110 protein-coding genes, 1 tRNA gene, 1 other RNA gene and 1 riboswitch (1 of these 113 only partly in view) are annotated in these 113,213 nt (G+C 57.4%); of the genes, 54 read left to right on the forward strand and 58 right to left on the reverse strand.

Translation table 11 applies throughout. The features are described 5' to 3' along the window. The first annotated feature begins 531 nt into the window (after window positions 1–531). On the forward strand, window positions 532–1,059 hold the full coding sequence (locus F3J36_RS18565; protein ID WP_166720229.1) for a hypothetical protein: 528 nt from the start codon (window positions 532–534) through the stop codon (window positions 1,057–1,059). Window positions 1,060–1,230: 171 nt separating this feature from the next. Here F3J36_RS18565 and F3J36_RS18570 read toward each other — a convergent pair. The 5 genes from F3J36_RS18570 to F3J36_RS18590 form a co-directional block, all read right to left on the reverse strand. Further along, window positions 1,231–1,360, reverse strand: a non-coding RNA gene (locus F3J36_RS18570) — RtT sRNA. Between the two features lie 37 nt (window positions 1,361–1,397). Beyond that, window positions 1,398–1,474 (reverse strand) — tRNA-Pro (locus F3J36_RS18575). Window positions 1,475–1,598: 124 nt separating this feature from the next. After that, complete coding sequence (eptB, locus tag F3J36_RS18580) at window positions 1,599–3,293, reverse strand: kdo(2)-lipid A phosphoethanolamine 7''-transferase (RefSeq protein WP_166720230.1); 1,695 nt, start codon at window positions 3,291–3,293, stop codon at window positions 1,599–1,601. Between the two features lie 269 nt (window positions 3,294–3,562). After that, a complete protein-coding gene (locus F3J36_RS18585) occupies window positions 3,563–3,991 on the reverse strand; it encodes an organic hydroperoxide resistance protein (protein WP_021507024.1) in 429 nt (142 codons plus the stop codon). Between the two features lie 96 nt (window positions 3,992–4,087). Beyond that, entirely contained in the window at window positions 4,088–4,552 is a 465-nt protein-coding gene (locus F3J36_RS18590; protein WP_010616544.1) for a MarR family winged helix-turn-helix transcriptional regulator, read from the reverse strand. Window positions 4,553–4,612: 60 nt separating this feature from the next. Between F3J36_RS18590 and F3J36_RS18595 the strand changes: the two genes are divergently transcribed. After that, on the forward strand, window positions 4,613–5,206 hold the full coding sequence (locus F3J36_RS18595) for an HD domain-containing protein (RefSeq protein ID WP_166720231.1): 594 nt from the start codon (window positions 4,613–4,615) through the stop codon (window positions 5,204–5,206). Window positions 5,207–5,252: 46 nt separating this feature from the next. On the opposite strand, the gene F3J36_RS18600 is transcribed toward F3J36_RS18595, so the two are convergent. The 7 genes from F3J36_RS18600 to F3J36_RS18630 all read right to left on the reverse strand — a co-directional run bounded on the left by F3J36_RS18600 (window position 5,253) and on the right by F3J36_RS18630 (window position 13,506). Further along, a complete protein-coding gene (locus F3J36_RS18600; protein WP_021507026.1) occupies window positions 5,253–5,549 on the reverse strand; it encodes an HTH-type transcriptional regulator in 297 nt (98 codons plus the stop codon). Window positions 5,550–5,814: 265 nt separating this feature from the next. Next, complete coding sequence (uca, locus tag F3J36_RS18605; protein ID WP_166720232.1) at window positions 5,815–9,414, reverse strand: urea carboxylase; 3,600 nt, start codon at window positions 9,412–9,414, stop codon at window positions 5,815–5,817. An 80-nt stretch (window positions 9,415–9,494) separates the two neighbouring features. Next, window positions 9,495–10,130, reverse strand: coding sequence for an urea amidolyase associated protein UAAP2 (locus tag F3J36_RS18610; RefSeq protein ID WP_021507029.1), 636 nt, complete (start codon window positions 10,128–10,130; stop codon window positions 9,495–9,497). After that, complete coding sequence (locus tag F3J36_RS18615; RefSeq protein WP_166720233.1) at window positions 10,130–10,837, reverse strand: urea amidolyase associated protein UAAP1; 708 nt, start codon at window positions 10,835–10,837, stop codon at window positions 10,130–10,132. The genes F3J36_RS18610 and F3J36_RS18615 overlap by 1 nt, the downstream gene beginning before the upstream one ends. Before the next feature lie 11 nt (window positions 10,838–10,848). Next, window positions 10,849–11,610: an ABC transporter ATP-binding protein gene (locus F3J36_RS18620; protein WP_166720234.1), complete on the reverse strand. Its 762-nt coding sequence runs from the start codon at window positions 11,608–11,610 to the stop codon at window positions 10,849–10,851. A 10-nt stretch (window positions 11,611–11,620) separates the two neighbouring features. Next, window positions 11,621–12,433, reverse strand: a complete 813-nt coding sequence (locus tag F3J36_RS18625) for an ABC transporter permease (RefSeq protein ID WP_058771035.1) — start codon at window positions 12,431–12,433, stop codon at window positions 11,621–11,623. A gap of 14 nt (window positions 12,434–12,447) precedes the next feature. Beyond that, a complete protein-coding gene (locus tag F3J36_RS18630; protein ID WP_058758070.1) occupies window positions 12,448–13,506 on the reverse strand; it encodes a putative urea ABC transporter substrate-binding protein in 1,059 nt (352 codons plus the stop codon). Window positions 13,507–13,569: 63 nt separating this feature from the next. Then, a riboswitch (guanidine-I (ykkC/yxkD leader) is annotated at window positions 13,570–13,664 on the reverse strand. A gap of 270 nt (window positions 13,665–13,934) precedes the next feature. Here F3J36_RS18630 and F3J36_RS18635 point away from each other — a divergent pair. The 5 genes from F3J36_RS18635 to rraA all read left to right on the forward strand — a co-directional run bounded on the left by F3J36_RS18635 (window position 13,935) and on the right by rraA (window position 19,522). After that, complete coding sequence (locus F3J36_RS18635; RefSeq protein WP_010616539.1) at window positions 13,935–14,651, forward strand: DUF3053 domain-containing protein; 717 nt, start codon at window positions 13,935–13,937, stop codon at window positions 14,649–14,651. A gap of 433 nt (window positions 14,652–15,084) precedes the next feature. Further along, window positions 15,085–17,019, forward strand: coding sequence for a PTS mannitol transporter subunit IICBA (locus F3J36_RS18640; RefSeq protein ID WP_058771034.1), 1,935 nt, complete (start codon window positions 15,085–15,087; stop codon window positions 17,017–17,019). A gap of 94 nt (window positions 17,020–17,113) precedes the next feature. Then, entirely contained in the window at window positions 17,114–18,262 is a 1,149-nt protein-coding gene (gene mtlD, locus F3J36_RS18645) for a mannitol-1-phosphate 5-dehydrogenase (protein ID WP_166720235.1), read from the forward strand. A gap of 60 nt (window positions 18,263–18,322) precedes the next feature. Next, window positions 18,323–18,871: a mannitol operon repressor MtlR gene (gene mtlR, locus F3J36_RS18650; protein ID WP_193717991.1), complete on the forward strand. Its 549-nt coding sequence runs from the start codon at window positions 18,323–18,325 to the stop codon at window positions 18,869–18,871. A 165-nt stretch (window positions 18,872–19,036) separates the two neighbouring features. Beyond that, window positions 19,037–19,522 (forward strand): ribonuclease E activity regulator RraA, encoded by a 486-nt coding sequence (gene rraA / locus F3J36_RS18655; RefSeq protein WP_021507037.1) that lies wholly within the window; start codon window positions 19,037–19,039, stop codon window positions 19,520–19,522. A 51-nt stretch (window positions 19,523–19,573) separates the two neighbouring features. Here rraA and zapB read toward each other — a convergent pair whose 3' ends face one another. Continuing rightward, window positions 19,574–19,813 (reverse strand): cell division protein ZapB, encoded by a 240-nt coding sequence (gene zapB, locus F3J36_RS18660; protein ID WP_021507038.1) that lies wholly within the window; start codon window positions 19,811–19,813, stop codon window positions 19,574–19,576. Between the two features lie 416 nt (window positions 19,814–20,229). On the opposite strand from zapB, the gene F3J36_RS18665 reads away from it, so the two are divergent. The 3 genes from F3J36_RS18665 (at window position 20,230) to glpX (ending at window position 23,725) form a co-directional block, all read left to right on the forward strand. Then, window positions 20,230–21,078 carry an MIP/aquaporin family protein gene (locus F3J36_RS18665; RefSeq protein ID WP_166720236.1) on the forward strand — a complete coding sequence of 283 codons (849 nt, stop codon included), beginning with the start codon at window positions 20,230–20,232 and terminating at the stop codon, window positions 21,076–21,078. Between the two features lie 29 nt (window positions 21,079–21,107). Further along, on the forward strand, window positions 21,108–22,619 hold the full coding sequence (gene glpK / locus F3J36_RS18670) for a glycerol kinase GlpK (protein WP_021507040.1): 1,512 nt from the start codon (window positions 21,108–21,110) through the stop codon (window positions 22,617–22,619). Between the two features lie 95 nt (window positions 22,620–22,714). Beyond that, the gene (gene glpX / locus F3J36_RS18675) at window positions 22,715–23,725 is read left to right on the forward strand and encodes a class II fructose-bisphosphatase (protein WP_021507041.1); all 1,011 of its coding nucleotides are present in this window, start codon (window positions 22,715–22,717) and stop codon (window positions 23,723–23,725) included. Here glpX and emrD read toward each other — a convergent pair. Then, the gene (emrD, locus tag F3J36_RS18680; RefSeq protein WP_275044624.1) at window positions 23,715–24,908 is read right to left on the reverse strand and encodes a multidrug efflux MFS transporter EmrD; all 1,194 of its coding nucleotides are present in this window, start codon (window positions 24,906–24,908) and stop codon (window positions 23,715–23,717) included. The two genes, glpX and emrD, sit on opposite strands and share 11 nt — an antisense overlap. A 291-nt stretch (window positions 24,909–25,199) precedes the next feature. On the opposite strand from emrD, the gene fpr reads away from it, so the two are divergent. From fpr to tpiA, 3 genes are all read left to right on the forward strand, one after another. Then, window positions 25,200–25,946: a ferredoxin--NADP(+) reductase gene (gene fpr / locus F3J36_RS18685; RefSeq protein WP_088516550.1), complete on the forward strand. Its 747-nt coding sequence runs from the start codon at window positions 25,200–25,202 to the stop codon at window positions 25,944–25,946. Window positions 25,947–26,051: 105 nt separating this feature from the next. Then, the gene (locus tag F3J36_RS18690; protein ID WP_166720237.1) at window positions 26,052–26,642 is read left to right on the forward strand and encodes a YiiQ family protein; all 591 of its coding nucleotides are present in this window, start codon (window positions 26,052–26,054) and stop codon (window positions 26,640–26,642) included. A 121-nt stretch (window positions 26,643–26,763) separates the two neighbouring features. Next, window positions 26,764–27,531: a triose-phosphate isomerase gene (gene tpiA, locus F3J36_RS18695; protein ID WP_031279624.1), complete on the forward strand. Its 768-nt coding sequence runs from the start codon at window positions 26,764–26,766 to the stop codon at window positions 27,529–27,531. A 68-nt stretch (window positions 27,532–27,599) separates the two neighbouring features. Here tpiA and F3J36_RS18700 read toward each other — a convergent pair whose 3' ends face one another. The 5 genes from F3J36_RS18700 to cpxP all read right to left on the reverse strand — a co-directional run bounded on the left by F3J36_RS18700 (window position 27,600) and on the right by cpxP (window position 32,399). Continuing rightward, window positions 27,600–28,355 (reverse strand): CDP-diacylglycerol diphosphatase, encoded by a 756-nt coding sequence (locus F3J36_RS18700; protein WP_166720238.1) that lies wholly within the window; start codon window positions 28,353–28,355, stop codon window positions 27,600–27,602. Window positions 28,356–28,482: 127 nt separating this feature from the next. Continuing rightward, the gene (locus tag F3J36_RS18705) at window positions 28,483–29,472 is read right to left on the reverse strand and encodes a sulfate ABC transporter substrate-binding protein (protein ID WP_021507046.1); all 990 of its coding nucleotides are present in this window, start codon (window positions 29,470–29,472) and stop codon (window positions 28,483–28,485) included. Between the two features lie 147 nt (window positions 29,473–29,619). Next, window positions 29,620–30,582: a 6-phosphofructokinase gene (gene pfkA, locus F3J36_RS18710; protein ID WP_021507047.1), complete on the reverse strand. Its 963-nt coding sequence runs from the start codon at window positions 30,580–30,582 to the stop codon at window positions 29,620–29,622. A 207-nt stretch (window positions 30,583–30,789) separates the two neighbouring features. Further along, a complete protein-coding gene (gene fieF / locus F3J36_RS18715; RefSeq protein ID WP_058775485.1) occupies window positions 30,790–31,692 on the reverse strand; it encodes a CDF family cation-efflux transporter FieF in 903 nt (300 codons plus the stop codon). Between the two features lie 194 nt (window positions 31,693–31,886). Beyond that, window positions 31,887–32,399 (reverse strand): cell-envelope stress modulator CpxP, encoded by a 513-nt coding sequence (cpxP, locus tag F3J36_RS18720; protein ID WP_021507049.1) that lies wholly within the window; start codon window positions 32,397–32,399, stop codon window positions 31,887–31,889. A gap of 150 nt (window positions 32,400–32,549) precedes the next feature. Here cpxP and cpxR point away from each other — a divergent pair, with 150 nt between their 5' ends. The 3 genes from cpxR to trmL are packed head-to-tail and all read left to right on the forward strand — an operon-like array spanning window position 32,550 to window position 35,130. Then, the gene (gene cpxR, locus F3J36_RS18725) at window positions 32,550–33,248 is read left to right on the forward strand and encodes an envelope stress response regulator transcription factor CpxR (RefSeq protein ID WP_007885339.1); all 699 of its coding nucleotides are present in this window, start codon (window positions 32,550–32,552) and stop codon (window positions 33,246–33,248) included. Next, window positions 33,245–34,621 (forward strand): envelope stress sensor histidine kinase CpxA, encoded by a 1,377-nt coding sequence (gene cpxA, locus F3J36_RS18730; RefSeq protein WP_031279625.1) that lies wholly within the window; start codon window positions 33,245–33,247, stop codon window positions 34,619–34,621. The genes cpxR and cpxA overlap by 4 nt, the downstream gene beginning before the upstream one ends. Window positions 34,622–34,656: 35 nt before the next feature. After that, window positions 34,657–35,130: a tRNA (uridine(34)/cytosine(34)/5-carboxymethylaminomethyluridine(34)-2'-O)-methyltransferase TrmL gene (gene trmL / locus F3J36_RS18735; RefSeq protein WP_021507051.1), complete on the forward strand. Its 474-nt coding sequence runs from the start codon at window positions 34,657–34,659 to the stop codon at window positions 35,128–35,130. Here the strand turns inward: trmL and cysE are convergent. The 5 genes from cysE to F3J36_RS18760 all read right to left on the reverse strand — a co-directional run bounded on the left by cysE (window position 35,127) and on the right by F3J36_RS18760 (window position 38,239). Continuing rightward, window positions 35,127–35,942, reverse strand: coding sequence for a serine O-acetyltransferase (cysE, locus tag F3J36_RS18740; protein WP_021507052.1), 816 nt, complete (start codon window positions 35,940–35,942; stop codon window positions 35,127–35,129). The two genes, trmL and cysE, sit on opposite strands and share 4 nt — an antisense overlap. A gap of 68 nt (window positions 35,943–36,010) precedes the next feature. After that, window positions 36,011–37,030, reverse strand: a complete 1,020-nt coding sequence (gene gpsA / locus F3J36_RS18745; RefSeq protein WP_166720239.1) for an NAD(P)H-dependent glycerol-3-phosphate dehydrogenase — start codon at window positions 37,028–37,030, stop codon at window positions 36,011–36,013. After that, complete coding sequence (gene secB / locus F3J36_RS18750) at window positions 37,030–37,494, reverse strand: protein-export chaperone SecB (RefSeq protein WP_021507054.1); 465 nt, start codon at window positions 37,492–37,494, stop codon at window positions 37,030–37,032. The genes gpsA and secB overlap by 1 nt, the downstream gene beginning before the upstream one ends. A gap of 39 nt (window positions 37,495–37,533) precedes the next feature. Continuing rightward, the gene (gene grxC, locus F3J36_RS18755; RefSeq protein WP_010616518.1) at window positions 37,534–37,788 is read right to left on the reverse strand and encodes a glutaredoxin 3; all 255 of its coding nucleotides are present in this window, start codon (window positions 37,786–37,788) and stop codon (window positions 37,534–37,536) included. Between the two features lie 19 nt (window positions 37,789–37,807). Then, window positions 37,808–38,239, reverse strand: a complete 432-nt coding sequence (locus F3J36_RS18760) for a rhodanese-like domain-containing protein (protein WP_058759412.1) — start codon at window positions 38,237–38,239, stop codon at window positions 37,808–37,810. A gap of 249 nt (window positions 38,240–38,488) precedes the next feature. On the opposite strand from F3J36_RS18760, the gene envC reads away from it, so the two are divergent. From envC to F3J36_RS18780, 4 genes are all read left to right on the forward strand, one after another. Further along, window positions 38,489–39,790 (forward strand): murein hydrolase activator EnvC, encoded by a 1,302-nt coding sequence (gene envC / locus F3J36_RS18765; RefSeq protein WP_058781665.1) that lies wholly within the window; start codon window positions 38,489–38,491, stop codon window positions 39,788–39,790. A gap of 3 nt (window positions 39,791–39,793) precedes the next feature. Then, window positions 39,794–40,699 (forward strand): divergent polysaccharide deacetylase family protein, encoded by a 906-nt coding sequence (locus F3J36_RS18770; protein ID WP_166720265.1) that lies wholly within the window; start codon window positions 39,794–39,796, stop codon window positions 40,697–40,699. 67 nt (window positions 40,700–40,766) lie between these two features. Next, window positions 40,767–41,996 carry a glycosyltransferase gene (locus F3J36_RS18775; protein ID WP_166720240.1) on the forward strand — a complete coding sequence of 410 codons (1,230 nt, stop codon included), beginning with the start codon at window positions 40,767–40,769 and terminating at the stop codon, window positions 41,994–41,996. Next, on the forward strand, window positions 41,989–42,900 hold the full coding sequence (locus tag F3J36_RS18780) for a hypothetical protein (protein ID WP_021507059.1): 912 nt from the start codon (window positions 41,989–41,991) through the stop codon (window positions 42,898–42,900). Before F3J36_RS18775 ends, F3J36_RS18780 begins: the two co-directional genes overlap by 8 nt. 30 nt (window positions 42,901–42,930) lie before the next feature. Here the strand turns inward: F3J36_RS18780 and tdh are convergent, their stop codons facing one another. Continuing rightward, complete coding sequence (gene tdh / locus F3J36_RS18785) at window positions 42,931–43,959, reverse strand: L-threonine 3-dehydrogenase (RefSeq protein WP_058759416.1); 1,029 nt, start codon at window positions 43,957–43,959, stop codon at window positions 42,931–42,933. Beyond that, window positions 43,956–45,167 (reverse strand): glycine C-acetyltransferase, encoded by a 1,212-nt coding sequence (locus tag F3J36_RS18790; protein ID WP_159377802.1) that lies wholly within the window; start codon window positions 45,165–45,167, stop codon window positions 43,956–43,958. Before F3J36_RS18790 ends, tdh begins: the two co-directional genes overlap by 4 nt. Window positions 45,168–45,398: 231 nt before the next feature. Here F3J36_RS18790 and rfaD point away from each other — a divergent pair, with 231 nt between their 5' ends. From rfaD to rfaC, 3 genes are read left to right on the forward strand one after another with little or no spacing between them, the layout of a single operon-like run. Continuing rightward, on the forward strand, window positions 45,399–46,331 hold the full coding sequence (gene rfaD / locus F3J36_RS18795) for an ADP-glyceromanno-heptose 6-epimerase (protein WP_021507062.1): 933 nt from the start codon (window positions 45,399–45,401) through the stop codon (window positions 46,329–46,331). A gap of 17 nt (window positions 46,332–46,348) precedes the next feature. Next, the gene (gene rfaF / locus F3J36_RS18800; protein ID WP_166720241.1) at window positions 46,349–47,392 is read left to right on the forward strand and encodes an ADP-heptose--LPS heptosyltransferase RfaF; all 1,044 of its coding nucleotides are present in this window, start codon (window positions 46,349–46,351) and stop codon (window positions 47,390–47,392) included. 2 nt (window positions 47,393–47,394) lie between these two features. Beyond that, window positions 47,395–48,366: a lipopolysaccharide heptosyltransferase RfaC gene (gene rfaC, locus F3J36_RS18805; protein ID WP_021507064.1), complete on the forward strand. Its 972-nt coding sequence runs from the start codon at window positions 47,395–47,397 to the stop codon at window positions 48,364–48,366. Window positions 48,367–48,380: 14 nt separating this feature from the next. Here rfaC and F3J36_RS18810 read toward each other — a convergent pair whose 3' ends face one another. After that, entirely contained in the window at window positions 48,381–49,346 is a 966-nt protein-coding gene (locus F3J36_RS18810; protein ID WP_166720242.1) for a polysaccharide deacetylase family protein, read from the reverse strand. 314 nt (window positions 49,347–49,660) lie between these two features. On the opposite strand from F3J36_RS18810, the gene F3J36_RS18815 reads away from it, so the two are divergent. From F3J36_RS18815 to coaD, 8 genes are all read left to right on the forward strand, one after another. Next, a complete protein-coding gene (locus tag F3J36_RS18815) occupies window positions 49,661–50,785 on the forward strand; it encodes a glycosyltransferase (protein ID WP_166720266.1) in 1,125 nt (374 codons plus the stop codon). 43 nt (window positions 50,786–50,828) lie between these two features. Further along, window positions 50,829–51,950 (forward strand): glycosyltransferase family 9 protein, encoded by a 1,122-nt coding sequence (locus F3J36_RS18820; protein WP_058759423.1) that lies wholly within the window; start codon window positions 50,829–50,831, stop codon window positions 51,948–51,950. Beyond that, entirely contained in the window at window positions 51,931–52,932 is a 1,002-nt protein-coding gene (locus F3J36_RS18825; protein ID WP_166720243.1) for a glycosyltransferase, read from the forward strand. Before F3J36_RS18820 ends, F3J36_RS18825 begins: the two co-directional genes overlap by 20 nt. 73 nt (window positions 52,933–53,005) lie before the next feature. Then, window positions 53,006–54,082 carry a putative lipopolysaccharide heptosyltransferase III gene (gene rfaQ, locus F3J36_RS18830; protein WP_058759424.1) on the forward strand — a complete coding sequence of 359 codons (1,077 nt, stop codon included), beginning with the start codon at window positions 53,006–53,008 and terminating at the stop codon, window positions 54,080–54,082. Further along, complete coding sequence (locus F3J36_RS18835; RefSeq protein WP_059010935.1) at window positions 54,075–55,208, forward strand: glycosyltransferase family 4 protein; 1,134 nt, start codon at window positions 54,075–54,077, stop codon at window positions 55,206–55,208. The genes rfaQ and F3J36_RS18835 overlap by 8 nt, the downstream gene beginning before the upstream one ends. Before the next feature lie 85 nt (window positions 55,209–55,293). After that, entirely contained in the window at window positions 55,294–56,568 is a 1,275-nt protein-coding gene (waaA, locus tag F3J36_RS18840) for a lipid IV(A) 3-deoxy-D-manno-octulosonic acid transferase (RefSeq protein WP_166720244.1), read from the forward strand. A 3-nt stretch (window positions 56,569–56,571) separates the two neighbouring features. Beyond that, window positions 56,572–57,348: a glycosyltransferase family 2 protein gene (locus tag F3J36_RS18845; protein WP_010616498.1), complete on the forward strand. Its 777-nt coding sequence runs from the start codon at window positions 56,572–56,574 to the stop codon at window positions 57,346–57,348. After that, on the forward strand, window positions 57,345–57,830 hold the full coding sequence (gene coaD / locus F3J36_RS18850; protein ID WP_021507073.1) for a pantetheine-phosphate adenylyltransferase: 486 nt from the start codon (window positions 57,345–57,347) through the stop codon (window positions 57,828–57,830). Before F3J36_RS18845 ends, coaD begins: the two co-directional genes overlap by 4 nt. Here the strand turns inward: coaD and mutM are convergent, their stop codons facing one another. The 4 genes from mutM to radC form a co-directional block, all read right to left on the reverse strand. After that, complete coding sequence (mutM, locus tag F3J36_RS18855) at window positions 57,831–58,640, reverse strand: bifunctional DNA-formamidopyrimidine glycosylase/DNA-(apurinic or apyrimidinic site) lyase (protein ID WP_088516674.1); 810 nt, start codon at window positions 58,638–58,640, stop codon at window positions 57,831–57,833. A 70-nt stretch (window positions 58,641–58,710) separates the two neighbouring features. Further along, window positions 58,711–58,878 carry a 50S ribosomal protein L33 gene (rpmG, locus tag F3J36_RS18860; protein WP_001051798.1) on the reverse strand — a complete coding sequence of 56 codons (168 nt, stop codon included), beginning with the start codon at window positions 58,876–58,878 and terminating at the stop codon, window positions 58,711–58,713. Between the two features lie 11 nt (window positions 58,879–58,889). After that, a complete protein-coding gene (gene rpmB, locus F3J36_RS18865) occupies window positions 58,890–59,126 on the reverse strand; it encodes a 50S ribosomal protein L28 (protein ID WP_010616494.1) in 237 nt (78 codons plus the stop codon). A 243-nt stretch (window positions 59,127–59,369) separates the two neighbouring features. Continuing rightward, the gene (gene radC, locus F3J36_RS18870) at window positions 59,370–60,026 is read right to left on the reverse strand and encodes a DNA repair protein RadC (protein WP_021507076.1); all 657 of its coding nucleotides are present in this window, start codon (window positions 60,024–60,026) and stop codon (window positions 59,370–59,372) included. A 190-nt stretch (window positions 60,027–60,216) separates the two neighbouring features. On the opposite strand from radC, the gene coaBC reads away from it, so the two are divergent. The 3 genes from coaBC (at window position 60,217) to slmA (ending at window position 62,585) form a co-directional block, all read left to right on the forward strand. Continuing rightward, window positions 60,217–61,446, forward strand: a complete 1,230-nt coding sequence (coaBC, locus tag F3J36_RS18875; RefSeq protein ID WP_166720245.1) for a bifunctional phosphopantothenoylcysteine decarboxylase/phosphopantothenate--cysteine ligase CoaBC — start codon at window positions 60,217–60,219, stop codon at window positions 61,444–61,446. Then, window positions 61,415–61,873, forward strand: coding sequence for a dUTP diphosphatase (dut, locus tag F3J36_RS18880; protein ID WP_031279631.1), 459 nt, complete (start codon window positions 61,415–61,417; stop codon window positions 61,871–61,873). The genes coaBC and dut overlap by 32 nt, the downstream gene beginning before the upstream one ends. 115 nt (window positions 61,874–61,988) lie before the next feature. After that, window positions 61,989–62,585, forward strand: coding sequence for a nucleoid occlusion factor SlmA (gene slmA, locus F3J36_RS18885; RefSeq protein ID WP_021507079.1), 597 nt, complete (start codon window positions 61,989–61,991; stop codon window positions 62,583–62,585). Between the two features lie 89 nt (window positions 62,586–62,674). Here the strand turns inward: slmA and pyrE are convergent, their stop codons facing one another. The 14 genes from pyrE to F3J36_RS18955 all read right to left on the reverse strand — a co-directional run bounded on the left by pyrE (window position 62,675) and on the right by F3J36_RS18955 (window position 75,240). Next, window positions 62,675–63,316 carry an orotate phosphoribosyltransferase gene (gene pyrE / locus F3J36_RS18890; protein ID WP_021507081.1) on the reverse strand — a complete coding sequence of 214 codons (642 nt, stop codon included), beginning with the start codon at window positions 63,314–63,316 and terminating at the stop codon, window positions 62,675–62,677. 49 nt (window positions 63,317–63,365) lie between these two features. Further along, entirely contained in the window at window positions 63,366–64,082 is a 717-nt protein-coding gene (rph, locus tag F3J36_RS18895; protein WP_021507082.1) for a ribonuclease PH, read from the reverse strand. Between the two features lie 85 nt (window positions 64,083–64,167). Next, on the reverse strand, window positions 64,168–64,572 hold the full coding sequence (locus tag F3J36_RS18900; protein WP_166720246.1) for a DUF3574 domain-containing protein: 405 nt from the start codon (window positions 64,570–64,572) through the stop codon (window positions 64,168–64,170). A 7-nt stretch (window positions 64,573–64,579) separates the two neighbouring features. Further along, window positions 64,580–66,415 (reverse strand): PglL family O-oligosaccharyltransferase, encoded by a 1,836-nt coding sequence (locus tag F3J36_RS18905; protein WP_166720247.1) that lies wholly within the window; start codon window positions 66,413–66,415, stop codon window positions 64,580–64,582. A 276-nt stretch (window positions 66,416–66,691) separates the two neighbouring features. Beyond that, window positions 66,692–67,687, reverse strand: coding sequence for a fimbrial protein (locus F3J36_RS18910; protein ID WP_166720248.1), 996 nt, complete (start codon window positions 67,685–67,687; stop codon window positions 66,692–66,694). Between the two features lie 190 nt (window positions 67,688–67,877). Beyond that, the gene (locus tag F3J36_RS18915; RefSeq protein WP_166720249.1) at window positions 67,878–68,387 is read right to left on the reverse strand and encodes a hypothetical protein; all 510 of its coding nucleotides are present in this window, start codon (window positions 68,385–68,387) and stop codon (window positions 67,878–67,880) included. Further along, window positions 68,354–69,208 carry a winged helix-turn-helix domain-containing protein gene (locus F3J36_RS18920; protein WP_166720250.1) on the reverse strand — a complete coding sequence of 285 codons (855 nt, stop codon included), beginning with the start codon at window positions 69,206–69,208 and terminating at the stop codon, window positions 68,354–68,356. Before F3J36_RS18920 ends, F3J36_RS18915 begins: the two co-directional genes overlap by 34 nt. Window positions 69,209–69,217: 9 nt before the next feature. Then, window positions 69,218–69,733: a fimbrial protein gene (locus F3J36_RS18925; RefSeq protein ID WP_166720251.1), complete on the reverse strand. Its 516-nt coding sequence runs from the start codon at window positions 69,731–69,733 to the stop codon at window positions 69,218–69,220. 9 nt (window positions 69,734–69,742) lie between these two features. Beyond that, window positions 69,743–70,249 (reverse strand): fimbrial protein, encoded by a 507-nt coding sequence (locus F3J36_RS18930; RefSeq protein ID WP_166720252.1) that lies wholly within the window; start codon window positions 70,247–70,249, stop codon window positions 69,743–69,745. Continuing rightward, window positions 70,242–70,772: a fimbrial protein gene (locus F3J36_RS18935; RefSeq protein WP_166720253.1), complete on the reverse strand. Its 531-nt coding sequence runs from the start codon at window positions 70,770–70,772 to the stop codon at window positions 70,242–70,244. Before F3J36_RS18935 ends, F3J36_RS18930 begins: the two co-directional genes overlap by 8 nt. A gap of 3 nt (window positions 70,773–70,775) precedes the next feature. Next, window positions 70,776–71,525, reverse strand: coding sequence for a fimbria/pilus periplasmic chaperone (locus F3J36_RS18940; protein ID WP_166720254.1), 750 nt, complete (start codon window positions 71,523–71,525; stop codon window positions 70,776–70,778). A 14-nt stretch (window positions 71,526–71,539) separates the two neighbouring features. After that, window positions 71,540–74,086 carry an outer membrane usher protein gene (locus tag F3J36_RS18945; protein WP_088516685.1) on the reverse strand — a complete coding sequence of 849 codons (2,547 nt, stop codon included), beginning with the start codon at window positions 74,084–74,086 and terminating at the stop codon, window positions 71,540–71,542. Window positions 74,087–74,115: 29 nt separating this feature from the next. After that, window positions 74,116–74,652: a fimbrial protein gene (locus F3J36_RS18950; protein ID WP_088516686.1), complete on the reverse strand. Its 537-nt coding sequence runs from the start codon at window positions 74,650–74,652 to the stop codon at window positions 74,116–74,118. Between the two features lie 63 nt (window positions 74,653–74,715). Next, window positions 74,716–75,240, reverse strand: coding sequence for a fimbrial protein (locus F3J36_RS18955; RefSeq protein ID WP_088516687.1), 525 nt, complete (start codon window positions 75,238–75,240; stop codon window positions 74,716–74,718). 566 nt (window positions 75,241–75,806) lie between these two features. Here F3J36_RS18955 and F3J36_RS18960 point away from each other — a divergent pair. The 6 genes from F3J36_RS18960 (at window position 75,807) to F3J36_RS18985 (ending at window position 81,320) form a co-directional block, all read left to right on the forward strand. Next, window positions 75,807–76,670 (forward strand): YicC/YloC family endoribonuclease, encoded by an 864-nt coding sequence (locus F3J36_RS18960; RefSeq protein ID WP_021507096.1) that lies wholly within the window; start codon window positions 75,807–75,809, stop codon window positions 76,668–76,670. Window positions 76,671–77,261: 591 nt separating this feature from the next. Next, a complete protein-coding gene (gene lpxP / locus F3J36_RS18965) occupies window positions 77,262–78,185 on the forward strand; it encodes a kdo(2)-lipid IV(A) palmitoleoyltransferase (protein ID WP_104189276.1) in 924 nt (307 codons plus the stop codon). A gap of 53 nt (window positions 78,186–78,238) precedes the next feature. Beyond that, window positions 78,239–79,381 carry an alanine racemase gene (locus tag F3J36_RS18970; RefSeq protein WP_211073201.1) on the forward strand — a complete coding sequence of 381 codons (1,143 nt, stop codon included), beginning with the start codon at window positions 78,239–78,241 and terminating at the stop codon, window positions 79,379–79,381. Window positions 79,382–79,502: 121 nt separating this feature from the next. Continuing rightward, entirely contained in the window at window positions 79,503–79,898 is a 396-nt protein-coding gene (locus F3J36_RS18975; protein ID WP_021507099.1) for a hypothetical protein, read from the forward strand. Between the two features lie 436 nt (window positions 79,899–80,334). Continuing rightward, entirely contained in the window at window positions 80,335–80,601 is a 267-nt protein-coding gene (locus F3J36_RS18980) for a hypothetical protein (RefSeq protein WP_166720255.1), read from the forward strand. Between the two features lie 74 nt (window positions 80,602–80,675). Then, window positions 80,676–81,320 (forward strand): oligosaccharide flippase family protein, encoded by a 645-nt coding sequence (locus tag F3J36_RS18985; RefSeq protein ID WP_021507100.1) that lies wholly within the window; start codon window positions 80,676–80,678, stop codon window positions 81,318–81,320. A 79-nt stretch (window positions 81,321–81,399) separates the two neighbouring features. Here F3J36_RS18985 and F3J36_RS18990 read toward each other — a convergent pair whose 3' ends face one another. Beyond that, the gene (locus F3J36_RS18990; RefSeq protein ID WP_166720256.1) at window positions 81,400–82,089 is read right to left on the reverse strand and encodes a LuxR C-terminal-related transcriptional regulator; all 690 of its coding nucleotides are present in this window, start codon (window positions 82,087–82,089) and stop codon (window positions 81,400–81,402) included. A 288-nt stretch (window positions 82,090–82,377) separates the two neighbouring features. Between F3J36_RS18990 and F3J36_RS18995 the strand changes: the two genes are divergently transcribed. After that, entirely contained in the window at window positions 82,378–82,995 is a 618-nt protein-coding gene (locus F3J36_RS18995; RefSeq protein ID WP_031279636.1) for a trimeric intracellular cation channel family protein, read from the forward strand. Here the strand turns inward: F3J36_RS18995 and ligB are convergent. Then, window positions 82,909–84,678: an NAD-dependent DNA ligase LigB gene (ligB, locus tag F3J36_RS19000; RefSeq protein ID WP_166720257.1), complete on the reverse strand. Its 1,770-nt coding sequence runs from the start codon at window positions 84,676–84,678 to the stop codon at window positions 82,909–82,911. The two genes, F3J36_RS18995 and ligB, sit on opposite strands and share 87 nt — an antisense overlap. A gap of 238 nt (window positions 84,679–84,916) precedes the next feature. Between ligB and gmk the strand changes: the two genes are divergently transcribed. From gmk to recG, 5 genes are read left to right on the forward strand one after another with little or no spacing between them, the layout of a single operon-like run. Then, entirely contained in the window at window positions 84,917–85,540 is a 624-nt protein-coding gene (gmk, locus tag F3J36_RS19005) for a guanylate kinase (RefSeq protein ID WP_021507104.1), read from the forward strand. Window positions 85,541–85,597: 57 nt separating this feature from the next. Then, window positions 85,598–85,873 (forward strand): DNA-directed RNA polymerase subunit omega, encoded by a 276-nt coding sequence (gene rpoZ, locus F3J36_RS19010; RefSeq protein WP_021314198.1) that lies wholly within the window; start codon window positions 85,598–85,600, stop codon window positions 85,871–85,873. 20 nt (window positions 85,874–85,893) lie between these two features. Further along, entirely contained in the window at window positions 85,894–88,005 is a 2,112-nt protein-coding gene (gene spoT / locus F3J36_RS19015; RefSeq protein WP_021507105.1) for a bifunctional GTP diphosphokinase/guanosine-3',5'-bis pyrophosphate 3'-pyrophosphohydrolase, read from the forward strand. A gap of 3 nt (window positions 88,006–88,008) precedes the next feature. Next, complete coding sequence (trmH, locus tag F3J36_RS19020) at window positions 88,009–88,704, forward strand: tRNA (guanosine(18)-2'-O)-methyltransferase TrmH (protein ID WP_166720258.1); 696 nt, start codon at window positions 88,009–88,011, stop codon at window positions 88,702–88,704. After that, window positions 88,701–90,779, forward strand: coding sequence for an ATP-dependent DNA helicase RecG (gene recG / locus F3J36_RS19025; protein ID WP_021507107.1), 2,079 nt, complete (start codon window positions 88,701–88,703; stop codon window positions 90,777–90,779). The genes trmH and recG overlap by 4 nt, the downstream gene beginning before the upstream one ends. Here recG and F3J36_RS19030 read toward each other — a convergent pair. Continuing rightward, the gene (locus F3J36_RS19030) at window positions 90,776–91,261 is read right to left on the reverse strand and encodes a MarR family winged helix-turn-helix transcriptional regulator (RefSeq protein WP_166720259.1); all 486 of its coding nucleotides are present in this window, start codon (window positions 91,259–91,261) and stop codon (window positions 90,776–90,778) included. The genes recG and F3J36_RS19030 overlap by 4 nt on opposite strands. 69 nt (window positions 91,262–91,330) lie before the next feature. Between F3J36_RS19030 and F3J36_RS19035 the strand changes: the two genes are divergently transcribed. The 3 genes from F3J36_RS19035 (at window position 91,331) to F3J36_RS19045 (ending at window position 95,547) form a co-directional block, all read left to right on the forward strand. Further along, window positions 91,331–92,266 (forward strand): zinc-binding alcohol dehydrogenase family protein, encoded by a 936-nt coding sequence (locus tag F3J36_RS19035; RefSeq protein WP_166720260.1) that lies wholly within the window; start codon window positions 91,331–91,333, stop codon window positions 92,264–92,266. 90 nt (window positions 92,267–92,356) lie between these two features. Further along, window positions 92,357–93,745 carry an NCS2 family protein gene (locus tag F3J36_RS19040; RefSeq protein ID WP_021507110.1) on the forward strand — a complete coding sequence of 463 codons (1,389 nt, stop codon included), beginning with the start codon at window positions 92,357–92,359 and terminating at the stop codon, window positions 93,743–93,745. 122 nt (window positions 93,746–93,867) lie between these two features. Further along, a complete protein-coding gene (locus tag F3J36_RS19045) occupies window positions 93,868–95,547 on the forward strand; it encodes an AsmA family protein (RefSeq protein WP_127833484.1) in 1,680 nt (559 codons plus the stop codon). Window positions 95,548–95,752: 205 nt separating this feature from the next. Here F3J36_RS19045 and fabY read toward each other — a convergent pair whose 3' ends face one another. The 5 genes from fabY to typA form a co-directional block, all read right to left on the reverse strand. Beyond that, entirely contained in the window at window positions 95,753–96,700 is a 948-nt protein-coding gene (gene fabY / locus F3J36_RS19050) for a fatty acid biosynthesis protein FabY (RefSeq protein WP_021507112.1), read from the reverse strand. Between the two features lie 59 nt (window positions 96,701–96,759). Continuing rightward, window positions 96,760–97,197 carry a D-aminoacyl-tRNA deacylase gene (dtd, locus tag F3J36_RS19055; RefSeq protein ID WP_021507113.1) on the reverse strand — a complete coding sequence of 146 codons (438 nt, stop codon included), beginning with the start codon at window positions 97,195–97,197 and terminating at the stop codon, window positions 96,760–96,762. Next, entirely contained in the window at window positions 97,194–98,060 is an 867-nt protein-coding gene (locus F3J36_RS19060; protein WP_021507114.1) for a virulence factor BrkB family protein, read from the reverse strand. Before F3J36_RS19060 ends, dtd begins: the two co-directional genes overlap by 4 nt. Before the next feature lie 6 nt (window positions 98,061–98,066). Then, complete coding sequence (gene yihX / locus F3J36_RS19065) at window positions 98,067–98,663, reverse strand: glucose-1-phosphatase (protein WP_021507115.1); 597 nt, start codon at window positions 98,661–98,663, stop codon at window positions 98,067–98,069. 183 nt (window positions 98,664–98,846) lie between these two features. After that, complete coding sequence (gene typA, locus F3J36_RS19070) at window positions 98,847–100,667, reverse strand: ribosome-dependent GTPase TypA (protein ID WP_021507116.1); 1,821 nt, start codon at window positions 100,665–100,667, stop codon at window positions 98,847–98,849. A 440-nt stretch (window positions 100,668–101,107) separates the two neighbouring features. Here typA and glnA point away from each other — a divergent pair, with 440 nt between their 5' ends. From glnA to F3J36_RS19090, 4 genes are all read left to right on the forward strand, one after another. Next, on the forward strand, window positions 101,108–102,517 hold the full coding sequence (gene glnA, locus F3J36_RS19075; protein WP_031279641.1) for a glutamate--ammonia ligase: 1,410 nt from the start codon (window positions 101,108–101,110) through the stop codon (window positions 102,515–102,517). Between the two features lie 198 nt (window positions 102,518–102,715). Then, the gene (glnL, locus tag F3J36_RS19080) at window positions 102,716–103,765 is read left to right on the forward strand and encodes a nitrogen regulation protein NR(II) (protein ID WP_021507118.1); all 1,050 of its coding nucleotides are present in this window, start codon (window positions 102,716–102,718) and stop codon (window positions 103,763–103,765) included. A gap of 7 nt (window positions 103,766–103,772) precedes the next feature. After that, entirely contained in the window at window positions 103,773–105,182 is a 1,410-nt protein-coding gene (gene glnG, locus F3J36_RS19085; RefSeq protein WP_031279642.1) for a nitrogen regulation protein NR(I), read from the forward strand. A 106-nt stretch (window positions 105,183–105,288) separates the two neighbouring features. Further along, on the forward strand, window positions 105,289–105,414 hold the full coding sequence (locus F3J36_RS19090; RefSeq protein WP_021507120.1) for a YshB family small membrane protein: 126 nt from the start codon (window positions 105,289–105,291) through the stop codon (window positions 105,412–105,414). Between the two features lie 29 nt (window positions 105,415–105,443). On the opposite strand, the gene hemN is transcribed toward F3J36_RS19090, so the two are convergent. Both hemN and yihI read right to left on the reverse strand, forming a co-directional pair. Beyond that, entirely contained in the window at window positions 105,444–106,817 is a 1,374-nt protein-coding gene (gene hemN / locus F3J36_RS19095; RefSeq protein ID WP_166720261.1) for an oxygen-independent coproporphyrinogen III oxidase, read from the reverse strand. 237 nt (window positions 106,818–107,054) lie between these two features. Then, complete coding sequence (yihI, locus tag F3J36_RS19100; protein WP_058770999.1) at window positions 107,055–107,573, reverse strand: Der GTPase-activating protein YihI; 519 nt, start codon at window positions 107,571–107,573, stop codon at window positions 107,055–107,057. 555 nt (window positions 107,574–108,128) lie between these two features. Between yihI and yihA the strand changes: the two genes are divergently transcribed. Continuing rightward, complete coding sequence (gene yihA, locus F3J36_RS19105) at window positions 108,129–108,770, forward strand: ribosome biogenesis GTP-binding protein YihA/YsxC (RefSeq protein WP_031279643.1); 642 nt, start codon at window positions 108,129–108,131, stop codon at window positions 108,768–108,770. A gap of 409 nt (window positions 108,771–109,179) precedes the next feature. Here yihA and polA read toward each other — a convergent pair whose 3' ends face one another. From polA to F3J36_RS19120, 3 genes are all read right to left on the reverse strand, one after another. Beyond that, entirely contained in the window at window positions 109,180–111,969 is a 2,790-nt protein-coding gene (gene polA / locus F3J36_RS19110) for a DNA polymerase I (protein ID WP_166720262.1), read from the reverse strand. Between the two features lie 423 nt (window positions 111,970–112,392). Then, entirely contained in the window at window positions 112,393–113,022 is a 630-nt protein-coding gene (dsbA, locus tag F3J36_RS19115; RefSeq protein ID WP_021507125.1) for a thiol:disulfide interchange protein DsbA, read from the reverse strand. A 26-nt stretch (window positions 113,023–113,048) separates the two neighbouring features. Continuing rightward, a protein-coding gene (locus tag F3J36_RS19120) for a serine/threonine protein kinase (protein ID WP_166720263.1) crosses the window boundary here: on the reverse strand, window positions 113,049–113,213 show its 3' end. 822 nt of this gene lie beyond the right edge of the window; the window shows 165 of its 987 coding nt (coding positions 823–987); the start codon falls outside the window, past its right edge; it ends in the stop codon at window positions 113,049–113,051.

Below are 113,213 nucleotides of genomic sequence, written 5' to 3' on the forward strand. Positions count from 1 at the left end.
GACCTCTGATTTTTTTATGCGGTTCGGGCAGGTCAGTTATGTAATGACCAAAATGCGAGCGGTTATTGTTGTAGCGCTGACGCCGTGGAACCTGCCAGCGCTGGCCGTCTCTGCATCTTATTGACGCATCAATTTGTCAACAGTTGCAATGAACGTCAATACAACGTGGGGTTATTTACACAGAGTGTGAGTAAGTGCAAGCAACGATAAAAAACAGTGTTTGCACGCTAAGCCAAAATTTAAAAAGGTGATAAAGCGCGCAATGCCGTGTGATTCTCTGGCAATAGCGCCTGATGACAGTGATTATCACCGTTAAAAAACGTCTTAAAGTTGTCGGTAAATGTTGAATATCTGAACGATTCCCCGTGCGTTATGACGTTCAGGCAGCGAAATATGCTGGCGTAATGGCATAAGAAATCAGCAAAAAGCAAAAGCCGGTCATAAGCAGAATGTGTCGCGAATTAAGAGAGTTGCTTTGATGCAGCAAGGGATGAAGAGCGGTGTTGAAGGATAATACGGTTTATCCCGGTGATGATTAATGGAACGCGTAAATTGATGCCTTTGCTTGATGGCTGCCGGGATGTGAGTCTGGTTCAGGTAAAGACCCATCAGATCGCCATGAATGATGGGCGTGGATTCCGGCGCGGCCATCCGGTCGCCATGAATGGCGCCTCTACAGGAGATGTGCTGCTGAATGATGGATGTAGGTTCCGGCGTGGCCATCCGGTCGCCATGAATGGCGCCCCTACAGGGAATGTGCTGCTGAATGATGGACGTAAATTCCAGCGCGGCCGTCCGGTCGCCATGAATGGCGCCCCTACAGCGAATATGCTGATAAATGATGGGCGTGGATTCCGGCGCGGCCGTCCGGTCGCCATGAATGGCGCCCCTACAGGGGGTGCGCTGCTGAATGATGGACGTGGATTCCGGCGCGGCCGTCCAGTCGCCATGAATGGCACCCCTACAGGATTATGTACTTTTGTAGGGTGCGTATTCATACGCACCAGGAAGATGTGCACGGCAGTCAGTAAACCTTCAGCCATCACCGAAGCCGGATAAAGGGTGGAATGCGGGGCCGTGGAGTAAAGCGTCACACGCCAGGGATGGCGTGTGCCGAGCGATCAGGGACGAGACAGCGTCTTTACGGAGCGGCCCCGTATTTCACCCTGAAACTGCAAAAACGACAGACGAAAAAAAACCTGCTTTTTGCAAAGCAGGTTTCTTGAATGATGGTCGGCGAGAGAGGATTACGCTTCTCTGCGAGAAGCGCCCTGCGGGCCGTTGCTGGCGCAACGTTGTCTCGCTGCGCTCGGCTCAAACCTCCTTCGGAGGTTCTCATCCTCTTTTGCTACAGACGAAAAAAAACCTGCTTTTTGCAAAGCAGGTTTCTTAAATGATGGTCGGCGAGAGAGGATTCGAACCTCCGACCCACTGGTCCCAAACCAGTTGCGCTACCAAGCTGCGCTACTCGCCGATGGGGGCGAATATTACTGCCGTGACTTTAGAGCGTCAATCCCTTTTCCCGAAAATCCGCCTGATTGCCTGGAAAGCAAGCAGTGCCTTAAACACCTGCCTGCTCAATAAGATCCAGGCACGAATTACAGCGCTTTCGCACCGCTGGCAGTGGCAGGTGCCTGGCACCAGTTATTCGCTGCTTTAATACCGCCATCCGGCGAGGTATAACCCAGACACCCTAAAATGGTGTCGAACAGCTCAACGTGACGATGGGTTTTGCCGACGCGCTGCTGCGCCTGTAACCGCTCAAAGTTGCTGCGGTTAGTTGGGTCCTGCAAATACTTATCTGATGCCCAGACAATCATCGGCACGCGGAACTGCTCCGGCGGCGCCATCTCGCGCGGCGTACCGTGCAGGTGCATATTTTCGCTGATCGACTCACCGTGGTCCGCGGCATAGAACACAATCGCCTTCTTATCACGCAGCTGATCCAGCACGCTGTCCAGCATGGTATCAACATACAGAATCGAGTTGTCGTAGGCGTTAATCAGCTGAGCTTTGCTGCACTTATCGTCCACGCCTATACACTCAGGCTGATAGCGGGCAAACTCGCGCGGATAACGCTGCGAATAGAGATAGTGCGAACCTTTCGTGTGCAACACCACCAGATGCTTGCCTTTCGGGAAGCGCTGCAGTGAAGCCTGCAGTTCCGGCACCAGCAGCATATCGTCCACCGCTTTGCCCTGATTGCGCTTCTCAGAACCAATCTGCTCGCGGAACGAGAAGTTATTCACATCGGCGTTGTCGTAGAACCACACTTCGCTCTGCATGGCGAACAGCTCGGAGGTGAAGCCCAGCTCTTTCATCACCGCAAAAATGTTCTGCTCTTTCAGCGTACGGCCAGGGTTATCCATGGTGCCGCCCTCGCGCACAAACATGCAGCGCAGCGACAGCTTGGTGGCGGTATCACAGGATTCACCGCGGAATGCCACCAGATTCTTCTCTTTCGATAGCTTCGGCGTGGTATCGCGGTTGTAGCCCAGCATGCCCATGTGATCCCAGCGCGTGGTCTCGCCAATCACAAACACCACATAGGTATCGTCAATGCCAGGCGGCGCTACATAGGTAAACTTCTTCGCCGGATCGAGTAACTCCTGGCTGTCCAGCTTCTCATCCACCTTGGTCCAGGCGAACAGGCCCAGCGCCGCGATCCAGTTCGAAGGCAGATAAGAGTGCGCCACTACGCCGCCATAGCTTGGCAGGTCAATATTGGTGATCTCTTCATTGGCTTTTTGCAGCTTGTCGAAGTAGCGAATCGGCAGCCATACCAGCGCCACGCTCAGCAGCAGGATCACTGTAGGTTTCAGGCGCTGACCGGGGGTTTTCAGCTGTTCAATCAGCGTCAGGCTCAGGTTATTGCGCCAGATCAGTAGCAGCGGCAGTGCGCTCACCAGCACCATCCACAGCACAAAGTGCAGCCCGATAACCTCTTTAGAGAGATCGACATCGGTGGTCATGACCGACGCCACGATGCCGTAACCGATCACCACGTTAAAGAACGCCATGTAATAGGCGGCGGCCACAGAAATCACCACCAGCAGGCTGGCGATCACGCGATAAAACCATTTGCCACCCAGCGACAGCAGTCGCATCAGGAAGAAGGTCAGCAGTACGGCCGCGGTCACTTCCGCCGCGGCGGATAACCAATTGGTGACGGTGGATTTCGTTAAGAAGCCGTCAAAACGGCGATAAAAAATTGGCAAATTCAATAAGATGCCAAGATAGAGCGCCAGCAAAAGCGACAACTTTTGCTGCGTTAAACTTTTAATGTAATTCATATAAATTTCTGTTCCCGACCTGGTGTCGATGCTTCAACCGTAAATGTGACTGTGCAAAGAGCGTAAGGTTCGCTTGCGTAGCAGAAAAGCGTGACCTGGCGAGTAGGATCGGGACGAATCTGAACCCAAATAATTACGATGATGCACGGAGCGCAGCAGTAGAACATTTAACCAATGGTAAGACCAGAAAATTCTTTAGTTCGATGGGATGCGGGATGGTGTTCGTGATAAAAAAGGCCCCCGCAGGAGCCTTTTATGCATGCATCAACTTAGTTGATGATATTCAGCGTCACGTCGATGTTGCCGCGCGTCGCGTTTGAGTACGGACAAACAATGTGTGCCGCATCAACCAGCTTCTGCGCTTCCGCCGCGTCCATCTCTGGCAGATGGATATTCAGTTTTGCTTCAATGCCAAAACCGGTGGGGATAGGGCCAATCCCTACTTCGCCCTCAATCCACGCGTCTTTTGGCATGGCGATTTTGTCGCGGCCGGCGACAAATTTCATCGCGCCGAGGAAGCAGGCAGAGTAGCCGGCAGCAAACAGCTGCTCCGGGTTCGTCACCTCGCCGCCCGCGCCGCCCATCTCTTTTGGAACGCCCAGCTTCACGTCCAGCACGTTATCAGACGAGGTGGCGCGGCCATCGCGGCCACCGGTTGCTTTGGCTTTGGCGGTGTAAATTACTTTTTCTAAAGACATCATAACCTCACTATTCGCTATACAATCGCGTGCTATTTATAAGGCACAGGGGAAAACTTCACTCTCAGGATGCCGCCGCAGCGACATCCCTGATGCTCAGGTGGCGCGATTCAGGTTGCCGCGCAGATCGTCCAGCTGCTGTTTCAGCGCCGCCATGGTGTCGGTATCGCAGGCGGTCGCGCACTGTACCGCTTCCGGAATGCTGGCGGCTTTTTCCTGCAGCGCACGTCCCTGGTCGGTCAGCGTGACCACGACCTGGCGCTCATCCTGACGCGAACGCTGGCGGCGCAGCAGACCAGCGCTCTCCAGTCGTTTCAGCAGTGGCGTCAGGGTGGCCGAATCGAGAAACAGCTTTTCACCAATCTCCGATACCGTCAGATCATCCTGATGCCACAGCACCAGCATCACCAGATATTGCGGATAGGTGATCTCCAGCGCCGCCAGCAGCTGGCGATAGACTTTATGCATCGCCAGGTTCGCCGAATAGAGCGCGAAACACAGATGCTGATCAAGCTGGAGTGGCGCAGGCTTCACTTTTTTGTCATCTTGATTACTGTTCATGCGACTCAATATAGATAGCGCGCTAGATAATTGCAAGCAACTTTTTCCTGGAGTGTGAAGATGCGTGATTCACTGGAAGAGCAGGCGCGCCGTTATGCCACGCAGGCACATGCCGATGCGGGCCAGCGTCGTAAATACACCGACGAACCCTATATTGTGCATCCGGCTGCCGTCGCGGAGCTGGTGCGCAGCGTCAGCGATGACGAAGCGATGATCGCTGCCGCCTGGCTGCACGACACGGTGGAGGACACCGCCAGTACTTTACAGGATATTGAAGAACACTTTGGTGCGCGCGTTGCACATCTGGTGGACATGCTTACCGACAGCGCCCAGCCGCAGGCGAAAAATCGTACCGCCCGTAAGCTGGCACACTTTCGCCACACTGCCGAAGCCTCGCCCGAGGCGCAAACCATCAAGCTGGCCGATATCATCGATAACACCCGTGCCATCGTGCAGTTCGATCCCAATTTTGCCCGGGTTTACCTGGTCGAGAAACAGATTCAGATTCAGCTGTTACAGCAGGGCGATCGGCGTTTGTGGCAGCAGGCGAATCACATCATTGAACAGGGCATCGCGCAGCTGGCGAAACCGCCGTACTGCGTGCCGGAGAGCTGGTTTGTCAAACAGGCGGCGAAATACGGTGGCTTAAGCTGAAAAAAACCCGCCGTGCAGGCGGGTCACAGAGAACCGATAGTCGGCGTTATTCCAGCAGCTGTCGGCCCAGATACGGATTGGCCTGCAGCAGTTTCATCAGTTTGCGAGCCGTGGCGGATGGGCGCGTACGTTGCGCTTCCCAGCTTTTTACTGACGAGACGCTCACCCCCATCACGCGGGCGAATTCATCCACCTGCATGCCGGTCATCTCGCGTAAACGCTGCGGTTCGGGAACGGAAACGGTATTGAGTGCAATTTCTGATACGGGAGTCTGTGCATCACGTGTCAAAACAATTTGCTCAAGACTGCTGAGTAATTCGACCATTGGATCTTTTATTTCCATAGAGAACTCCTTAAAACTCACTATGAAGCACGTGAAAGTAGAGAGGTAAGCGCCACCAGGCGCTGAAACCGGCCTTATCAGGCTGTATCCCGAAACAGTTTTCCCTTATCAGGGCGAAAATAGTGTTTTAATGAAACCGTTACGGGACACAGCCTGTTGCACACTGCGAAAAGATGTCAGGGCAATGCAACATTGAACCGGGTCTCTAAGTATGGGTCAGATCCCCGGCTTTGCTGCCTGTTTCCTGATTATTTTTTCTTCTTTCTTATACTGCAAACGGATCGATCACCATAAGTAACTGACCCGCCTGCACTTGCTGCCCGGCCTGGCGTTGCAGGCTGTGGATTTTGCCACTGACCGGCGCCACGATCGGGATTTCCATCTTCATGGATTCGAGAATGCCTACCGTGGCACCCGCGGTTACGTCACTGCCTTCCGCCACCAGCCATTGCCACACGCTGCCCGCCACCTGGCTCTCCACGCTGTGGCAGCCCGCCGGCACCACCACTTCCTCGCTGCTCTGCGCCTGCAGCTGGCTGTCGAAGGTGAACTGGCCATCGGCGCGCCAGCGTGCCAGCTCGGCGTCAAACGCCTGCTGACGCTGCTGCTGGAATGCGTCGATCTCCGTCGCCTGGGCAGTCAGCAGCGCCTGATAGTCGGCGAGGCGAAATTCTCCGGCTTCCACGCGCAGCGGATAATCGCCCCACGGGAAACGTTCGCGGATTTGCAGCAGTTCGTCGGCACTGACCGGATAAAAACGGATTTGGTCGAAGAAACGCAGCAGCCACGGCTGGGTAAAGGCGCTGGTGCGGCGATCGCGATTCCACATCTGCAGCGTACGTCCGACGAACTGATAGCCACCCGGCCCTTCCATGCCATAAACACACAGATACGCGCCGCCGATGCCCACCGAGTTTTCCGCTGTCCAGGTGCGCGCCGGATTGTATTTGGTGGTCACCAGGCGGTGTCGCGGATCGAGTGGCGTCGCCACCGGTGCGCCGAGATAGACATCGCCCAGCCCCATCACCAGATACGAGGCGCTGAACACAATCTGTTTCACCGCCTCCACGCTATCGAGCCCGTTAATGCGCCGGATAAACTCAATGTTGCTCGGGCACCAGGGCGCATTCGGACGCACCGACTGGCTATAGCGTGTCACGGCTTCACGGCAGGCGGCATCATCCCAGCTGAACGGCAGCCACACGGTGCGCGATGGCACAGCCGCGTCGGCGAGGTCGCCCAGCAGATTATCAGCGTGCAAAATTTGCGCCAACAGCTCACTTCTTGCGCACTGCTGCGCATCATAATGCACCTGTAACGAGCGGATGCCGGGCGTCAGCTCCAGCTGACCCGCCAGCGGATGCGCCTCCAGCCACTGCATGAGGGCGTGAACGCGGAAACGCAGCGCAATGTCCAGCGTCAGCGCGCCATACTCCACCAGCAGAAAACGGTCACCCGCGGCGCGCACGCACAGTGCAGGCCGCCCGGCGGTTGCTGCATGCTGGTGCAAGATCGGATCGATCAGCGGCAGTGCTGGCGCCACGCACATCGCTTCCGCTTGCAGGTGCGCGATCTCGCGACGCTGCGCCTGCGCCAGACGATCGGCATCAGCAAGGGCGATCGGCACAAAGCGCAGTCGATCGCCCGCTTTGAGCTGGCCCAGCTTCCACAGATCGGCGTCGATCACCGTCGCCGGACAGACAAAGCCGCCCAGCGAAGGGCCGTCCGGACCAAGGATCACCGGCATATCACCGGTAAAATCCACCGTGCCAAAGGCATAGGCGTTGTCGTGAATATTGGACGGATGCATGCCCGCCTCGCCGCCGTCGCTGCGTGCCCAGTCAGGTTTCGGGCCGATCAGCCGAATCCCGGTGCGGCTGGAGTTGTAGTGCACCTGCCACTCGGCAGCGAAAAATTCGCTTATATCGTCATCGGTAAAAAAGGCGGGTGCGCCGTGCGGACCATAAATAACGCGCAGCTGCCATTCACCGTTAAGCGGCGGCAGCAGCGTCTCAGGCAGGCGCGCCGCCGCAGCCTGACGCGGCGCGGCCAGCTGCAGCACGTCGCCGGCGCGCAGCGCCCGCCCGGCGTGACCGCCAAACTTACCCAGCGTAAAGGTACTGCGGCTGCCCAGATAGCGCGGCGTATCCAGCCCGCCCGCCAGCAGCAGATAGCTGCGGCAGCCGTCGCGCACGTCGCCCAGCGTCAGGGTTTGCCCGGCCTGCGCATGCAGCACCTGATGCATCGCCAGCGGCTGGCTGTCGAGGGTGGCCGCCAGCGGCGCGCCGCTCAGTACAAAGCTGCATGCCTGATTAAAGCGCAGCGTCGGGCCGCGCAGCGTGATTTCCAGCCCGGCCGCCTGGGCCTCATTACCCAGCAGGCGATTGCCGAGCTGGAAGGCGCGGCTGTCGAACGGCCCGGAAGGCGGTACGCCGACGTGCCAGTAGCCGACGCGGCCCGGCGCATCCTGCACCGTGGTGAGCGTACCGCCGCTGAGGATATCCAGCGTTGGCGGCTGCCACGTCACGCTGCCGAGCGTGGCGGTAATAATGCGCCCCTGCTGCACGTCTGGCAGCGTACAGAGCTGACGCAGCCAGCGCAGGTTGGTTTCGATGCCGTACAGCTCACTTTGCGCCAGCGCCGCGATCATGCCATCAAGCGCGCGCTGGCGATCGGCCGCGTGCACGAGGATCTTCGCCAGCATCGGATCGTAAAACGGTGAAACTTCCATGCCGCTCTCAACGCTGCTGTCGATGCGCAGCGTAGCGTGATCGAGCGCCGTCGGGAACTGCACGTGGCTGAGCAGTCCGGCGCTCGGCTGAAACTGCTTCGCCGGATCCTCAGCGTACAGCCGCACCTGAATGGCATGGCCCTGCGCCACCGGTTGTAGCGTCGCCAGCGGCGGCAAACGCTGCTGCGCCAGTTCGACCATCCAGCGCACCAGATCCACGCCGTATACCAGTTCAGTGACGCCATGCTCGACCTGCAGGCGGGTATTCACTTCGAGGAACCAGAATTGCTGGCTGACCTCATCGTAGACATACTCCACCGTGCCGGCGCTGCGATAGTTAACCGCGCGCGCCAGCCGTACGGCGGTGGCCTGCAACTGCGCGCGCACCGCATCGCTGAGCCGCGGCGCGGGGGTCTCCTCCAGCACCTTCTGATTTCGGCGCTGCGCCGAGCAGTCGCGTTCGCCCAGCGCAATCACGTTGCCGTGGCCATCGCCAAAAATCTGTACTTCGATATGGCGCGCCCGGGCGATAAATTTCTCTAAGAAGACGCCATCGTCGGCGAAGTTGTTGCCTGCCAGCCGCTTCACGCGGGTAAAGGCTTCCTCCAGCTCGTCCGCGCTGTTGCAGCGCTGCATCCCAATGCCGCCCCCGCCGGCGGTGCTTTTCAGCATCACCGGATAGCCAATCTGTTGCGCGGCGGCCTGTGCCTGCTGCAGGGAGGTCAGCAGGCCGCTGCCCGGCAGCAGTGGCACCGCGTTCTGCTCAGCCAGTTCGCGCGCACGATGTTTCAGGCCAAACGCCCGCATCTGCGCCGCATCCGGCCCGAGAAAATGCAGGCCTGCTGCTTCGCAGCGCGTGACGAACTCCGGTTTTTCACTGAGAAAGCCATAGCCCGGATGCAGCGCCTGTGCGCCGCTCTGCGCGGCAATCGCCAGCAGTTTGTCCTGGTTGAGATAGGTGTCGCGCACCTGGCCCTCGCCCAGCGACCAGGCTTCATCGGCCAGCCGCACGTGGCGCGCATGGCGATCGGCTTCGGCATAGACGGCAATCGCCCGGATATTCATGGCCTGCAGGGTACGGATGATACGCACGGCAATCGCGCCACGGTTGGCAATCAATACGCGATCAATCATGACTGAATACTCTTATTGCGGCAGGTCGTCCTGCACCAGCTGTGACGGCGTAAAACGGGTCGTCCCGTTGCGTCAGAGAATCACCACACGCTGACGGCAATCGGCGTCGGGTTGTAACCGTTGCAGGGATTGTTGAGCTGTGGACAGTTGGAGATCAGCACCAGAATGTTCATCTGCGCCACCATCTCAACATACTTACCCGGCGCGGAGATGCCATCGGCAAACGTCAGGCCGCCGTCGTGGGTCACCGGCACATTCATAAAGAAGTTAATGTTGTGCGTGATATCGCGGCGCGTCAGGCCAGACTCCGGATGCGCGGCGACCGCCAGCATCCAGCTGTCGCGGCAGGAGTGCATGTGGCGCTTTTCGAGGTCATAACGCACCGTATTACTCTCGCACGAGCAGGCGCCGCCGAGCGTATCGTGACGGCCACAGGTATCGGCGGTGATGGTCAGCATCGGCCGATCAAGATTAGAACGCAGCACGCTGCCGGCCGTGAGAAACACGTTGTGCTGGCCACGCAGCGTCTCGCTCATGCTGTAGCGCTCGGCGGTATCGTCGGCGTTGAAAAACAGCGTATCCGCCGCCTGATTGCCTTCCAGATCGGTAATGCGCAGCGTTTCTCCAGCGGCAATGCGCTGCAGCCAGTAATCACCGGCGTCGATCTGCTGTTGCAGACGCGCCTGCGCCGGGTTTCGTTCACTCTCTTTGATCATCACACTTCTCCCTGCAGTTGATAGAGGGCGTTATTGCGCAGGCCGCGCTGGTTTTCCGCGCGCTGCAGACAGATTTCCGGCAGCGGCGCGCGCTGCGCATCCAGCGTTAGCTGCAGCGGCTGGCACGGATAATCGCTCGCCGGGCTGAGCGGGTGCGGACAGGTGTGCAGCAGCACCAGCGTGTCCATGGCGAAACGCAGCCGAACCTGCGCGCCGGCTTCGCCCTGCCGCTCCAGCGTTAAGCGCCCGCTGTCATCGGCGCGTACCTGCGCAAACAGATTGAGGCAGGCCGCCATGTCGCGCTGGCCAAGGCCATATTTCGCCAGCTCGACCAGGAAGCTGTCGTAGCCGTTTTGATGGCGCAGGTTGCGCGCCTGCTGATAGTCGCTGACCCCATAGCGCGCGGCCGTTTGTGCCGCGTTCAGCGTGCCGCACACGCTCTCGTGCCAGCCGAAACTGTCGTGTTCAATGCCGCAGAAAATGCGCCCCATGTCCGAGTAGAGACAGTGGCCGGCGGTGAGCCGAAAAGTGTGCTGGCACTTGAGCGTGTCCGGCGCGTTGTAGCGCTCCAGCAGGTTTTCCGGGTTATAAAACAGCAGGCTGGCGCTGGCGCCGCCCTCCACATCGGTCAGCGTCAGCGCGCTGCCGCTGCGCATGACAAATGACCAGTGCGCCCCGGCGGGCAGCAGGGTTTGGTATGGCTGCATCGTGCTCTCCTTTAAGCCACCTGCGTTGCGGACAGCACTTCAGCGGCGGGCTGAGTGCGATCCAGCGGCAGGTCGTAAGTGATAGTGGCGCCCCAGGCTTGCGGCGCGTGCGGATCGTGGCGCAGTTTGTCGAACACCAGCAGGCGTGACGCGAGGCTGAAGCCCTCTTTCAGATCGTGGGTAATCATGAAAATGGTCAGATGATGCTGCTGCCACAGCTGGGTAATCAGCTGATGCATCTCGCTGCGAATACCGGGATCGAGCGCGCCAAAAGGTTCATCCAGCAGCAGAATGCGCGGCTGTTTCATCAGCGCCTGCGCCAGGGCCAGACGTTGCTGCATGCCGCCCGACAGCTGATGCGGATATTTGCTCTGCGCCTGTTCCAGTCCGACCTGCGCCAGCATTGCCTGCGCGCGCTGACGAATCGCCTGACGTTTGCGCCCCCAGACGCGTCCCAGCCAGCGTGCGCTGCTGAACTCGTCGGCCAGCATCACGTTGCCGAGCACCGTCAGATGCGGAAACACCGAGTAGCGCTGAAACACCACGCCGCGATGGGCATCCGGCTCGTCGGGAATCGGTGCGCCATCCAGCAGCAGCTCGCCTTTGGTCGGCGCTTCGGTGCCGAGCAGCATATTCAGAAACGTGGTTTTGCCGCAGCCGGAGGCGCCGACAATCGCCACGAACTCGCCGCGCTCGACCTCTATATTCAGCCGCTCCAGCACCACCTGATCGCCGTAGTGTTTTTCCAGATTTTTCAGTTGCAGTAAGGGCATCGCGCGCTCCTTATTTGGCGTGATACCACGGCCAGCAGCGTCGGCTGACGAGCCGCAGCAGCAGGTCGAGGGCAAAGGCCAGCAGGGTGATCCATGCCACGTACGGCAGAATCACATCCATGGCCAGATAGCGGCGCATCAGGAAGATGCGATAACCGAGGCCTTCCGTGGCCGCAATCGCTTCGGCAGCAATCAGGAACAGCCACGCCGAACAGAGCGACAGCCGCACCGCATCGCACAGGCGCGGCATCAGCTGCGGCAGAATCACCCGCCACAGAATCTGCGCGCTATGCGCACCCAGCGTCTGCGCTTTGACCAGCTGCTCCTGCGGGATTTTCTGCACCTGCAGCTGCAGATCGCGGGCGATCAGCGGCGTGATGCCGATAACGATCAGCACCACTTTGGAGACTTCGCCAAGGCCAAAGCAGATAAACAGAATGGGCAGAATCGCCAGCGGCGGCACCAGCGCAAACAGCGTCACCAGCGGCGCCAGCACCGCGCGCACCACCGGCAGCGCGCCGGTGAACAGGCCGATTGCCAGCGCCAGCAGCGCGCTGATAGCAACGCCACTCAGCAAACGCAGCAGGCTGGCGGCGGTATCGCTCCACAGCAGATACTCGCCGGTGCGCGGGCTGGGCTGAAACGCCATCCGGCTGATGGCCTCGCCCATGGCGTTGAATCCCGGCAGCAGTTTGTCTGCCGCGTTCAGGCTGAGGCGCGCATCCGACGCGAACAGATAGACCAGCAGCACCGCCAGCAGCGGCAGAATGCCAAGCAGCAGGCGGCCGAGCGGCAGCGGTTGGTAGTTGATCAATTTACGCATCGGCAGCGCCTCGCTTACAGCTGACCGGCAGCGGCCAGTTTGGTGAAGGTGTCGGTAAAGCGCAGTTTGATGTTGCCGGCATCGCCCCAGTTACCGGCCGGGGTAGCGACCCCTACCGCATCGGCCCCCGGCGCGCCTTCGCCCAGCAGGCCGTGTTTAAAGGAGAATTCGGCCACCAGCTGCATCGTGGCTTTCAGCTGCGGGCTGTCGACAAAATCCAGCGTGGTTTTGGCATCGCTGAACAGGTGTGTTGCGGCAAGCTGCTGATCAAAACCGGCCAGATCGGTACCGGATGCCTGCGCCATCTGCGTGCGCGCCGCTTTGGCACTGTCGCTTTGTCCGGCCATGCTGTGCAGCGTCTCGTACCAGGCGCCGGTCAGCGCTTTGCCGAGCTGAGGATATTTGTTGAGCGTGGCGGTGTTAACTACCAGCAGGTCGAGGATTTCGCCCGGGATCTGCGCCGAGGAGAACACCAGATGGCTGTCCGGCTGCTTCTCTGCTTCCGCCAGCAGCGGATTCCACGTGACGATGGCGTTAACGTCAGCAGTGCCAAACGCCGCCACCAGATCGGCATCGGCGGTGTTAACCACCCTGACGTCTTTCTCGCTCATGCCGGATTTCTCCAGCGCGCGCGCCAGCAGATAGTGTGAGACCGAGAGTTCGACGAGGTTGATGGGTTTGCCTTTCAGCGCGCTGACGCTGTCCGCGCCTTTAAGCAGAATGCCGTCGTTGCCGTTAGAGTAGTCGCCGACAATCAGCGCGGTGCTGTCGACGCCGCCAGTGGCCGGAATGGTCAGCGCATCCATATTGGTCATGGTGCAGCCGTCAAAGCCACCTGCGGTGTACTGATTGACCGACTCGATATAGTCGTTAACCTGCACAAACTGAATATCGATGCCGTACTTATCGGCCCACTTTTTCACGATGCCGCTTTGCTGGGCGTAATCCCACGGCATCCAGCCAGCGTAGATGGACCAGCAAAGCTTAAAGGAAGGTTTAGCGGCGGCCAGCGACGGAACGCTGAACAGGGCGACGCTGCAAATCAGTAGCAGACGCAGACAGGCTTTAATCATGATGATTCCTCTGGCGTTAACGGACGAAAATCAGGCAGGAGGCGGCGAGCAACGTTCTCGCTTTCCTCCCGGGCTTTTTTCCCGCCGTGTAACCGTCAGAGGACGGTCGGTCACTCTCGGACCAGCATCTCGCGATCGGAACCCTAGTGACCCATTGCAAATTGTGTGGCGACGTCGGTTGCCCGCGATCGCTCCTGCATCTGCCAGAAAGCAGGCAATATCAATGCCAGGTTGCTATCAGCCTGAATTACATGCGTTATTGCACAGCGCTGCGCTTGCAGGCAGGCTGCGCTGCACAGTTGTGCAGCAGGCACGCACCAGCGTGAAGCACTGCAGACCAGCCGTTGTACAGCCGGGGCCATTGCACTATTCTTTAGGACCTTTCCCAGCGAATCGAATTTAGCCATCGTCACAACAGGAGTTGAATTATGGCGTCAGGAATTTCCCGCATCTGGATGCGTAGCGGCATGCTGCTGACCGGCGTGCTACTTGTGCTGCAGCTTACCGCCTGCGGCGATAAAGAGGGCGATCAGCGCAAAGCCTTTACTGATTTTCTGCAAAACACCGTGATGCGCAGCGGTGAACATCTGCCCAGCCTGAGCGAAAACCAGAAGCAAACCTTCGGTAACTACGCCAGTGATTACGCCATCCTGTATGGCTTCTCGCAGCAGGTGAATCAGGCGGTGGATCAGGGCATGCGCCCGGTGGTTGATGAGCTGGCGGCCATTCGCGTGCCGCAGGATTACCTGACGCGCCGCGACAGCCTGCGCCAGGCGAGCGGCAATCTGAGCGTGCTGACGCAGCAGATTCAGAGCGCCAAAATGCAGGCCGACAGCAGCAAAGCCACGCTGAAGCAGCCGGACGATCTGAAGAAAGTGTACGACAGCGTGTACGCCAAAGTGGTGACGCAGCCAGCCAGCACGCTGATTCCGCTGCTGCCGCAGCTGCAGGCGCTGAGCCAGTCGGCAGTTCAGGCCGGCGATTATCTGCAGTCGCAGGGCGCACGCGTCAGCTTCAATGACGGCGGCGTTCAGTTCCCGACGCAGGAGCAGGCCACGCAGTACAACACGCTGATGAGTAATCTCGCCAGCAATACGCAGGCGCTGACCCAGGCACAAAATGCCGTACAGGGTGGTTTGCAGTAAGCCGCTCAGCGGGCAGTTCTCCCCTGCCCGCTTTTTCAGATTTTCGTCACTTCCTTACATCGCCTTTTTCTGTCAGCACAGAGTGTGATCTGGCGCATTTTCAACCAAAAATAGTTTGTGATCTCAATCACATTTGTGAAACAAACCGGCCCAGATGAAAGGTGATTTTTGTCACATTTCTACCGCTAATGCGCGCATTTTTTCGCCGGCGTTGCTTTCTTACAGGGTATTTTTGTGATCAAAGTCACCTTTAATCCCCCTGCCCACCCCAACTTAGCGTGATATGTATCACACTTTTTCCTGACGCTACGCAGTGTAATCAACTAGTGCTAGAGTCCGCGTGCATACAGTAATGCCACGGCCCCCGCCGTAACGTCTTAACAAAAACAAACGCGCTCTCTTATTGCAGCGCGTCTCAATAAGGGGTGGGTTTATGTCCTCATCAGTCAAGGTCAAGGTTCAGAGCTTTGGTCGCTTTCTGAGTAATATGGTGATGCCAAACATCGGTGCGTTTATCGCCTGGGGTATCATCACAGCACTGTTCATTCCAACCGGATGGATTCCTAACGAAACGCTGGCCAAGCTGGTCGGCCCGATGATTACCTACCTGCTGCCGTTGCTCATCGGCTTCACCGGTGGTCGTCTGGTGGGTGGCGATCGCGGCGGCGTGGTCGGTGCCATCACCACCATGGGCGTGATCGTCGGTGCCGATATGCCGATGTTCCTTGGCTCGATGATTGCCGGTCCGCTGGGCGGCTGGGCGATCAAGTCGTTTGACCGCGCGGTTGACGGCAAAATCAAAAGCGGCTTCGAGATGCTGGTTAACAACTTCTCGGCCGGTATTATCGGTATGCTGCTGGCGCTGCTGGCCTTCCTCGCTATCGGTCCGCTGGTAGAAGGTCTGTCACACATTCTCGCCGCCGGCGTAAACCTGATGGTGCAGAACAACCTGCTGCCGCTGACCTCAATCTTTGTTGAACCGGCGAAAATCCTGTTCCTCAATAACGCCATCAACCACGGTATCTTCTCGCCGCTGGGTATCCAGCAGGCCAGCGAAGCGGGCAAATCGATCTTCTTCCTGATTGAAGCGAACCCGGGTCCGGGTATGGGCGTGCTGGTTGCTTATATGATCTTCGGCCGCGGCAGCGCCAAGCAGTCGGCGGGCGGTGCAGCGATCATCCACTTCCTTGGCGGTATCCACGAAATTTACTTCCCGTACGTGCTGATGGCGCCGCGCCTGCTGCTGGCAGTAATTCTCGGTGGTATGACCGGCGTGTTCACCCTGACGCTGCTGAACGGCGGTCTGGTATCACCGGCCTCACCAGGTTCGATTCTGGCCGTGCTGGCGATGACGCCAAAAGGCGCTTACTTCGCTAACATCGCGGCTATCGTTGCGGCTTTCGCCGTCTCCTTCGTGGTCTCCTCGATTCTGCTGAAAACCAGCAAAGTAAAAGAAGAAGACGACATTGAAGCAGCGACCCAGCGCATGAAAGACATGAAAGCGCAGTCAAAAGGCCAGGCCGTTGCCGGTTCACCGGTGGTTGCCGATGCCAGCAGCGTTGACGTCAGCCACGTGCGCAAAATCATCGTCGCCTGTGATGCCGGTATGGGCTCCAGCGCGATGGGCGCAGGCGTGCTGCGCAAGAAGGTGCAGGATGCAGGCCTGAGCAATATCTCTGTGACCAACAGCGCGATTAACTCGCTGCCGGGCGATGTTGATCTGGTGATTACTCACCGCGATCTGACCGAACGTGCGATGCGTCAGGCGCCACAGGCGCAGCACATCTCGCTGAACAACTTCCTCGACAGCGCGCTGTACACCAACCTTACCGAGCGTCTGGTGGCAGCGAACCGCAGCGAAGCCCACCGTGAAACGGTGCAGACCGCGCTGGCAGACAGCTATGACGACGGCAGCGCGCACCTGTTCAAACTGGGCGCTGATAACGTGTTCCTCGGCCTGAGCGCCAGCAATAAAGAGCAGGCGATTCGCTTCGCCGGCGAGCAGCTGGTGAAAGGCGGCTACGTGCAGCCGGAATATGTTGAAGCGATGCTGGCACGCGAGCAGCTGACGCCAACTTACCTCGGTGAATCCATCGCTGTGCCGCACGGCACCGTCGAAGCCAAAGACCGCGTGCTGAAAACCGGCGTGGTATTCTGCCAGTATCCGGCCGGCGTGCAGTTTGGCGATGAGCCGGACGAAGTCGCGCGACTGGTGATTGGTATTGCCGCACGCAATAACGAACACATTCAGGTGATCACCAGCCTGACCAATGCGCTCGACGACGACAGCGTAATTGAGAAGCTGGCGAACACCACCAGCGTGCAGGACGTGCTGGATCTGCTGTCTGGCAGCACTGCCAACGCGTAATTCGCGGTTTTAACTTCCCTGGGGCGGGCAAGCCCGTCCCCACTTTCCGGGGCGGACATGCCCGCCCTTTCGTCATTTGATATGGGTCAAATTTATGAAAGCGTTACATTTTGGAGCAGGTAACATCGGCCGTGGATTTATCGGTAAGCTGCTGGCGGATGCCGGTATCGAACTGGTGTTTGCTGATGTGAATCAGGTGGTGCTTGATGCCCTTAACGCCCGTCATGAGTATCCGGTTCACGTAGTGGGCGAGCAGGCGCAGGTTGAAATCGTTACCGGCGTCAGCGCGGTGAACAGCACCAGCGACGACATCGTCACGCTGATTGCTGAGGTTGATATCGTTACCACGGCGGTTGGTCCGCAGATCCTTGAGCGCATCGCGGGCAGCGTGGCGCAGGGTCTGGCCAAACGCAGTGACAACGGTAATGTCCGTCCGCTGAATATCATCGCCTGTGAAAACATGGTGCGCGGCACCAGCCAGCTGAAGCAGCACGTACTGAAGGCGCTGCCGCAGCAGTATCATGCGTTGGTTGAAGAGCACGTGGGCTTTGTTGATTCGGCAGTTGACCGCATCGTGCCGCCATCTGAAGCCGGCAGCACCGATCCGCTGGAAGTTACGGTAGAAACCTTCAGCGAGTGGATTGTCGACAAAACGCAGTTTAAAGGCGCGCTGCCGGACATTCCTGGCATGGAGCTGACCGATAACCTGATGGCGTTCGTCGAGCGCAAGCTGTTTACCCTCAACACCGGTCACGCCATTACCGCTTATCTCGGTAAGCTGGCCGGTCACGCCACCATTCGCGAAGCCATTCTTGACCAGAAAGTACGTGCCGTGGTGCAGGGCGCGATGCAGGAGAGCGGCGCGGTGCTGATCAAGCGTTATGGTTTCGATGGGGAGAAACATGCCGCGTATATCCAGAAAATCCTCACGCGTTTCGAAAACCCGTACCTGAAAGATGACGTCGAGCGCGTGGGCCGTCAGCCGCTGCGTAAGCTGAGCGCCGGCGATCGCCTGATCAAGCCGACGCTGGGCACGCTGGAGTATCAGCTGCCGCACGCCAGCCTGGTGCAGGGTATTGCTGCCGCGATGCACTATCGCAGCGAAGCCGATCCGCAGGCGCAGGAGCTGGCGTCACTGATCGCGCAGAAAGGCCCACAGGCGGCGCTGGCGGAGATTTCTGGCCTTGATGCCAATAGCGAAGTGGTGAGCTCAGTGGTGAGCGCTTACCACGCTATGGCATAATGCGCGCCCTTTAGTGGTCAATTCGGGCACGGCAGCCGCGTGCCCGTCGACGGTAGCTGAATGATGCAGGCAATAATGGAAGAGAAGCAGGCTTTTGAAAACCGGGTGCTTGAGCGGCTGAACGCCGGTCGTTCGGTGAGAAGCTTCCTGATCGCCGCTGTCGAACTGCTGGCGGAAGCAGTCAATCTGCTGGTGCTGCAGGTCTTTCGCAAAGACGACTACGCGGTGAAATATGCGGTGGAACCGCTGCTGCTGGGTGACGGCCCGCTGGGCGAGCTGTCGGTGCGCCTGAAGCTCATCTACGGCCTGGGGGTGATCAATCGCCACGAATACGAAGACTGCGAGCTGCTGCTGGCGCTGCGTGAGGAGCTGAATCACGACACCAGCGACTACCGCTTTACCGACGATGAAATACTCGGCCCGTTCGGCGAACTGCACTGCGTGCTGGCCTGGCCGCCACAACCCGATTTCACCCGCGACGACGCCGCGCTGCGCGCCATGCAGCAGCAGCGCTACCTGCAGATGGTGCGATCCACCATGGTGCTGTCGCTGACCGAGCTGATTTCCCGTATCTCGCACAAGCAGGCCTTCAAGAAGCCCGCCGTGTAACGCTTCCCCTGCGGCGCTGTCGCCACGCGCCGCTGTTCTCTCCGCCGCAGACAAAATATTACGCAGGATATTGATGCAGCGCTTTTTTTGGCGGTTGATGATTTTGCCAACAATCGTCAGATAGCGATATACTTACCGCTCCTGTGGCAAACAGACGACATCCCTATGAAATACGATACATCTGAACTCTGCGACATCTACCATGAAGAAGTGAACGTTGTTGAACCGCTTTTTTCGAACTTTGGTGGGCGCACCTCATTCGGTGGTCAAATTACCACAGTGAAATGTTTCGAAGACAACGGCCTGCTGTATGACCTGCTCGAAGAGAACGGTCGCGGTCGCGTGCTGCTGGTCGATGGCGGCGGCTCAGTGCGGCGCGCGCTGGTTGACGCACAGTTAGCAAGACTGGCGGCGCAAAACGAGTGGGAAGGCATCGTGGTGTACGGCTCGGTTCGCCAGGTCGATGAGCTGGAAGAGCTGGAGATCGGCATTCAGGCGATTGCGGCCATTCCGGCTGGCGCCGCAGGCGAAGGCATCGGCGAGAGCGACGTGCGGGTTAACTTCGGCGGCGTCACCTTCTTCTCCGGCGATCATCTCTACGCCGACAACACCGGCATGATCCTGTCTGAAGACGCACTCGACATCGAGTAAGCGACAAACAAAAACGGGTGCCGCAGCACCCGTTGGTTTAAGCGCTGAGGCTTAAACTTCTTCCATTTTTCCCAGCAGTGCACGCAGGCGCTCCTGCCATACATGCTGCTCTTCTTTCAGGTGCTGATTTTCACGCGCCAGCGCTTCGTGATTGCCGGATGCCTGGCTCATTTCATTTTTCAGGTTATTGTTCTGCTCTTTCAGCTCTTCAATTTCCATCTGCAGCAGGGTGATGGTATCAATCGCCTGCTGTACTTTCGCTTCCAGTTTCTCGAATACTTCAAATGACATCTTTCTGACCTCTCCTAAATCGTGCAAGGCGTTGATAGACCGGGCGTGCCTTAAAATAGTGCGTCCAGCCACGATGTCCCGATTGTATGTAGCCACACCCGGCAAGTCCAGCAGCACAAGGCCTGCGAGGGAAGTCTGTAACACTTTTCAGTTTATACCTGGAAAACGCGCAACTTCGCGCATTTTGCGCGCGGTCACACGCGCAGGGTGCAGCGCAGCGGGGGTTTTTGGCCCTAAACACAGGCAAAAGACGCGAAAACGCGCATTTTTATGACACGGCACACAAAATTCGATTTCGCTATTTCTCGTTTATGCTCGTTAACGATAAATTCACATCAACCCTACATTAGAGCTGGGCGACTCAAGGATTGAGAACAAAAACTGATAAAATTTAACCTCGCTTCAGGAATTCCATTATGAGTCAGACAACGAACACACTCAAAGGTCAGTGCATCGCCGAGTTTCTCGGTACCGGTTTGATCATCTTTTTTGGTGCCGGCTGTGTGGCGGCGCTGAAGCTGGCCGGTGCCGCATTCGGCCAGTGGGAAATTTGTATCATCTGGGGTCTTGCTGTCTCCATGGCGGTTTATCTGAGCGCAGGCGTATCCGGCGCTCACCTCAATCCGGCAATCACGGTTGCCCTGTGCCTGTTCGCCAACTTCGAAGGCCGCAAAGTTTTACCTTATATTGTGTCGCAAATCGCTGGCGCGTTTTGTGCGGCGGCGCTGGTCTACGGTCTTTACTACAATCTGTTCTTTGATTACGAAGCCAGCCACCAGATGGTACGCGGCAGCGTGCAGAGCCTCGATCTGGCCGGTATCTTCTCCACCTATCCGAACCCGCACATCACCGTGGCGCAGGCGTTCCTGGTGGAAATGGTAATTACCGCCGTGCTGATGGCGGTGATCATGGCGCTGACCGACGACGGCAACGGCGTACCGCGTGGCCCACTGGCGCCGCTGCTGATTGGTCTGCTGGTGGCGGTGATTGGCGGTTCCATGGGTCCGCTGACCGGCTTCGCCCTGAACCCGGCGCGTGACTTCGGTCCGAAGCTGTTCGCCTTCTTCGCGGGCTGGGGTAACGTGGCGTTCACCGGTGGTAAAGATATTCCTTACTTCCTGGTGCCAATTTTTGGCCCGCTGGTCGGTGCCTGCCTCGGAGCCTTCGGTTACCGTGCGCTGATTGGCCGTCACCTGCCGGGCAACCTTGCAGAAACCAGTAAAACAGAAAAACCGGTCGCGCGCGCTGAGCAGCGTAAAGCGTAAGTTTCATCGTTAATCATCAGGAAACCATAATGACTACGACTGATAAAAAATATATTGTCGCGCTCGATCAGGGCACAACCAGCTCACGTGCCGTGGTGCTCGATCATGACGCCAACATCGTCGCCGTCTCACAGCGCGAATTCACCCAGATCTACCCGAAAGCCGGCTGGGTTGAACACGATCCGATGGACATCTGGGCCTCACAGAGCTCCACGCTGGTGGAAGTGCTGGCACACGCTGATATCCGTTCTGACCAGATCGCCGCCATCGGTATCACCAACCAGCGTGAAACCGCGATTGTCTGGGACAAAGAGACCGGCAAACCGATTTACAACGCCATCGTCTGGCAGGATCCGCGTACCGCCGACTACTGTAACAAGCTGAAGAAAGAGGGTCTGGAAGAGTACATCCAGCACACCACCGGTCTGGTGATTAACCCGTACTTCTCCGGCACCAAGGTGAAATGGATTCTCGACCACGTGGAAGGCGCACGCGAGCGGGCGAAACGCGGCGAACTGCTGTTCGGCACCGTCGACACCTGGCTGGTGTGGAAAATGACCCAGGGCCGCGTGCACATCACCGATCACACCAACGCATCGCGTACCATGATGTACAACATCCACAAGCTGGAGTGGGATGCGCGCATGCTGGAGATTCTGGATATTCCGCGTGAAATGCTGCCGGAAGTGAAAGGATCGTCCGAAATCTACGGCCAGACCAACATTGGTGGTAAGGGCGGTACGCGTATTCCTATCGCCGGTATCGCCGGTGACCAACAGGCTGCGCTGTATGGCCAGCTGTGTGTACAGCCTGGTATGGCGAAAAACACCTACGGCACCGGCTGCTTTATGCTGATGAACACCGGTACCGAAGCGGTTACTTCTACTCACGGTCTGCTGACCACCATCGCCTGCGGTCCACGCGGCGAGGTGAACTACGCGCTGGAAGGTGCCGTGTTCATCGGTGGTGCGTCAATTCAGTGGCTGCGCGATGAGATGAAGCTGATCAGCGATGCGGGCGACTCCGAATACTTCGCAATGAAAGTCAAAGACACCAACGGCGTGTACATGGTGCCGGCCTTCACCGGTCTCGGCGCACCGTACTGGGACCCGTATGCGCGCGGCGCAATCTTCGGCCTGACCCGTGGTGCCAACGCCAACCACATCATTCGCGCCACGCTGGAGTCCATTGCTTACCAGACGCGTGATGTGCTGGAAGCGATGCAGAACGATGCCGATACCCGCCTGCAGTCGCTGCGCGTGGATGGCGGTGCGGTGGCCAACAACTTCCTGATGCAGTTCCAGTCCGATATTCTCGGCACGCGCGTGGAGCGTCCGGAAGTGCGTGAAGTGACCGCGCTGGGTGCGGCTTACCTCGCCGGTCTGGCGGTCGGCTTCTGGAACGATCTGGAAGAAGTTCGTGCCAAAGCCGTGGTGGAACGCGAGTTCCGTCCAAGCATTGAAACCACCGAACGCAACGTACGCTATGCCGGCTGGAAAAAAGCCGTGGCGCGCGCCCAGGCGTGGGAAGAAGAAGAGTAACACTGTGCTGACCCGCGGCGCCCTGCCGCGGGTTTTTCCCGTCCCCCTGCCCCGCTGTGCTACACTGCCCGCCTGTTTTTTGTCAGGTGCAGACCATGAAACGAGAACTCGCGATTGAATTTTCCCGTGTGACCGAAGCCGCTGCGTTAGCGGGCTATCACTGGTTAGGACGCGGCGACAAGAATGCCGCCGACGGCGCCGCCGTCAACGCCATGCGCATTATGCTCAACACCATCAACATCGACGGCCAGATCGTGATTGGCGAAGGCGAAATCGACGAAGCACCGATGCTCTACATTGGTGAAAAAGTCGGTACCGGCCACGGCGATGCGGTGGACATTGCAGTTGATCCTATCGAAGGCACGCGTATGACTGCGATGGGCCAGGCCAACGCGCTGGCGGTGCTGGCGGTGGGCGATAAAGGCAGCTTCCTGCACGCACCTGATATGTATATGGAAAAGCTGATTGTCGGTCCGGGCGCGCGCGGCGCTATCGATCTCAACCTGCCGCTCGCCACCAATCTGCAGGCGATTGCGCAGGCGCTCAATAAACCGCTCAGCCAGCTGACGGTGTCGATTCTCGCCAAACCGCGTCACGATGCGGTCATCGCGCAGCTGCAGCAGCTGGGCGTGCGCGTGTTTGCTTTTCCGGACGGCGACGTGGCGGCCTCGATTCTCACCTGTATGCCGGACAGCGAAGTGGACGTGCTGTATGGCATCGGCGGTGCGCCAGAAGGCGTGGTGTCGGCGGCGGTGATCCGCGCCATGGATGGCGACATGCAGGCGCGCCTGCTGGCTCGTCATCAGGTCAAAGGAGATTCGGCCGAAAACCGCCGTCTGGGTGAGCAGGAGCTGGCGCGCTGTGCCGAAATGGGCATCAACGCCGGGGAAGTGCTGACGCTGCAACAGATGGCGCGTAACGATAACGTGATTTTCGCGGCGACCGGCATCACCACGGGCGATCTGCTAAAGGGCATCACGCGCCAGGGCAATATCGCCACCAGCGAAACGCTGCTGGTGCGCGGTAAATCGCGCACCATTCGCCGCATTCAGTCGATCCACTATCTGGACCGCAAAGACGCGGCGCTGCACCCTTTTATCCTGTAACCGTCTGTTTGCCGCTCTCCGGATGACGCGAGAGCGGCCACCAGCACAGCAGCATCACCAGCGACGTCACAAACATCAGCATACCGAGGCTCGACTGATCGTGCTGCGGCAGCAGCGCTGAGAGCCACGCCACCACACCGGAACCCAGATTCTGCAGGCCTCCGATCAGCGCACCGGCGCTGCCGGCCAGCCACGCGTAGGGCTCCATCGCGCCAGAAGTTGCCAGCGGAAACAGCATGCCCGCGCCGAAGAAGAACAGCGCGGCCGGTACCAGCAGCGTCCAGATAGTCATCACGCCAAACCACGCCGGCAGCCACATCAGCAGGCCCGCCAGCAGGCAGCTGTTCACGCCATACCACATCAGCGTATGCCAGGATTTCTGCTCGCGGCCGGCAAACCAGGCACCAAAAAAGGCCGCCGGAATCGGCAGGATAAACAAAATACTCACCGTCAGCCCGTCCAGCCCCAGCACGCCCGCCATCAGTACGCCGCAGCTGGCCTCAAATACCGCAATGCCCGCCAGCGCGCCGATCAGCAGTAGCAGATAACGCACAAAGTTGCCGTCGCTGAGCAGCGTGATGTAGCGGCGCAGAAACGGTGTCGCGGGCGCATCCACCGGACGGGTCTCCGGTAGCCAGCGTGCCATTGCCGCCGTTACGCCAACACACAGCAGCAGCAGGAAAGCAAAGCAGGCGTGCCAGCCAAACAGATGGGTCAGCAGCGCACCGATTACCGGCGCCAGCAGCGGGCTGACCAGAATGCCCATGTTGAGCAGGCTGTTGGCCTGGCGCAGCGCAATGCCGGAGTAAAGATCGCGCGGCATGGTGCGCGCCATCACGCCAGCCACGCCGGTACCCAGTCCCTGTACCGCACTGCCCAGTACCAGCACACTCAGCGACGGCGCAAACAGGGCGATCAGCGCGCCCGCCGCGAAAATCGTCATGCCCGCGAGGATCACCGGACGCCGGCCAATGCTGTCCGACAGCGGGCCGTAGATCAGCTGCGATCCGCCGTAGGTCATCAGATAGGCCGCCATCACCTGCTGCATGGCGCCGCTGCGCACGTTAAGCGCCTCTGCCATGTTCGCCATGGCGGGCACATAGATGGTCTGCGCCATCTGTCCCACCGCCACCAGCACAATCAGCATGAACAGCAGGAAGCGGTTTTGCGTATTACTCATCATCATGGAACAAAATGTCTGCCTGAGAAACAAAGTAATGACAGCACTAAACAGGGCTGCCGGAGAGTTAGGGCGGCAAAAATATCAGGAATTGCGCACAAAGCGAGAGGCGGGCGTAAAGCGATAGCTCAGGCACCGTCAAGCTTCTGTACCAGGCTGTAACGTGGTCGCTACAGTTGCTGATGTGTGCGGACGATTTGTCGCAGAGAGCCCTTTGCCCGCTGCGGGGCTGGAAATCTGGTGCCGGGCTGACGAAGATAGAAAGAGACCAATTATCAATCATCAGGAGCGAACATGGCAGAGTGGGTCAATGCAGAAGTAAAAGAAGTGAAAAACTGGACCGATGCACTGTTCAGCCTGCGCGTCACTGCGCCCATCGACCCTTTTACCGCCGGCCAGTTTGCCAAGCTGGCGCTGGAAGTCGACGGCGAGCGCGTGCAGCGCGCCTACTCCTACGTCAACGCGCCGCAGGATCCGCTGCTGGAGTTCTATCTGGTAACGGTGCCGGAAGGGAAGCTCAGCCCGCGTTTGCAGGCGCTGCAGCCTGGCGATCAGGTGATGGTGACCAAAGAGGCGGCCGGTTTCTTTGTACTGGATGAGATCCCCGACTGCCAGACGCTGTGGATGCTGGCGACCGGCACGGCGATCGGCCCGTATCTGTCGATTTTGCAACAGGGCGAAGGGCTGGAACGCTTCGACAACATTGTGCTGGTACACGCTGCGCGCTATGCCGCCGACCTGAGTTTTCTGCCGCTGATGCAGCAGCTACAGCAGCGTTATCAGGGCAAGCTGCACATTCAGACGGTGGTCAGCCGCGAGCAGATGCCCGGTTCACTGCATGGCCGCGTACCGCAGCTGATCGAGAGCGGAGAACTGGAAAACGCCGTGGGCCTGCCGATGCACGCCGACACCAGCCACGTGATGCTGTGTGGTAACCCGCAGATGGTGCGCGATACCCAGCAATTGCTGAAAGAGACCCGTGATATGCGTAAGCATTTCAAACGTAAACCCGGCCACATGACCAGCGAGCATTACTGGTAATCGCGCCGGCAGCAAAATGTCAGATTTTTCCCGGCGCGGGTTTTGACTTTCAGCGGTAAAAACCGTTCTAATCGTGGGCTAAGTGAATGATTTAGGGCCGAAGCAATGAAGAATCTGCCAGTCGCGCTGCTGCTCAGCGTCGCACTGACATTTCCCGCCTGGGCGGAGGACGCGCCCGCGCAGGATCGCAACGATCACCTGCCTGCGGCGCCGTATCTGCTGGCGGGTGCGCCCACCTTTGATATGACCATCGCGCAGTTCCGCGAAAAGTACAACGCCGCCAATCCTGACCTGCCGCTGCAGGAGTATCGCGCCATCGATAACCGCGATGACAAGAGCCACCTGACACGTGCCGCCAGCAAAATCAGCGAAACGCTGTATGCCTCTACCGCGCTGGAACAGGGCACCGGCAAGATTAAAACGCTGCAGATTACCTGGCTGCCGGTGCCGGGCCCGGATATGAAAGCGGCACAGACACGCGCCATGGATTACATGACTGCGCTACTGCGCTTTTTTGTGCCCGGTTTGTCAGCGGAAGAGGGACACAAGAAGCTCGACGGCCTGCTCAGCGCCGGCAAGGGCACACGCTATTTTTCCCGCACCGAAGGTGCGCTGCGCTTTGTGGTCGCAGACAACGGCGACAAGGGACTGACCTTCGCCGTTGAGCCCATTAAACTGGCGCTCGCTAGCCCCTGATCTCCCCGGCAAAAATGACGAAAAGCAAAGCCAGCGCCCCATTTGATCTCTATACTGTCTGGCAGACATCGCTGCCCCGATGGCAGCGCTATTTCATGAATCGCGTTATGCGGAGGAAAGAATGCGACATCCACTGGTTATGGGTAACTGGAAACTGAATGGCAGCAAGCACATGGCGGGCGAGCTGATTGAAGGCCTGCGCAAAGAGCTGTCAGGTGTGGAAGGCTGCGGTGTGGCGATTGCTCCGCCGGCGATCTATCTGGATCAGGCCAAACACGCCATTTCCGGCAGCCACATTGCGCTGGGTGCGCAGAACGTGGACGTGAACCTGTCTGGCGCTTTCACCGGTGAAACCTCTGCCGAGATGCTGAAAGACATCGGTGCGAAATACATCATCATCGGCCACTCTGAGCGCCGCACCTACCATAAAGAGAGCGACGAGTTCATCGCGAAGAAATTCGCCGTGCTGAAGGCCGCTGGCCTGGTACCAGTACTGTGCATCGGTGAGACCGAAGCTGAGAACGAAGCCGGCAAAACTGAAGAAGTGTGCGCACGTCAGATCGACGCCGTGCTGGAAACCCAGGGCGCAGCGGCCTTCGAAGGCGCGGTTATCGCCTATGAGCCAGTCTGGGCCATCGGTACCGGTAAATCAGCGACCCCAGCGCAGGCGCAGGCAGTACACAAATTCATTCGCGACCACATCGCGAAGAAAGATGCCGCTATCGCTGAGCAGGTAATCATTCAGTACGGCGGTTCGGTTAACGACAAAAACGCCGCAGAACTGTTCACCCAGCCGGACATTGACGGCGCGCTGGTGGGCGGTGCATCGCTGAAGGCCGACGCTTTCGCGGTGATCGTCAAAGCCGCTGCAGCAGCGAAAAACGCGTAAGTTTCTCACGCAGAGAAAGGCGGCTGATGAGCCGCCTTTTTTATTGCCTTAATCGGTCGCGGTGCCACTCACTCCAGCAAACGGCACTGGTGATCCTGCAGTTCTTCCGCCGAACCGCGATTCAGCTTCAGCCAGTTGCGCTCCAGCGCCAGCAGCGCCAGGCGTCCATCCGGCAGCTGGGCCAGCGCCAGCCCGTATTTGCCCATCTCACCGCGCGCATGCGGCACCTCCTCAGCCAGCCGGATAAACACGCTCTGCTGCGCCAGTTCGGCGGTGCTCAGTGTGCGAATCAGCCAGGTATGCCGCAGCAGCGTCGCCGTCTGCCACTGCGCATTCAGCTTCGGTGCCAGCGTATCCAGCTGCTGACGCACGTCCGGTCGCAGGCAGGAGATATGAATGTGCAGCTGATTCTGCGTACGACCATACTGCGCGTTGATGGCCAGCGACAGCACACGGTCGTCGACAGGCGCACCGCGCTTCTGCGCCAGCAGGCGGCGCTGCTGCCAGGCGGCAGCAAACAGGTTCGGCGTAGTGGGTTCGAGAAGGGTTGGGCTCTCCATGCCGGTGATTTTTGCTATCGGCATCAGCAGATATTGCAGCGGGCCATTCAGATCTTTGAGCGTAACGTAACCCTGCGCCAGATTGACCTGCTGACAGGGGTCAGGATTACCGCGTTGCGTCATGTCCGGTACGCACTTTTCGCTGACAATCTGCCACAGCGCGTCGGCGTTTTTATGCAAATGCAGCGCACCGGCGATCAGCCCGGCAATCAGAAGGATGAACGCGATAATCAGCAACGTGAGACTACGGCGGCGCGCCTGCATGGCCAGATCCTCTGTGATGAGCTGTCAGCATCCTCACCTGTCGCCAGCGGAAAGTCACGGTTTTTTCCGCGCCGTAAAGCAAAACGGCCAGCGCAGGGCTGACCGTTTCGTCATGATGAAAACGCGGTTACGGTTTCATGACCTGATCGTAGCTGCCGCCGTCGGCAAAGTGTGCTTTCTGCGCTTTGCTCCAGCCGCCAAACTTGTCATCGATGGTGAACAGCTTAACCGGCGCGAAGCTGCTGGCAAACTTCTTCGCCACCTCAGGATCGCGCGGGCGATAGAAGTTTTGCGCCGCGATGGTCTGGCCTTCCGGTGAGTAGAGATATTTCAGGTACTCTTCCGCCACCTTACGCGTGCCCTGCTCATCCACCACTTTATCGACCACGGAGACCGTCGGTTCGGCGAGGATCGATTCGCTCGGCGTAACGATTTCAAACTTGTCTTTGCCCAGCTTATCAACGGCCAGATAGGCTTCGTTTTCCCATGCAATCAGCACATCACCGATACCGCGCTCAACGAAGGTATTGGTCGCGCCACGTGCACCGGAATCCTGCACTTCAACGTTTTTGAACAGCGCCCGGACGTAAGCCAGCGCTTTGGCCTGGTCACCGTGGTTCTGGTCCAGCGCCCAGCCCCAGGCCGCCAGATAGTTCCAGCGTGCGCCGCCGGAAGTTTTCGGGTTTGGCGTGATCACGGAAACGCCTGGCTTAATCAGATCCGGCCAGTCATGAATGCCTTTAGGATTGCCTTTGCGCACCAGGAACACGATGGTGGAAGTATAAGGTGCCGAGTTGTCCGGCAGACGCTTGATCCAGTTTTTATCAATACGACCACGGTCAGCAATAGCATCCACGTCGGACTGCAGCGCCAGCGTCACCACATCTGCGCGGATGCCATTGATCACGGACGTCGCCTGCTTACCCGAACCGCCGTGCGACTGGCGGATCACCACGTTATCGCCGGTTTCCTGCTTGTAGTGCGCGCTAAACGCTTTGTTGTACTGCTCGTACAGCTCACGGGTTGGATCGTAAGAGACGTTTAACAGCTGAATATCCTTTGCCAGAACACTGGTTGAAGCCAGTAACAGGGTGACACCAATACTCCACTTGTTCATTGCTTGCTCTCCCGAGGTCGTTATAGAACAAGACTGACACAAAGCAATCCATGGATTAAAGAATTAAAAATAAGCTGTTATAACTATGGAGAATATAGCAAGGCATAAAAAAGGGCGCGAAAGCGATCGCGCCCGATTTATCGTTGATTAGTAGAGTTTTTTCGCGGTATCCAGCCAGTCGCGCTTGAACGGACGCTTCATGTTTTCGATAGCGTCGATGATGTCATGATGCACCATCTTCTCGTTCTGAATACCCACGCAGCGACCGCCGTAGCCCTGCAGCAGCAGCTCAATTGAATAAGCGCCCATGCGTGATGCCAGAATGCGGTCGTAAGCGCATGGCGCACCGCCGCGCTGGATGTGGCCGAGCACGGTGGCACGGGTTTCACGCTTGGTTTCCGCTTCAATAAAGTGCGCCAGATCGTCGATGTCACAGATGTGTTCGGTGATCGCCACGATGGCGTGTTTTTTACCTTTCGCAATGCCAGCCTGGATTTCTGCCACCAGCTCTTCGCGCGTGTAAGGGATTTCAGGCAGCACGATGAACTCACAGCCACCGGCGATGGCCGCCGCTAAGGTAAGGTCACCGCAGTAGCGGCCCATCACTTCTACGATGGAGATACGCTGATGCGAAGAAGAGGTATCGCGCAGACGGTCAATCGCTTCAACTACGGTTTCCAGCGCGGTGAAATAACCGATGGTGTAATCGGTACCGGCGACGTCGTTATCGATGGTGCCCGGCAGGCCAATGCACGGGAAGCCCATCTCAGTCAGGCGTTTAGCACCCATGTAAGAACCGTCACCGCCGATCACCACCAGCGCATCAATGCCGCGCTTTTTCATATTTTCGATCGCGACCTGACGCACTTCTTCGTTGCGGAACTCCGGGAAACGCGCCGAGCCGAGGAAGGTGCCGCCGCGGTTAATCATGTCCGACACGCTGTAGCGGTCGAGGTTGATCATGCGGTCTTCGTACAAACCCAGATAGCCGTCATAAATACCAAAAACTTCAAGGCCTTCACTCAGCGCGGAACGGACAACTCCGCGAATGGCTGCGTTCATGCCTGGGGCGTCGCCGCCGCTGGTCAGTACTCCGATTTTTTTGATCATGACAACCTCTGGATTGTTCAAAACTAAGGATTATTCCTGCCTGTCGACCGGTGTGGACCAGCTCGCGATCGCACGGCTTAATAGTTGCAGATAGTATATCAAAGGCTTGATGCTGAATTGATTCAGGTCAGACAAGTTTTCGCTAATTTTTTACAGAGTTGTTAGCGTTACGTCATTTTTTTCACGCAATCCTATGTTTTATAACGGCTAAAACTGAAAAAAACCCTGCTGATTTTGCGGCACGACAGAACAGGGGTCCTGATGAATGATCACATCTGAGCCGGGAAATTTTTGCCGTAATGCCTGCTCAATTTGATCCGCCACCTGATGCGCCTGCACCAGCGGGAGATGATCGTCCATCTCCAGATGAAGCTGAATAAACCGCGTCGGGCCAGACTGCCGCGTACGTAACGCATGGGCACCGCGTACGCCGGGCCAGTGGCTTACCAGCGCGATAATCGCCTGTTTTTCCTGCTCCGGCAGCGCACGATCGAGCAGCGACTGCACCGCTTCATAGCCCATGCGCAGCGCGTTATAGAGGATATATACGCCGATGCCGAGCGCAAACAGCGCATCCGCACGCTTAAAACCATAACTGCTTAAGCCCAGCGCCACCAGAATCGCGCCGTTCATCACCACATCCGACTGATAATGCAGCATGTCCGCGCGTATCGCCTGGCTGCGGGTACGCCGCACCACCCAGCGCTGAAAAGCGACCAGCACCAGCGTGGAGCTGAGGGCGATCAGCGTCACGACTACGCCCACCAGCGGCGCGCGCAGCGTTTCCGGTGTGGCCAGATGCTGCAGCCCGGTAAGAAACAGAAACAGCGCCGATCCGGAGATAAACATGCTTTGCGCCAGTGCCGCCAGCGATTCCGCTTTACCGTGACCAAAGGTGTGATCGTCATCGGCAGGCTGCAGTGAATAGCGCACCACCAGCAGATTGGTCAGTGATGCGGCGATATCGACCAGAGAATCCACCAGCGCCGCCAGCACGCTGACCGAACCGGTGTACCACCAGGCGAAAATTTTCACGATCAGCAACAGCGTTGCCAGCGTGGTCGCCGCCAGCGCCGCGCGGTTTACCAGTTTTGCGTAGGAAGGTTCCATGCCTTGCCTCGTCAGGCGCTGCAGCACGCCATGCAGTGGAAAATGGCTCAAGTTTATCACCGTCCCGTGCAGACTGCGTGACAGGATAGCGAAACGGATGCAATTTGCCCGCGAATTCAGGGCAAAAAAAACCCCGCCATCATGGCGGGGAAGACAGGGATGGTGTCTATGGCAAGGAAAACAGGGATACTATGTTACTGGTTACTGCTGGTACTACTCACTGCTTGCAGCGGTGATGATGGCTGCAATCCGGAGAGCCGACGCGCTTCGTTCAGACGCCGCTCAAAATTCTTCTGCAATGTCGCTTGCTGTGCAGGCGTTAGCAGGTGATACATCTGATTACGAACCCGGGCCATCTCGATTTGCAGTTCTACCTGCTCGCGGGCCTGTTTCTCTGCCTGCTGGCGGATAGCCGATTCGTTAAATTTGTCTGCAATGACAAGGTCATGCATAGTTTCTATGTCCTGAACGCTTAACACCGGGCGTTCATGACGCGCTTGCTGCATCAGGTCGCGCATCTGTTGCCGCTGTTGTTCAGTCAGCTCAATGCCATCGAACATGTGGCTTTGCGGATTTTGCGTCATACTGCCTGTCGTCAATCCGCCGTTATGATGCATCTCGTCAATCGTCGTCGTGTCTGCTGCTTCTGCGCTGGCGTGACTGAGAACCATCGCTGAGGCAAAGACGACGGCGGTTAAGTAGCGCATCGTTTACTCCCGGTTCGTTCCGTTTTGCGATTCAACGAGAGCTAGTGTACGGCGACAGCTGCAAACATCCGTCAGGGGGTGTAAAACTACGTAAAGCGTTGGATTGCCACTATAGGAACACGGTATTTTGCCTGCGGAGGGCAACAAAAAATGAATAAAATCCTGTTGGTTGATGACGACCGCGAATTGACTTCGCTGCTTAAAGAACTGCTTGAAATGGAAGGTTTTGAGGTGATTGTCGCCAGCGATGGCGAGCAGGCGCTCAATCTGCTGGACAACACCGTCGACCTGCTTTTGCTCGATGTCATGATGCCGAAGAAGAACGGTATCGACACGTTAAAAGAGCTACGCCAGCAACATCAAACCCCTGTCATCATGCTGACCGCCCGCGGTAGCGAGCTGGACCGCGTTCTGGGCCTGGAACTGGGCGCGGATGACTATCTGCCAAAGCCATTCAACGATCGCGAACTGGTGGCGCGTATCCGTGCGATTCTGCGCCGTTCCAACTGGAGCGAACAGCAGCAACAGCACGATAACAGCTCACCGACGCTGGAAGTGGATTGCCTGCGCCTGAATCCGGGCCGTCAGGAAGCCAGCTTCGACAGTGAAACGCTGGATCTCACCGGCACCGAGTTCACCCTGCTCTACTTACTGGCGCAGCATCTTGGCCAGGTGGTGTCACGCGAGCATCTCAGCCAGGAAGTGCTGGGCAAGCGCCTGACGCCGTTTGACCGCGCCATTGATATGCACATCTCCAACCTGCGTCGTAAGCTGCCGGAACGTCGTGATGGTCATCCGTGGTTCAAAACTCTGCGCGGACGCGGCTATCTGATGGTTTCGGCATCATGATTGGAAGTTTGACCACCCGCATCTTCGCCATCTTCTGGCTCACCCTGGCGCTGGTGTTGATGCTGGTACTGATGGTGCCCAAACTCGATTCGCGCCAGATGACCTCGCTGATGGAGAGCGAACAGCGCCAGGGCACCATGATTGAGCAACACGTTGAGGCGGAGCTGTCACAGGATCCGCCCAACGACCTGATGTGGTGGCGCCGGCTGTTTCGCGCCATCGACAAATGGGCACCGCCCGGTCAGCGCCTGCTGCTGGTGACCAGCGAAGGACGGGTGATCGGTGCGCAGCACAATGAAATGCAGGTGATCCGCAACTTTATCGGCCAGTCCGATAATGCCGATCATCCGCAGAAGAAAAAGTATGGCCGCGTCGAGATGGTCGGCCCCTTCGCGGTGCGCGACGGCGAAGACAATTACCAGCTGTATCTGATCCGTCCCGCCACCAGTTCCCAGCTCGATTTCGTCAACCTGCTGTTTGACCGTCCTCTGCTGCTGCTCATCGTTACCATGTTAATCAGCTCACCGCTGCTGCTGTGGCTGGCGTGGAGCCTGGCGCGTCCGGCACGCAAACTAAAACATGCCGCGGATGAAGTGGCGAGCGGAAATTTGCGTCAGCATCCGGAACTGGAATCGGGCCCGCAGGAATTTCTCGCTGCCGGCTCCAGTTTCAACCAGATGGTGAGCGCGCTCGAACGCATGATGACGGCACAGCAGCGTCTGCTGTCGGATATCAGCCATGAATTACGCACGCCACTGACGCGCCTGCAGCTGGCGACGGCGCTACTGCGCCGGCGTCATGGCGAAGGCAAAGAGCTGGAGCGTATTGAGACCGAAGCGCAGCGTCTGGACGGCATGATCAACGACTTACTGGTACTGTCGCGCACCCAGCACAAGAACGCGCTGGTGAGCGAAGCGATGAAGGCCAACCAGCTGTGGAACGGCGTGCTGGAAGATGCCAAATTCGAAGCGGAGCAGATGGGTAAAACCATGGACGTGCCGTATCCGCCCGGTCCGTGGCCGCTGTACGGTAACCCGCATGCGCTGGAAAGCGCGCTGGAGAACATTGTGCGTAACGCGCTGCGCTATTCGCACACGCACATCAGCGTTAGCTTTGCGGTGGATATTCAGGGCATCACCGTGCACGTCGACGACGACGGTCCCGGCGTCAGCCCGGAAGATCGCGAGCAGATTTTCCGTCCGTTCTACCGCACCGATGAAGCGCGTGACCGTGAATCCGGCGGCACCGGGCTCGGGCTGGCGATTGTCGAAACCGCCGTGCAACAGCACCGCGGCTGGGTGAAAGCCGATGACAGCCCGTTAGGCGGTCTGCGCCTGACGCTGTGGCTGCCGCTGTACTCCGCCCGGCAATAATTTGCTATGCTGCGGCCCTCGTTTCCGGGGGCCTTATGCTAAACATTGTCTTATTTGAACCTGAAATCCCGCCAAATACCGGCAACATCATCCGCCTGTGCGCCAATACCGGCTTTCAGCTGCACCTGATTGAGCCGTTAGGCTTCGCCTGGGATGATAAACGCCTGCGCCGCGCCGGACTGGATTACCATGAATATACCGCGCTGAAAAAGCACGCCAGCTACGCCGCTTTTCTGGCGGCGGAAGCGCCACAGCGCTTATTCGCGCTGACCACCAAAGGCACACCGGCGCACAGCGCCGTCAGCTATCAGCCGGGCGACTATCTGCTGTTTGGCCCGGAGAGCCGTGGCTTACCGCCAGAAATTCTTAATGCGTTGCCGGCAGAACAGAAGATCCGCATTCCGATGCGCGCGGAGAGCCGCAGCATGAACCTGTCGAATGCGGTTTCAGTGGTAGTGTATGAGGCGTGGCGCCAGCTGGATTATGCGGGCGCGCTGATCAAAGGCTAGATGCCGTCGCCGTACTCAAACCCGGCGCCGGTGAAGTGCTGATCCATATCCATCGACGGTTTGTCGCTGGCTGGTTTGCCGACAATGCGCGCCGGCACGCCGGCCGCCGTGGTATGGGGCGGCACCGGTTGCAAGACCACCGAACCGGCACCGATTTTGGCACCGCGCCCGACTTCAATATTGCCAAGGATTTTGGCCCCTGCGCCAATCATCACCCCTTCACGGATCTTCGGATGGCGATCGCCGCTGGTTTTACCGGTACCGCCCAGCGTGACCGACTGCAGAATGGAGACGTCATTTTCCACCACAGCCGTTTCACCAATCACGATACCAGTGGCGTGATCCAGCATGATGCCGCGCCCGATGCGCGCCGCCGGGTGAATATCCACGGCGAATGAGACCGAGATTTCGTTTTGCAGATACACCGCCAGCGCGCGCCGTCCCTCTTTCCACAGCCAGTGACCAATACGGTACGCCTGCAGCGCGTGGAAGCCCTTCAGATAGAGTAATGGCGTGGAATATTTGTCGACCGCCGGATCGCGCTGACGCACCGCCTGAATATCGTACGCGGCCGAGACAATCATCTCAGGATCCTGGCGATAGGCTTCTTCAACAATTTCGCGGATGGCGATAGCGGGCATGATCGGGTTAGCGAGCTTGTTAGCCAGCATGTAGCTGAGCGCGCTGCCGAGATTTTCGTGCTTGAGCAAGGTCGCATGGTAAAAACTGGCCAGCATCGGTTCACAATCGGCCAGCGCTCTGGCTTCGGCTTTGATATGGTTCCAGACCAGTTCTAACTCTTCAGACGACATTGCTGTTTGCTCCCGATAAAAAAGCGCCCGATTAGGCGCTACAGGTGATAATGCTTAAGCGTCCTGCTTTAGCTTTGGCTGTTCTCGTCCTTCCTTGTACGACCAAGCAGGCTCAATGCTGCCTCTCGCGCCGATTTTTCGCAATATAATACCTGATAAATTTGCTCGGTTATTGGCATTTCCACGCCCACACGCGCAGCTAATGCTTTGACTTCTTTGGTATTTCTGTAGCCTTCTACAACTTGTCCGATAATGCGTTGCGCCTCATCCACGCTTTCGCCCTGCCCCAGCATCATGCCGAAACGGCGGTTGCGCGACTGATTATCGGTACAGGTCAGCACCAGATCGCCAAGACCCGCCATGCCCATAAAGGTCGTCGGATCGGCACCCAGCGCAGCACCAAGACGGCTCATCTCCGCCAGACCGCGGGTGATGAGTGCCGTACGCGCGTTGGCGCCAAAGCCAATGCCGTCGGAGATCCCGGCACCAATCGCAATGACGTTTTTCACTGCGCCGCCCAGCTGCACGCCGATTAAGTCCGGATTGTTGTAAACGCGGAAGCTTTTGCCGCAGTGCAGCTTTTGCTGCAGATCGTCGGCAAACTGCGCATCAGTGGCCGCCAGCGCAATCGCCGTCGGCAAACCAGCCGCCAGCTCTTTGGCAAAGGTCGGGCCGGAAATCACCGCCAGCGGAATGCTGTCGCCGAGGATTTCGCGCGCCACATCCTGCAGCAGTCGTCCGGTCTCTTTTTCCAGTCCTTTGGTCGCCCAGACAATGCGTGAGTCGGCACGCAGCAGCGGTTTAAGCTGCATCAGCACATCGCCGAACACATGGCTTGGCACCACCACCAGCAGATCGCGGCTGGCGCTGACGACGCGGGCCAGATCGGCTTCAGGAACGAGATTATCGGGGAAAGGAACATCGGGCAGGAAAGCGGTATTGCATCGGTCAGCCTGCAGCTGCGCCACGTTTTGCGGATTGTGGCCCCACAGCAGCACCGGATGGCCATTACGGGCCAGCGTAATGGCCAGTGCGGTGCCGTACGAGCCGGCACCGATGACGCTAATCGAAGCGTTGAGTGTAGTCATCAGGCATCCTGACGTGGCGCTTCGCCTTCACCCTGCTGCTGCAGATAATTCATGAACAGCGCATCAAAGTTGACCGGCGCCAGATTGAGCTGAGGGAAGGTACCGCGTGACACCAGGCTGGTGACACATTCACGCGCATACGGGAACAGAATGTTCGGGCAGTAAGCGCCGAGGCAATGTGCCATCTGCGTGCCTTCGATACCGCTGATGGTGAAGATACCGGCCTGCTGTACTTCGCACAGGAACGCGGTGTCTTCGCCCACGGTGGCGGTGACAGTAACGCGCAGCACGACTTCATACACTTCATCCGCCAGCTGAGAAGAGGCGGTGTCCAGATCCAGCTTCACTTCCGGTTCCCACTCTTTCTGGAAAACCTGAGGTGCGTTTGGCGCTTCAAATGAGACGTCTTTGGTGTAAACGCGTTGAATCTGGAACTGCATTTCGTTGCTGCTATGCTCTGACATGTTACTGAATCCTTTAAGTGAAAATTGTCGGTCGAAATATTATGCGCGGAGCAAGGGATCGAGTCCCTGACGCCCGTCCAGCGCGTAGAGATCGTCACAGCCGCCAATGTGCTGCGCGTCAATAAAGATCTGTGGCACCGTGGTGCGGCCGCTGCGTTTGATCATCTCTTCGCGCTTTACCGCGTCCCCATCAATGGGAATCTCCTGGTATGACACGCCTTTTTGATCCAGCAACGCCTTCGCCCGGTGGCAGTAAGGACACGTCACTTTGGTGTAAATCTCAACATTAGCCATGCGGTGATACCTCAGGAAGTTATTTACCGCGAACCAGCGGCAGGTTTTCGCCACTCCAGCCGCTCACACCATCTTTCAGCACGGTCACTTTGTCAAAACCCGCTGCGCTGAGGGTGGCTGCCGGTTCTGCGGCGCTCTGGCCGGTGGCACATACCACAATTATGGGCTGCGACTTGTGCTTTTCCAGCTCGCCGAAGCTGCCTTTTTTGATATCGGCTGCGGCGATGTTAATAGCCCCTGAAATGTGTCCTTTGCGATAGTCGTCGCGTGAACGAACGTCTACCACCACCGCGTCCTCTTTGTTGATCAGGTGGGTTGCTTCACCACGGCTGATGGTTTTTACCTTAGAGAACATACCTTTAACGGTGGTTACAATCACCAGAATAAGTAAAGCGACCCATGCCAGACTAAGGATGGGGTGATTGCTTGCAAACTGCATAATTTCTTGCATGAGGGGTAACGACTCCAGACCGGGGCTAATAAGCTAAAACAAGGGTTCTGAGTATACCTGCGCCACTTCGCATGTACAGTCGCGAAGCGGGCAGAGTTACGATTTGTGCGTCATTTTCCAAAAAAAGTGTTCTAATCGCAAAATTGAGACAATCTTTATCCCGGTAAGCTGTAGCCGACATCTTTCGTAAAGCAAAACCCGGCCGGGATAACTGGTAAGCGGCTGTTCATCGTGGAATAATTATCGACTATGAAGGGAAAAGCGACCGTTACACACACAAGGACCCGTTACAACGACCCGGCATCTCCGTTGTCATTTCGCTGGTCCGATATCTCCCTCAGCCTGCTTTGTGCGGGTGCGTTGCTGTTGCCCGTCGCCGCGCATAGCGCCGATGACAGCAAAACGCAGCTGAAGTCCATTCAGCAGGACATCGCTGAAAAAGAGAAAAGCGTAAAAGCGCAGAAGCTGCAGCGCAGTAAGCTGCTCGATCAGCTGCAGAGTCAGGAAAAAGTGATTGCCCAGGCCAGTCGCCAGCTGCGTGAAACCCGCAATAGCCTGAGCGCGCTGAACGGCGAAATCGCCCAAACCACCGCCGCGATTGCCCGGCTGGAAAAGCAGCAGGCGCAGCAGGAAAAACTGCTGGCGCAGCAGCTGGATGCCGCGTTTCGTCAGGGCCAGCACAACGGCGTGCAGCTGCTGCTCGGCGGTGAAGAAGCACAGCGCAGCGAACGTATTCTGGCCTATTTTGGCTACCTCAATGCCGCCCGGCAGAAAAATATCGATGAGCTTAAGCAGACTCAGCAGGAACTGGCGCAGCAGCGTCAGGCGCTGCAGGGCAAGCAGGAGCAGCAAAAGTCGCTGTTAGCGCAGCAGCAGACGCAACAGAACAAACTGGAAACCGCCAGCGCCGCACGCAAGAAAACGCTGTCCGCACTGGAGAGCGCGCTCGAGAAAGACCAGGCCGATCTGGTCGAGATGCGTCAGAACGAAAGCCGCCTGCAGGACAAAATCGCCAAGGCCGAACGTGAGGCGCGCGAACGGGCGCAACGCGAAGCGCGCGAGGCGGAAAAAGTGCGCCAGCGTCAGGCCCAGGCAAAAGCCAAAGGCTCCAGCTATTCCCCTACGCAAAGCGAGCGCGAGCTGATGGCGCGCACCGGCGGCCTTGGCCGGCCGGGCGGACAGGCCATATGGCCAGTACGCGGTCGCATTGAACATCGCTTTGGTGAAGCAATGCAGGGCGAACTGCGCTGGAAAGGTCTGGTGATTGATGCCCCGGAAGGCACTGAAGTCAAAGCCATTGCTGATGGTCGCGTGCTGATGGCCGACTGGCTGCAAGGCTACGGCCTGGTTGTGGTCGTCGAACACGGTAAAGGCGATATGAGCCTTTATGGCTACAATCAGAGCGCGTTGGTGAGCGTCGGTGCGCAGGTGAAGGCAGGACAGCCTATCGCCCTCGTGGGCACCAGCGGCGGCCGCGGCACGCCCTCGCTCTACTTTGAAATTCGTCGTCAGGGACAGGCCGTCAACCCACAGCCGTGGTTAGGAAGATAAGTGTTGTTTCAGTCCCAAAAGCTTAGCGCCGCCCTATGCGGGCTGTTTTTCACCTTTGCCACCCATGCGGGAAAACTGGCTATCGTCATTGACGACTTCGGCTACCGCCCGACTGAAGAGAATAAAGTGCTGCAGATGCCCGCCGCGATTTCTGTGGCGGTGTTGCCCAACGCGCCTCATGCGCGGGATATGGCAACCAAAGCGCATCAGGGCGGTCATGAGGTGCTGATTCACCTGCCGATGGCGCCGCTGAGCAAACAGCCGCTGGAAAAGGATACGTTAACGCCGGAGATGAGCAGCGAAGAGATCGCGCGCATCGTGCGTGACGCCAGCAACAAAGTGCCGTATGCGGTTGGCCTGAACAACCATATGGGCAGCAAAATGACCTCCAGCCTGCCCGGCATGCAGAAAGTGATGCAGGTGCTCAATCACTATAATTACTACTTCCTCGATAGCATGACCATTGGCAACAGCCAGTCGGTCCCGGCCGCACAGGGCACGCAGGTTAAGGTGCTGAAGCGGCGCGTATTCCTCGACGACAGCCAGAATGAAGCGGCGATTCGCACCCAGTTCACCCGCGCAGTGAAGCTGGCACAGCGTGATGGCTACGCTATCGCCATTGGCCATCCGCATCCCACCACGGTACGGGTGTTGCAGCAGATGTTGCCGACGCTACCGGGCGATATCACCCTCGTCCGCCCCAGCCAGTTGCTCAACGAACCGCTGCGCCAGGGCGCTACGCCGCCGGCCAGCACGCCGGTGCAACCGCGCACCCCGGTATTCCGTGCGCCGGGCGTGTGTAAGCCTGCACAGCCGCTGCCTGCCGTACCGCAGAGTCGTGCGGTGGAGGTGGTGACAGAGAGCATTACCGGCAGTCCACTCGTGCAGTCGCTTAAACAGCTATTCTGATTATCAGGCGCAGCGGGCTGCGCCTTATTTAACGCCACACCTTTTCCGCGCAAGGATATCGGAACAGATGACGTCAACCAGAAAGAAAATTCTGCTGCTGGATACCGGGCGCGAATGGGGCGGCGGCACCAACAGCATGCTGGAATTGCTCAAGCGCATCGATCGCCAGCGTTTCGCTATCACCTGCTGTTTTTATCAGAATTATGCGCGTGGCAATCAGGAGACGATTGCATCGGTATTAGACGCGATCGGCATTCCGGTGCTATTTATTGCGCAGCGCCGCCAGCCGCTCTGGGCAAAAATCACCAAAGAGTTGCTGCGCACCCTGCTGTTTTTTAACCGCGCGGTGAAAAAAAACGCCATCGACCGCATCGATCGCCAGTGGCGCATGCAGCCTAACGCCCGCCAAATCGCGACGATTTTACGCGACGGTGGCTATGATGCGCTGTACATGAATAATCAGCCCAGCACCAACGTTGAAGGCTATCTCGCCGCTGAACAGACTCACGTGGCGTTAATTCAGCACTGCCGCATTGATCCGTTACTCAATAATGCGCTGGTCAAGATGATTAATCGGCATTGTGATGCGGTGATTGCCGTGTCACAGGGCGTACACCGCACCTTAAGCGAAAGCGGTGTTGATGCGCAGCGCTGCTTTACCGTATCCAACGCTATCGATATTCATCAGCCGCTGCCGGTGCGTGAGGCGGTGCGTCAGCGCTTTGATTATCCCGCGGATACCTTTATTTTCGGCTCCATCGGTTCCCTGATTGCGCGTAAATCCAATCATCATATTTTGCAGGCGTTAGGTGCATTCAGCCGCGCGCATCCTGCCGCTAAATGGAAAATGGTGATTGTCGGTGCCGGCCCGGAGCAGCAGCACTTACAGCAGCTGGCGCAAAAAGAGGGGATTGCCGCGCAGGTTATTTTTACCGGCTTTCAAAATAACGCGCTGGATTATCTGGCGGCATTCGATACGTTTATTCTCGCCTCAGCCAGTGAAGGGCTGCCGCGCGTAGTGCTGGAAGCGATGCTGGTGAATACGGCGGTGATAGGTTCGAATGTCGTCGGTACGTCGGAATTAATTCAACACGGCGAGACCGGTTTACTGTTTGACTATGGCAATACGCAACAGCTTAGTCAGCATCTTAGCGCGCTGTGGCAGGATACTGCACTGCGTCAGCGTTTAATCGCCGCCGCCGCCGCCCGGGTGCGCGAGCGCTACAGCATTGAACATTACGTGTCGGGCGTGGAAAACATTCTGGAAAACGTCATGGAGAGAAAAAAGCATGTTTGATTTTTTAAATAAACACCGTCGCTATATTCTCTCGCGCCACAACATTCCCGCCACTCAGGCGGATGCGCAGGGCACCATTGCCGTCAGTTCCGTGGTCATTCCCTGTACCGGCGCTGATTACATTGAAGAAGCGGTGCTCAGCGCTTATTTTGCCAGCCGCTGCGCCGACACCATCAGCGAAATTGTCATCGTCAGCGATCAGCCTTCCAGCGCTTTTCCGCCGCTGCCGGCACGCGTGCGCGTGGTGACGCTGGAAGTGCCGTTTCGAGAAGAAAACTACCGTTATAAACAGATCTACCGCAGCCGCCTGATAAAACTTCAGGCCCCCTTGCAGGCGACCGGTGAAGGTATATTGATGATCGATTCCGATCTCAATTTATTAAAAACGCCGGATATTGCGATGCGTGAGCATCATCTGTATAGCAGCTTTCGTCAGGGCAAGATGATCGCCAAACTGGCCGGCGCACCAGAAGAACATATTCCGGCCTATTACCACCACACCGTTCGCCCTTATTTGCAGGATCACGTGAATGGCGCCTACCTGGCGGCCTCCCGTCGCACATGGCAGCGTATTTGTCCGCTGTGGCTGACGTTATTTAATGATACCTGGGAATTGATGAACGACGACCAGCCGCCAACCGATCAGCTACCGCTCGCTGCCCTGCTCGACCTGCTGGATGTCCGCACGGTCAATCTGGGCGAATGGGCTAACTGGCCGGTGTCGAAACGCATTGGTGGTCAGTCGGCCGTGATTCCACCGCAGGTGATTGGCGCGCATGGCGGCTTCCCCTTAAGCGAATGGCAAAAATATTTGCAGGATCCGCACCAGCCGCTGAGCTTCAAAGGCCAGGACTACACGCGAAAGGTGCGTTATCTGACCGATGCGGAAAAACAGCAATCCTGAGCGTCACCGGCCCGCAGGCCGGTGTGTCGTTTAATCCCAGCTCAGCACCACTTTGCCTGAACGCCCGGAGCGCATCTCGTCGAAGCCCTGCTGGAAGTCGTCGATGTGATAGCGATGCGTGATGATCGGCGTCAGGTCGAGGCCGGACTGAATCAGCGCGGCCATTTTGTACCAGGTTTCAAACATCTCACGGCCGTAAATTCCCTTGATAAACAGCCCCTTGAAAATGACCTGATTCCAGTCAATCGACATCTCACCCGGCGGAATGCCCAGCAGCGCGATGCGTCCGCCGTGATTCATGGTCTCCAGCAGGGTACGAAACGCCGGCGGCGCGCCGGACATCTCCAGTCCGACATCAAAGCCTTCGGTCATCCCCAGTTCCGTCATCACCTCGCGCAGATTCTGCTGCGCCACGTTGACCGCACGCGTCACGCCCATTTCACGCGCCAGCCCGAGGCGGTACTCATTGATGTCAGTGATCACCACGTTTCGTGCGCCGACGTGCTTACACACCGCTGCCGCCATAATGCCAATCGGTCCGGCACCGGAGATCAGCACGTCTTCACCTACCAGATCAAACGAGAGCGCGGTATGCACCGCGTTACCGAACGGATCGAAAATCGCCGCCAGCTCGTCGGAAATATTGTCGGGAATTTTGAACGCGTTAAACGCCGGGATCACCAGATATTCGGCGAAGCAGCCCTGACGATTGACCCCGACACCCACGGTATTACGGCATAAATGGGTACGGCCGGCGCGACAGTTGCGGCAGTGGCCACAGGTGATGTGACCTTCGCCCGATACGCGATCGCCAATGGCGAAACCCTTCACTTCCTGACCGATACCGACCACTTCGCCCACGTATTCGTGGCCGGTGATCATCGGCACCGGAATGGTTTTGCGCGACCAGTCGTCCCAGTTATAGATATGCACATCGGTGCCACAGATGGCGGTTTTGCGGATTTTAATCAGCAGATCGTTATGACCGGGCTCCGGCACCGGCGCGTCGTGCACCATCCAGATCCCCTCTTCCGCTTTCAGTTTAGCCAGTGCTTTCATCCGTTGGCTCCTGCAGTGATAACCCCTAACTGGTGTCCGATGCGCGTGAAGGCCGCCACCGCGTGCTCCAGCTGCGCCTGAGTGTGGCCGGCAGAAATCTGCGTGCGAATGCGCGCCTGGCCCTGCGGCACCACCGGATAGAAGAAGCCGGTAACGTAGATGCCTTCCTGCTGGAGCAGACTGGCAAACTGCTGCGCCACTTTGGCATCGCCCAGCATCACCGGAATGATGGCGTGATCGGCACCGGCCAGCGTAAAGCCAGCGGCGGTCATTTTTTCCCGGAAGAAGCGGGCGTTTTCCCACAGCCGCTGCCGCAGGCCATCGCCTTCGTTCAGCAGATCCAGCACGCGCAGCGACGCAGCCACAATCGCCGGTGCCAGCGAGTTAGAGAACAGATAAGGGCGCGAGCGCTGACGCAGCCATTCAACCACCTCGCGTTTTGCCGCCACGTAACCGCCGGACGCGCCACCCAGCGCTTTACCCAGCGTGCCGGTCAGAATATCCACGCGATCCATCACGCCGCAGTATTCATGCGTGCCGCGTCCGCTTGCGCCGACAAAGCCCACCGCGTGCGAGTCATCCACCATCACCAGCGCATTAAACTCATCGGCCAGGTCGCAAATGCCCTGCAGGTTAGCGATCACGCCATCCATGGAGAACACGCCGTCGGTGGCAATCAGCAGATGGCGCGCGCCCTTGTCGCGGGCCTCCTGCAGGCGCGCGCGCAGCTCAGCCATATCATTGTTGGCGTAACGATAGCGCTGGGCTTTGCACAGGCGGATGCCGTCGATGATCGACGCATGGTTGAGCGCATCCGAGATAATCGCGTCTTCCGCGCCCAGCAGGGTCTCAAACAGGCCGCCGTTGGCGTCGAAGCATGAGGAGAACAGGATGGCCTCTTCCATGCCGAGGAACTCCGCCAGCCGGCGCTCCAGCAGCTGATGGCTGTCCTGCGTGCCGCAGATAAAACGCACCGACGCCATGCCAAAACCATGTGTGTCCATGCCGTCTTTGGCGGCCTGAATCAGCGCCGGATGGTTCGCAAGGCCGAGATAGTTATTGGCGCAGAAGTTAATCACCGGCGGGCTATTGGCGACGTTGATTTCCGCCTGCTGCGCCGAGGTCAGGGTGCGCTCCTGTTTGAACAATCCGTCCTGCCGCGTTGTCTCAAGCTGTTGCCGGATTTGTGAATAGAACTGATCGGACATGATTCTGCTCCTCAGATAGCAAAATTTTGGCACATATTACTGATCGAAAAGCGAATGGACGACAATTCAGCCAGGGAAATCTCCGTTTTGCAGCATAGTTCACGCGGCGCGCAGGATTTGTGCAGCGCGATCGGCGTCATCTGGCTGTCCGCATCGGGCTGAAATGTTATGATGTTAGGTATTCGTGCGTGAAACCTCCTGTTTCACCCCAACTGTTTAAAGGCAAAGCATATGATTATCGTAACCGGCGGCGCGGGCATGATTGGCAGCAACATTGTGAAAGCGCTCAACGATCGCGGTCATACCGATATTCTGGTGGTGGATAATCTGAAAGATGGCACCAAATTCGTGAACCTCGCGGATCTGGACATCGCGGATTACATGGATAAAGAGGAGTTCCTTACCTACATCATGTCGGGTGAAGATCTGGGTCCGATTGAAGCGGTGTTCCATGAAGGTGCCTGTTCGGCCACCACCGAGTGGGACGGTAAGTACATGATGGACAACAACTATCAGTACTCAAAAGATCTGCTGCACTTCTGCCTCGAACGTGAAATTCCGTTCCTGTATGCCTCATCGGCCGCCACCTACGGCGGGCGTAACGAGAACTTCATTGAAGAGCGCCAGTACGAGCAGCCGCTTAACGTGTACGGCTACTCAAAAATGCTGTTCGACCACTATGTCCGCCAGATTCTGCCGGAAGCAGATTCGCCAGTGTGCGGCTTCCGCTATTTCAACGTATACGGGCCGCGTGAAGGCCATAAAGGCAGCATGGCGAGCGTCGCGTTCCACCTCAATACGCAGATCAGCAACGGTGAAAATCCTAAGCTGTTCGAGGGCAGCGACAGCTTCCGTCGTGACTTCATCCACGTTGATGATGTAGTGGCAGTCAATCTGTGGTGCTGGGAAAACGGCGTATCCGGCATCTATAACTGTGGTACCGGCCGCGCCGAATCTTTCCAGGAAGTGGCGGATGCGGTGCTGAAGTTCCACCAGCAAGGCCAGATCGAATACATCCCGTTCCCGGACAAACTGAAAGGGCGCTACCAGGCCTTTACGCAGGCGGATCTCAGCAAACTGCGCGCCGCGGGCTATGACAAACCGTTTAAAACCGTTGCGCAGGGCGTGGGTGAATACATGGCCTGGCTGAACCGTCACGCATAAGGAAACCGGCACCAGCGATGAAAATTCTGGTTATTGGCCCCTCCTGGGTCGGCGATATGATGATGTCGCAAAGTCTCTATCGCACGCTGAAACAGGCGCACCCTGAGGCGGTAATTGATGTGATGGCGCCGGCCTGGTGCCGGCCGCTGCTGTCACGCATGCCGGAAGTGAATCAGGCGCTGGCGATGCCGCTTGGCCACGGTGCGCTGGCGCTGGGTGAGCGCCGTCGCCTGGGCAAAGCGCTGCGGGCCAGCGGTTACGATCGCGCCTATGTGCTGCCAAACTCGTTTAAATCGGCGCTGGTGCCGTTTTTTGCCGGCATTAAACGCCGCATCGGCTGGCGCGGTGAAATGCGCTATGGCGTGCTGAATGACGTGCGGGTGCTGGACAAAGCCGCGTTTCCCTTAATGGTGGAGCGCTATGTGGCGCTGGGCTATGACCAGCCGGTTGCGGCGGCAGCACAGTTGCCGCAGCCGCTGTTGTGGCCGCAGCTGCGCGTCGACGACGATGAAAAACGCATGACCGCGGCGCAGTTTGCGCTGTCGGCCGATCGCCCGGCCATCGGCTTCTGCCCCGGTGCCGAATTTGGTCCCGCGAAGCGCTGGCCACACTATCACTACGCCGCGCTGGCAGAACAGCTGATTGCTGAAGGCTATCAGGTGCTGCTGTTCGGCTCGGCTAAAGATCGGGAAACCGGCGAGGCGATCCTGCAGGCGCTGCCGGACACGGCACGCGCGCACTGCCGCAATCTGGCGGGCGAAACGCAGCTGGAGCAGGCGGTGATTCTGATCGCCCACTGTGCTGCGGTCGTCAGCAATGATTCCGGACTGATGCACATTGCCGCCGCGCTCAACCGGCCGCTGGTGGCGCTGTATGGCCCGAGCAGCCCGGATTTCACGCCGCCGCTGTCCCATCATGCGCGCATCATTCGCCTGATTACCGGCTACCACAAAGTGCGCAAAGGCGATGCCGCAGAAGGCTATCACCAGAGCCTGATTGATATTCAACCGGCACGCGTGCATCAGGAACTCAATGAGTTACTGCATCCGGTGCAGGAGTAACCATGCACGTTTTGATTGTTAAAACCTCGTCGATGGGTGATGTGTTGCACACGTTGCCGGCGCTGACCGACGCGATGCAGGCGATTCCCGGCATTCGCTTCGACTGGGTGGTGGAAGAGAATTTTGCGCAAATTCCTGGCTGGCATCCGGCCGTCGATAAAGTCCTGCCGGTGGCGATTCGTCGCTGGCGCAAACACTGGTTTGGCAGCCAGCAGCGCGAAGAGCGCGTGCAATTCAAACGCGAGCTGCAGTCACGTCAGTACGACGTGGTGATTGATGCCCAGGGGCTGATTAAAAGCGCCGCGCTGGTGACGCGCCTCGCCAAAGGCATCAAACATGGTCAGGACAGCCGCAGCGCACGCGAACCGTTCGCCAGCTGGTGGTATGACAAGCGTCATGAGATTGGTAAGCAGCAGCACGCCGTGGAACGCACGCGCGAACTGTTCGCGAAAAGTCTGGGCTATGAAAAACCGGCCACGCAGGGCGACTATGCCATTGCCGGTCATTTTCTCGCGGCACAACCGCAGGATGGCCAACCGTACCTGGTGTTTCTGCACGCCACAACGCGCGACAACAAACACTGGCCGGAAGATCACTGGCGCCAGCTCATCGCGCGGGTTCAGCCCACTGGCCTGCGCGTCAGGCTGCCGTGGGGCGCCGAACACGAGCACCAGCGCGCGCAGCGGCTGGCAGCAGGGTTTGATCATGCAGAGGTGTTGCCGAAGCTGACGCTGGAGCAGGTGGCGCAGCAGCTGGCGGGCGCCCGTGCGGTGGTCTCGGTGGATACCGGTTTGAGCCATCTGACCGCCGCGCTGGATCGCCCCAACATCACCCTGTTCGGCCCGACTGACCCAGGTCTGATTGGTGGCTACGGCAGGAATCAGCATGCGTTACGGCCCGCGCAGGGCAGCAGCAGCATGGCAGACATTCAGCCTGACGACGTGATGGCCATGCTGGCTGAGATCGCGCTGTAACGCGATTTGGCGGCTTAGCGCTGCTGTTGCTTCAGCCGGGCAAACTCCGTGAGCGTCATGCCCTGCGTCCGGGTCGCCAGCCAGCTGAACAGGCCTTCCAGATCGTCATACAGGCGTTCAATATCAGCCTCCGTTTTAAACGTGGGGCTGCCATCTGGCATAAACTCGGATGAATGCAGCATGAACTCCACATAGTCGTTGCCCTGTGCGAGCGTCTGTTCTGCCACCTGTTTCATCTGGGCCAGATTTCCCCCCACCGGACGCAGCCAGTTCACTGAAGGTCCACGCTGTCTGCCGCGGATACCATTCCACACTTTTTTGAGCTGATTGGTGAACGCGCCATAGCGATACTGAATGCTCATTGGCAGTTCCAGCAGCGGACTGTCGCCCGGCCTGGAAATATCCTGTTCATCAAGGAAATAAGCGCGATCGGGGAAATGGCTGTAATCCGTTCCGCCCTGTCCCTGCGGTGCACCCTGCGCATTACGCCAGCTCACACGCGGCGTAACCGAGCAGTCAACCAGATAGCCCTGATCGATCAGGGCGCGGGCGTACACTTCATTAAAAGCCCAGCGGCCGGCGCGGTGGCTGGTCATTTTACGCTGAAAAGCGTTCTCCAGCAGATCGGTCATAAAGGCGACTTTATCGCGCAGGACGTTTTCCGGATATTCGATCAGATAAGGTTGGTAACGCCACTCATCGTCGGTCAGCGCATATTCAGGTGGACTGTACCAGGCATGTAAATGCATACCGATTTCGCCCTGACCGCGCGCCAGCAGATCGCGCCCGAACTCGACATAAGCCGGGTCACTGGCCATCTCATAGTTGGTCAGCCAGGTCGGTTTAAAAGCGTATTTCTCACACAGCGCCTGGAAGCGCGGTAAAAACCGGACGTTATGGGTAGTGACCTTGCCGCTGCGATTGCGCCACAGGTTATCCCCTTCGGTATCAAGGGTAATTAAAAAGGCAGGTTTTTCCATAACTTATCCGGTGAATTACAGTGTTATAATCGCTATGGTACGCAACGCTCCTGACGGGCGCAAACTTTTCCCATGCGGGTTCAGGGGGAAGTCGATAGCGGTATAAGATTAGTTAAACTAGAATAATTTAAACTCTTCACTGGCCTGAATTTTAGCAATTAACCGAGCGCACGTTCGTGTAAAATTACCTGGCCATAAAAATAATTAATTGAATTTTCTTATATTAAGTCCTGATAGCACCGGGAATGATAGCAGCTAAGTCTTTACAGCAGACTGGCATGTAGGGGTAAAAAATTTTGTCGAAACGCATTTTAATGGTGATTGATGGCCTGCCGGGCGGCGGCGCCGAAAAAGTCGTACTGACTCTGGCGGGGGGCTTCCTCAGTCAGGGACACCAGGTTTCGATCTTCTCATTGCGGAAGGTATGTGATTACCCTATTCCGGCTGGCGTGGATTACCAGGTGATTCTTGATCGCTGTAACCACCCGTGGCGCAAGCTGACAGAAACATGGCGCCGCGCGCGCCTGCTGGATCGTGCGGTGCGCGACAGTGAAGCGCGGCACGGCAAATTTGATCTGATCCTCTCTCATCTGCATAAAACTGACCGCATTGTCAGGCAAACGCCTGCGCTCGAGGGAGACAGGACCTGGTTCTGTCTGCACGGCGTGTTTTCTGCTTCGTATCTGGCACGTAAAACCGGCTTCTCGCTGTGGCTGAAGCGGCTGAAAATCCGTCACGTTTATCAGGATCGCCAAATCGTCGGGGTTTCGCAGTACGTCATCGACGATATGGTGCAAAACATTGGCGTACAGCCCCTCCAGGCCAAAGTGATCGCCAATCCTTTCGATTTTGACAGCCTTGCCCGACTGGCCGCTGAACCCTGCCCGTTAGCCGGCACCGATTTCCTGGTGCATGTGGGACGCTTCCATGAAACCAAACGCCATGACCGCCTGCTCGAAGCCTATGCCCTGAGTGGCATCACCGCGCCGCTGGTTTTGCTGGGACAGGGAAGCGAAAAAATAACGCAAAAATTGCGTGAGCAGGCGCAGAATTCAGGCATTGCGGAGCGCGTGCGCTTCGAGGGTTTTCAGCGCAACCCGTATCCCTGGATACGGCACGCGCGCCTGCTGGTGGTCAGTTCCGACAGTGAAGGTTTTGGTAATGTGCTGGTCGAAGCCCTGAGCTGCGGCACCCCGGTGGTCAGTACGCGCTGTCCGGGCGGTCCTGTTTCGATCCTCACCGGCGAACTGTCACGCGGTCTGGCAGAGATGAATGCAACATCGCTGGCAGAAAAAATGCGAGAAATTTATACAACTCCCCCCAGGTTGCAACATCTGGACTTAAGCATTTATAGTTTGAGCGTTGTTTGCCAGCAATACCTGCAGCTTATTCAGGTGGCGGAGACGTCATTTTCAACCACGCAGCACGTTTCAGGTTAACAGGTCCCCCATGACGGTGTGACCGAATCATGGGGATGACTACTTGACGTACGTACTACTGTTTATTCTTTTTTCGCCGGTCAAATGGGTGATGAAGTTTGTTCATGGCCGCACCGGTAAAAACCTGGTGATACAGACCGCTAAAATTGGCGACTATATTAATATCACGCCGTTATTATCCCACCTGGGAAAAAGCGATGCCCTGCTGAGCTATAGTGTCGCCCCGCTGGCTGAACGTGACGCCACGCTGGAGCACATCTGGTATATCGAAGATCATCGCTCCGGTTTGATGAAAAAAATAAAACTGGTGTGGCAGCTGCTCAATCGCTACGACAATATTTATTTGCTGCATCCCACCAATCTCAATTTATTTATTGCCGCCTGCTGCAATGCCAGCAACAAGCAATTTCTTTCCAGCTATCGGCGCAAAGGCTATCAGGGCCTGTTTTATTTAACGGCCAGCGGCGTGGTTTATCACGAGAAAAATACCTTAACGCTGGAAAATTACCTGAAACTGGCCGATCGCTCTTTTACCAAAGAGAGTTATCCCAAACATGCCACCCTGCCACTGTGGCAACCGGAAACCCTGCCCGCGGAAATTACGCAGGCGCCGGGCATCCGTATTGGTATTAGCGTAACGGCAGGGAATCAGGCCAAAACCATTCCGCCGTTAATCTGGTGTCGGCTTTTCGACCACCTGAGCGATCTCCCCTGCACTTTTTTTGCTTTCGGCGCACCGAATGAACAATCACGCGTTCAGGAGTTGTTTAAAGTTGCCGGTCAGCGAAACAATCTGGTGAGTCTGGTGGGTAAAATCCCGCTCGAGGCGCTGCCTGCCGCCATTAACGAGATGGATTTCTATATCGCCTCGGATTCCGGCAATGTGTATATTGCCGACGCGCAACAGGTACCGGTGATTTTAATTTATGGTCCCTGCTGCGTAGAGGAGCAAAGGCCGCTGGGTGACGTGCTCTTAATTGGCCCGAACCACATCGCGCCCTCTTCGTTTGTGTTCGCTGCGCAATACAAATTTGCCCATCCGGTTGAACAGCTGTTCGAGCTGGATGAACGCAAGCTAAATGATATCCATGATTTTATCCGCACCCGGCAGCAGCAGCGCCTGGCGCGACGGAACAACGAAGAACATGACAGCGCAGCCCGATAGCTCATCCCCGCTACTCAGTCTCATTATCCCGATGTTTAACGCTGGTGCTGACTTTACCGGCTGTATCAATGCATTGCTGGCGCAAACCCTGACGTCGCTGGAGATCATCATTGTTGACGATGGCTCTACCGACGGTTCCGGCGAGCGCGCCGACGCGCTGGCGCAGCAGTACCCACATATCCAGGTGATTCATCAGCCGAACGGTGGCGTGTCGCGTGCGCGTAATGCCGGGCTGGCCGTGGCGCGGGGTAAATACGTCAGCTTTCCCGACGCCGACGACACCATGGACCCGGCGATGTACCAGACGCTGGTCGACATGGCGGAACGCGATCGGCTGGACGCTGCGCAGTGCAACGCCGAGTGGTTTTTCAAGGCCAGCCAGACCATTAAGCCGATGATTCCGCGGGATCGCCTCACCAGCACCGGTGTATTAAGCGGGCCGGAGTGGCTCGACAAGGCGCTGAAAACCCGGCGTTACCTGCACGTCGTGTGGCTCGGTATCTACCGCCGTGAGCTGATCGAACAGCTTAATCTGCAGTTTGAACCCGGTCTGCATCATCAGGACATCCCGTGGACCACCGAGTTCATGCTCAACGTTAAGCGCGTGCGCTACACCGATCGGGTGCTGTATCGCTACTACATGCACGATGCGTCGATCAGCAACCGCAAGCGCACCGGCCAGCACAACGTCGACTATCAGCGTCACTACCTGAAAATCGCGCGCATGCTGGAAGAGATCAATACGCGCTATCGTCACAAGGTGAAGATTTACCCGAGCTTCCACGCGCAGATTACCCGCGAAGCGCTCAGCGTGTGCCACGCTATCCGGCGCGAACCGGACGCCGCAGCGCGCCAGGCAATGATCGCCGATCTGTTTAGCAGCCAGACGCACAAACGCATGCTGCGCAATGCGCGCGGCGCGCGTCAGTGGTATCAGCTGCTGCTGTGGCTGAGCCGCATTTATCGCTGGCGCAATAAATAAGCGCCCGCCGCGGCTTTAACCCCTCCAGGGTTTGCCCTACAATCAGCTCACTGAATTTTGAGATGATTTGAGTATGGCAAGCCCGATTCCAGCCCACTTTGCACCGCAAAATATTTTGCTGATAAAGCTGCGTCATCATGGCGATATGCTGCTGACCACGCCTGCCATCAATGCGCTGCGCCAGCGCTATCCGCAGGCCAACATAGATGTGCTGCTGTATAAAGAGACGCGGCCGATGCTGGAAGCGCATCCGGCGATCCGTCAGCTGCATATCATCGATCGCAACTGGAAAAAGGAAGGCGGCTGGCAGAAGTTTCGCCATGAGGTCGCGCTGGTGCGGGCGGTGCGGGCCTGCCATTACGATGTGGTGATTAATCTGGCCGATCAGTGGCGCAGCGCCATTATTACCGGCCTGTCCGGTGCCCCGGTGCGCATTGGCTTTGCGTACCGCAAGCGCGACAACGCGTTCTGGCGCTGGTGCCATAACCAGCTGGTTTCCACCGACCGTCACCATCAGCTGCATACCGTGGAACAAAACATGACGGCGTTGCAGCCGCTCGGCATTCCCACCGCCGGGGCGACAGCCTCCATGCATTTCAGCACCGCCGACCAGCAAAAAGTGCAGGATGTCCTCGCTCAGCAGTCGATTACCGGCCCGTTTGTGGTGCTGCAGCCCACCTCGCGCTGGGTTTTTAAGTGCTGGGAAGATGAAAAGGTGGCGCAGCTGATTGATGCGCTGGCCGCTGATGGTCGCAGCGTGGTACTGACCGCCGCGCCCGATCAGAAAGAGCTGGCGATGATCGCCCATATCCAGTCGCTGTGCCGCACGCCGAACGTGGTGTCGCTGGCGGGCCAGCTCTCGCTGCCGCAGCTGGCGGCGTTGATCGACGCCGCACAGCTGTTTATTGGCGTCGATTCCGCACCGATGCACATGGCCGCGGCGCTGCAGACGCCGTGCCTGGCGCTGTTCGGCCCGACCAAGCTGCAGCACTGGCGCCCGTGGGGCGACAATAACCGCGTTATCTGGGCGGGCGACTATGCGCCGCTGCCGTCACCGGATTCGATCAATACCAATACCGAGCAGCGCTATCTGTCTGCCATCCCGGTTGAGGATGTGCTTGCCGCCGCCAGGAGCCTTTTGCATGACTAAGTTACGGCTGGCGATTGTCCGGCAGAAATACCGGCCGGACGGCGGTGCCGAGCGCTTTATCTCACGTGCGCTGGAAGCGCTGGACGGCGAGCAGCTCGATCTCAACATCATTACCCGCAGCTGGCAGGGCACGCCGAACCCGGCCTGGCACCTGCACATCTGCAATCCGGCAAAGTTCGGCCGCATCTCGCGTGAACGCGGCTTTGCCCGCGCGGCGCGCGCCTGCTGGGAGCGGGAAAAGTTCGATATCGTACAGAGCCACGAGCGCATCGCCGGCTGCGATATTTTCCGCGCCGGCGACGGTGTGCATCGCGTATGGCTGGAGCAGCGCGCGCGCATCGTTTCGCCGTGGCAGCGGCTGAGCGCCAGCCTGAGCCCGTACCATCGCTATGTGCTGCAGGCGGAAGCGGAGATGTTCAACGCGCCCTCGCTGAAAGCGGTAATCTGTAATTCACACATGGTAAAGCAGGATATTTTGCGTCACTTCGCGCTGGATGCCAGCAAAATCCACGTGATTCACAATGCCATCGATAGCCAGCGTTTTCAGCCTGCCAGCGACACGCTGCGTCACGCCGCGCGTCAGCGACTCAACCTGCCGCAGGACGCCACGGTGATGATCTACGTCGGCTCCGGCTTCGAACGCAAAGGGCTAAAGGCCGCTATCGAAGCGGTCGCTAATAGCGATCGCTACCTGGTGGTGGTCGGCCAGGACAAACAGCTGGCGCGCTATCAGCAGCTGGCGAACCAGCTTAACTGTCTTGACCGCCTGCGCTTTGCGGGCGTGCAGCAGGACGTTCAGCCGTTTTATCACGCTGCCGATGCGCTGCTGTTGCCAACGCTGTACGATCCGTTCCCCAATGTGGTGCTGGAGGCGATGGCCTGCGGGCTGGCAATCATTACCAGCACCGGCTGCGGCGGCGCAGAATTTATCACCAACGGTGAAGAGGGTTTTGTCTGCGATGCGTTGGATATCAAAGCGTTAAACGAAGCGGTAATCGCAACGCCCGCACTTTCGCACAATCCGGCGCTGGGCGAAGCCGCACGTCGCAAAATTGAACCTTATGGTCCGCAAAGACTGGCGCAGGCGCTGACTTCGCTTTATCAGCACGTCCTGCAAACCCGTTGACGAAGTGGTATGAGCAGGCGGTCAGTTTCTGTTAACATGCCGCCTTTCCTGTGTTTTTTGACGCGAACTGGTCGTAACCTTAACTATGACGACTCTCTATACAGCCCTGCTTTATCTGATTCAGCCACTGATCTGGCTGCGCCTGTGGCTGCGCGGTCGAAAAGCACCGGCCTATCGTAAACGCTGGGCGGAACGCTACGGCTACTGCAGCGGTAAAGTAGCGCCACACGGCATCGTGCTGCACTCGGTTTCGGTCGGTGAAACGCTCGCCGCCGTGCCGCTGGTGCGCGCGTTGCGTCATCGCTATCCGACGCTGCCCATTACCGTGACCACCATGACGCCCACCGGCTCCGAGCGCGCCCAGTCGGCGTTCGGCAAAGACGTGCATCACGTCTATCTGCCGTACGATTTGCCCGGTTCAATCAATCGTTTCCTCGATACCGTCGACCCGCGGCTGGTGATTATCATGGAAACCGAACTGTGGCCGAACATCATTCGCATTCTGCATCAGCGCCAGATTCCGCTGGTGATTGCCAATGCGCGCCTGTCTGAACGCTCCGCCAGAGGTTATAAAAAGCTCGGCGGTTTCATGCGTGACCTGCTGCAGCGCATTTCGCTGATCGCCGCGCAGAACGTCGAAGATGGCGATCGTTTCCTCAGCCTCGGCCTGAAGCGCTCGCACCTGGCCGTGACCGGCAGTCTGAAGTTTGATATCTCCGTTACGCCGGAACTGGCAGCACGCGCGGTGACGCTGCGCCGCCAGTGGGCGTCGCGCCGGCCGGTGTGGATCGCCACCAGCACGCACGAAGGCGAAGAGGCCATCGTGCTCGACGCCCATCGCCGCCTGCTGCAACAGTTCCCGGATCTGCTGCTGATTCTGGTGCCGCGCCATCCGGAACGCTTTAAAGATGCCTGCAACCTGACGCAAAAACGCGGCTTCAGCTTTACCCTGCGCAGCAGCGGCGAGATTCCCTCCAGCGCCACGCAGGTGGTGATTGGCGATACCATGGGCGAACTGATGCTGCTGTACGGCATCGCCGATCTGGCCTTTGTCGGCGGCAGCCTGGTGGAGCGCGGCGGCCACAATCCGCTCGAGCCCGCTGCGCATGCCATTCCGGTGCTGATGGGCCCGCACATCTGGAACTTCAAAGATATCTGCGCCCGTCTGCAACAGGCGGAAGGGCTGATCACCGTTACTGATGTGGTGTCGCTGGAAAAAGAAGTGGCGAACCTGCTGCAGGATGACGATTATCGCCGCTACTACGGCCGCCACGCGGTAGACGTGCTGCACCAGAATCAGGGCGCACTGCAGCGTCTGCTACAGTTACTCGAACCGTATCTGCCTCCACGAGCTCATTAACGCATGTCACAACGCCAACGTCTCTCCGTGGTGATGATCGCCAAAAACGAAGCTGAACTCCTTCCGGAGGCGCTGGCTTCCGTCAGCTGGGCAGATGAAATCATTCTGCTGGATTCGGGCAGCAGCGATGCGACCATCGAGGTGGCACGCGCGCACGGTGCGCAGGTCTATCAGGCAGACGGGTGGGCCGGCTTTGGTAAGCAGCGTCAGCGCGCCCAGGCCTTTGCCAGCGGCGATATGATTCTGATGCTGGATGCCGATGAACGGGTTACGCCAGAACTGCGCCGCGCCATTGAGCAGGTGCTGACACAGCCGCCCAGCGATAAGGTTTATAGCCTCGGGCGCAGTAATCTGTTTCTCGGCCGCTTTATGCGCCACAGCGGCTGGTATCCCGACCGCGTGCTGCGCCTCTATCCGCGCCATCTGCGCTATAACGACAATCTGGTGCACGAATCGCTGGAGACGCAGGGCACGCCGGTGGTGGCGCTGCCGGGTGATTTGCAACACCTGACCTGCCGCGACCTGATCGCCTTCCAGCGTAAGCAGATGAACTATGCCGAAGCCTGGGCGCAGGAGCGCTTTCAGCGCGGCAAGCGCTGCAGTATTCTCTCTGTTTTCAGCCACACCGCGGGCGCGTTTATTAAGACGCTGCTGCTGCGCGCCGGTTTTCTCGATGGTAAACAGGGCTGGATTCTGGCGGTGGTCAACGCACAATACACCTTTAATAAATACTCGGCGCTCTGGGCGCTGCATCACACCTCAACACAGGGCCGCGTATGAGCACTAAAGCGATTTATCCCGGCACGTTTGACCCGATGACGCTGGGCCATCTGGATATCGTCACGCGCGCAGCGCAGATGTTTGATCGCATCGTGCTGGCGATTGCCGCCAGCCCGAGTAAGAAGCCGCTGTTTAGCCTTGATGAACGCGTCGATCTGGCGCGCCAGGTCACGGCCCATCTGCCCAATGTTGAGGTGGTTGGCTTTAGCGATTTGATGGCGAATTTTGCTCAGGCGCAGAACGCGAACGTGCTGGTGCGCGGTCTGCGTGCGGTATCGGACTTTGAGTATGAGCTGCAGCTGGCGCACATGAACCGTCATCTGCTGCCCACGCTGGAGAGCGTGTTTCTGATGCCGTCCGAAGGCTTCTCATTTGTCTCGTCGTCGCTGGTCAAGGAAGTGGCGCGCCATCAGGGTGACGTGCAGGCATTTCTGCCTGCCGTGGTGCATCAGGCGCTGCTGGCGAAGCTGGCGCAGCCGTAATCAGTGCTGGCAGCGTGGACACCAGAAGGTGCTGCGCTGACCGTGTTTACCGCTGAGGATCGGCGTACCGCAGGCGCGACAGGGCTCGCCGGTACGGCCATACACCTGCAGCTGCTGCGCAAAATAGCCTGGCTTACCGTCGGTCTGCAGGAAATCACGCAGCGTGGTGCCGCCCTGCTCAATCGAACGCAGCAGTACGGCTTTGATGGTGTTCGCCAGCAGTTCCGCTTCCGCTTCACTCAGGCTCATCGCCGGACGATCGGGTAAGATCCCGGCGGTAAACAGCGATTCGCTGGCATAGATGTTACCCACGCCCACCACCACTTTGTTATCCATCAGCCACTGCTTGATCACCGTGCGTTTGCCACGCGACTTTTCATACAGATACCCGCCGCTGAAGGCATCGCTCAGCGGTTCCGGACCGAGGTGCGCCAGCACGCTGCTGCCTTCCGGATCGGTAGTCCACAACCAGGCACCAAAACGCCGCGGATCGGTATAGCGCAGCACTTTGCCATTGCTCATCACCAAATCAACGTGGTCGTGCTTCGCAGCCGGCAGTTCGCCGGGCAGAACGCGCAGGCTGCCGGACATGCCAAGATGAATGATGATCCAGCCGTGCGGCAGCTCCAGCAGCAAATACTTGGCGCGGCGCTGTACGCTGAGCACCGGCTGGTCACTCAGCGCGTGGATTTCATGGGAGACCGGCCAGCGCAGACGCGGATTGCGCACAATGGCATGCAGAATGGTTTCTCCCACCAGGTGAGGTTCTATACCGCGTCGGCTGGTTTCTACCTCAGGTAATTCAGGCATCTCATCTCCTCAACGTAGCGCAGAAACAAAAAACCCGGCCGGAGCCGGGTTTTTCGCAAGAACACCAAAATTACTTAATTTTGGCTTCTTTGTAGATCACGTGCTGACGTACAACCGGATCGAACTTTTTCAGTTCCAGTTTCTCAGGTTTAGTACGTTTGTTCTTCGTGGTGGTATAGAAGTGACCTGTACCAGCAGAGGAAACCAGCTTGATCTTCTCACGAATACCTTTAGCCATGATTCAGTTCCTTAGTACTTCTCACCACGGGCGCGGATTTCGGCCAGAACCGTATCGATGCCCTTTTTATCAATAACACGCATACCTTTAGCAGATACACGCAGAGTAACGAAGCGCTTCTCGCTCTCAACCCAGAAACGGTGAGAGTGCAGGTTCGGCAGGAAACGGCGTTTCGTCGCGTTCATTGCGTGGGAACGGTTGTTACCGGTCACCGGACGCTTTCCAGTTACCTGGCAGACTCGTGACATTTCTATTCTCCAAAAATCAAATCAGCTCGAGCTTTAAAAACTAGGTTTTGGCCGCCTCGTCAGGCCTTAGCCCGCCCAGGCGAGTTCCATGTGAACCCGCTAAGCTGGCCCAAACGCCAAACCCGAGATTCTCAAAGGTGGCGTAGTATACGCCGCTAAGCCGAAGTGCTCAAGTCCCGAACAGATAAAGATCCCTCCGGATCGCGCAAAAACGCCGGATTTCTGCCCAGTTGACGCCGCGAATTACAGCCAGCCGCGCTCGGCGAAAGAGGTAAACTCGCCGTGACCAATCACCAGATGATCTAATAAGCGGATATTCAGCAGCGCGCAGGCCTGCGCCACCTTGCTGGTAATCTCGCGATCGGCACGGCTCGGTTCCGCCATGCCGGACGGATGATTGTGCGCCAGTATCACCGCCGCCGCGTTGAGCTTTAGCGCCTCACGCACGATTTCACGCGGATGCACTTCCACGCTGGCAATGGAGCCGGAAAACATCTTCTGCGCCTGCAGAACGCGGTGCTGGTTATCCAGAAACAGCGCCATAAAGATTTCACGCTCCTGATGTGCCAGCACGCTTTGCAGGTAGTGGCGCGTGACCTGCGGATTCTCCATCACATTTTCGCGCGCCAGCTGGCTGGCAAAAAAGCGCCGTCCCAGTTCCGCAATGGCATGCAGTTGCGTCATTTTGGCGCTGCCGACGCCCTTTATCTGCCCCAGCTCTTCTTTACTGGCGGTCATGATGCGATACAGCGAACCGAATTCATTCAGCATCAGCCGCGCCAGCCCCATCACGCTGTTGCCGCGCGTGCCGGTACGTAAAAAGATCGCCAGCAGTTCGGCATCGCTTAGCGCCTCGGCGCCCAGCAGCGTCAGTTTTTCCCGTGGTGCCAGTTCCGTCATCGTTCCGCCCTCCCTGCAATGCAGCCATTCTGCGCCGGTGCATTGCAGGCCACCAGCGGCGCGTGACAAATTCCAGAGCCGGCTCGCAAAGGGCGCAGGCAGTGAAAAGGCGGGTCGCCGATTTTGTGATAAAGTTGCCTGCATCTGTCGCGCCAGGCGCGGCACTCTGCGTTGAAGTGAGGCAAACAACATGATGGGATTAGCCGGAAAGAAAATTCTGCTGGGCGTCAGTGGCGGCATCGCGGCCTATAAAGCACCGGAACTGGTGCGCCGTCTGCGCGATCGCGGCGCGGATGTCCGCGTGATGATGACCGATGCAGCCAAAGCCTTTATTACGCCGCTCAGCCTGCAGGCGGTTTCCGGCTATCCGGTGTTTGGTGACCTGCTCGACCCGGCGGCCGAAGCGGCAATGGGCCATATCGAACTGGCAAAATGGGCCGATTTGATTGTGCTTGCGCCCGCAACCGCCGATTTGATTGCACGCATTACCGCTGGCATGGCAAACGACCTGGTCACCACCGCCTGCCTGGCCAGCGCGGCACCGGTCGCCATCGTGCCGGCCATGAACCAGCAGATGTACCGCGCGGCCGTGACGCAGGAGAATCTGCAGCGTCTGGCGCAGCGCGGCGTGCTGGTCTGGGGACCGGACAGCGGCAGCCAGGCGTGCGGTGATATCGGCCCGGGCCGCATGCTGGACCCGCTGGCCATCGTTGCGCATGCGCTGGAGTGGGCCGCGCCCGTCAACGATCTGCAACATCTCAACATTATGATCACCGCCGGTCCGACGCGTGAAGCGCTGGATCCGGTGCGCTATATCAGTAATCACAGCTCCGGCAAGATGGGCTATGCGGTTGCCGCGGCAGCGGCGAAGCGTGGCGCAAACGTGACGCTGATTTCCGGTCCGGTGAACTTAGCCACGCCCGCCGGCGTGACGCGCATTGATGTCAACAGCGCACTGGAGATGGAAGCGGCGGTGATGGCGCAAATCAGCCAACAAGATATTTTCATTGCCAGCGCAGCCGTGGCAGACTACCGGGCGGCAAACATTGCCGCAGAGAAAATTAAAAAACAGGGTGGCGATGATAACGTCACGCTGCAGCTGGTGAAGAACCCGGATATTGTCGCAGGCGTCGCGGCGCTCAAAGTGCAGCGCCCTTTCGTGGTGGGATTTGCTGCCGAAACCCAGAATGTGGAAGAATACGCGCGGCAAAAACGGGTGCGGAAAAACCTGGATCTGATTTGCGCCAATGATGTGGCGCAGGCCGGGCAGGGCTTCAATAGCGACACCAATGCTCTTCACCTTTTTTGGCAGGAGGGAGAGAAAGTCTTACCGCTCAGTGATAAGACGCTCCTTGGCCAACAATTAATAGACGAGATTGTCAGCCGTTATGATGAAAAAAATCGACGTAAAAATACTTGATGCGCGCGTAGGCAAGGAATTTCCACTACCCACCTATGCGACCTCTGGCTCCGCGGGTCTCGATCTGCGCGCCTGCCTTGATGACGCACTGGAAATCGCACCGGGCATGACCACGCTGGTGCCGACCGGCCTGGCGATTCACATTGCCGATCCGTCACTGGCCGCCGTCATCCTGCCGCGCTCCGGTCTCGGTCACAAACACGGCATCGTACTGGGCAACCTGGTGGGGCTGATTGACTCCGACTATCAGGGCCAGCTGATGGTTTCAGTATGGAACCGTGGCCAGGATAGCTTCACGCTGCAGCCTGGCGATCGCCTGGCTCAGCTGGTGTTTGTACCGGTGGTGCAGGCCGAATTTAACCTGGTGGAAGATTTTGACGCCAGCGATCGCGGCGCAGGCGGTTTCGGTCACTCTGGCCGTCAGTAATACGCTCACTTTTCGCATAGCCATCTTTTTATTTCTTGTCGCCACAGGCCGCTTTATCTGTGGCAGATAAGGCAGTATTGCCTGTTTTTGGTGAATTTCAGGGGTGTTGAAGGTCATGGCAGAAAAAAAAGTCGCGAAACGGAATCGTCGCGAAGAGATTTTGCAGGCGCTGGCGCAAATGCTGGAGTCGGGCGATGGCAGTCAGCGTATCACCACCGCCAAGCTGGCCGCCAATGTCGGCGTTTCGGAAGCGGCGTTATATCGCCACTTTCCCAGCAAAACGCGCATGTTTGATAGCCTGATTGAGTTTATTGAAGACAGTCTGATTACCCGCATCAATCTGATCCTGAAAGATGAAAAAGAGACGATGGCGCGTCTGCGCCTGATCGTGCAATTGCTGCTGGGATTTGGTGAGCGTAATCCAGGGCTGACGCGCATCCTGACCGGCCACGCGCTGATGTTTGAACAGGATCGCCTGCAGGGACGTATTAATCAGCTGTTTGAGCGTATCGAAGTTCAGCTGCGCCAGGTGATGAAAGAGAAGAAGATGCGCGACGGCGAAGGTTTCCAGACCGATGAGACGCTGCTCGCCAGCCAGCTGCTGGCGTTCTGCGAAGGTTTGCTGTCACGCTATGTACGCTCGGAGTTCCGTTATCGCCCGACCGCCGATTTCGACAGCCGCTGGCCGCTGATTGCCGCACAGCTGGTTTAATACGCACAGCGGATTTGTCGCGGCGCGATCCATCGCGCAATAAATTGCGCCGCTACGCTATCGTGCGGCGCTGACTACCGCGGCAAACCTTAAATACCGTACTCTTTACGATACGCCTTCACCTTTGCCAGATGGTCGGCCATCTCTGGCTTCTCCGCCAGGTAATCAATCAGCTCGCTCAGCGTAATGATCGCGGTGACCTTGCACTGATAATCGCGCTCCACTTCCTGAATCGCGGAAATCTCGCCACGGCCGCGCTCCTGGCGATCGAGCGAAATCAGCACGCCGGCCAGCGTGGCGTTGTGGGCATTGATGATATCCATCGATTCACGAATTGCCGTGCCGGCGGTAATCACATCATCGACCAGCATCACTTTGCCCTGCAGCGGACTGCCCACCAGTAAACCGCCTTCACCGTGATCTTTGGCCTCTTTACGGTTAAAACAGTACGGCACATCGCGGTCATGATGATCGGCCAGCGCCACGGCGGTAGTGGTCGCAATCGGAATGCCTTTGTAGGCCGGGCCAAACAGCAGGTCGAAATCGACGCCGCCATCCACCAGCGCCTGCGCATAGAAACGGCCCAGCAGCGCTAAATCGCGCCCGGTGTTGAACAGACCGGCATTAAAGAAATAGGGACTTTTGCGGCCAGACTTCAGGGTGAACTCACCAAACTTCAGCACCCCTTTGTTCAGGGCGAACTCAATAAACTGACGCTGCCAGGCTTTCATTTCTCACTCCTCAAATAAAGAAAAGGCGACTCTGTGGTCGCCTGTTACATCAATCAATTAACGCCGCTTTCTGCGCCTGAATCAGCTGCTCAATGCCGCCGCGCGCCAGCGCCAGCAGCTGCAACAATTCGTCATGGCTGAACGGCTCGCCTTCTGCGGTGCCCTGCACCTCAATCATGCGGCCATCTTCGGTCATCACCACATTCATATCCGTTTCTGCGGCGGAGTCTTCGACATACTCTAAATCGCACACCGCTTCACCGGCCACGATGCCGACCGAGATCGCCGCCACCATGCCTTTCAGCGGGCTGGCTTTCAGTTTACCGGCTGCCACCAGCGCGTTCAGCGCATCCGCCAGCGCCACGCAGGCACCGGTGATCGCCGCGGTGCGCGTGCCGCCGTCGGCCTGAATCACGTCGCAGTCCAGCGTGATGGTGAATTCACCCAGCGCCTGCAGATCAACCGCCGCACGCAGCGAGCGGGCGATAAGGCGCTGGATTTCCAGCGTACGTCCGCCCTGCTTGCCTTTGGCGGCTTCACGCGCCATACGGCTGTGCGTCGAACGCGGCAGCATGCCATATTCAGCGGTTACCCAGCCCTGACCTTTGCCTTTGAGAAAACGCGGCACGCCCTCTTCAACGGTCGCGGTGCACAGGACTTTGGTTTCGCCGAACTCGACAAGAACCGAGCCTTCCGCATGTTTGGTAAAGTGACGAGTGAGGGTGACGGGACGCACTTCAGAAGTGCTACGGCCTGCTGGACGCATGGTTTCTCTCCGGCTTGCTTGGGTTTGGCTGCGCATTATACGGACTTCACAGGCGGCTGTCCTGCCCGCGTGCAGGCAGCACGTGTTACAGCGCCGCGCACACCAGCGAGTCAATACGCGTCACCGATTGTGTCGCAAAACGATGTTTAAACTTGTCGCGCAGCGCGTTAATGCTTTCGGAGCTGGCCCGATCCGCCGGATGAAGCAGTACCAGTACCTTGCGATTCCCCTGCGGGCCGCGGGCATCGTAAATCGTCAGCGGCGAGGGAAAGTGCGGCGTGATGTCGCGTTCAGCAAACTGCGACCAGCCCGCTGCGCCAGCGGAGGACGGCAGGTCAAACCACAGCGTGGTTTGCATCATCATCTCGCCGGCCCCGCACACGGCCACGGGCGCGGTGTGCGGCAGAATAACCTGCGGGGTGGGCGGAGAAGTCTGACATCCGCTTAACATCATGGCGAAGCCCAGCGGCCTCATCCATTTATTCAACATCTTAGCCTCAGAAGTTGCCTGTCTCATCTGTCACAGCATAGGCCGCCGATGACCATTCCGTCATCATTTTTGCCTTCAGCTGCAGCAGGCTTTCATCTGTCGGATAGAGGGTCAGCGCCTGACGCAGCAGCCTGCGCGAGCGCTGATAGTGACGCAGATGCCACTCAATCATCACCGCATTCCGGAACACGTTGAGATCGTTATGGCGCTCCAGCCACAGCGACGACTGCTGCACAAAGCGCGCCAGCAGGCGCTCATCCCGCGTCTGGTTGTAGCGCATCAGGCAATGCACCATTTCGCCGAATTCATAGCGCTCACCCTGAATCCACGGATTCCACAGCTGATCGCGTGAAGGATACGAGAGGAACTGACCGCGCTCCGCCTGGGTGAGCAGCGCGTTGGTCTGCAGGCCGCTGAAGAAGAACAACATCAGCGCAATCGCGCCGCCGGCCATGTTCAGGCGCAGCATACGCGACGGCAGACCCGGCGTCGCAGGTTCAATCATTGAACGGTCTTCGGGCTGACGTAACGCCAGATGGATAAGCAGCATCAGCAGCCACAGATGCGGCAGCGATTGATAGAGCGGAAACTCGACCATGTTATGCAGCATGACGGGCAGCGTCAGACTCCACAGCATCAGGCGCTGCGGCTGACTGCGCCAGCGCCACAGCGGCGTCAGCCATGCCAGCAACACGGCGGTAAAGCCTACCATCGGCAAAACCCCGCCTTCCACCCAGCTATACAGCCACTCGTTATGAGGATGGGTGGCATTAAAATCGTCCGGGTAAATCGCGTCCGCCATGCGTATCCGTGAAAAATGAAACTCAAACTGGCCAAAGCCCCAGCCGCTGAACGGTTTTTCCATAATCATGCGCAGCGTGTATTCCAGCAGCTGCTGGCGCGCCAGGTCGGACGACGCAAATTCACGCATGCCCGGCGCTAATTCACTGCGCAGCAGCAGGGCGCACAGCACGGCCAGCGCCATCACCATGACAATCCTGATGATTACCGCGCGCTGGCGGCGATCGCACACCAGCAGCATCACCAGCAGCGCCAGCGCAAAGCCAAACGCACCGGTACGCGACTGCGTCAGAAGCAGCGCCAGGCTGTTAATCAGGACTGCCGGCAGCAGCAAGAAGCGGTGCCTGATGTCAGATTGCAGACAGAGCCAGACCGTTGCCGCCAGGCCAGTCGCCAGAAAGCTGGCCAGCAAATTGAACTGCTGAAAAATACCGTAAGGGCGAATCTGGCCGGCGTGATAGCGAAACTCCATCAGCGTTTGCAGCTGAACCGGAAAGCAGGTCTGCACAATCGCCAGCAGCGCCTGCAAGGTGCTGAGCAATACGATGCCGGCAATGATTCGCTGACGCTGTTGCCAGAGCTGCGGCATCAGGCCCAGCAGCAGCCACAGAATGAGTATGGCGCTGAGCCCCAGTAGTCGGATAACGCCGGTCATCAGTCCGTTATCGTTCTCCTGCAGGATCACCGCCAGCGCAAAGCAAAACAGCATCAGCAACAGCGCATGCGTCATGACATTGTCATCAATTAAATCGCGCGGCTGGCGCCAGTTCTTCAACAACAGCGTGGCCGCCAGCAGCGCGAGGCAGCCTGCAGTGAGTAAATTCAGCGGCAGATTAAAGCCACTGCCACCACTGTTGGGCAGATAGATCAGCGTGGGGAGAAAACAGATAAGACAGGCCAGCGAAGCGAAAGGGAAAGAGGCGACTTTCTCACCGCACTGTCCCCGACGCCGCCGCTGCAGGAATTGCTGCATCAGCAAAGGCGGGGTAACACGCGGGTCTCGTCCGGACAGATACCACGACATAAAACAGAGAAAGAGCATAGCAAACCCAATTGCCGAAACAGGCCAAAAACTGTCTCGTTGAATAATGGTTGATAGACTTTGGCTTGAGAAAATGTACGGCCAAAAAGCTGTGAATGGTGTGAAAACCCCCGTGAATCATGGTGATTCACAGCGCTGTGATCATGAAAAATATTTTCAAACACCGTGAACCTGTATCGCTGCAGGTTAAGCCGATCTCCCTCTGATAAGTGTTTAGCTTTAACCATCATAAAAAGATTAATTAACATTAATATCAAAGACGCCGTTAAAGCATCATCATGGCAGGCTGATCAGCAATGTTGCTGAAGCATTGAATTCACCACCGCTCAGCGGTTGTCCTTTCTTTTTCACCGGGAACACGGTGATAACTTCTGACGCCATGCCGTTGATTAACCGGACAGCAGAAGTGCCCATCGGTTTGAGCAATTGTCCTTTATGTTTAACTGCAAGGCCCAGATCAGGATAATTGGTGGCGATAAGTTCATCGGAGAAAGAGGGGGTTCCGGCGACTAAGCGTAAATTGACTTCCTGATTTAAAGTTACATTACACCTCACTTGTAAAGGTATGTCTTTAGAGTGGACAACACTTGTTACTGATTCAGAGAGAGTTTCAATTGCGATGCGATTGAATTCAACATTAATTTCAATGCCATCATTAATATTACATACAATTGGCACAGGAATGATCTGAAGCTCGCTAATTAAATTAAAAAGGGGGAGTGTTGCATATTCTCGCCGCGGATTCGCAGTTAGATAATTACTGACGAGTTTTTTTCCAAAAGGAATGACAACCGCACCTCCGATAACATCTCGCCTCAACTTCAACTCAATATTACCATGTGTAAGAAAAGCCAGCTCATCCGGAAAACTTCCGCCCGGAAAATGTATAATGGTTTCAGCTTCCACATCAAAAGGAACTTTATGATAAATGGAGTACCCCTTCACCTTTATCATTATATCAAGATCATCAGATAAGATAAAATATCCAGGATTAATGTTTGACACCGGAAGTTCGGAAATGCCTTTGATATAATAAGGTATTCTTTTCTCATCTGATGAGGCGTTAGTGCAGAACACAGGATATGGGGTGTCAAAATCATAAAATCCACTACCTGTAGACCCCCTGGTGTTACCGTTAATTTTAATCTCGCTTAGTTTCCGTTGTATATCTGAAACCGGGTTCCCCCAACATGTTAGATCTGGCTGCGCATATATTCCCTTACTAAAAAACAGAGTAAAAGAAAAGAAAAAAACCAATCTTATTAATGACACTCCATCCCCCCTGCTTCATAAGAAATGAAAGTTTCTCATTTAATAATAAAGAATTTAAAATACATTCCTTTGATAAACTCGCCCATTATTCTCCTTTCGAACGGAGTTGTTATCAATGAAGGTCTCCATTAAGTAACTATGGGGGCCCAGAGTTTTAATCGATGCTTATACTCACTATACGTAGCCTTAACTATCTGCGACAAATCACCGACGGATTCGCATTGTTCCCAATCACATAACGCACATTCTGCAGACGATAAATCCAGCCGTAATTGACATGGCCGGGCGCCAGTCCGGCGGAGATATAGCGTTCAATATTCTGTGGTGAGGCGCGGTTGGCGAGATTGTAGGAAATGGCAGTGGTTTCGCTGCGCAGCGCGGCGCCGGAGAAGCTGTGGCGCAGCTCAAAAGAGACGTCTACCGGTTCGCGGCGCTGCAGTTGCTGTTGTGGCGAGTAATAGCTGATCATACCGCTGTAATTGCCGGTGGCCTGAAACAGGCTGTTTTGCACTTTCCACTGGCCGTGCGACACCACCAGCTGTCCCGCCTCTCTGGAGATCAGAATCGAATCCGCTTCACAATGGGGAATGCGACGTGACAGCTGATAAATCAGGATGGCCGCCAGTACCAGCGCCAGCATCAGTAATCCCCCCTGCAACACCCAGGTTACTCGGCGACGAAATATATGGCTGACCGACATAACGCATCCTTCTGCTCGATAGGGTTTTGACAGATAAACCAGCTGTAACGGTCAGCCAGCTTGGTGCGGTTGATATAGATGTGGCGTTCCTCTTCGGCCAGCTGGATAAAGCGCGCCATGCTGTCACTCACCAGCTGCAGGTTTTGATCGATCTCTTCACGTTCGGTGGCGCTGAAGTCATCCTGGATATACCACTGCCGGCCCTGCACGTGGCGATAGGGTGCATAGGTCACGGTGACCACATCGCGAATCTCCAGCACCTTAATGCCGAGTAAGGCCAGCACCAGTAACAACACCGCGCTGATCAACATGCCGATTAACACCAGCCCGGAACGGCTGCGTGGCGCCGCAGCGGGCGTTTCCTCCTCCACGGTGGCGGTGGCCGGCGGCGGCGCTATTACCGGCAGCGGCGCCGTGTGCACATGGGTGGTCACCAGTGGCTGAATACGCGCTTCCGACGTGATGCGCGCTTCTTCCACGGCTTCAGCCAGCGGTAAACAGGCTTCCACCCGCACCGACTCATGCAGCCGGTAGCCCTGACGATGAACGGTGACAAAGGTTTCTCCTTCCACCCGCAGTTGCAGAAACTGTTTGCGCAGCATCGACAGCATCTGGCGCAGCGAGTTTTCCGTCACGTGCACCCCCTGGCTACGCCAGCCTTCGTCCAGCAGCGTTTCGTGGCTAATGACCTCACCCGGCTTTTGCAGAAACAGCGCCAGGCAGCGTGCGCTGCTCTGGTTGAGCAGCAGCTCGTTATCATGCCGATCGCGCAACAGGCGCCGATCCGGGTCAAACGTGATATGTTGATTTATCAACCACATAACAGGCACTCAGGGATAGTTCAGATAAAAAGTGGCAATCGCCGATACGTTGCCAGGCTCGATGGTGCGCTCGGCAATCGCGCTTGCCGAAGCCTGCAACCAGGCACTGAACTGCAGCTGGTTGTCGCCCTGCTGCAGCGGAAAATGCATCACGCCGCGGTTAATGGGCACCAGCTTTCCGCCCGCATCACTCAGCCCAATGGCCACGCCTTTGGCGCCGGCATCACCGGCCAGCGCCAGCAGATCGGGCTGCTCGGCATCGGCAATGCCGTTGAACACCAGCTCGACGTCTTTACCCAGTTCGGTATCACAACCGCTCAGGCGCATCACCAGGGGACGCGCCGGCGTGCGCGGATTCTGATATAGCGATTTCGCGACGATGTCGCCAAAGTTGAGCTCCAGCTGCTGCTGATCCGGCTCCAGCGAACAGGGTTCCGCCACCAGTGTGCCGTGCAGCTTCATCTCTATCGCCTGTGCCTGTGGCACCAGCAGCCATCCCAGTACCAGCATTACGCCCGCTCTCATCGCCTCTCCTTACTGATATTCCAGCAGCAGCGCCGCGCTGGCGGAGAACTCCCCACCCTCCAGCGTCACCCCCGGCTGCTGAACCGGCACTGCGCCGAGATCGAGCGTGCCGGGGAAAACAATCGGCAGCGTGCTGTTGACCGCCAGCGGCTTGCTGGCCAGATAAAAGCGAATACCCAGCGCACTCACGCTGCTGAGCAGTGCACTGCTGTCGAAACCGGAAGCGGTACCGGTCAGACGCACCTGCAATGCCGCACCCGGATCCTCGGTGCACTTGACCGGTATCGCCTTGCGCTGCAGGTAGTTGACGCCATCGATCTTTTTCACGCTCAGCGCATCGCCAAACTCAATCATCAGGCTCTGGTTGTCATTCAGCGTGCAGGGCGGATTCTCAATCAGCGTACCGTGCAGGCGCAGCTCCACCGCATGCAGTGGCCAGCAGATGCACAGCAGCAGGCTACCGGTTAGCAGCCTGCTGTAATTCTTCATCAACGTAACAAGTCGATGCTTAGTCATAGTTCACCTGTAACTGACCGCTGGCTGACCAGGCGCCCGGCTGCAGCGGCAGCGCGGTGCGTTCCTCTACCGTCAGCCAGCTCAGCACATTGCTGCCGGCGCTGAGCGGCACGCGCAGATTGCGGAAGGTGGGCGGCAGCGGCTGATAGTTCTCATCAAACAATTGCAGGCCCACGCCGTCAGAGCCCTGGACGCGAATCAGCTGCGGGTCGGCCAGACTTTGCGGGGCAAAGAAGTCGATGCTGATGGACGGCACATGTTGCAGCCATAGCGGATCGGCGACATTGCGGATACTGTACGGGCAGTCCTGCAAATGCAGCGTTAACGCCTGCTTCATCACCTGCTCACCAACCTGTTGCAGCGCGGCGGTCGGCGTGGTATCGAGGCCAGCCGCCTGATCATTGTTACCGACGTCAAGCCAGCATGGACTCTCCTGCAGCGCGCCATACACATGCACCACACCGTTGGTTGCCGCCTGCAGAGTCGGGCTCAACAGCGTCAGCACCAGCAACAGCACACGCATCGCTTACTGCTCCACCTTGTTACTGACGACACTGCAGCTGTCGCCGGCACACTTCAGCGCCAGCGTTGGACGGCCGCCGTAGTCGTTGATGTAAGTTAACAGCGGCGCGCTGCCCAGTTCTGCTGCGTTCACGCCCAGATCGATACTGGTTTTTGGCGCGACCATTACCGGTTCAAAGCTTTTCTTCAGCGACTGGCCTTTCGCTGGCTGTGCATCCACCAGCGTAATGAAGTAAGGCGTGGGATTGTTGAGCTGGTAGCGTGCCCCCTGGCGCGTCAGCGTCAGTTTTTCCTGCCATGGCGTCACCACCGACGGATTGCTCACCACGATCGCTTCCGGGCGATAGAACAGCTTGATACGCGTCTGCAGCGCAATTTGCAGCACGTTGCTTTTATCGCTGCGCGGCGGGATTTCACGCATGCTGAAATAGAACACCGACTCACGATCCTGCGGCAGAGACTTGATGGCGGGCAGCGACTGCACTTTCACCACGCTGCGCTCGCCCGGTTCAACGCGCTGCACCGGCGGCAGCAGCACCAGCGGTGACGTAATTTTTTTACCGCTGCTGTCTTCAATCCAGCCCTGTGCCAGATAAGGCAGCTGCTTGTTTTCATTACTGATATTCAGCGAGACGTTTTTTTCGTTACCGTTAAAAATGACCCGGGTGCGATCAAGCGCAATCGCCGCGTGAGCCTGCAGTGATAGCGTCAGCGTGGAGAGCAGCAAGGCGCCACTCAGCGTTTTTACCAGCATGATTAACTCTTTCCTTACGTTGAAGAAGCAGGCGCGGCGCGGCGCGTGCAAAGTAATAACAAGTTCTGTCCTTCGTCGAGCAACTGCTGCGGCAGAGGATCGGGTAATGCCAGCTGACACTGGGTTTCGCCGTTCCAGCGCACATCCATGCTGGCACCGGGCTCAATGCCGCTCAGCCATACCAGGCCGTCATCATCCAGAATGCCCACTTCGCGTCCGTTACTCTGAACGCTGGCACCAAAGGGCGGCCAGCTGCCATCTGCCAGCCGGATGGCGGCCATGGCTTTGATGCCTTTAATCACACCGAAACGCCGGTAACCGATGGCACCTTCGGTCAGGGTGATCTGGGTTACCGGGCGCGACGCTTCCACGTTGTCGGCCAGTCCGGTGACATCAATACTGGCGGTGTTGCGGTAATAGCTGTTCACGTCCGAAATCACCGCTTTGCCAAAGAAATTGGTGTACGTATTACTGCCGCCACCGTTGACCGGCACGCCGGAGACGCCATCGGTATCGACCATCAGACGCGTGCTGCCGGGCATGCCCAGCCGGTGCAGCGCCGCGCCCTGTGGCGTGAGCGTTAAACCGCCCTGCAGTGACAGGCTGGCGCTGCGGTACTGTCCCTGCTGCGCGCTGGCGCTGGCCGTCATGCTGGTCAGACTGCCCTGATGACTGTAAAACCCGCTGAACGACTGACGGCGATCGCTATTAAGGCCGGCGCTCAGGCTGTAGCTGTTGTTACTGTCCAGCCGGTCATAAAAACTGGCCGAGTGGGTAGTTTGCTTACCGCTGGTTTGCTGGCTATAGCTCAGGCTACTGTCACCGCCAATCGGCATACTGAAGTTGAGATAAACGCTGTCATCGTTTTTGCCGTTATATTGCGTCCGGTTGAGCGACAGACTTAAACTCAGATTCTTAAACCGACCGACATCAAAGTAGCGCGAGGTGGAAAAGCTCCAGCGATCCAGCGGGGCACGATCCCAATAGGTCTGATGGCTGTAGCTGAGATAGCTACTCAGGTTCAGGCTGCGAAAGTGCTTATTGAGCGTAATGGTGTAGAGCTCTTTGCTGTTAGAAACCTGTTGGTTGCGATAACGCGCGTCGAGATACTGCGGCAGACTCATAAAGTTGCGCTGCGAAAAACGGTAGCCGGCAAACGTCACCTGACCATCAAGTTCCTCGAAGCGTTTGGAATAGCTCAGGCGATAAGAGCCGCCGCTTTTGTTGCCCTGCTGCGGCAAGCCAGCCTGCGACTGGGTGGCATCAAACGAGATGGCGCCCAGTAATAACAGATCGCGTCCCAGACCCATCGATAACGCTTTGTAATTGCCTGCGGCCAGCCCGCCGCCGTACATCGACCAGCCGTTACTGATCCCCCAGGAGAATTCGCCGGTGGCAAACGTGGGTCCCTGCGTTTTGTGCTCTTCACGGCCCGGTTTGCCGCTGGCGAATTTGTAACGCACGCGGCCCGGACGGGTCAGATACGGGATAGTGGCGGTATCGACGCTAAAGGTCTGTACGCTGCCGTCCTGCTCCTCGACGCGCACGTCAAGCTGGCCGGAGACGGCATCATTGAGATCCTGAATACGAAATGGACCGGCCGCCACCTGCGATTCATAAATCACCCGCCCCTGCTGGCTAATGGTGACTTTGGCGTTGGTTTTGGCGATACCGGTCACTTCCGGCGCATAGCCACGCAGGTTGGGCGGCAGCATGTTGTCATCGCTGGTGATCGCTGCGCCAAGATAGCGAAAGCTGTCAAACATGCCGGAATCGAGATAGTTCTCGCCCAGCGTGGCTTTCGCCTGGAGATCAGGCAGCGGCCGATAGGCGTAAAAGCGTGTCCAGGTGAATTCCTGACGGTGGCTGCCAGCGCCGCGATTTTGCTGCATCTGCCAGTCTGCACGCAGGCGCCAGGCACCGGCGTTAACGCCACCGGTGCCGTTGCCGCTCACACTCTGGCTGTTAGCGCCGTGTTGCGCACGCGTGGTAGAGGCAAACAGGTTGTAATCCATTAACAGGCCCGGGACGCCGTTATCCCAGCGCGACGGCGGTTCCCAGTTGGCGGCGCTGTACTCCAGCCAAGCCTGCGGAATGGTGATGCTGAGGCGAGATTCACCCAGATTACCGCGCACCTGCATGCCGGAGATGGAATCCACCGCCAGACACTGGCCATCCTGCAGCCACGACGCGTTTTTCAGCACTTCCGGTTTCAGCGCCAGTTTATCCACCATTTCGGGTGTCAGGCAGGGCAGACTTTCATTCGGCGCGTTTTCGGGTGCGTAATAGCGCACCAGCATTTCCGGAATCTGTGTCTGGTTGACGCGCAGCTCCATCATGTATTCGCCCGGCATGATGTAGCCGGCCTGAGCAAACTGCGACAGATCGATGTTTTGCCGATCGTTGAGATCAAGAATATCGGTGTTGAATGAGACCGCACCGGCAGCGAAGAGCGGAGCACTGTAGCCGAGGGCTAACATTAACGCCACGCTGAGCGGCGTCAGCCTGATACGCTGCCTGCGCGCACATGAGGCTGGCGCAGTTAATGAAGCCTTTTTCATGGCAAGCGGTGTCCGTAAACCGTGAAAGATCAGTTGTAATTAATGTGAAAACGAATCGCGGCGGCGTAACTCCCGCTGTGCAGTTGTTGCTGGTTGCTGACCAGCATGAGCCGATAACGCAGGTCGTGCTGCTGCGTCAGATGCTGATCGATCGGCTGCGCCTCACCGGGAGCAATGGTGTTGCCCTGCGTATCCGTAATCATCAGCTCTACCCCTTTGGCATCACCATACACAGCAAAGCGCTGCTGACCCGGCGGGCCATCATGGTCAAAGGTGATAGAAAAGGTGCGAGCCACGCCTCCCGACGCGCTGTACTCCACCGGACAATTGACCAGCTGGATAGAGAAGGGAAAACCCGGCCCTTTACCGTCACGCTGCAGGCGCGCCAGCGGCATCACCCCCATCGCGATGGTTTGTTCAGCATCATCGACCTTAATGGCGCAGGCACCCTGATTAATGGTGCCGCGTAACGCAACGCGGCCGCGGTCGATCAACGGTTCGGCGCGGCAGGCATTGATGAAAAGCACCGATGCCGAAACTATCGCCGCAGGCATAAAACGACTCATCGCCGCAGTTCCTTAAGCGAAAAGATAGAGTGGCGGACCAGGTAGCCCGCCAGTCTCTGACCATTACTGATAGTTCAGTGCGAAGTCAGCCACGCTCTGGAATTCGCCCGGGACGATGGTGCTGGAGGCGCCGCCACCCTGCAGGAAGGCTGCGAAGGAGAGCTGGTTGTTGCCGTCCATCAGTTGTTGCGCTGGCGTGGCGGTACCCAGTTCAATCTCGCTCTCACCGAAATTAATGCCGATTGCCGCGCCTGATGCGGTACCGCTAATTGCGAGCTTGCCTGGAACAGCCTGAGAACCAGTACCAGAGAAGGTTACTGTCACTTCTTTTTTGGTTGCGGCATCGCAGTTCTCGAGTTTGATCTGGAATGGACGCGGCGTAGAACGGCCACCATCTTTCAGCGCCACGTTGGAAATCTGACCCAGTTCAACCGTCTGGTCGATTGAACCCGGCTCGATGGAGCATGGCGCATCAACAATCGCACCTTTAAACGTCACAGTACCGTTACCTTCACCTGCTGCCAGCGCGGAACCCGCCACCAGAGACATAGACAGACCTAAAGCCACAACGATTTTGTTCATGTTCATTTGCTGATTTCCATTTAGGTGAATAAAACAAGGAGCGCATTCTGCGTCGGTCTTATTCAATTTGCTGTGTATAGAAAAATTTAATTACTTATATTTTTCCTGATGGCCGTCCACATCATTTTTGTGGTTGTCGTCCTCAAGTGGTGCCAACGATAGAGATCAATTCTGCCCTGCGCAACGGTATTTTCGTTATATATGATCAAAAACAACACTCACAAATCCATTATGTTTTAACGGTTATTAAATCCATTAAAATCAATGAATTGACATAATTCACAGTTTTGCACCGGTGTTTTAATGATTTTAATCAAGGGAAAAAGCCTGCCCGTTCACAAGCTGGCGATAATTAACGCAGGCCAATTCACGCAGTAGCTATTTTTTCGCCAGATTAAAACGTTATTTATCGCTGCATTCACAACCTTGATATTTTTATCGCCTGAAAACATCGGTAAATAACAATAAACGCGATTGTTAAAGGCCTGGCACCCTGCTGTGCGTTTACGCCTATCATGCCGGGAGCACCCTCGCTATAATTCGAAGAACATTTCCTGAATGAGTAGAAGCTTATGATCCGCAGTATGACCGCATACGCACGCCGTGAAGCCAAAGGCAGCTGGGGCAGCGCCGCCTGGGAACTGCGTTCCGTCAACCAGCGTTACCTCGAAACCTATATCCGCCTGCCGGAGCAGTTTCGCAGCCTGGAGCCGGTGATCCGCGAACGCATCCGTAACCGCCTGACGCGCGGCAAAATCGAGTGCAACCTGCGCTTCGACGCCGATGCCAGCGCCCAGGGTGAGTTGCAGCTGAATGAGTCGCTGGCTAAACAGCTGGTGCAGGCGGCGAACTGGGTGAAGATGCAGAGTGATGAAGGCGCGATTAACCCGCTGGATATTCTGCGCTGGCCGGGCGTGATGACCGCGCAGGAGCAGGATCTGGACGCCATCAACGCGGAACTGCTGGCGGCGCTGGATGGTGCGCTGGACGATTTCATCATTGCGCGTGAAAGTGAAGGCAACGCGCTGAAAGCGCTCATTGAACAGCGACTGCAGGGCGTGACCGAGCAGGTCAGTAAAGTGCGTGCACAGATGCCGGAAGTGCTGAAATGGCAGCGTGAGCGTCTGGTGAGCAAGCTGGAAGAAGCTGAGGTACAGCTGGAGAACAATCGCCTTGAGCAGGAACTGGTGATGATGGCCCAGCGTATTGATGTAGCCGAAGAGCTGGATCGCCTCGATGCGCACGTGAAAGAGACTTACAACATTCTGAAGAAGAAAGAAGCCGTCGGCCGCCGCCTCGACTTTATGATGCAGGAGTTCAACCGCGAGTCGAACACGCTGGCATCTAAATCGATCAATGCGGACATCACCGCCTCAGCGATTGAGCTTAAGGTGTTGATCGAACAGATGCGCGAGCAGATTCAGAACATTGAGTAACGCTTATCTCTCTATAAAGCCCTGCTCAGGGCTTTATCTTTCCTTGCTAACCGCAGCCATTACGCCGGTTTGTATAGCGCCTGGTGGCTGGATCGCATGGTTTTACAGCCTGCCCACAGGTATGCAGCGCGATTTTGCTGCACACCGTAGCCATAGGGTAAACGCTTCCATATAGACACAATAGTGTCTGATCATGGCTTTTTTAGCGTCAAATGGACACTACTGTGTCTAAAACTGGCTTGCAGAAGCTACCAGTTGCAGTGGTAGACCAATATTTAATTTTTGCAATGTAAGGATTATTGCCTGAATGATGAACAACTGTGTCTGTTACTGACCGAAAATGACATACAAATCTGGCCAGCCAATCCACCAACCTATTGTTTTTAAGCAGTTTAAACCCAATCCGATTTCATTCTCACGCCAGTTAGTGCACGATCCATCAATCATCTGAATCCTGAAGATTGCAGAGTTTACATATCTTATACGGCACTATTTGCTAAAGTGCCGGTCGTAATAACTACAGTTGTACCGCACCGGGAACCATGGACCGACTTCTTCGCGCGTTACATTCACTCCTGACATGAAGGCGCTATGAAGAAAACCGGGCAGTTCTGTTCCAAACTTTTGCATCCCCGCTACTGGTTTACCTGGTTCGGGCTGGCAGTGCTCTGGCTGCTGGTGCAGCTCCCCTATCCTTTATTAATCCGGCTGGGTGCGACGGCGGGCCGGTTATCACGCCACTTCCTGAAGCGGCGCGAACGCATTACGCGGCGTAACATCGAACTCTGCTTCCCGCACATTAATGAAGACGAGAAAGAGATGATGATTGCCGGCAATTTTGAGTCGCTGGGCATGGCACTGGCGGAAACCGGCATCGCCTGGTTCTGGTCCGATGCGCGCGTGCGACAGCTGTTTCAGGTGCACGGCATCGCCAATCTTCAGCTGGCGCAGAGCCAGCAGCGCGGCGTGATGGTGATTGGCGTGCACTTTATGTCGCTGGAGCTGGGCGGCCGTATCACCGGACTGTGCCAGCCAATGATGGCCATGTATCGCCCGCACAATAATCAGGCGATGGAGTGGGCGCAAACCAAAGGGCGCATGCGATCCAATAAAGCAATGATTGATCGACGCGATCTGCGCGGCATGGTTCAGGCGCTGAAACAGGGCGAAGCCGTCTGGTTCGCGCCGGATCAGGACTACGGCCCGAAAGGCAGCGTGTTTGCTCCACTGTTCGCGGTCGAGAAAGCGGCCACCACTAATGGCACCTTTGTGCTGTCGCGGCTGGCGAAACCGGCGATGCTGACCATCGTGCTGATTCGTAATGCGCGCAAAGACGGCTATCAGCTGATCATTCAGCCGCAGCTGGAAAACTACCCGCATGATGATGAAGCGGCCGCCGCGGCGTACATGAATCGGGTGATTGAGAAAGAAATTCTGCGTGCACCTGAGCAATATCTGTGGCTGCATCGCCGCTTTAAAACCCGTCCGCCAGGCGAAGCTTCACTTTACGTCTAACCAGCGCTCGTGAATGATAGTCCGCACCAAGACATAACCTGCGGACTATTATAATGGAACATTCTGAGACAGCAGGCTGGCTGCGACCGCTGCACGCCGACCGGCTTACGCCCTACCTGGAAGTTGATGCTGCGCGCCTGCAGCGTAACCTGCAACGGATGCAACAGAAAGCCGATGCCGCCGGCGTCGCGCTGCGTCCCCACATCAAAACTCATAAAAGCGTCTGGATCGCTGAACAGCAGCGCCAGCTGGGTGCGCGCGGCATTACCGTGTCGAAACCGAGCGAAGGCGTGGCTTTTGTGCACGGCGGGGCACGCGATGTGCTGCTGGCCTATCCCGTGGTGCACGCCGCCGCGCTGACCGAACTGCTGCAGCTGGCGGCACAGCATCAGGCACGCATTACCTGCATCGCAGATTGCGCGGCGGGCGTAAGCGCCATTGTCGCCGCCCATCAGCAGCAGCCGGACTGCGCGCTGGCGATCGCCATTAAAGTGGATGTGGGTCTGCATCGCGTTGGCGTCGATCCACATAGTGATAGCGCGCTGACGCTGGCGCGGCAGATTGTCGCCAGCGGATTGCCCTTCGCCGGACTGATCTCGCATGCGGGTCATGCGTACGGTGCGGGTCATGCCACGGCGATAGCTGAGGTGGCGCAGCAGGAGATCGCGCTGATGCGTGACCTGCAACGGCGGCTGCTGGATGCCGGCTTTGTTCCTTGTCCCGTCTCGGTTGGCTCCACGCCCACGGCGCTGGCGGCACCGGTAGCCGCTGGCAGCGATGAAATTCGTCCCGGTAATTATGCCCTGCTGGATCTCACTGCCTGGCGTCTGGGCTTGTGTGAGGCGGATGCGCTGGCGTTAACGGTCGTGACGCGCGTGGTGGCCGTTAATCCTTATTACGCCATCATTGATGCCGGCTCCAAAATGCTGAGCTCGGACAAAGGCCCGCACGGCACCAATGCCAGCGGTTTCGGCATCGCGGTGGACGAGCATGGCCATCAGTATGAAGTGCAGAAGTTGTCGGAAGAACACGGCTTTTTAACCTATGGCGAACATGCGCCTGCGGTTGGTGCCCTGCTGCGCATCTTCCCTAACCACAGCTGTGCGGTGGTAGCGCAATCCGATCGCTTCGTGCTGCGTCAGGCCGACGGCAGCGCCGAACTGCATGACATTCAGGGGCGCGGCCGTTTTATCTGACAGAAAACGCTGTTGCAGCACACTTCCGTCACCGGGCCGTTTGCAGTCCGGTGACCTTCAGTTAAGGTGAAAGGCGATGTTTCAGGTTTAATTTGTCGTTTACCTGCCCCGCGGAGGCTCCATGCTGCCATCTCAGACAGTGACGCTCACCATTCCCCGTAACTGGTTAGATCTGTACGAAACCATCTGGAAACCCGAATGTTTTGCGAAGTGGGCCAGCGGCCTGAGCAGCAGCACGCTGACGCAGGAAGGCCAGTACTGGAAAGCGAAAGGCCCGGAAGGCACAGTGAAGATTCGTTTCACTCCCTATAACCCGTTTGGCGTGATGGATCACTGGATTGACACCGGCAGCGGTAAAGAGATTTATATGCCGATGCGGGTCATTGCCAACGAGCAGGGTGCCGAAGTCGTCATGGTGGTTTATCGCCAGCCGCTGATGTCTGACGAGAAGTTCGCCGGGGATGTTGCCTGGGTAAAACGCGATCTTGAGCGCCTCCTGCATCTGTTAACCCATTAGAATCAATGCATTATCCCACCAGCCGCCCTTTATACTGCGCTGGACGCAATCGCTAAAAAGCGCCATTTTTTTCGCGCAGCAGTGTTTAACTGTTTCACCGCGCGCAAAGCGCATTTTCGCACCATTCACCAGTCTGGCTAAAGCGTCGTAACCGTGAAAATTCCTGGACGTGCCGGACTGGCGAGAGCTGAGTGCTTCTGATTTAACTCTGTTTTTTCCTGTGCGCTGACTTGTTCAACTTTGCAGCGCCATAAAAGGTGGAAAAGGACTAATAAATTGTAAAGACCAGAACTTATATATTCACATCCATATTCTGAAACCATTTATTCCTGCAGTCGATTTATAGGAGTTTTCTTATGGTGTTAATTTAAATAAAACACGGTATAACTCCTTCACACACAGCAGTACTTAATAATAAAAACAGCAGGGACATAACATGGATCGCTCAACCTATCCTTTGTTATCTGAAAAAGAATTTGTTGAGATTGCCAGACGGATACAGGCCGGGAAATATAATAATGCAAAAGGATTTTATAACGATCTCGCGGATTTCCTCCTGACCGGAGGAGATACCGCGCAGACGCCACAACAATTACGCGCCAGGGGCATCATTTTATTATCAGAGCATCACTTAATTAACAGCATCGCGACGTGGCCGGCACTGAAAGGTATCTCAGGACTGCGACAGGAAGCGCTGCATTGATGTGATCTGTACTCTGGGCCGCCGCCCGGGTGAACCCTTAATTGCACTGGTACATGTACCATAATGAGCAGAGTATGGCGATACGCGAAAGAAATCTGGCCAGCGCCAAATGGTCAGTGTTGTCATCCATAAAAATCGTTGGCATTGGGGTATTACAGCTTTCACTGCTGGCGCAAATCCTGCAGGCAAATGAGCTCAATTTGCTCGCGATTGCCGTAGTGATCTTATTAGTGATTGATACACTAGCCGATCGCGGCTTCGGTAACGCACTTATTCGCTATCAAAGTTTAAATAACAGCGAACTCTCGACGCTTTACTGGGGTAATGTATTAAGCGGTCTATTTATTTTTGCCGCGCTGTTTATCGGCAGTGACATTTACAGCCGAGTAATGGGACAGCCGGAACTGGCAATTATGCTGGAGATGATTTCCGTCATCTTTATTATTATTCCGCAGGGGCAGCACTATCGCGCCATCCTGCAACGGGAAAAACAATTTACGCGCATTGCCTTTACGGAAACGTCTTCCGTGCTGGCAGGGCTGGCGGTCACGCTGTTTACCGTGTGGCTGACGCCGTCAGTGCTGTGCGCCATCTGGGGTTACCTGGCGATGGTTTCCATCAGAATGCTGATCTACTGCTACTACGGGCGTCCCTGGTTCCAGCCGGAGTACCGTTTTAGCCTGAAAGCTTTCGCCGCAGTGCGAGCAAGAAACGGATAATAACAACAAGTCTGTATGGTGGGCTCTGGGCATCTGCAAGATGCGTTCGCGTGCTGGTTACCAGCACGCTTTTTTCTTTTTATGCTTCCAGTAACTCTTCCAGCGAATGATAAGCCAGCTCGCTCAGCTTGCCATTGCGGTGCAGGCGCAGCCATCCCACCAGCATGCGCAGCTCGTCAATCACCATAAACAGATCGGCCATGTCGTTTTTGCTTTTCACCTGCAGGCGGGTTAGCGCATTCAGCTTGTGTGCATTCACCGTTTTATGGCTGATACCGAGCCGGTTACCAATCTGCTCCGTGTTGTAGCCCCACGCCATCATCAGCAGTACCCGCAGCTGCCGGTCCGGTAGCAGAATGTCAGCCCCCTCCTGCAACTGCGGTATCCCGCCGGCGATACAGGCCAGCAGGCAACGACATAGCGCGGTGTGTGAGGACTTCAAATCGAGGACGTTGAGTCCGGGCAGATAACGACTGAGAGCGTGCATCATCGGCAACAGGCGTCGCGTCAGCACCAGCACCTGCATAGCCGGAAACTGCTGCTGCAGCGCATACAGCACTTTGAAGGTGCCACTCAGCGGCATATTTTCGTGAAAGATAAACACCAGCAAGCGGGGTCGCAGCTTTTCACACTGCGAGATGACGGTACTGAGCGACCAGAGCTCATGCGCCCGGCAGCCTACCGGTAATGCCGTCAGCAGGCTTTCCAGCCCGAGTGCCGCCAGCTTGTCGGAGGAGTAATAGAGGATGTCTTCGCTGTGTTTTTTCATGCCTGTCCAGAGTTGCTGCACGTCGCGCCCGTAAATGATGAGCCTGAATGAGCAGGCATTAATCAGGTACGACACATCATCGGCGAAACTTAAATCAGGGTCGTTCCGCCGTCTCGCATCATTTTTATTGATGCGAAAACACCGGCTGATAACCGCAGTTCCTCTGTAACAAGCCCATCAGCAGGCTCACCATCAAGATGGCTAATCCGAAAACCTTTTTTTAGAAAATCTCAGTGGTCTACACTCTGGGAAATCTTTAGCCTTGCCGCCAGTTTACTGGAGTGCTCTATGTTATTAACCGTCCTGTACATCATTGGTATTACCGCCGAAGCAATGACCGGTGCGCTGGCGGCAGGCCGACGCAAAATGGACCTGTTCGGCGTCATTATTATTGCGTCAGTCACGGCGATTGGCGGCGGCTCGGTGCGCGATATTCTGCTGGGCCACTATCCGCTCGGCTGGGTGAAACACCCGGAATACATCATGATCGTCGCGGCGGCGGCCGTGGTCACCACCTTTGTCGCGCCGCTGATGAATCATCTGCGTAAAGTGTTTCTGGTGCTGGATGCGCTGGGTCTGGTGGTGTTCTCGATTATCGGCGCACAGGTTGCGCTGGATTCCGGCCATGCGGCGATCATCGCCGCCATCGCCGCAGTCATCACCGGCGTTTTTGGCGGCGTGCTGCGCGATATGTTCTGCAACCGCATTCCGCTGGTATTCCAGAAAGAGCTGTACGCCGGCATCGCTTTTGCTTCCGGCTGGATGTATATCCTGCTGCTGAAAACACCGCTGGCGCATGAAGTGGTGGTGATCATCACGCTACTGTTCGGCTTCTTCGCCCGCCTGCTGGCGCTGCGCTTCCGCCTCGGTCTGCCGATTTTCAACTACCCCCACCCCGAGCACTGACGGCTGCGCCGGGATATTCTGCTGCTGCAGAAAGTGAATCAGCGACTGCAGGCGCGCATCCTGCAGCATCGTCACCAGTCGCTGTGCCAGGACGTTGCCGATACCCGGCAGCTGCTGCCAGCTGTCGGCTGAACGCGCCAGCAGCTGCGACCACTGCGTATCGGGCAACGCCTGGAGTGCCGTGCGCGGCAGCGGTAAGCCCAGCGCGCTGATCCAGCGGCGCAGCGGCTGCTGGCGCGTCAGGTTAAAGCGATGCCAGATCTGCCGGGCGCGAACGGTGGAGATGCCCTGCGCCTGCGCAATCTGCTCTGGCGTGAGCGTCAGCCAGGAGAACAGGTGGCTGATGCTGCCACCGTCCAGCAGGCGCTGCCAGCTACTGCGCTGCATGCCAGCAATATCCAGCACCGACTTATGACTCAGCCAGCTGAGGCGCGACAGAAACTGCGCGCGACACCCTGCGCTGAAGTGCAGGCAGCTTAGCGGATTGAATGCGTCGTCCTGTGGCGGCAGCGGATAGTCGCGCTGCGCCACGCGCCAGATCACCCGTTCCAGCCGCGGAATACCCAGCCCGGCCAGCGACAGCGTGACCTGATCGCCGGCAATCACATCCCACTGCTTCCAGCGACGCAGCGAGCCCAGATTGACCCGCCGGACGGTTTTATCCTCCAGCTGCACCGGCTGCAGGTTTAGCACCACGGCAATTTTGCCGGTACGTCCGACGTTGAAATCCACCGACAGCACCTCGCTGCTGACTTCGGCAGGCTGATATTTCCACGCGGCCGACCAGCTGCCCTGTCCGGGCTGCCAGTCGCGCCCGACGCGCTGCGGTGACTGGTGAATCACCACACCATCAGTGACAAAAGGCAGCGGCTGGCGATACCAGCGCTCACGCCAGGCCGCGACCGCCTCTTCATTACTGACCTGGCGGCTCCACTGCTGCGTCAGGGCAAAGCCCCACTGCGTAAGCTGCGCCAGCCGCGCCTGCATCATCGGCGGCCCATCCGGCCATGCCCAGATAAACACGCCAATGCGCGACAGCAGCGGACTGGCTTCGCGCCGCATCATGGCGCCCGCCACCTGGGCGCGCGCATTCTGACCGCCGTCGCGCGCCTGCTGGTGATCGGTCATCGTCAGAAACAGTTCGCCCTGTAACACCACTTCCGCACGGTCGGTCGCGATATGCCGCGGGATCGCCGCAATATGCGGTGCTTTCGCCAGCCACTGTTCACCGCGCAGTCCGTCGCCCCGGCTGATCAGGCCAGCCAGTTCGCCGTGGCGATACACCAGCGTCACCGCCACGCCATCGACTTTCGGCTGCACCCACAGTGCCGGTTTATCCTGCATCCAGTAGGCCACCGCCAGCTTGTCACGCAGCTTGCGCACGCCGGTATGCGCCACCGGATGCAGCGTGCTGCCGTCGGTGCTGAGCTGTGCCGCATAGCCGGGCAACGCCGGCGTGAAGCAGCGCTGCCACTGCTGTAAGCGCTGCTGCAGGCTGTCGTAATCGGCATCGCTTACCGGGCTTTGCCCCTGACGGTAGTAGGCATCATCCCAGTGGCGCAGCTGGTTGTGCAGCACGCCCATCTCCTTTTCAGCGCGCACCGGTGACCAGTTGGGACAGACCGCCATCCCATTCGCACATCCCGCCAGCAACATCGCACCCAGCCATCTCCATCCTTTCATCGTCGCCTCCTTTTTTGCTGATTGCAGCGTGCCGCGGTGAGTGACACCAGCGTTAAAAAGCCGATTGTGGAGCGAGGCTGACGGATTTTTGTGCGAATTGCAGAAAGTTGCGCTGCCGCTGGAGGGCGCGCACAGAAAAAGAATTGCCGCGTGCGGGCGGCAAACGCTGCGTGCTGCGCTTAAGCCGTGTATACTGTGCAGGAAATCGACTCCGCTCTTTACTCAATTCAAGATAACCATGGCTCAAGGCACGCTCTATATTGTTTCCGCCCCCAGCGGCGCAGGTAAATCCAGCCTGATTCAGGCGCTGTTAAAGACACAACCGCTGTACGATACGCAGGTGTCTGTTTCTCATACCACCCGCGGCGTGCGCCCCGGCGAAGCGCATGGTGAACACTACTTTTTCGTCTCAAAGCCTGAATTCGAACGCATGATCGCCGAGGATGCTTTCCTTGAGCATGCGGAAGTGTTTGGCAATTATTACGGCACCTCACGCGCGGCGATTGAGCAGGTGCTGGCGACCGGCGTTGACGTGTTTCTCGACATTGACTGGCAGGGCGCACAGCAGATTCGCCAGAGAATGCCGGCCGCCCGCAGCATCTTTGTTCTGCCGCCGTCCACCGAAGAGCTGGATCGCCGTCTGCGCGGCCGCGGTCAGGACAGCGAAGAGGTGATCGCCCGCCGCATGGCGCAGGCAGTGGCAGAAATGAGCCACTATGCCGAATACGATTATTTGATTGTTAATGATGATTTCGATCTGGCGCTGTCGGATCTGAAAACCATTATTCGCGCAGAACGTCTGCGTATGGGTCGCCAGAAAGCGCGACATGATGCTTTAATCAGCAAACTATTGGCAGTCTGAAGTCACTTTCAGTATTATGCCCAGTCATTTCTTCATCATCTGTGGAGTAGCACACCTATGGCACGCGTAACCGTTCAGGACGCAGTAGAGAAAGTTGGTAACCGTTTTGACCTGGTGTTGGTCGCTGCACGTCGTGCACGTCAGATGCAGGTAGGCGGCAAAGATCCGCTGGTTCCGGAAGAGAACGATAAAGCCACCGTTATCGCCCTGCGCGAAATCGAAGAAGGCCTGATCACCAACCAGATTCTGGATGTCCGTGATCGTCAGGAACAGCAAGAGCAGGAAGCCGCTGAGTTACAAGCCGTTACCGCTATCGCTGAAGGTCGTCGTTAACAGCACTCTGCAGGTCAACCTTGTATCTGTTTGAAAGCCTCAATCAGCTGATTGAAAAATACTTGCCTGAGGAGCAAATCAAGCGCCTCAAGCAAGCTTACCTTGTCGCACGTGATGCCCACGAGGGCCAGACACGCTCCAGCGGCGAACCCTATATCACCCATCCCGTTGCGGTTGCCTGCATTCTGGCCGAGATGAAGCTCGACCACGAAACGCTGATGGCGGCGCTGCTGCATGATGTGATCGAGGATACGCCCGCCACCTATCAGGACATGGAACAGCTGTTCGGAAAAAGCGTGGCCGAGCTGGTAGAAGGCGTTTCCAAGCTTGATAAGCTGAAATTCCGCGACAAGAAAGAAGCGCAGGCTGAAAACTTCCGCAAAATGATCATGGCGATGGTGCAGGACATTCGCGTCATCCTGATCAAACTGGCTGACCGCACGCACAACATGCGCACGCTGGGTGCGCTGCGTCCGGATAAAAAACGGCGCATCGCGCTGGAAACGCTGGAGATTTACAGTCCTCTGGCGCACCGCCTCGGTATTCATCACCTGAAAACGGAACTGGAAGAGCTCGGCTTTGAAGCACTCTATCCAAACCGTTTCCGCGTGATTAAAGAGGTGGTGAAAGCGGCGCGCGGTAACCGTAAAGAGATGATTCAGAAGATCCTGTCGGAAATCGACGGGCGTCTGCAGGAAGCCGGCATTCCGTGCCGCGTCAGCGGACGTGAAAAGCATCTCTATTCGATCTACCGCAAAATGCACCTGAAAGAGCAGCGATTTCACTCGATCATGGATATTTATGCCTTTCGCGTCATCGTGAAAGACCTCGATACCTGCTATCGCGTGCTTGGTCAGATGCACAGCCTGTACAAACCGCGTCCCGGACGCGTGAAAGATTACATCGCCATTCCCAAAGCCAACGGCTATCAGTCACTGCACACCTCGATGATCGGCCCGCACGGCGTGCCGGTTGAGGTGCAAATCCGTACCGAAGATATGGATCAGATGGCGGAGATGGGGGTAGCGGCCCACTGGGCTTATAAAGAAGCTGGCGAAAGCGGTACCACCGCGCAAATTCGCGCCCAGCGCTGGCTGCAAAGCCTGCTGGAGCTGCAGCAGAGCGCTGGCAGCTCGTTTGAATTTATCGAGAGCGTAAAATCCGATCTGTTCCCGGATGAGATCTACGTGTTTACGCCGGAAGGCCGCATCGTCGAACTGCCCGCTGGCGCCACGCCGGTGGATTTCGCCTATGCGGTGCACACCGATATCGGTCACGCCTGCGTCGGTGCGCGCGTCGATCGCCAGCCGTATCCGCTATCGCAGGCGCTGACCAGCGGCCAGACGATTGAAATCATTACCGCACCTGGCGCCCGGCCAAATGCCGCGTGGCTCAACTTTGTGGTGAGCTCAAAAGCGCGTGCCAAAATTCGCCAGCTGCTGAAAAACCTCAAGCGCGAAGATTCCGTTAACCTCGGTCGTCGTCTGCTGAGCCACGCACTCGGCGGCAGCAAAAAGCTGGCCGAGATTCCGGCGGAGAATATTCAGCAGGAGCTGGAGCGTATGAAGCTCTCCAGCATCGACGATCTGCTGGCGGAGATTGGCCTCGGCAATGCCATGAGCGTGGTGGTGGCGAAGAACCTGCTGCAATCCGGTAGCGAACCGTCATCTGGCAGCAGCAAGCGCAGTAAAAAGCTGCCGATCAAGGGCGCTGATGGCGTGCTGATTACCTTCGCCAAGTGCTGCCGTCCAATCCCTGGCGATCCGATTGTCGCGCACGTTAGTCCCGGTAAAGGTCTGGTGGTGCATCACGAATCCTGTCGCAACATTCGCGGCTACCAGAAAGAACCGGAAAAATTCATGCCGGTTGAATGGGATAAAGTGACCGATCAGGAGTTTGTCGCCGAGATTAAGGTGGATATGTTTAACCACCAGGGCGCGCTGGCCAACCTGACCGCGGCAATCAATACCGCAGGTTCGAATATTCAAAGCCTCAATACCGAAGAGCGTGACGGCCGCGTTTACAGCGCCTTCATCCGCCTCACCGCGAACGATCGCGTCCATCTGGCCAATATCATGCGTAAAATCCGCGTGATGCCGGACGTGATTAAAGTTCACCGTAACCGTAATTAGTGCATGAACGCTCAACGTTTTGCTCGTATCCAGGAGATGCTGGCCATGCGCCAGCACGATCTCACCGTCTGCATGGAGCAGGTGCATAAGCCGCACAATGTCTCTGCGGTGATCCGCACCGCCGACGCCGTCGGCATCCACGAAGTGCACGCCGTATGGCCCAGCGTACGTATGCGCACCATGGTGTCCGCGTCGGCGGGCAGTAACAGTTGGGTGAAGGTGAAAACCCATCGCCACATTGCTGATGCGGTGCGCCATCTGAAAGATCGCGGCATGCAGGTGCTGGCGACTCATCTGTCAGACAAAGCGGTCGATTTCCGCGAGATCGATTACACCAAACCGACCTGTATTTTGATGGGCCAGGAGAAAACCGGCATCACTGCTGAAGCGCTGGCGATGGCCGACCGCGATATCATCATTCCGATGGTCGGTATGGTGCAGTCGCTGAATGTCTCCGTGGCCTCCGCGCTGATTCTGTATGAAGCCCAGCGCCAGCGGCAAAACGCCGGCATGTATCGCCGCCAGCACAGCCTGCTGGACGAGGATGAGCAGCAGCGCCTGCTGTTTGAGGGCGGGTATCCGGTGCTGGCGCGCGTAGCGAAGCAGAAAGGCCTGCCCTATCCGCACATCAACGCGCAGGGCGAAGTCGAAGCCGATGCCGTCTGGTGGTCCACCATGCAAGCGACGGGTAAAAAATGAAAGGCCGTCTGCTGGATGCCATTCCGCTCAGTACCCTGACCGGCGTCGGCGCCAGCCAGGCAGGTAAGCTGGCGAAACTCGGCCTGTTTACCATTCAGGATCTGCTGCTGCACCTGCCGCTGCGCTACGAAGACCGCACCCAGCTGTACAAAATTAACGATCTGCTGCCCGGCATCTGGGCGACGGTGGAAGGTGAAGTGCTGCATAGCGAAATCACCTTTGGCCGCCGCCGTATGCTGGTATGCCAGATCAGCGACGGCAGCGGCGTGCTGACGATGCGCTTCTTCAATTTCAACGCCGGCATGAAAAACAGCCTGGCACCGGGCCGTCGCGTCACCGCTTATGGCGAGATCAAACGCGGCCAGCGCGGCGCTGAAATCATTCATCCGGAGTATCGCGTCCAGGGCGAGCTGGGTGGCGTTGAGCTGCAGGAAACCCTGACGCCGGTCTATCCCACCACCGAAGGTATTCGCCAGGCCACGCTGCGCAATCTCACCGATCAGGCACTGACGCTGCTGGAGAGCTGCCCGATTGCCGAGCTGCTGCCGCCGGAATTGAGCGGCGGTCTGATCAGCCTGCCAGAGGCGCTACGCACCCTGCACCGGCCGCCGCCGGACCTGCGCCTGAGCGAGCTGGAAACCGGCCGTCATCCGGCGCAGAAGCGTCTGATTCTCGAAGAGCTGCTGGCGCACAATCTCAGCATGCTGGCGGTACGCGCCGGCGCGCAGCGCCATCACGCCCTGCCCATGCCGGCACGCCACCAACTGGTGGATAAACTGCTGGCCGCGCTGCCATTCTCGCCCACCGCGGCGCAGCGGCGCGTGGTCGCAGAGATTGAGCGCGATCTGGCGCACGACTTCCCGATGATGCGCCTGGTGCAGGGTGATGTCGGCTCCGGTAAAACGCTGGTAGCTGCCCTGGCGGCGCTGAACGTAATCGCCCACGGCAAGCAGGTAGCGCTGATGGCGCCGACCGAACTGCTGGCTGAACAGCACGCCAGTAATTTCCGCCAGTGGTTTGCGCCGCTTGGCGTAGAGGTTGGCTGGCTGGCCGGAAAGCAGAAAGGCAAAGCGCGCGAAGCGCAGCAGGAGGCGATTGCCAGCGGTCAGGTGGCGATGGTGGTGGGCACGCACGCGCTGTTCCAGGAACAGGTGAAGTTCAACGGCATGGCGCTGGTGATCATTGATGAGCAGCACCGTTTCGGCGTGCATCAGCGGCTGGCGCTGTGGGAAAAAGGCGAAGAGCAGGGTTTCCATCCGCATCAGCTGATCATGACCGCCACCCCGATTCCGCGCACCCTGGCGATGACGGCCTACGCCGATCTCGATACCTCAACCATTGACGAACTGCCGCCGGGCCGTACGCCGGTGACCACGGTGGCAATTCCCGATACCCGCCGCAGCGACATCATCACCCGGGTGCAAAGCGCCTGCCATGAAGGCCGTCAGGCCTATTGGGTGTGTACGCTGATCGATGAATCCGACGTGCTGGAAGCGCAGGCGGCGGAAGCCACCTGGCAGGAGCTGAAAGTGGCGCTGCCGGACCTGCAGGTCGGTCTGGTACACGGGCGCATGAAGCCGGCAGAGAAACAGGCGGTGATGGCGGCGTTTAAGGCCAACGAAATCCAGCTGCTGGTGGCCACCACGGTGATTGAGGTCGGCGTGGATGTGCCCAACGCCAGCCTGATGATCATCGAAAACCCGGAACGACTTGGTCTTGCACAGCTTCATCAGCTGCGCGGACGCGTTGGCCGCGGTGCCGTCGCCTCACACTGCGTGCTGCTGTACAAAGCGCCGCTGAGTAAAACCGCGCAGAAACGCCTGCAGGTGCTGCGCGACAGTAACGACGGTTTTGTCATCGCCCAGCACGATCTGGAAATTCGCGGTCCGGGTGAATTGCTCGGCACGCGCCAGACCGGCAACGCCGAGTTTAAAGTTGCCGATTTACTGCGCGATCAAAGCATGATTCCGGAAGTTCAGCGCGTGGCGCGCCATATCCACCAGCATTATCCCGAACAGGCTCAGGCGCTGATCGAGCGCTGGCTGCCGGAAACCGAGCGCTACAGCCACGCTTAATCCAGCTGCGGCTGTCGCTCCACCGCCATAAAATCCCCGACGAAGCGCTGTAACAGGCGCGTTAACTCAGCGCGCTCTTCAGCTGGCCAGTCAGCGAACAGCTGCTGATAGATCTGGGTGCGCGCCGCGTCGATTTTGTCCGTCATCGCTTTTCCCGCCGCCGTGATCACCGCCTCATTGACCCGCTTGTCTCTGGCATTTTTCTGCCGCTGCGCCAGCCCCAGCTCTTCCAGCTTCGCCACCTGACGGCTGACGGTGGTGTAATCGCGCCCGGCGCGATCGGCCAGCTCCACCACGCCGAGGGGACCAAAGCGGCCAATCTGGATCAACAGCGGAAACAGGGCACGATCCAGCTGGATACCGGACTCTTTTATTAATAATTCATCACGTTGCGGACGATTAAAGGTGCCGACGATCATCAGCAGCGCGTTGTGCAAATCATCGAAGCTGGCATTATTATGTGTATTTTGCACGCTTTTCATTGACGTCATCCCAGAGCAGGCCTAATGTGTGCATATTACACATATTATCCGATGAACTGAAGGTGAAACATGAAAGCAGCCATTGTCAGTGCCGCAGGTGAGAAACCGGTATGGGGCGATTTCCCGCCACCGCAGGCCGATGAACAGCATGTGGTGGTAACGGTGAAGGCCGCCGCCATCAGCCAGCTGGCCAAAGCGCGAGCTGCCGGCGCCCATTACAGCGCCGGTAGCCACTATCCGTTTATCGCCGGCATTGATGGCACCGGCACGCTGAGCAACGGCGATCCGGTCTATTTTGTCGCCTTTAGCGCACCGTGGGGCAGTATGGCGCAGCAGACCCGGGTGCCGGCTGCGGCGGTGGTTGCGCTGCCGCCGACGCTTGATCCGCTGCTGGCTGCGGCAATCGCCAATCCCGGCATGTCCTCGTGGGCCGCACTGACGCGCCGCGCACAGTTTCAGGCAGGGGAAACCGTGCTGATCAACGGCGCAACCGGCACCTCCGGCGGGCTGGCGGTGCGTATTGCGCGTCACCTCGGTGCCGGGAAAATCATCGCCACCGGCCGTAACCGCGCGGTGCTGGAGCAGCTGCGCACGCAGGGCGCGGATATCATCCTGACGCTGGATGAATTGCCCGGCGCGCTGCCAGCGCTGATGCAGCAAGGCATTGATGTGGTGCTGGATTATCTGTGGGGCCAGAGTGCGCTCGACATCATGCACGCGGCCGTGGCCGGCGGTGAGAAAACGGTGCGCTTCGTGCAGATTGGCTCGCTCAGCGGGCAGGAGATCGCGCTGCACAGTAAACTGCTGCGCTCATCCGGACTGACGCTGATGGGCAGCGGACTGGGCAGCGTCTCTGACAGCGAACTGATCGCCTGCATTGGTGAGATGCTGAACGCCGCCGCTGAAAGTGATTTCTCCATCGCTTTTCAGCAGCGTCCGCTGAGTGAGGTAGAGCAGGCGTGGCAGCAGGATGACAGCCGTTGCCGCACCGTGTTTACGCTCTAGATCAATCGCAACTAAAAGGGGCATTGCAAACGATTGCTTTCACAACGCAACCGTTTAAAATCGCCCCTTTGTTGTTATTGAGAAGCCACCATGTCCGTCAATACTGCTGAATCCCGCCAGCCTGCCACTGCGCCAGGCGAGAGCAAAAGTGAACTGATTTACCGTCTTGAAGATCGTCCGCCGCTGCCGCAAACGCTGTTTGCTGCCTGCCAGCATCTGCTGGCGATGTTTGTGGCGGTGATTACCCCGGCACTGCTGATCTGCCAGGCGCTCGGCTTACCGGCGCAGGACACGCAGCACATCATCAGCATGTCGCTGTTTGCTTCGGGCGTGGCGTCCATTCTGCAAATCAAAACCTGGGGACCGGTGGGCTCTGGCCTGCTGTCGATTCAGGGCACCAGCTTTAACTTTGTCACGCCGCTGATCATGGGTGGTATGGCGCTGAAAAACGGCGGTGCCGATGTGCCGACCATGATGGCAGCGCTGTTTGGTACCCTGATGGTGGCTTCCTGTACTGAGATGTTGCTGTCACGCGTGCTGCACCTCGCGCGCCGCATCATCACGCCGCTGGTGTCCGGCATTGTGGTGATGATTATCGGTCTGTCGCTGATTCAGGTCGGCCTGACCTCGATTGGCGGTGGCTTCGCCGCCATGAACGATCACAGCTTTGGGGCGCCGAAAAATCTGCTGCTGGCCGGTGCCGTACTGGTGGTTATCATCCTGCTCAACCGCCAGCGCAACCCTTATCTGCGCGTCGCGTCGCTGGTGATCGCCATGGCGGTGGGTTATGCGCTGGCCTGGGCGCTGGATATGCTGCCCGCTACCTCTGCACCCACCAACCAGGCGCTGCTGGCCGTGCCGTCGCCGCTCTATTACGGCCTGGGTTTTGACTGGAATCTGCTGATCCCGCTGATGCTGGTGTTTATGGTGACCTCGCTGGAAACCATCGGCGATATTACCGCCACCTCCGATGTCTCCGAACAGCCGGTCAGCGGTCCGCTGTATATGAAGCGTCTGAAAGGCGGCGTGCTGGCCAATGGTCTCAACTCGTTTGTGTCGGCGCTGTTCAACACCTTCCCTAACTCCTGCTTCGGTCAGAACAACGGGGTGATTCAGCTGACCGGCGTGGCCAGCCGCTACGTGGGCTTTGTGGTAGCGCTGATGCTTATCGTACTCGGCCTGTTCCCGGCGGTGAGCGGCTTTGTGCAGCATATTCCGGAACCGGTACTGGGCGGAGCCACCATCGTGATGTTTGGTACCATTGCCGCTTCTGGCGTGCGCATCGTGTCGCGCGAACCGCTCAATCGCCGCGCCATTATGATCATCGCGCTGTCGCTGGCGGTGGGCCTCGGCGTATCGCAACAGCCGCTGATTCTGCAATTTGCCCCGGACTGGCTGAAAACCCTGCTGTCATCCGGCATCGCCGCCGGGGGTATCACCGCTATCGTGCTTAACCTCGTCTTTCCGCAGGAAAAGTAATGCTGCTGGCAGGCTACGGCCTGCCTGTTATTTATCCGCTTTTTCATCCAGGCTGTTGAGCTGTAACGGTAATTCAGGCATAACAACCACTCACCGGATAAATATCGGGATGGATGGATGCGATGAAATTTTTAGGCAAGTTTTTCCTTACCTTGTTACTGCTGATTCTGCTGGCGCTGGTGGTTCTCTATGTGCTGCTGCAAACCCAGTGGGGCGCAGGCTGGTTTAGCCGTTGGGTAAGCGATAAAACCGCCTGGCATTTGTCGCTGAGTAAGATTGAGCACAACTTCTCCTCGCCTTCCCACATCATCCTGGATGACTTCAGCTTCGGCCACGACGGCCAGCCGGCGGTGCTGGTGGCGAAGCGCGTCGATCTCGGTCTGGCACTGGTGCAGTTCAGCGATCCGCTGCATTTCGACAGCATTGAAGTGCGCGACGGCGACATCAACCTCGCTAACCAGTCACCACAAACCACGCTGCCGATCCAGGCCAACCGGCTGCAGCTCAATAATGTGCAGATCGAAAGCCCGCACAGCGCCCTGCCGCTGGCGGCGCAGCGGGTCAACGGCGGCATTGTGCCGTGGAAGCCCACGCCTGACGATATGCTGGGCAGCGATGCGCAGTTCCAGATGAGCGCAGGTGCCATGACGCTGGACGGCGTCGCCGGTAACAACGTGCTGCTGCAGGGCAATATCGCCAAACGCCGGCTGGTGCTGAGCAATATCGGCGCCGATCTGGCGCGCGGCTCAATGACCGGACGGGCCGAGCGCGACGCGCAGGGTAACTGGCAAATCAACCAGCTGCGTCTTAACGATATTCGCCTGCAAACCCAGCAGAGCCTGAGCGAGTTCCTCAGTCCGCTGCGTGACGTGCCTTCGGTGAGCATTAACCGGCTGGATATGACCGATGCGCGCCTGCAGGGCCCGGACTGGGCGGTGACCGATCTCGATCTGACCCTGAAGAACATCACGCTGCGCGGCGATGACTGGCAGAGCGACGACGGTTCGCTGGCCATGAACGCCGGCAACTTTATTAACGGCAGCTTTGAACTCAACGATCCGATCGTCAACGCCGAATTCTCACCGCAGGGCATTCAGCTGACGCAGTTCAGCTCCCGCTGGGTCAACGGCGTGATTCGCGCCAGCGGCAGCTGGACGCGCAGCGATAAGCGCCTGACGCTTGACGATTTAGCCATTGCCGGCCTGGAATACACGCTGCCGCAAAACTGGCGCGATCGCTGGCAGCAGACGCTGCCGGGCTGGCTGGATAGCGTGCTGGTGAAGCGTGCGACCGCTAACCGTAACCTGGTGATTGATATCAATCCGGCCTTCCCGTTCCAGATGACCGCGCTCGACGGTAATGCAGAGAATCTGCTGCTGGCGCGCCAGCATCAATGGGGCATCTGGGCCGGCAAAGCCAGCTTTAACGCGGCGGAAGCCACCTTTAACCGCACCGATTTGCGCCATCCGTCGATTAGCCTGAACGCCAGCGATCGGCAGATTGAGGTCAGCGAGATGAGCGCCTTTAACGGCAGCGGATTACTGGAAGGCACGGCAACCGCAGGGCAGGAAGCACAGCGTCCGTTTACGCTGAACCTGAAAGGCCAGGCGGTACCGGCAAACGTGCTGCAAAACTGGGGCTGGCCTGCGCTGCCGCTGAGCGGCAGCAGTAATTTGCAGCTGCAGCTGAAGGGATCGCTCAGCGCGGGCGCCCCGCTGCGTACCAGCGCAGAAGGCAGTTTGTCGGTGACGACGGATACGCAGTCGGTGCAGCAGACGATGCGTGGCGGGCAGGTGCAGTGATGATTGCATGACCGATCGCGCTGAAAAGCGCGATGCGGGCGAGTCAGGCCATCGCCAATCGCACAATACTTGTAGCGGCGCGATTTATCGCGCAATAAATTGCGCCGCTACCAAAAATGCAACTGTTGTTGAATGCATTTGAATCTTAACTGACACACATTACGCCATGCAGAGTGACCCTGTGGTTTTGTTGCGCGCTGCGTGGTTAATTAATACGCGCGCCTGAACCGCCCTCTTCCAGCGGTCCGTCGGGATCGGCGGGTAACACGATGTAGACACCTTCAAACACCGCACCCAGCTCATCATCCCCAAACAGCTCCACCTCCATCTGTACGCGTGCTTTTCGTCCGCGCGCCAGCCGGTCGAGATCGCCGCTCAGCGAGCCGAGATCGGCGATGGCGCCGGGCCGTCCGCTGATGGGTTTGCTATAGCGTATATGCGCATCGGCCAGAATGATGGTGCCGCCGAGATGGCGTTCGCGCAGCAGCAGCCAGATCAATCCCCAGCCGGTAAGCGTGGCGAGTGAAAACAGGCTGCCGGCAAACAGCGTGTGGTGCGGGTTCTGGTTGCCGGCTTCCGGCATGGTGGTGACAAACTTCTGCCCGGTATACTGCAGAATGCGCACGCCCATCTTTTCGCTCAGCGGGATGTGTTCGTACCACGCCTGCTGCAGCTGTCCGCACCAGTCGGCGCGATGCAGAATATCATCCAGCGTCACCACCGGTTTAATCATCAGGAAGTGGCGCACCGGCGTGGTTTGCGGTGCGGTAATTTCGCCCTGATTAACAAAGCCGAGCTTGGCAAAGAACTCCACCGCATCCTCGCGCGCGCTACAGGTGACGCGTTTGGCCCCTTCCTGGCGCGCCACCGACTCCAGCGTCATCGCCACCAGCGTACCCAGCCCTTTGCCCTGCACCGACGGGTGCACCGCCAGAAAGCGGATCGCCGCTTCATTTTCCGCATTGATATACAGGCGGCCCACCGCTACCGGTTTGCCGTGCTCATCCACCACCATCTGGTGATGCGCCAGCGCATCCCAGGCATCACGTTCTGAGCCCTGCGGCTGGCGCAGCGGCTTCCGTAACATTTCCCAGCGGAACTGGTAATACATATCCAGCTCTTCCGCCGTTTGCGGTACGCGAAGATGATACATAAAGTGATTCTCTCGTTCGGAGCTTGCGTGGCTGATCCCTTGCCGCTCGGCTAAAAATCTCACACCTGTAACCAGAAGGTCACCGGACCATCGTTAATCAGCGAAACCTGCATATTGGCGGCGAAGCGCCCGTTGGCGGTGGTGACGCCCAGCGCCCGGCAGCGATCGCTGAAGTCGTGATAGAGGCGCTCGGCTTCCGCCGGATGCGCGCCGCCAGAGAAAGAGGGACGCATGCCTTTTTGCGTGTCGGCCGCCAGGGTGAATTGCGAAACCACCAGCACGCTACCGCCTGTCTGCTGTACGCTGAGGTTCATTTTGTCGTTCTCATCGCCAAAGATACGGTAGCCCAGCACTTTCTCCGCCAGGCGCTGTGATTTCTGCTCGTCATCGCCCTTTTCCACCCCCAGCAGCACCAGCAGACCGGCGCCAATTTCGCCCACCGTGGCGTTATCCACGCTGACGCTGGCGCGCGTCACACGCTGAATCAAAGCAATCATGTTTCCTCTCGTTCTTTATCGCGTTCCTGCTGTTTTAACTGGCGATAGTCATCCAGCGTGACGGTCACTTCCGCGCCTAACAACACAATACACCAGGTCCAGTAAACCCACAGAAACAGGATGGGGATCACCGCCAGCACGCCGTAAATTAATTGATACGAAGGAAACATCGTAACATAGAGCGCAAAGCCTTTTTTACCCAGCTCGAACAGCAGACCCGCGACCACCGCACCTATCAACGCATCGCGTCCCGGCACGCGCCGCGTCGGCACAATGCTGTACAGCAGCCAGAAGGCGAGAATGGAGAGTACCAGCGGGAAGATGCGCAGCGCCTGATCGATCAGGCTGGTGACGCCGGTCACGTTCACCCAGCGCAGCGACAGCAGATAGGAGCTGATGGCCAGACTGGCACCGGCCAGCAGCGGTCCCAGCGTCAGAATCATCCAGTAGACCGCAAAGGAGTAGACCATCGGGCGCGGCTTGTCGCTGCGCCAGATGGCGTTGAGCGCGCTGTCGACCGAGTGCATCAGCAGCAGCGCAGTGACAATCAGCCCGACCGCTCCCACCGCCGTCATTTTGTTGACGTTGGCGACAAACTGATCGAGATAGCGCTGAATCACATCCCCGGCGGCCGGCATGAAGTTAGTGAAGATGAAGTTCTTCAGCTGCACGCTGATGTCGGAGAACACCGGGAAGGCGGCAAACAGCGCGAATACCACGGCAATCAGCGGCACCAGCGCCAGCAGTGACACGTAGGCCAGATTACCGGCCTGCGTGGTCATGTTGTCTTCATCGATGCGGCGCCACAGCAGTTTGATCCACAGGAAAAACGCATGCGCCGAGTGGCGCAGATGAGTTCGCATGGTCACTCAGCGACGGCTCGCAAACCAGTCAGGCACAGTTTTCGCATCTTCGACCAGCACGCTCTCAATGCCCAGCGCGCGCGCCGCATCAACATTCGCCTGGTTGTCATCAAAGAATACCGCCTGATCGGCGGTGAAGCCTTCATGCTCCAGTACGTAGTGCCAGATGCGCGCTTCCGGTTTGCGCATGCCGATATCCTGCGACATATAGATGTGGTCGGCAGCCTGCTGCACTTCCGGATACTGCGTTGGCCAGAACTCGAAATGCAGCTGGTTGGTGTTAGACAGAATCACCACGCGCTCGCCGCTGGCGCGCAGCTGGTTCATGATCGCCAGCGTTTCCGGACGCACGCCGACAAACACCGCCTGCCAGCCCGCAGTGAACTGCGGATAGCTCAGGGCAATATCGAGCTGGTCACACAGCCGCGCAGCAAACTCCGGGTCGCTGATTTCGCCCCGCTCGTGCTGCTCGAAGGTCTCGTCCATGCGAAAACGGCTCTGCAGCGTGGCAAGCGGCACGCGTCCCAGATCGCTCCAGACGCCGAGTACCCGATTGAAATCGATATCAACAATCACATTGCCTAAATCAAAGATGTACAGCATGACACCTCTCCTCTACGTTCCCTGGATCATTCACTCTAGCGGTAAAAGGCAAGCCTGAACAGGTACGCTTAGGGGAAATCCGCATTCCGCAAGCGGGGTCTGATTTCGTGCGGGTCACGCTGCCTCAGACGGCAGGCAAAAAAAAGCCCCGCGGGTGCGGGGCTCATTATCAGACGATTTCGCTTACTCTTTGCTGCCGCGAGACGCGCGTTTGCGATCGTTCTCGGTCAGGTGGCGTTTACGAATACGTACTGACTGCGGCGTCACTTCTACCAGTTCGTCGTCATCGATGAACTCGATAGCCTGCTCCAGCGTCATTTTCTGCGGTGGTACCAAGGTGGTAGCTTCGTCAGTACCTGACGCACGCATGTTGGTCAGTTTCTTACCGGTCAGGCAGTTTACGGTCAGGTCGTTAGAACGGCTGTGAATACCGATGATCTGGCCTTCATACACTTCCGCACCGTGACCGAGAAACAGCTTACCGCGATCCTGCAGGCCGAACAGGGCGAAGGCAACCGCTTTACCCTGACCGTTGGAGATCAGCACGCCGTTCTGACGCTGGCCCACTTCGCCCGGACGCACGTCGTCGTAGTGGCTGAAGGTGGAGTACAGCAGACCGGTACCGGAAGTCATGGTCATGAATTCGTTACGGAAGCCGATCAGACCACGGCTTGGGATCACGTAGTCGAGACGTACGCGGCCTTTACCATCCGGATCCATGTTTTTCAGGTCGCCTTTACGCTCACCCATCGCCTGCATCACTGAACCCTGATGGGTTTCTTCGATGTCGAGGGTAACGTTTTCGAATGGCTCCTGCTTGCGGCCTTCGAATTCACGGAAGATAACTTTCGGACGGGATACCGCCAGCTCGTAGCCTTCACGACGCATGTTCTCGATCAGAACTGACAGGTGCAGCTCACCACGACCGGATACGCGGAATGCATCAGCATCTTCAGTTTCTTCTACGCGCAGCGCTACGTTGTGCACCAGCTCTTTGTTCAGACGCTCAAGGATCTGACGCGACGTCACAAACTTACCTTCTTTACCACAGAACGGTGAGGTGTTGACGTTGAAGAACATGGTTACGGTTGGCTCATCCACGCTCAGCGCTGGCAGCGCTTCCACATTCTGCGTGTCGCAGATGGTGTCGGAGATGTTCAGCTCGCCCAGACCGGTGATAGCGATGATGTCGCCCGCTTCAGCCAGGTCGGATTCAATACGCTCCAGACCCAGATGGCCCAGCACTTTACCGACTTTCGCGTTACGGGTTTTCCCTTCGCTGTCGATTACAGTAACCTGCTGGTTTGGCTTCACTTTACCGCGCTTGATGCGGCCGATACCGATTACGCCGAGGTAGTTGTTGTAGTCCAGCTGCGAGATCTGCATCTGCAGTGGGGCTTCAACTTCAACCTGCGGTGGAGAAACGTGGTCGACGATGGCCTGATACAGCGGGGTCATGTCGTCAGCCATGTCGGTGTGATCCAGACCGGCGATACCATTCAGCGCAGACGCATAAATGATCGGGAAATCGAGCTGCTCGTCAGTCGCGTCGAGGTTGACGAACAGGTCAAATACCTGGTCAACAACCCAGTCAGGACGCGCGCCAGGACGGTCAACTTTGTTGATGACTACAATCGGCTTCAAACCGTGGGCAAAGGCTTTCTTGGTTACGAAGCGGGTTTGCGGCATAGGGCCATCCATCGCGTCTACAACCAGCAGCACCGAATCCACCATGGACATGACGCGCTCAACTTCACCACCGAAGTCGGCGTGTCCCGGGGTATCAACGATGTTGATACGGTAGTCGTTCCATTTGATGGCGGTGTTTTTCGCGAGGATGGTAATCCCACGCTCTTTCTCCAAATCGTTGGAGTCCATCACGCGCTCAGTCGCTTCGGTACGGGCATCAAAAGTACCGGACTGTTGCAGCAGTTTGTCAACCAGGGTGGTCTTACCATGGTCAACGTGCGCGATGATGGCGATGTTACGCAAATTTTCGATCACAGCTTTGCCTCAGGCATTATAGAAATAACGCGGTATTGTACACGGATTAAGCGAAAGACTGAACATGATCACAGTTTTCGCCGAAAGATTCTCGCAGTGCGCGTTTTTAGCACCAATTACGGTGCATTAAGCTGCACTTTGATGGCGCTTTGCACCATTTAAGTGCTCACCCCTAAACTGACGGCACTATTTTGGTGCATTCCATCCACGCTGGTGCAGCCGTCGTCTCACCGCAGGGCGCATCACAGCGCCATTTTCACCATTGTAATAAAGTTGGCACAGAATTCGCTTTATATCTTTTAAGCGAAAACGACAGTTGCACAACGGTTGAAGAGCTTGCCGAGATCTTGGTCAGGGGTGGTCAGTAGTCGTGACACATTCCCGGCAACAGAAGTTCTCTCACCACGACGACAAAATGACCATTTCCAGGAGAGTTGAGTATGTCCGCTGAACACGTTCTCTCGATGATGAACGAGCACGAAGTTAAGTTTGTTGACCTGCGTTTTACCGATACCAAAGGTAAAGAACAGCACGTTACTATCCCTGCTCACCAGGTTAACGCTGACTTCTTCGAAGAAGGCAAAATGTTCGATGGCTCTTCCATCGGCGGCTGGAAAGGCATTAACGAATCAGACATGGTGCTGATGCCGGATGCAACAACTGCCGTAATGGATCCGTTCTTCGAAGATCCGACGCTCATCATCCGCTGTGACATTCTCGAGCCAGGTACGCTGCAGGGCTACGATCGCGACCCGCGCTCCATTGCCAAGCGCGCAGAAGAGTTCCTGCGTTCTTCCGGCATCGCCGACACCGTACTGTTCGGACCTGAGCCAGAGTTCTTCCTGTTTGACGACATCCGTTTCGGCTCTTCAACTTCCGGCTCACACGTGGCTATCGACGACATCGAAGCAGCCTGGAACACCGGTAAAGAGTACGAAGGCGGTAACAAAGGTCACCGTCCAGGTCTGAAAGGCGGCTACTTCCCGGTGCCACCGGTTGACTCATCACAGGACATCCGTTCTGCCATGTGTCTGACCATGGAGCAGATGGGTCTGGTGGTAGAAGCGCATCACCACGAAGTGGCTACTGCTGGTCAGAACGAAGTGGCTACCCGCTTCAACACCATGACCAAGAAAGCTGACGAAATTCAGATCTACAAATATGTCGTGCACAACGTCGCGCACGCCTACGGCAAAACGGCGACCTTTATGCCGAAGCCAATGTTTGGCGACAACGGTTCCGGTATGCACTGCCACATGTCACTGTCTAAAGGCGGCGTAAACCTGTTCTCTGGCGACAAATACGGCGGCCTGTCTGAAACTGCCCTGTTCTACATCGGCGGTATCATCAAGCACGCAAAAGCCATCAACGCCCTGGCTAACCCGACCACCAACTCATACAAGCGTCTGGTCCCAGGCTACGAAGCACCGGTAATGCTGGCTTACTCAGCGCGTAACCGTTCTGCCTCTATCCGTATCCCGGTGGTGGCCAGCCCGAAAGCACGTCGTATCGAAGCGCGCTTCCCGGATCCAGCGGCTAACCCATACCTGGCGTTCACCGCACTGCTGATGGCCGGCCTCGACGGCGTGATCAACAAGATCCACCCTGGCGATGCGATGGACAAAAACCTGTACGACCTGCCGCCGGAAGAAGAAGCTGAGATTCCAAAAGTGGCCGGTTCACTGGAAGAAGCGCTGAACGCACTGAACGAAGACCGCGAGTTCCTGACCCGTGGCGGCGTGTTCACCGATGACGCTATCGATGCTTACATCGAACTGCGTAAAGCTGACAACGACCGCGTACGCATGACGCCGCACCCGGTTGAGTTCGAACTGTACTACAGCGTTTAATCCTTAAAAGATTCGCGCAGATGCACCGTAGCCGCCAACGCCGCGACGGTGCTAATCCTGGCGCTGAAGATTTTTTGTTGCCGTGGAAACTTTAGCCCATCTCCGGATGGGCTTTTTTCACCGCGAATTCATCGTTCGACGGATAGATTTGCGTCCCCAAAGGCTATAATGCACTAATTTAGTGCAGAGGAACGCTGTATGGCAACTGGCACGCTGCCCGACGCGGGGCAGATTCTCAACTCCCTGATCAACAGTATTTTGCTGGTCGATAACGATCTGGTTATCCACTACGCCAACCCGGCGGCCCAGCAGTTACTGGCGCAAAGCTCACGAAAATTGTTCGGCACGCCCTTACCGGAACTTACCGGCTATTTTTCGCTGAACATTGAGGTAATGAGCGAGAGTTTAGGGGCAGGCCAGGGCTTTACCGATAGCGAAGTCACGTTAGTGGTGGATGGCCGCGCGCACATTATGTCGCTCACGGCACAGCGTCTACCCGACGGATTTATTCTGCTGGAAATGGCGCCGATGGATAATCAGCGCCGTCTCAGCCAGGAGCAGATTCAGCACGCCCAGCAGGTTGCCGCGCGCGATCTGGTTCGTGGCCTGGCGCACGAAATTAAAAACCCGCTCGGCGGATTGCGCGGCGCGGCGCAGCTGTTATCGCGCGCCCTGCCCGATCCGGCGCTGAATGAATATACCAAAGTGATTATTGAGCAGGCCGACCGGCTGCGTAACCTGGTCGACCGCCTGCTGGGTCCGCAGCAGCCCGGACTGCACGTGACCCAGAGCATCCATCAGGTGGCTGAACGTGTGGTTAACCTGGTGTCGATGGAGCTGCCGGAAAACGTCTCGCTGGTGCGTGATTATGACCCCAGCCTGCCGGAGCTGCCGCACGACCCGGACCAGATTGAACAGGTGCTGCTCAACGTGGTGCGTAACGCGCTGCAGGCGCTGGGCGAAGCGGGCGGCACCATTGTCATCCGTACCCGTACCGCGTTTCAGCTGACGTTACACGGCACGCGTTACCGGCTGGTGGCGCGTATCGACATTGAAGATGATGGCCCGGGCATTCCGGCCCAGCTGCAGGATACGCTGTTCTATCCGATGGTCAGCGGACGCGAAGGCGGTACCGGTTTAGGTCTCTCTATCGCCCGCAGCCTGATCGATCAGCATTCGGGAAAAATTGAATTTAACAGTTGGCCAGGCCACACCGAATTCTCGGTTTACCTGCCTATTCGCCAGTGAGGTTTCTATGCAACGAGGGATAGTCTGGATCGTCGATGACGATAGCTCCATCCGCTGGGTGCTTGAACGTGCGCTCACTGGAGCCGGTTTAAGCTGCGCCACCTTTGACAGCGGCAACGAGGTGCTGGATGCGCTCTCGACCAAAACCCCGGACGTATTATTGTCGGATATTCGTATGCCAGGCATGGATGGTCTGGCGCTGCTGAAGCAGATCAAACAGCGTCATCCGATGCTGCCGGTCATCATTATGACCGCGCATTCGGACCTCGACGCGGCGGTCAGCGCTTATCAGCAGGGCGCGTTTGATTACCTGCCTAAGCCGTTTGATATTGATGAAGCGGTCGCACTGGTAGAGCGCGCCATCAGTCACTATCAGGAGCAGCAGCAGCCGCGCAATCAGCCGGTAAGCGGCCCGACCACCGACATCATCGGCGAAGCGCCGGCGATGCAGGATGTCTTCCGCATCATCGGCCGTCTGTCGCGTTCGTCGATCAGCGTGCTGATCAACGGCGAGTCCGGTACCGGTAAAGAGCTGGTCGCACATGCGCTGCATCGCCACAGCCCGCGTGCCAAATCCCCGTTTATCGCGCTGAATATGGCGGCGATCCCGAAGGATTTGATCGAATCGGAGCTGTTTGGCCACGAGAAAGGCGCGTTTACCGGCGCGAACCAGATTCGTCAGGGCCGCTTTGAGCAGGCCGATGGCGGCACGCTGTTTCTCGACGAAATCGGCGATATGCCGCTTGATGTGCAGACGCGCCTGCTGCGCGTGCTGGCCGATGGCCAGTTCTATCGTGTTGGTGGCTATGCGCCGGTCAAAGTGGATGTGCGCATCATCGCCGCTACCCACCAGAATCTGGAGCTGCGCGTGCAGGAAGGCAAATTCCGTGAGGACCTGTTCCACCGCCTCAACGTGATTCGCGTGCATCTGCCGCCGCTGCGTGAACGTCGCGAGGATATCCCGCGTCTGGCGCGCTACTTCCTGCAGGTCGCAGCGCGTGAGCTGGGCGTAGAAGCGAAAATTCTGCATCCGGAGACTGAAGCCGCGCTGACGCGACTGCACTGGTCGGGTAACGTGCGCCAGCTGGAGAACACCTGCCGCTGGCTGACGGTGATGGCCGCGGGCCAGGAAGTGCTGATTCAGGATCTGCCGCCGGAGCTGTTTGAGTCGAGTACGCCGGAAAATCCGGTGCAGTCGCTGCCGGACAGCTGGGCAACGCTGCTGGCGCAGTGGGCAGACCGCGCGCTGCGTTCCGGTCATCAAAACCTGCTGTCAGAAGCACAGCCGGAGATGGAGCGTACGCTGCTGACCACTGCACTGCGTCATACGCAGGGCCACAAGCAGGAAGCGGCACGTTTACTGGGCTGGGGCCGTAATACGCTCACGCGTAAACTGAAAGAACTGGGCATGGAATAACGCGGAAAAGGGTAAAAGGGTTATTTATTGCACACTTTCTGCGCGTAACATCTGTACAGACCGGTGCCGTTCAGTATCATACGGGCGGCAATCGGGAGAGGCTAACATGTTGCAATCTGTCATCCAGCTGATCGCGCATAACGTGGCGGCAATCGGTAATGCTGTGACTCACTCACCGCAAACCGCGCTGGCCGCCGTGGTCTGCGCCATCAGCGTCAGTCTGTTCAGTTAACATAAAGGGAGCGCTGGCTCCCTTTATGCTTAAATTACCCGCGAAAATTGCTGCATGCGCGCTTTCTGCCGCAGATAGCGGTCAAAGCACATGCAGATGTTGCGAATCAGCAGACGGCCAATGCCGGTGACCTGCAGCCGGCGCTCACCGATCTCAAGCAAGCCGTCCGCCACCAGCGGCGCCAGCAGCGCTAAATCCTCAGCAAAATAGCGTTCAAACACCACTGGCCACCGGGCTTCGATGTCGGCAAAATCCAGCGCAAAGTTACAGATCAGCGCTTTAATCACATCCCGCCGCAGACAATCATCCTCGCTCAGGGTTAAACCGCGCCACAGCGCATGGCCCTGCTGCTCAACGCTGGCATACCAGGCTTTTAACTCTTTCTGATTCTGCGCATAGCTGTCTCCCAGCATGCTGATGGCCGAAACGCCCAGCCCGAGCAGTTCGGTTTCGCCCTGCGTGGTATAACCCTGGAAATTGCGATGCAGTACGCCGGCGCGCTGCGCCACCGCCAGTTCATCATCCGGTTTGGCAAAATGGTCCATGCCAATAAACTGGTAACCCGCACCGGTCAGCGTCGCGATGGTTTGCTGCAGGATTTGCAGCTTCTGCGCCGCAGTCGGCAGCTCCTCATCTTTGATTTTGCGCTGAGCGGCAAACAGCGCAGGCATGTGCGCATAGTTGAAGACGCTGAGGCGATCCGGATTGAGCGCAATCACCCGCTGCAGCGTAAAGGCAAAGCTCTCTGGCGTCTGCAGCGGCAGGCCGTAGATTAAATCCAGACTGACTGAGCGGAACCCCTGTGCGCGGGCACGCTGCACCAGGGCAAAGATGGTCTCTTCATCCTGAACGCGGTTGACCCGCTCCTGCACCGCCTTGTTGAAATCCTGCACGCCCATGCTCAGGCGATTGAAGCCTTCTGCGCGCAGATGATCGATCATCTCCAGCTCAATTTCACGCGGATCGACTTCGATCGACATCTCAACGTCGTCAGCGATGTCGAAATGGCTACGCAGCAGCGCCACCAGCCGGCTGACCTGCTGCTGATTAAGGAAGGTGGGCGTGCCGCCGCCCCAGTGCAGCTGCGTAACGCGACGGTCGGCAAACAGCGGTGCGCGCTGACGAATCTCCTGCGCCAGTACCTCCAGATAGCGATCGGCCTTGTGCAGCTGGCGCGTCACAATTTTATTGCAGCCGCAGAAGTAACACAGACGATGGCAGAACGGGATATGCACATACAGCGACAGCGCGCGCTCGGGATAGCGCTCAACCGCGCGCTGAAAATCGCTCGCGCCAAAGCTTTCACTGAATTCCAGCGCGGTGGGATAGGAGGTGTAACGCGGACCGGCGTAATTGTATTTTTCTATGAGCCGCTGATCCCACTCAATCTGCTGCGATGACATGCTCACTCCTTACGGTGACGTCGTCTGAGGGCGGGTCGCGTGGCAGAAGAGGAGACGAAGCGCTGGGCGGAACGCCGCCGTAAGCGCGATTTCAGCCGCGACAGGCGGCGTAGTTTAAACAATAACCACAGCAGATAACACGTCAGCAGCAGCGCTAAAATTGATCCAGGCCAAAACATAGGTGAATACCTGTTTAGCGCGGCATGCGCAAAGCCGCATGCCGATCAAAAATGGCGGTTAGTGGCCCTTAAGCAGGCGCATCATATCCTCTTCTGCCTGCTCGTCTTCGGCGTCGTCATCCAGCGCAATGCCCAGCGTTTCCATCAGCTCGTCGATGCGATCCAGCGTCTCATCCAGCCACGCCTGATCTTCTGCGCTCAGGGTTTCGCCGCTCTCGAGGCGATCGAGCAGCGTGTCGAGACGCTCATCGTTCTCCAGCTTCGCCAGCTCTTCCTGCGGCGTCAGGCGCACTTTTTCGGCTTTGGGTTTTGGCTTCGCCACTTTCTTTTCGGGCAGAGTTTTGCCGTCCGCCACCAGCGCGACTGGCTTTTTGCTGCCCACGCGCGGATCGGCGCTCTTTTTGCTGTGCCCTTTACCGGCGCTTTGCGTTTCCGGGTTGGCGCGGCTGCCGGATTTGTGGCCGCTGTGCTTTTTATCGCGCTTGCGATCGCGGGCTTCCTGGTTCAGTTCTTCACGCGATTTGCGTTTCGCTTTAGCAGCAGGTTTGCCACGCTGGGCTGGTGCAGGTTGCTTCATGTGTTCGGTCTCGGCGATGCCTGGTGAGTTCAGTATAGAATTGCGGCGAAATCTAGCAGAAAGATGACAAAGAAAAAAGGCGATAGCCTGTGCTATCGCCTTATTTCGCACCTTCATACGAAGGAAACACGCGTCAAATCCTTTACGGCTCACAACGTCCCGGTTGCTCCATCGCCACATCGCTCCTGCGAGTAATCCCTGTCCCTGTCCGATTCCTGCCTGAATCGCTCTCCTGCCATGCTCGCGGTCATCCCCGACGCTCCTGAGCTCATCATCCTGATGGGTGCTGCCGTGCACTGACAACAAATGTAGACCAAACAGTAAATTGAACAAGTGAGACTTGTCTCTAATTTAGAGCGGCCTTTTTCATATTTAGCGTAAGCCCATGAAAATAAACAGTAATATAATGAATGAATGTTGCATGAATCCGTCATCACTGGTAGCAGTTAGCGGCGATCTCTTACAAAATGGCGCGTTAAGACGCCTGTCGGGCACTTTTGCGCCATAACAGGTATAATCAGCGCCATTGCCCGATCATTCTGCTGGAGTTTTACATTGTCTGCTTTGAACTATCACGTCACCCATTTCATGCTCAGCGCGCCGGATATTCGTCATCTACCGGCGGATACGGGCATTGAAGTTGCCTTTGCCGGGCGCTCAAATGCAGGCAAATCCAGCGCGCTGAATACTCTGACCAACCAGAAAAGCCTGGCGCGTACCAGTAAAACGCCAGGCCGCACGCAGCTGATTAACCTGTTTGAAGTGGTGGAAGGCAAACGCCTGGTGGATTTACCAGGTTACGGTTATGCGGAAGTCCCGGAAGAGATGAAGCGTAAATGGCAGCGCGCGCTGGGTGAATATTTGCAGAAACGTCAGGCCCTAAAAGGACTGGTGGTGCTGATGGATATCCGCCATCCGCTTAAAGATCTCGATCAGCAAATGGTTGAGTGGGCGGTGCAGAGCGGTATTCCGGTTATGATTCTGCTGACCAAAGCCGACAAGCTGGCTTCCGGTGCCCGTAAAGCGCAGTTGAACATGGTGCGTGAAGCATCGCTGGCATTTATGGGCGATGTCCAGGTCGAGATGTTCTCATCGCTGAAAAAACTGGGCGTCGATAAGCTGCGTCAGAAACTCGATACCTGGTTTAGCGAGCTGACCCCGGCGCAGGAAGGCGACGGTGAAGCGCTGTCAGAGTAGCGCCTGAGCGGACCTTTACGTCCGCTTTTTTCAGAAAAAGCCCAATAAAAAACGCCCCAGTCATAAATGACTGGGGCGGCTAATATTCAGCCAAATCCGATTACGTGAAGTAAAAGGTCTGAAAGATAGAACATCTTACCTCTGTACCCTACGCGATGAACTTTACCCGATTTTTTCTGACCAACAAAGGGTTTTTTGTTGTTAAGTTTCAGAATTCGACATCTTTTTTACCAGCTTCGTCACATTTTCGCGCAGGGCATGTAGTTTAATTACCAAAAAAATGCTTAGCCGATAAGCAGTTACTAAACCTGTATTTTACCGGCAGTTTTGATGACCGGCTGAACCGATTAAGTAAACTTTTTTCTTATGACGCTGCCCGCCACCAGCATCTGTGGCGGGCAGCAGGCCCTTAGTGCGCCTGATCCCAGTTATCGCCGGTTCCCACTTCAACCTGCAGCGGTACATCCAGCTTCATGCTGTTCTCCATCAGTTCGCGGATCGTCTGGCTGGCGCCTGCGACGGCATCTTTGTGGATCTCAAATACCAGTTCATCGTGTACCTGCATGATCATTTTCACCTCGTCACTGTTCTGCTGCAGCAACCAGCCGTCAACGGCGATCATGGCACGTTTGATGATGTCCGCCGCGGTGCCCTGCATCGGTGCGTTGATCGCTGCTCGTTCGGCGGCTTTACGGCGAATAGCATTGCTGGAGTTGATGTCCGGCAGCCACAGACGACGCCCATCCAGCGTCTCGACGTACCCCTTATCCGCAGCTTGCGCGCGCGTCGCTTCCATATAACGCAGCACGCCCGGATAGCGCTCAAAGTAGAGATCCATGTACTTCTTCGCTTCGCCGGCACCAATGTTCAGCTGACGCGACAAACCAAATGCGCTCATGCCATAAATCAGTCCGAAGTTAATCGCTTTCGCACTGCGGCGCTGCTCACCGGAAACCTTGCTCAGCGCCACACTAAACACTTCGGACGCCGTGGCGCGGTGGATATCCTCACCCTGCGCAAACGCATCCAGCAGGCCTTTGTCCTGCGACAGGTGCGCCATGATACGCAGCTCAATCTGCGAATAGTCGGCGGCCACGATGCGCTTATCCGCGCCCGCAATAAACGCCTGACGAATGCGCCGTCCCTCTTCGTTGCGCACCGGAATGTTTTGCAGGTTCGGGTCGGTCGAGGAGAGTCGTCCGGTGGCCGTCACCGCCTGGTGATAAGAGGTGTGTACCCGGCCGGTGATCGGATTGATCATCTGCGGCAGCTTATCGGTGTAAGTGGATTTCAGCTTCGACAGGCCGCGATGCTCAAGAATCACTTTCGGCAGCGGATAGTCGAGCGCCAGCTCAGCCAGCACTTCTTCACTGGTCGATGGCGCGCCGCCCGGCGTTTTCTTCGTCGGCTTAATCCCCTGCTTCTCAAACAGAATGGTTTGCAGCTGTTTGGTGGAGGAGAGGTTGAAAGGCTCGCCGGCCAGCTCGTGCGCTTTCTGCTCCAGCTCGGCCAGACGCGTGGTCAGCTCCTGCGAATGTTTCGCGAGGATATTCTGATCGATCAGGACACCGTTGCGCTCTACGCGGGAAATGACCGTCACCAGCGGCATCTCAATCGCCTCGAATACCTGCTTCGGACCGGCTTCCTGCTCCAGCTTCGGCCACATCTGCAGGTGCAGCTGCAGCGTGACGTCAGCGTCTTCTGCCGCATAGTGCGCCGCCTGCTCAAGAGCGATCTGATTGAAGGTGAGCTGATTTTTACCTTTACCGGCGATTTCTTCGAAAGTGACGGTTTTGTGGTTAAGCCAGCGGGCCGCCAGGCTGTCCATGTCATGCTTGCCGCCGACGCTGTTCAGGCAGTAAGACTCCAGCATGGTGTCGAATTTGATGCCGTTCAGCTCAATATCGTAATTTTTCAGTACGCCACGATCGTACTTCAGGTTCTGCCCGACCTTCGCTGCTTTACTGTCCTCCAGCAGCGGTTTCAGCTGCTTCAGCACCGCGGCGCGATCCAGCTGCGGTGGCGCGTCAAGATAGTCATGCGCCACCGGCAGGTAAGCGGCCTCGCCCGGTGCCACGGCGAAGGCAATGCCGACAATATTGGCGCTCAGGGTATCCAGCGAATCGGTTTCCAGGTCAAAAGCAAACACGTCGGCGCTTTGCAGTTTTTTCAGCCAGTCGGCAAAGGTCGCCTCGTCGAGGATGGTGACATAGCCGTCGGATGACAGCACGCTGACCGTTTCCGCTGCGGCCACGGCGGGTTCATCCGGCAGCGATTTCTGCGCCTGGCTATTGCTCTTTTTACCCTGCAGCCATTTTCCTTCCTGCAGATCGGCAAGCCAGCGTTTGAATTCATAGCGGCTAAACAGCGTCTGCAATGCTTCGACGTCAGGCTCGTTAACCGTCAGCTGCTCGCAGGCCAGCTCCAGTTCCACATCGGTTTTGATGGTCGCCAGCTGGTAGGAGAGAAATGCCACATCGCGATTCTGCTCCAGCTTCGCCGCCATGGTTTTTGCTCCACGGAAGGAGAGCCCGGCCACTTTATCAAGGTTGTCGTAGATGGATTGCATGCCGCCCAGCCCCTGCAGCAGCGCCTGTGCGGTTTTCTCGCCCACGCCCGGAACGCCCGGGATGTTGTCCGAGCTGTCGCCCATCATGGCGAGGAAATCGATAATCAGCGAAGGCGGTACTCCATATTTCTGCTCGACTTCTTCCGGACCGAGCACGGTGTTGGTCATGGTGTTAATCAGGGTAATGCCCGGCGTTACCAGCTGCGCCATGTCTTTATCGCCGGTGCTGATCAGCACCGCACGCCCCTGCTTTTCCGCTTCCAGCGCCAGCGTGCCAATCACGTCATCGGCTTCCACGCCGGACACCGCCAGCAGCGGCAGCCCCATGGCTTTTACCATCTCGTGCAGCGGCGCGATTTGCGCGCGTAAATCGTCCGGCATCGGTGGACGATGCGATTTGTAATTTTCAAACAGCTCATCGCGGAACGTTTTGCCTTTGGCATCGAAGACCACAGCCACATGGCTGGGTTGATACTGCATCAGCAGGCTTTTCAGCATGTTGAGCACACCATACATGGCGCCGGTTGGCTCACCCGCACTGTTGGTCAGCGGCGGAAAGGCATGATATGCACGGTAGAGGTAGGAAGAGCCATCTACCAGAATCAGGGGATTTTCTGCAATTTGCGCCATAGGTTTGTATTTTCTTCGTTGCGATAATCAGGGTTATAAGGATGCCACAACCAGCGAACAATGTTGAAGTAACAGCAGAAAGTGAGGATCTTTTTCGCGGTTACGCGGCGCGGATCGCAAGGATCATCTTGTGGATAACTTTGTGCGTAAAATTCATAACGTATTGTTATTTACGTTAATTGCAATCACTTTACGATTAAAATGTTTTTACAATCAGTCAGTTATAATCTTGCCGTGATACGAAACACCTTTTTAAAAAGGCGATCGTCTATGTGGATATTAAGCGAAAGGGTAATCAAAAAACGCTGGCGGTGAGGGATGAATAGCTTAGTGAATTAAGGATGTGGTGTGGGTTGGTTTCACTGTAGCGGCGGGTGATAACCGCGCCGCTACAGCATAAGCCATCGCGTTTTCAGCGCTTAATTACTTTTTCTCAACCAGGAATTTCACGACGTTGGCATAATCCGCCACGAAGTTATCCATTGAGCTGGTGTCCAGGCCGCCGTTGTTAACCATGTATTTGCCGTTAACGAAAATCGCCGGTACGCCCTGCAGATTAACATCTGAAGCCGCTTTCTGCTGCTGTGCAACCAGCGCCTTCACGGCGAAGCTGTTCCACGCTGCATCGTAATCTTCAGAGGTGATACCCGCTGCTTTAATGAAGGTTTCTTTCAGGCTGGCTGCGTCGGTAATGGTCTGGGTCTTCTGGATGCCGTCGAAAATCGGTGCGGTCACTTTATCTTCCACACCCAGCGCCATTGCCACTGCCCACGCATGCGTGACCACCGGACCGAAGTCGCCGCCGAGGAAATCAACGTGATATTTGGTCACTTTGGTGTCCGCTGGCAGATTCTTTCTCACCGCATCGCTGACGTGGTAAATGCGTTCAAACTGGTAGCAGTGCGGGCAGAAGAAAGAGAAGAATTCCATAACCTGCGGCTCACCGGCGACCGGTTTTGGCAGCGTAACGTACTGTTTGCCGTCGTTGAACTGTGCCGCTGAGGCGCTAAATGCCAGCATCAAACCCACCAGCGCAAACCAAATCTTTTTCATCGTGAGAACATCTCCTGAGTACTTCATTAAAATTGCGGGCTAAGCTGTAACGGCGGTTCGTGTAACAGCCTTTCCTGCTCGATAAATAGTGCAATCTGCCGGCGCCAGAAGTCCTCATCGGTCATCCAGGGGAAGGCGCGCGGAAAAGCGGGATCCTGCCAGCGGCGTACCACCCAGGCCAGATAATAAAC

It is taken from the genome of Pantoea sp. Cy-640 (assembly GCF_011752635.1).
Lineage (GTDB): Bacteria > Pseudomonadota > Gammaproteobacteria > Enterobacterales > Enterobacteriaceae > Pantoea > Pantoea dispersa.

Bases quoted from the DNA above. Each gene is read 5' to 3' on its own strand.
- F3J36_RS18565 (WP_166720229.1), top strand. From the start codon at position 532: ATGATTAATGGAACGCGTAAATTGATGCCTTTGCTTGATGGCTGCCGG.
- eptB (WP_166720230.1), bottom strand. From the start codon at position 3,293: ATGAATTACATTAAAAGTTTAACGCAGCAAAAGTTGTCGCTTTTGCTG.
- F3J36_RS18585 (WP_021507024.1), bottom strand. From the start codon at position 3,991: ATGTCTTTAGAAAAAGTAATTTACACCGCCAAAGCCAAAGCAACCGGT.
- F3J36_RS18590 (WP_010616544.1), bottom strand. From the start codon at position 4,552: ATGAACAGTAATCAAGATGACAAAAAAGTGAAGCCTGCGCCACTCCAG.
- F3J36_RS18595 (WP_166720231.1), top strand. From the start codon at position 4,613: ATGCGTGATTCACTGGAAGAGCAGGCGCGCCGTTATGCCACGCAGGCA.
- F3J36_RS18600 (WP_021507026.1), bottom strand. From the start codon at position 5,549: ATGGAAATAAAAGATCCAATGGTCGAATTACTCAGCAGTCTTGAGCAA.
- uca (WP_166720232.1), bottom strand. From the start codon at position 9,414: ATGATTGATCGCGTATTGATTGCCAACCGTGGCGCGATTGCCGTGCGT.
- F3J36_RS18610 (WP_021507029.1), bottom strand. From the start codon at position 10,130: ATGATCAAAGAGAGTGAACGAAACCCGGCGCAGGCGCGTCTGCAACAG.
- F3J36_RS18615 (WP_166720233.1), bottom strand. From the start codon at position 10,837: ATGCAGCCATACCAAACCCTGCTGCCCGCCGGGGCGCACTGGTCATTT.
- F3J36_RS18620 (WP_166720234.1), bottom strand. From the start codon at position 11,610: ATGCCCTTACTGCAACTGAAAAATCTGGAAAAACACTACGGCGATCAG.
- F3J36_RS18625 (WP_058771035.1), bottom strand. From the start codon at position 12,433: ATGCGTAAATTGATCAACTACCAACCGCTGCCGCTCGGCCGCCTGCTG.
- F3J36_RS18630 (WP_058758070.1), bottom strand. From the start codon at position 13,506: ATGATTAAAGCCTGTCTGCGTCTGCTACTGATTTGCAGCGTCGCCCTG.
- F3J36_RS18635 (WP_010616539.1), top strand. From the start codon at position 13,935: ATGGCGTCAGGAATTTCCCGCATCTGGATGCGTAGCGGCATGCTGCTG.
- F3J36_RS18640 (WP_058771034.1), top strand. From the start codon at position 15,085: ATGTCCTCATCAGTCAAGGTCAAGGTTCAGAGCTTTGGTCGCTTTCTG.
- mtlD (WP_166720235.1), top strand. From the start codon at position 17,114: ATGAAAGCGTTACATTTTGGAGCAGGTAACATCGGCCGTGGATTTATC.
- mtlR (WP_193717991.1), top strand. From the start codon at position 18,323: ATGATGCAGGCAATAATGGAAGAGAAGCAGGCTTTTGAAAACCGGGTG.
- rraA (WP_021507037.1), top strand. From the start codon at position 19,037: ATGAAATACGATACATCTGAACTCTGCGACATCTACCATGAAGAAGTG.
- zapB (WP_021507038.1), bottom strand. From the start codon at position 19,813: ATGTCATTTGAAGTATTCGAGAAACTGGAAGCGAAAGTACAGCAGGCG.
- F3J36_RS18665 (WP_166720236.1), top strand. From the start codon at position 20,230: ATGAGTCAGACAACGAACACACTCAAAGGTCAGTGCATCGCCGAGTTT.
- glpK (WP_021507040.1), top strand. From the start codon at position 21,108: ATGACTACGACTGATAAAAAATATATTGTCGCGCTCGATCAGGGCACA.
- glpX (WP_021507041.1), top strand. From the start codon at position 22,715: ATGAAACGAGAACTCGCGATTGAATTTTCCCGTGTGACCGAAGCCGCT.
- emrD (WP_275044624.1), bottom strand. From the start codon at position 24,908: ATGATGAGTAATACGCAAAACCGCTTCCTGCTGTTCATGCTGATTGTG.
- fpr (WP_088516550.1), top strand. From the start codon at position 25,200: ATGGCAGAGTGGGTCAATGCAGAAGTAAAAGAAGTGAAAAACTGGACC.
- F3J36_RS18690 (WP_166720237.1), top strand. From the start codon at position 26,052: ATGAAGAATCTGCCAGTCGCGCTGCTGCTCAGCGTCGCACTGACATTT.
- tpiA (WP_031279624.1), top strand. From the start codon at position 26,764: ATGCGACATCCACTGGTTATGGGTAACTGGAAACTGAATGGCAGCAAG.
- F3J36_RS18700 (WP_166720238.1), bottom strand. From the start codon at position 28,355: ATGCAGGCGCGCCGCCGTAGTCTCACGTTGCTGATTATCGCGTTCATC.
- F3J36_RS18705 (WP_021507046.1), bottom strand. From the start codon at position 29,472: ATGAACAAGTGGAGTATTGGTGTCACCCTGTTACTGGCTTCAACCAGT.
- pfkA (WP_021507047.1), bottom strand. From the start codon at position 30,582: ATGATCAAAAAAATCGGAGTACTGACCAGCGGCGGCGACGCCCCAGGC.
- fieF (WP_058775485.1), bottom strand. From the start codon at position 31,692: ATGGAACCTTCCTACGCAAAACTGGTAAACCGCGCGGCGCTGGCGGCG.
- cpxP (WP_021507049.1), bottom strand. From the start codon at position 32,399: ATGCGCTACTTAACCGCCGTCGTCTTTGCCTCAGCGATGGTTCTCAGT.
- cpxR (WP_007885339.1), top strand. From the start codon at position 32,550: ATGAATAAAATCCTGTTGGTTGATGACGACCGCGAATTGACTTCGCTG.
- cpxA (WP_031279625.1), top strand. From the start codon at position 33,245: ATGATTGGAAGTTTGACCACCCGCATCTTCGCCATCTTCTGGCTCACC.
- trmL (WP_021507051.1), top strand. From the start codon at position 34,657: ATGCTAAACATTGTCTTATTTGAACCTGAAATCCCGCCAAATACCGGC.
- cysE (WP_021507052.1), bottom strand. From the start codon at position 35,942: ATGTCGTCTGAAGAGTTAGAACTGGTCTGGAACCATATCAAAGCCGAA.
- gpsA (WP_166720239.1), bottom strand. From the start codon at position 37,030: ATGACTACACTCAACGCTTCGATTAGCGTCATCGGTGCCGGCTCGTAC.
- secB (WP_021507054.1), bottom strand. From the start codon at position 37,494: ATGTCAGAGCATAGCAGCAACGAAATGCAGTTCCAGATTCAACGCGTT.
- grxC (WP_010616518.1), bottom strand. From the start codon at position 37,788: ATGGCTAATGTTGAGATTTACACCAAAGTGACGTGTCCTTACTGCCAC.
- F3J36_RS18760 (WP_058759412.1), bottom strand. From the start codon at position 38,239: ATGCAAGAAATTATGCAGTTTGCAAGCAATCACCCCATCCTTAGTCTG.
- envC (WP_058781665.1), top strand. From the start codon at position 38,489: ATGAAGGGAAAAGCGACCGTTACACACACAAGGACCCGTTACAACGAC.
- F3J36_RS18775 (WP_166720240.1), top strand. From the start codon at position 40,767: ATGACGTCAACCAGAAAGAAAATTCTGCTGCTGGATACCGGGCGCGAA.
- F3J36_RS18780 (WP_021507059.1), top strand. From the start codon at position 41,989: ATGTTTGATTTTTTAAATAAACACCGTCGCTATATTCTCTCGCGCCAC.
- tdh (WP_058759416.1), bottom strand. From the start codon at position 43,959: ATGAAAGCACTGGCTAAACTGAAAGCGGAAGAGGGGATCTGGATGGTG.
- F3J36_RS18790 (WP_159377802.1), bottom strand. From the start codon at position 45,167: ATGTCCGATCAGTTCTATTCACAAATCCGGCAACAGCTTGAGACAACG.
- rfaD (WP_021507062.1), top strand. From the start codon at position 45,399: ATGATTATCGTAACCGGCGGCGCGGGCATGATTGGCAGCAACATTGTG.
- rfaF (WP_166720241.1), top strand. From the start codon at position 46,349: ATGAAAATTCTGGTTATTGGCCCCTCCTGGGTCGGCGATATGATGATG.
- rfaC (WP_021507064.1), top strand. From the start codon at position 47,395: ATGCACGTTTTGATTGTTAAAACCTCGTCGATGGGTGATGTGTTGCAC.
- F3J36_RS18810 (WP_166720242.1), bottom strand. From the start codon at position 49,346: ATGGAAAAACCTGCCTTTTTAATTACCCTTGATACCGAAGGGGATAAC.
- F3J36_RS18815 (WP_166720266.1), top strand. From the start codon at position 49,661: ATGGTGATTGATGGCCTGCCGGGCGGCGGCGCCGAAAAAGTCGTACTG.
- F3J36_RS18825 (WP_166720243.1), top strand. From the start codon at position 51,931: ATGACAGCGCAGCCCGATAGCTCATCCCCGCTACTCAGTCTCATTATC.
- rfaQ (WP_058759424.1), top strand. From the start codon at position 53,006: ATGGCAAGCCCGATTCCAGCCCACTTTGCACCGCAAAATATTTTGCTG.
- F3J36_RS18835 (WP_059010935.1), top strand. From the start codon at position 54,075: ATGACTAAGTTACGGCTGGCGATTGTCCGGCAGAAATACCGGCCGGAC.
- waaA (WP_166720244.1), top strand. From the start codon at position 55,294: ATGACGACTCTCTATACAGCCCTGCTTTATCTGATTCAGCCACTGATC.
- F3J36_RS18845 (WP_010616498.1), top strand. From the start codon at position 56,572: ATGTCACAACGCCAACGTCTCTCCGTGGTGATGATCGCCAAAAACGAA.
- coaD (WP_021507073.1), top strand. From the start codon at position 57,345: ATGAGCACTAAAGCGATTTATCCCGGCACGTTTGACCCGATGACGCTG.
- mutM (WP_088516674.1), bottom strand. From the start codon at position 58,640: ATGCCTGAATTACCTGAGGTAGAAACCAGCCGACGCGGTATAGAACCT.
- rpmG (WP_001051798.1), bottom strand. From the start codon at position 58,878: ATGGCTAAAGGTATTCGTGAGAAGATCAAGCTGGTTTCCTCTGCTGGT.
- rpmB (WP_010616494.1), bottom strand. From the start codon at position 59,126: ATGTCACGAGTCTGCCAGGTAACTGGAAAGCGTCCGGTGACCGGTAAC.
- radC (WP_021507076.1), bottom strand. From the start codon at position 60,026: ATGACGGAACTGGCACCACGGGAAAAACTGACGCTGCTGGGCGCCGAG.
- coaBC (WP_166720245.1), top strand. From the start codon at position 60,217: ATGATGGGATTAGCCGGAAAGAAAATTCTGCTGGGCGTCAGTGGCGGC.
- dut (WP_031279631.1), top strand. From the start codon at position 61,415: ATGATGAAAAAAATCGACGTAAAAATACTTGATGCGCGCGTAGGCAAG.
- slmA (WP_021507079.1), top strand. From the start codon at position 61,989: ATGGCAGAAAAAAAAGTCGCGAAACGGAATCGTCGCGAAGAGATTTTG.
- pyrE (WP_021507081.1), bottom strand. From the start codon at position 63,316: ATGAAAGCCTGGCAGCGTCAGTTTATTGAGTTCGCCCTGAACAAAGGG.
- rph (WP_021507082.1), bottom strand. From the start codon at position 64,082: ATGCGTCCAGCAGGCCGTAGCACTTCTGAAGTGCGTCCCGTCACCCTC.
- F3J36_RS18900 (WP_166720246.1), bottom strand. From the start codon at position 64,572: ATGTTGAATAAATGGATGAGGCCGCTGGGCTTCGCCATGATGTTAAGC.
- F3J36_RS18905 (WP_166720247.1), bottom strand. From the start codon at position 66,415: ATGCTCTTTCTCTGTTTTATGTCGTGGTATCTGTCCGGACGAGACCCG.
- F3J36_RS18915 (WP_166720249.1), bottom strand. From the start codon at position 68,387: ATGTCGGTCAGCCATATATTTCGTCGCCGAGTAACCTGGGTGTTGCAG.
- F3J36_RS18920 (WP_166720250.1), bottom strand. From the start codon at position 69,208: ATGTGGTTGATAAATCAACATATCACGTTTGACCCGGATCGGCGCCTG.
- F3J36_RS18925 (WP_166720251.1), bottom strand. From the start codon at position 69,733: ATGAGAGCGGGCGTAATGCTGGTACTGGGATGGCTGCTGGTGCCACAG.
- F3J36_RS18930 (WP_166720252.1), bottom strand. From the start codon at position 70,249: ATGACTAAGCATCGACTTGTTACGTTGATGAAGAATTACAGCAGGCTG.
- F3J36_RS18935 (WP_166720253.1), bottom strand. From the start codon at position 70,772: ATGCGTGTGCTGTTGCTGGTGCTGACGCTGTTGAGCCCGACTCTGCAG.
- F3J36_RS18940 (WP_166720254.1), bottom strand. From the start codon at position 71,525: ATGCTGGTAAAAACGCTGAGTGGCGCCTTGCTGCTCTCCACGCTGACG.
- F3J36_RS18945 (WP_088516685.1), bottom strand. From the start codon at position 74,086: ATGAAAAAGGCTTCATTAACTGCGCCAGCCTCATGTGCGCGCAGGCAG.
- F3J36_RS18950 (WP_088516686.1), bottom strand. From the start codon at position 74,652: ATGAGTCGTTTTATGCCTGCGGCGATAGTTTCGGCATCGGTGCTTTTC.
- F3J36_RS18955 (WP_088516687.1), bottom strand. From the start codon at position 75,240: ATGAACATGAACAAAATCGTTGTGGCTTTAGGTCTGTCTATGTCTCTG.
- F3J36_RS18960 (WP_021507096.1), top strand. From the start codon at position 75,807: ATGATCCGCAGTATGACCGCATACGCACGCCGTGAAGCCAAAGGCAGC.
- lpxP (WP_104189276.1), top strand. From the start codon at position 77,262: ATGAAGAAAACCGGGCAGTTCTGTTCCAAACTTTTGCATCCCCGCTAC.
- F3J36_RS18970 (WP_211073201.1), top strand. From the start codon at position 78,239: ATGGAACATTCTGAGACAGCAGGCTGGCTGCGACCGCTGCACGCCGAC.
- F3J36_RS18975 (WP_021507099.1), top strand. From the start codon at position 79,503: ATGCTGCCATCTCAGACAGTGACGCTCACCATTCCCCGTAACTGGTTA.
- F3J36_RS18980 (WP_166720255.1), top strand. From the start codon at position 80,335: ATGGATCGCTCAACCTATCCTTTGTTATCTGAAAAAGAATTTGTTGAG.
- F3J36_RS18985 (WP_021507100.1), top strand. From the start codon at position 80,676: ATGGCGATACGCGAAAGAAATCTGGCCAGCGCCAAATGGTCAGTGTTG.
- F3J36_RS18990 (WP_166720256.1), bottom strand. From the start codon at position 82,089: ATGAAAAAACACAGCGAAGACATCCTCTATTACTCCTCCGACAAGCTG.
- F3J36_RS18995 (WP_031279636.1), top strand. From the start codon at position 82,378: ATGTTATTAACCGTCCTGTACATCATTGGTATTACCGCCGAAGCAATG.
- ligB (WP_166720257.1), bottom strand. From the start codon at position 84,678: ATGAAAGGATGGAGATGGCTGGGTGCGATGTTGCTGGCGGGATGTGCG.
- gmk (WP_021507104.1), top strand. From the start codon at position 84,917: ATGGCTCAAGGCACGCTCTATATTGTTTCCGCCCCCAGCGGCGCAGGT.
- rpoZ (WP_021314198.1), top strand. From the start codon at position 85,598: ATGGCACGCGTAACCGTTCAGGACGCAGTAGAGAAAGTTGGTAACCGT.
- trmH (WP_166720258.1), top strand. From the start codon at position 88,009: ATGAACGCTCAACGTTTTGCTCGTATCCAGGAGATGCTGGCCATGCGC.
- recG (WP_021507107.1), top strand. From the start codon at position 88,701: ATGAAAGGCCGTCTGCTGGATGCCATTCCGCTCAGTACCCTGACCGGC.
- F3J36_RS19030 (WP_166720259.1), bottom strand. From the start codon at position 91,261: ATGAAAAGCGTGCAAAATACACATAATAATGCCAGCTTCGATGATTTG.
- F3J36_RS19035 (WP_166720260.1), top strand. From the start codon at position 91,331: ATGAAAGCAGCCATTGTCAGTGCCGCAGGTGAGAAACCGGTATGGGGC.
- F3J36_RS19040 (WP_021507110.1), top strand. From the start codon at position 92,357: ATGTCCGTCAATACTGCTGAATCCCGCCAGCCTGCCACTGCGCCAGGC.
- F3J36_RS19045 (WP_127833484.1), top strand. From the start codon at position 93,868: ATGAAATTTTTAGGCAAGTTTTTCCTTACCTTGTTACTGCTGATTCTG.
- fabY (WP_021507112.1), bottom strand. From the start codon at position 96,700: ATGTATCATCTTCGCGTACCGCAAACGGCGGAAGAGCTGGATATGTAT.
- dtd (WP_021507113.1), bottom strand. From the start codon at position 97,197: ATGATTGCTTTGATTCAGCGTGTGACGCGCGCCAGCGTCAGCGTGGAT.
- F3J36_RS19060 (WP_021507114.1), bottom strand. From the start codon at position 98,060: ATGCGAACTCATCTGCGCCACTCGGCGCATGCGTTTTTCCTGTGGATC.
- yihX (WP_021507115.1), bottom strand. From the start codon at position 98,663: ATGCTGTACATCTTTGATTTAGGCAATGTGATTGTTGATATCGATTTC.
- glnA (WP_031279641.1), top strand. From the start codon at position 101,108: ATGTCCGCTGAACACGTTCTCTCGATGATGAACGAGCACGAAGTTAAG.
- glnL (WP_021507118.1), top strand. From the start codon at position 102,716: ATGGCAACTGGCACGCTGCCCGACGCGGGGCAGATTCTCAACTCCCTG.
- glnG (WP_031279642.1), top strand. From the start codon at position 103,773: ATGCAACGAGGGATAGTCTGGATCGTCGATGACGATAGCTCCATCCGC.
- F3J36_RS19090 (WP_021507120.1), top strand. From the start codon at position 105,289: ATGTTGCAATCTGTCATCCAGCTGATCGCGCATAACGTGGCGGCAATC.
- hemN (WP_166720261.1), bottom strand. From the start codon at position 106,817: ATGTCATCGCAGCAGATTGAGTGGGATCAGCGGCTCATAGAAAAATAC.
- yihI (WP_058770999.1), bottom strand. From the start codon at position 107,573: ATGAAGCAACCTGCACCAGCCCAGCGTGGCAAACCTGCTGCTAAAGCG.
- polA (WP_166720262.1), bottom strand. From the start codon at position 111,969: ATGGCGCAAATTGCAGAAAATCCCCTGATTCTGGTAGATGGCTCTTCC.
- dsbA (WP_021507125.1), bottom strand. From the start codon at position 113,022: ATGAAAAAGATTTGGTTTGCGCTGGTGGGTTTGATGCTGGCATTTAGC.